Genomic DNA, 115,343 nt, shown 5'->3' on the forward strand with positions numbered 1-115,343 from the left:
GTGGAAGGATGGGGAAGAAAAAGCCTATTTATGTAGCAACAGAAATGAACACAAAAATGAAGAAATTATGGGCATATACACAAGAGCCTGATATACATACAGAGTGGGATGCCCGTTTTACGGAAATTTCGTATTTAGAGAAAAAAGAAGGGGAGCCGCAGAAGTTTTTATATAAAACGAAGATTGGTTTCGGGCTTGAAATAGCCGGAGAAGGGGAATCGATAGGTGAAATAAGAAAAGAAACTGGAGAGCGCATTTCCTCTTTGAAATTTTGGACAGACAATAAGCTATCACTTATACAAATAGGACGAGGTTATTGGAAGTATACCCCGAATGGAGAACATATTCATTTTGAAACGCAATATGATTATGATACAAGGTTTGGTCGTATAGGGAATGTGATAGATTCATATATTTTTCGTCCGCTATTAGGTTGGGCAACTGCATGGAGTTTTGATGCTTTAAAATTATGGTTAGAAAAGGGACTTCATCCTAAGTTGCTAATTAGAAGAACGATGACGTATTGGCTCGTTTGCTTTTTAGTTGCTTTCGTATGGTTATATCAAGGGATTGTACCGAAATTGATGTTTACTCATTCAGAAGAAGTAAAGATGCTTTCTGCGCTAATCGGATCGAATGATAGTAGTATTTTTATACTTAAAATAGTTGGATTTTTAGAAATAATATGGGGTGTTATGTGGCTATTGCCATTGCCATTTCAAAAACGAAAGTTGTTTATATTGCATATTGTTATGTTAATAGGCTTAACTATAGTGGCAGGAGTTACGAATATCACAAGTTTTACGCAACCGTTTAATCCGATTACATTAAATTTTCTTCTAATAGGGTTATCGATTGTCGGTTATATGAATAGCACTAATTTGCCGAGTGCAAAAAATTGTAAGAGGACGAGAAAGGGATAAGTATATGGTTAATATTTATGAAAGATTACTAGGGGATTCTTATAAAAGGCTTCATCCAAAATTGCAGGAACGATATGCGATAACAAAGGGAAATAGCTTTATTGGGGAAGGGGAAATGGATGAAATTTATGGAGGATCTTTTTTCGTTAAATTAATATTAAAAATTACATCGAAGTTCCGTATGTTTTTCTCTGAGCGAGGGCAAAAAGTTCCGTTTGTGATACATAATACCGCTGAGCGAGATGGACAGGGGAAAGAATTTGTACGGTGGAATCGTACTTTTTATTTTCATAATAAGAAAAGATATTTTAACGCTGTTATGAAGTTGGATGAAGAGAATAATGAAATTGTAGATTATTTTGGCGAACCGCATATACTCGTTTCTACGTTGAATTTTTATATTGATGAAAAAGGCGGGATGCATATTTCTTCAAAGAAACAATGGTTTTTTATGTTTGGAAGAAAAATACCGTTACCTAGATTTTTATACGGAGAGGCAAAAATTGTAGAAAGTTATGATGAAACACTACAATGTTTTCGAATTCATGTACAAGTACGAAATCCGTTAATTGGTTCGTTATTTTCATATAAGGGAACATTTGTGGAAAGGGAATAAACGATATGAAAAATATACTATTTGGGCTTGTTTGTTATATTATATTTCTAATATACGAGTGGTCGAATATAAATCCTGTTGAAGCAATTATATTGTTATCTATCTTATTATTTATACCGATGTCATTTTGTATTATTGACAAAGAAACAAGAAATGGAACGTATTTATTATTTTATAAATTTGTATTGTTTTTATATCCAATTGCAGCAATCAGTGCAATGCTAGCTTTCGTAACAAATCACTATTTCTTTGCGCTACTTTGGTTTGCATATACAGGAATCGTTGCATTATTTGGTATAAGTAGATTGCTAGAAAGAGGATGGAAGCCGTTAGAGGAAGCAGCTATAGATAGTGCTTTTATTTATTTGTTTTTAGGTGGTTTTTGGTTTTTTGCTTCTGTAGCAAAATTCCCCATTATGCATTTTAGTTCTGACATAGTTTTACTCACAGCTGCACACTTTCATTACTCGGCATTTCTATTGCCGTTATCAGCTGGTTTACTTGGAAGGAAAAGAGAACAGGGAAGTAAGTTATATGACGCTATTATGTTTATCATCGTCATTTCTCCAATGACAGTTGCGATAGGAATTACGTATTCGAGGGTGTTTGAATTTTTTGCAGTGTTCGTATATTTATTTGCCATTTACGGATATGGAGTTTACGTGTGGAGAACGAAATTCAATGCTATAAGTGCAAAGATTCTCCTTACTCTTTCATCCAGTACACTTATGGTAACGATAATGTTTTCACTCATATATTCATACGGGAATTTCAAACAAGTAATGACGATTACAATTGCACAAATGGTTTGGATCCACGGTGTTGTCAATGGAATTGGAGTAGCGTTACCAGCATTTGTCGGCTGGATGATTGAAAAGAGTGCTCCGAATTATAAATATTACGGGAAACCAATGAGCAGGTTAAGAGGAAATGCGACAGTTGGTGAAGCATTTTTACATAACAGAAATTTAATAGATAACAAGGAATACAAAGGTTTAGTTGATAAAATGAATGATTTTCATAGTGAGGCATTTGACGCGACGAAGATTCCTTTAAGTATTATTCGTTTTTATGAAAATACAAAAGAGTATGAGTTACAATCGCATATTAAATGGACTCGTTGGTTTCGCCCGCTTGCATTTTGTTATGAGAAAATGAGTAAGCGTGTAGGACAAATACATTTAGGAATGGGCGGCAAGCGGGAAACTATGCATGGCTCTATCATTGGGGTAATAGATGAGAAGGATGGAAGAGAGAATGTAAGGGCTTGGCTAAGAAAAAATGAAGCAGGAGAATCTATTTTTGTAGCTCTTTACTCAAAACATACCCATGAGGATGAGAAATACATGAATATCGGATTACCTTTACCATATTCGAATATGACGGGGATTTTGAAATTATGTAATAAGAATAAAGATTTAATCATTACTAGTAAGTTGAGAAGAAATGGTAAGGGAGATGAGGGGATTTATTTACATACTCGTTTCTTTACAATACGTTTACCATTAGCAGAGACTTTTAGTATTAAAGAGAGCACGGATCAAATATTAGAAGCTAATCATAGAATGTGGATATTTGGAGTTAAGTTTTTAGAAATTGATTATGAGATTAAGAAAATAGAGGAGAAGTAAGAAAAGCTTGGAGACATTCCAAGCTTTTTTACGTATGCGTAATTGTCATCGCAACTTGTTTATCCAAGTCTCGGTCCCAAACACGTTGAATTTCAAACGTACCTTTTTCAAAAAATAATGGGAATCTCTCTTTAAACCAATCTTGCATAGGAAGATTTAGTGCTTCATCAATTGGTACCCATAATAATTCGCCTTCAGGAGGATTCAAAAGGAGTTCACCTTCAAATGAATCTGTCCAATAGTTAAATACCATATATCGAACATTTTCCTTAGGATTTACATATTCGTCTAACCCCTTGAAAATTAAATTAGAAACGTGGAGTCCGGTCTCCTCTTTCGATTCTCGTATAGCAGCTTGTAATATGCTTTCTGGGAAATCTACTTTTCCACCAGGAGCTATGTAGCCAGGAAAACCTCGATGTTATGAGAATTTTGAGGCATAATAATGTATTCTCCTTTATCTTTTCTTGATAATTTTACCATAACATAATAGTTTCTTATATAATTAAAAATAGAATATTATTAATTTTCAGTTATTAATTATAAAGTCTATAATCATTTGAAAAGAGGAGAGAGATATGCAAGGAGAAATACCAACAGAGAAAAATTTAAGTTATGTCGGTAAATTGTTATTGCCAGTTAAAGTGTCACCACACTTTAAGTTTTTATGGATTGGGCAACTACTTTCAACTTTAGGTAGTTCGATCACGATGGTCATTCTCCCAGTCGTTGTGTATTCATTAACTGGTTCAACAGTTGTAATGGGAATGACTATGGCAATGTACATGCTTCCTAATATTCTTGCGTTACCGTTTGCTGGATTGGTCGTGGATCGAATTAACCGGGTGAAATTGATGTTATTTACAGATATAATCCGCTGCATATTAATGCTATTACTTGCAACACTTATATTTATGGACGTTTTAACGATTCCACTTTTATATGTACTTGTTGCATTATATGGACTTATGGAAGGTATATTTCAGCCGGCATATTCAGCTGTAAGAGCGAAAGTATTTGTACCGGAAATTCGAAATGCAGCTAACGCATTAACGCAAATGAGTAATCAGGGTATACGATTAATTGGACCGGCTCTTGGAGGGTTGATTGTTTCAGTTACATCCGCCGGAATTGGGTTTGGATTGGATGCAGTAACGTACTTGCTATCATTTGTATGTTTATTATTTTTAAAAGAAATAAAGTACAGAAATTTGAAAGAAATAAAGTCAATTACAAACAAGATTTTATGGAAGGGATTCTTGTTCTAAAAAGCCATCCGTGGTTGTGGATTACTATTCTAGTCTTTTCTTTCGTTAATATTTGTTATGCAGGCATTATCGTTGTATTAATTCCATGGTTGTTTAATGTTCATCATCATTTTGAAGCTTACGTATATGGATTGGGTATGGCTGCTTCTGGTGCTGGAGCTGTAATTGCAGCGCTAATTTTTGGTGGGAGGCAGCAGTCGCATAAGAGAGGATTACTTGCGTATGGCGGTGTGTTAATAAGTGGAATGGCACTATTAATTATGCCTTTCGTTTCTTGGGCACCTGCCTTAATTGGATTAATGGTAATTGAAGGATTCGGTATTATGATATTTGGGCTCATTTGGGAAACAAGTTTACAAGAGCTTGTACCAGAAGAAGCATTTGGAAGAGTGGCAAGCCTTGATATGTTAGGTTCATTTGCTTTATTGCCATTAGGATATGTGGTTGTAGGCTGGTTAGCTACTGTAATAGGTGGAAAGATAACAATTATAACGCTAGCTATTTTAGTACTCATAACAATTGGAATGGCATTGTCTGTACCAAGTATTCGGCGGTTCGATTGATCATGTAGGCTAAAAGGGGGATATGGTATATGACTATAAACCTAAACGATTTAGTAGTAGCAGAGTTGGGATGTAAATACGTTTTGGAAGAAAAGGTATTTGAAGCAAAGAATTTTACGGTGTATATTGCGACTTCTATAGAAAATAAAATGACATATAATCGATTCATCTTAATTAAGCATTTGTCTAATGAAGTGCCTTCCGTACATGTTTGGGACAAAAAAATTTGTGTAGACGATACAAAAATAGATATTGCAACAGAAGTGACAGAAGCAATTCAATCTGGTTTTGTAAATGAAGAGTAAGCCCTAATCAAATTAGGACTTACTCTTCATTTAACACAAATGTTTGTTTCATTTTTTTACTCTCATGTACTGGATGGCCGTTGTAAGAGAAATTCTTTTCTTCCCAAGTAATGACGACTTTAAAATTATGGCTATTAAAGTCTAATGGGAATACCATGTAGTCAAAGCTTGTATGACTTTTTGAAACGTTGTTATTTGATGTAGTAGGATTAAAGGTAGTTTTAGATGTCGGTGTGTTATCAAGTATTTCTACGGATACATTTGATACATCATTACCAATATTTTTTAAGAGTAAACTATACGTATCATATACACCTTGTTTTGGCTGCACCGCTTGCTTGTTTGAGTTATGAGATTTGTCAATTTCGATATACCACTGTTTAGACTTTGACGCAATTGGTAGTGATTGAAATGTGTATGCACTAGCTTGTATTGGTAGTGCTAAGCATATAAGGACGAAAAGAGATATTATTTTTCGTTTCATTTTGAAAAACCCCCATTCTTTAACAAAGTTATTTGTTATTATTCGCTCTGTTTGAGAAAATATACCATATAATGTAAGGGGATAGGGGTATGACTCTCGGCTTAGGAATCATTATAGTATTCGCTACGGTTATACTTGGCAGGTCTGCTTAATAGCTGGTATACACGCGATCCATATGTTGATACACATCAAATCCAGTCAGAGTGAATTGTAAGGGAGAACATTATATTGAAAGTACTAGTAAGCACGGGGAGTAGTATTTTTCTACAATTATTATTTTTGTATATATTTATTTCGGGTGTTTTATTGGAAGTTAATCCTTGGTATGCAGTAGTTGTGTATATAAGTGTAGCAATATTAAGTCTTTTCTTTGGGATATATTCGATTGTTCGTTCTGTAAGAAAAGGTTCGAATGCTATTTTTCTAACAATATCGGTTAGAGTTGTAACGTCGTTATTTGCAATATTAATTATCGGCTTTACAGTGTTTGCTTATTTTTTACCGGAAGCAGGTATTCCGCTGGTAATTAGTTTGTAGTATAAGTGGATGTGTCAAAAGATAAATGCTATTAAAGTGATATATTAAGGGGAATTAGATAAGGAAGCTGTGTAGAGATTTTTCTACACAGCATTTTTTGTGTCTAGCGTTCAATTACATATGTTTGTTGGTACGTATATATCGCCTTTGTATCAATTTATTAAACTGAAGATGGAGAGTCCCACGTATGAATCAAAAGAATAATAATATGAAAAAATTACCAATAAATATGTTAAAATAACATTGTCATATAACAAGGGGGATTCGTTTGATGGAAAAAGAGCATCTTGCTAAAGTAGATTTAACGAAAAGAATTGAATCAAAATCTAAGTACAATAAGAAACTCGAAAAATATCAAATGCGCTTATTAGCACTACAGCAAATTTTAAAAGAAGAGAAAATAGCTGTTATGCTCGTTATGGAGGGTTGGGATGCAGCAGGTAAAGGCGGAGCAATTAAGCGAGTGACTGAACATCTTGATCCGCGTGGATTCCAAGTAAATCCAATTGGCGCGCCTGCTCCTCATGAAAAACGGTATCATTATTTGCAACGTTTTTGGCGGAAACTTCCTCAATATGGGCAAATTACTATTTTTGATCGTTCATGGTACGGCCGTGTATTAGTTGAACGTGTAGAAGGTTTTGCTACAAACGAAGAGTGGACGAGAGCGTATGGTGAAATTAATGATTTTGAGAAGTTATTAACAGATGATCATTACATAATAGGAAAGTTTTTCTATCACATTAGTAAAGACGAACAGTTGAAGAGATTTAAAGAAAGAGAGAACAACCCTCTTAAAAGATGGAAAATTACAGATGAAGACTGGCGTAATCGTGAAAAATGGGATGAGTATGTTGAAGCAACGGAAGACATGTTTGAAAACACAGATAAACCGAATGCTAAATGGCATATTATCGCGAGTAATGATAAATTATATGCTCGTTTGAAAACATTGAAAGAAATTATTTCATTAATTGAGGACTATTTCTTAGAACATAATATAGAGTTACCTTCTTATTATAATGAAATAAAAGAAGGTAAGAAAAAGAAAATTAAATCTGTGCAAGAAGTAGGGGTTAAATAGTATAGAAAGATTTTGTCATTATAAGAGGTGGGTATGAAACATGAAGAGGAGCTGTCCCATAAGTAGGTGAAACTAAACTATGGGACAGCTTTTTTTAGTTAGAATGTACTTATATTAGATGGATCAATGAGAGTGTCGTTCAAGTAACGAATACAATTGTCATTGAATATGAAACAATAATTATAGTACATTAACAAGAGGGATTAATTTCAAAAGGAGGGTGAGAAAATGCTAGATAAGGCGGATGCTTCAATAAGTAACCATATGTATACAGAAGAAGAGCAACAAAAATTATATAAACGAACGTTACTAATCGTAAGTATTTCACAAATGTTTGGCGGAGCGGGATTAGCTGCTGGAATTACAGTAGGTGCACTTCTTGCGCAGCAAATGCTTGGAACAGATGCATATGCAGGATTACCGGCTGCTATGTTTACATTGGGATCTGCGGTAGCAGCTTTCATAGTAGGAAAGCTTTCACAACGATATGGTCGCCGAATAGGGCTTGCAACAGGTTTTATGGTAGGGGGACTTGGGGCTATTGGTGTTGTAATGGCAGCTTTAACAAATAGTATTATTCTCTTACTTGTTTCTTTACTCATTTATGGTGCGGGTACAGCTACGAATCTACAAGCTCGTTATGCGGGTACAGATTTAGCGAATAAGAAGCAACGAGCAACTGCTGTTAGTATTACGATGGTTATGACGACTTTCGGTGCAGTAGCGGGGCCAAATTTAGTAGGTGTAATGGGGGATTTTGCTCATTCGATTGGAATTCCTGAACTAGCTGGTCCGTTCATATTATCGGCAGCGGCATTTATACTTGCGGGTCTTGTCCTTTTCGTTATGCTTCGTCCAGATCCGTTAATTATTGCTAACATAATAGAAAGATATAAACAGGAACATACATATAAAGGACAATCGGTAACTAATGAAACGTTAGAAAATAAAAGGGGCATTACCGTCGGAGCAATCGTTATGATACTTACTCAAGTAGTGATGGTTGCGATTATGACTATGACTCCAGTACATATGGGACACCATGGTCATGGACTAAGTGAAGTAGGGCTAGTCATTGGATTCCACGTAGGGGCAATGTACCTTCCATCACTTGTTACAGGAATTCTTATTGATAAAGTTGGTAGAACAGCGATGAGTATTGCTGGTGGGGTGATTTTACTCGCAGCTGGTGTCATAGCTGCGATAGCACCGAGTGATTCTTTAATACTATTAATCGTTGCTCTTTCTTTACTTGGATTAGGATGGAATCTCGGATTAATAAGTGGTACTGCTCAAATTGTTGATTCAACGGAGCCTTCCACACGTGCAAAAACACAAGGGAAAATAGATGTGTTTATTGCACTAGCTGGAGCTTCTGGTGGAGCGATGTCAGGAATGATAGTAGCGAATTCAAGTTATGCAGCATTATCATTAGCGGGAGGGGCTGTAGCCTTATTGCTTATTCCCGTCGTGATATGGTCTCGGGCAGGTAAATAAATTTCATGAAATTAAAAAGAGGTTCTAGTTATTTCTAGAACCTCTTTTCATACATTTAACTTAAATCCCACTCTACAATAAGACCTAAATGCGTAAGTCCACCACCAAATCCGTACAGCAAAAGTGTGTCTCCGTTATTTAATCTTCCTTCTTTTCTAGCTAAATCTAAAGCGAGTGGAATAGAGACGGAAGATGTATTCCCCATATCTTCCACACTCGTTAATGTTTTTTGAATAGATATTTTTGATTTTTCGCAAATAGATTCAATCATTCTTAAGTTAGCACTATGTGGTATGAACCAGTCTATATCATTTATTTGCAAATTTGCAGTATGTAATAGTTCTTTTATGCCGTATGGTACTGTTCGTACAGCCCATTTATATACTTCTCTTCCATTTTGAACGATTTTTTCACTTGTTAGTAGTGGTGTGCCATTCATAGTAGTAGATAAGTTTGTTCTGTATAGTTGAATGCCACCGTCACCGTTTGTTCCCATGTGAGCAGCGATAAAGCTTGGTTTGTTTTCATCTCTTTCTAATAAAATAGCTCCAGCGCCATCACCGAACAAAATACAGGTCGTTCTATCGGTGTAATCAGTAACTTTAGATAATGTCTCTGTCGCTATGACGAGTACTTTTTGATGTAATCCAGAAGTGATTAAGCTATTACCGACATGCAGTCCGTATGTGAAACCAGCGCAAGTTGCATTTAAATCAAAAGCTAGTGTATGAGGTATGTTGAAGTATTGTTGTATTTGGCAAGCAACACTAGGAAAAACATAATCAGCAGTAGTTGTAGCGACGATGATACAGTCAATATCTTCTAAGTTTTTCTTATATGTTGTACATAAATTTTCGATGGCTTTAATAGCTAAGTGTGAGGAGTATTCGTCTTCGTTAGCAATTCTTCTTTCTTTCATGCCTGTTCTTTGTACAATCCATTCATCATTCGTATGGACCATCTTTTCTAAATCGTTATTAGACAATACTTGATCTGGAACATAAGTACCAATTGCGGTAATACGAGATTTAGAATTCATTGGAACATCTCCTAATTTTTATTTTATAACCTGATACTAATATAAGGTTATAAAAATGTCGATAAAGACTTTTATTGTATGGAAACGATAATGTTTAATTCACTATGGAGGAATTTGGCGAATGACGTAAAAATAATATACGGAAAGCTTCTAAAATTGATAATGTGAAGGGGTCTGAGATTCTTGAAAAGAATCGTTTATTTGTTGTCTCTTGTTTTAATTTGTAGCTTTCCTTTTTTTATTTTGCCAGAGAAATCTTATGCTTGTGACTGTATGAAAAAATCTCCAGAGGATGCATTTCAAAAAATGATGTAGTGTTTGAGGGGAAAGTAATTGAAATTGGAAGGAAAGAGGGAGTTGGAACTGAAGTGTTATTTGAAGTGAAGAACATTTGGAAAGGGACAAGTTCTTCACAAATTATCGTATATACAAATGGCGGTGATTGTGCCTTTCACTTTATAGATGGAGGAGAGTATTTAGTTTTTTCTTCTCAAAGAGGATCAGAAAAACAATTATACACACATAGCTGTAGTAGAACGAAGAGATTAGATGAGGCAGGGGCGGACAAAGTGGCTTTAAGTCAATTTGCAAAAGAGTCTGTTCCAACGAAGAAAGTGAATTTAAAAGGGGATATGGTTAACGGTTTTAGATGGGGACAGCTTGTTATCATTTCTATAGGTGTGTTATTAATAATTGTTGTTATTTTCATTGTGAGAAGAATTCGCAAAAAATGACGATTAAAGTAAAAATATAAAGATTTTCTTTCTGTTTCTATAGGTGGTTTAATCTTGTGAAAGCGAATTACTTATGCTACACTTTATGTAACCTAAAATGAACGGAGGGGCTTCCTTTGATCTTAATCAGATTACGTCTCAATACTTTGTGCCGATAATTGAATAGCGCTCAAAGACTCTGTCTGTGTGCAGAGTGAACGGGATTGGTCTGCCTATTTTAAAGGAACCCTTTATTAAGCTTATATGTGAAAAAGAGGGAGGGACGAATACGCCCTCTTTTTGTTTTGCCTTTATAAATAGAATGGGCTAGTATAGGTGAACACTTGTTGGATACGTATACTATCTTAGGACTTTTTGACCATGTTATAGGAAGAAAGCACTGCTTTCTTCTATTTCTTTGGTGAACCCTTATCCGTTTACGAAAACACAGGCAGTGACCTGTGTTTTTTATTTTGCGTAATCGAAATGGAGGAATAAATATATGGAAGAATTATTACAAAGAGCAATATTAGTTGGAGTAAATTTAGGTAATGAAGCTGATTTTGCATATTCGATGGAAGAGTTAGCAAATCTTACGGAAGCTTGTGATGTGGAAGTAATCGGTCAAGTGACGCAAAATTTACAACGAGTAAATCCGTCGCATTATATTGGAAAAGGGAAGATTGAAGAAGTAGCAGCGTATGTGAAAGAAGCAGATGCAAATATGGTCATCTTTAATGACGAATTATCTCCTTCACAAATTCGAAATTTAGAAGAGGATTTAGATTGTAAAGTAATTGATCGTACCATTTTAATTTTAGATATCTTTGCGCAACGTGCGAAAACGAAAGAAGCGCAGTTGCAAGTAGAAGTGGCCCATCTTCAGTACATGATGCCTCGTTTAATCGGTCTTCGTGAATCTTTAGGAAGACAAAGCGGGGGAGTTGGCACGAAAAATAAAGGTGTCGGTGAGAAGAAGTTGGAATTAGATCGTCGTAAAATTGAAGAACAAATTGCGGCTCTAAATAAAGAATTAGAAGCACTTGTTGCGCAGCGCCAAACGCAGCGTAAACAACGTAAGAAAAATGAAATTCCAGTTGTGTCATTAGTAGGATATACGAATGCAGGTAAATCAACGATAATGAATACGATGCTTGAAATCTTTAATGGTACTGTAGAGAAACAAGTATTTGAAAAAGATATGTTATTTGCGACGTTAGAAACATCTGTACGAAATATTGATTTGCCAGATAATAAATCATTTTTATTAACGGATACAGTTGGATTTGTAAGTAAATTACCGCATCATCTTGTGAAAGCATTCCGTTCAACGCTAGAGGAAGTGGCTGAAGCAGATTTACTCATTCACGTCGTAGATTACTCAAATCCCAATTATGAGCAATTAATTGATATTACAAATGAAACGTTAAAGAAAATTGGCGTGGAAAATATCCCGACGATTTATGCATATAACAAATCAGATTTGGTAGATGTTGAAATTCCGAAAGTGCAAGAAGATCGCGTTTATCTATCTGCGAAGAAACATGTTGGAATTGAAGAGCTTGTAGAAGTGGTTCGCTCACACATTTATAAAGAGTATACGAAGTGTGAAATGTTAATTCCGTATGATCAAGGACAGGTAGTTTCGTATTTCAACAATCATGCACACGTTTTATCTACGAGTTATGAAAACGAAGGTACGAAAATGGCACTAGAATGTAAGACGAGTGATTACACGAAGTATAAGCGTTTTGCTATTTAATAGAAAAGGCGATCCTAATATGCTTTAGGGTCGTCTATTTTTTCATAGTTGCAAGCCTTCCTTTCGTCCTGCCTTAGTATAAAAGAAAATACAGAGAGTTCATATAAATAAATCCGACAAAGCATATAGAAAAAATATATTTTTTTACAAGTTGAATTTCTGGAAATAGAAACGAAACCAGTATAGAATAGAAATGTTTCAAAACTCAGAATTTATTACACTTACTGTAATAAATATATATTTTGTACAGGAAGGAGAGATTCGTATATGCAGGCAGTTTCACAAAAAAGTGCAGTGGAAACACCGACGATATATCGAATATTATTTGCGATTAGTTTCGGACATTTTTTAAATGATTCGATGCAAGCAGTTGTGCCAGCGTTGTTTCCTATTTTGGAAAAAACGATGAATTTATCCTACATGCAAGTAGGGTGGATAGCGTTCGCGTTAAATATGACGTCATCGATTATGCAGCCGGTTTTTGGTATGTATTCAGATAAGAAGCCGTCACCATTTTTATTACCACTGGGTATGTTTTCGAGCATGCTTGGGATGATTGGGCTCGCGTTTGCCCCGAATTTTATTATTGTTATTATTTCTGTTTTATTTATTGGATTAGGTTCCGCAGTCTTTCATCCAGAAGGTGCCCGGGTTGCTTATATGGCAGCAGGTGCCAAACGTGGTTTAGCACAAGCGATTTATCAAGTGGGAGGAAATACAGGGAATTCGCTAGCACCTATTTTTACAGCGCTCATTTTCGTTCCACTAGGTCAAATTGGTTCTCTAGGTTTTACTGCTTTCGCAACGGTAGGGATTGTATTGTTACTTTTTGTTTCAAATTGGTATAAAAATGAATTAGCGACTGGTGCTGTAAGAAGGAAAAAGAGGGCTGCACTTGAGGCTGAAAATGCGATTGTAAGTACGCACATTAAATTTGTTATTATACTTCTTGTTTTTCTAACATTCGTACGTTCTTGGTACGGTGCTGGTATCGGGAATTTCTATCAATTTTATTTAATAGAGCATTACGGTTTATCGATAAAAAATGCACAGTATTTCGTCTTTGCTTTTATGATTGCTGGTGTATTAGGTACTTTCTTTGGTGGTCCGCTAGCGGATCGATTCGGTAAGAAAAAGATCATTGTCTTTTCGATGCTCGGTTCAGCACCGCTTGCACTATTGTTACCGCACGTTTCTCTTATGTGGGTTGTACCGTTGTTTTTATGCATCGGATTTATTAGTTCTAGTAGTTTTAGTGTAATCGTTGTATATGCACAAGAACTTGTTCCAGGTAAAGTTGGAATGGTATCGGGATTAATTGTTGGTCTTGCGTTTGGCCTTGGAGCATTAGGTGCTGTAGTTCTTGGGAAATTAGCTGATATGTATAGTCTTCAGTTTATTATGCTATTATGTAGTTGTTTACCATTAATTGGACTAACTTCATGGTTACTGCCAAATGATAAGAAAACGATAGAATAGGAGATGCGCTATGAAAGTATGTGAAAACGTTACAGAATTAATAGGAGATACACCTGTCGTTCGATTATCTAAATTTATTCCAGAAGACGCAGCGGATGTGTATGTGAAATTGGAAATGTTTAATCCGTCACGCAGTGTGAAAGATCGTGCTGCTTATAATTTAATTCATATTGCTGAGGAACACGGTCTCATTAAGCCGGGGGATACAATTATTGAACCGACGAGCGGAAATACAGGAATTGGCTTAGCGATGAATGCGGCTGCTAAAGGGTATAAAGCTATTTTAATTATGCCAGATAATATGTCCAAAGAGCGTATTAATTTATTGAAGGCATACGGAGCAGAGGTAGTTTTAACACCGGCAGAACAAAGAATGCCAGGAGCAATTGCGAAGGCGGTAGAGTTACAAAAAGAAATTCCAAATAGTTTTATTCCGCAGCAATTTGAAAACCCAGCAAATCCGGATGTTCATCGTTATACGACTGCACTTGAAATTTATGAACAAATGGATGGAGAGCTTGATGCATTTGTAGCAACCGCAGGAACAGGTGGAACAATTACAGGGACAGGTGAAACATTAAAAGAGAAACTACCAAACTTATATATTGCAGTAGTAGAACCGAAAGGATCACCAGTGTTATCTGGTGGTGTTCCAGGCCCTCATAAACTAGTCGGAACAAGTCCTGGTTTTATTCCCAAAAACTTAAATACAGAAGTGTATAACGAAATTATTCAAATTGCGGATGAAGAAGCGTTAACTACAATGAGAAACTTAGCAAGACAAGAAGGCTTATTAGTAGGGCCATCTTCAGGAGCTTCTGTTTACGCAGCAATTATGATAGCGAAGCGTCTAGGTGCTGGTAAAAAGGTTTTATGTATTGCACCTGATACAGGGGAACGTTATTTAAGTATGGGGCTATTTGAATAAAAATGATGAAAACACCTTAATAGTAAGGATGAAAATCCTCTATTAAGGTGTTTCTTTTAGAAAAATAGAGAATGGATGAGTGGGGAGAATGACAATGAAACTATTAAAACTGACATACGAATATCGCGAACAAATTATGGAGTATAGGCAGGCATTTTTAAATTCAGGAGAACAACCACACGGTAGTAGTTCTTTACAAAATTTTGCTTCTCTTGATGAATGGTTTGAAAAAGTGAGTATACAAGAAGTAGGAGAAAACTTACCATCTAATCGAGTACCATCTAGTCAATTTTTAAGTTTTGAAAAAGGAGAACTTATAGGTTTTGTGAATATTAGACATCGATTAAATCCAGAATTATTGCTGGAAAGCGGTCATATCGGTTATAGTGTGCATCCTAATAAACGTCGCCAAGGATATGCTACTAAACAACTTCAACTTTCATTGGCTAAAGCGCAAAAATTAGGATTGAAGAAAGTGTTAATAACTTGTGATAAATCTAATATTGGTTCTGCTAAAACGATTCAAAAGGTTGGCGGTGTGTTAGAAAATGAAGTAGTTTCTACTCATACTGGCGAAATTGTTCAGCGTTATTGGGTAGAAATATAATTTAGTAGGAATTTGAAAAGGTAATGTAATGCGGAATATTGAAATAGATAAATGAAAAGTAAGGGGAGTACTGCAGTTTTAGGGGGAAATGAAATGGGATTAAAAGAGAAAGCGATAAAAATGTCGGAGATTTATAGGCAAAACCCGAAAGTCGAAGCTATTATTTTAGCAGGATCTGTAGCTAGAAAGTTAGAAGATGAACATTCAGATATTGAATTACATATTTTATGGTCAGCACCGCCAGAGGATGAGGATCGTCAAGGACCTATTAACAATATTGGTGGAACGATTTTGTCATATCATCCTTACGAGGAAGAAGAATGGTCGGAAACATATTTGACGAAAGAAGGAATTAAACTAGAGATTAGTAATTTTTTAACAGTGACAGTAGAAAAGGTTATTTCAGAAGTTATAGAGCAGCATGATATAAATTATGAGAAACAATGTATTGTATCATCGGTTCATGATGGTGTGAGTTTGTATGGAGAAGTGAAAGTACATGCTCTAAAAGATAGAGTTGAAGCATATCCAGAAGAACTGGCGAAAAGGATGATTTCAGAAAACCTTTGGTTAAGCAATCGTTGGCATAATCGAGAGGCTCTTTTGAAACGAAAAGATTGGCTTATGCTTTATGATGTTATTTGTGAAGTACAAAGAAATATATTTGGGGTCTTGTTTGGAATGAACCGAATGTACGTGCATCATCCTGCATTTAAATGGATGCCAGATAATGTGGAACGAATGAGTATTAAACCTGAAAATCTATATGAGCGTATGGCAAATACGCTGATAGGGGAACCGGAGTATAGTGTACAGGAGTTAGAAGTGTTAATCGAAGAGGTATTACATTTAGTAGAACAATATGCTCCGGAGTTAAATATCGCTGAACAACAAAAGCATATTCAATATGCGAAGTGATAAAACAAAAGATGTAACAACGCGTTACATCTCTTTTTTTTTATTTTACTAACTTTCCTAATACAGGCAAACGTTGAATACGATCACCGAGAATATGCGAAGCAAGTCCACTTGTTAATACGAATAAAAGATAAACAAGTCCTCCTACTGATGCGCATATAAACACAATAATCAGTGATTCTATATAAGATTGGCCAGGAATAATCCAGCTTATAAATGCTCTTAATGCGATTACAACAGCAGACATTGCCGCGGAGTAAATCGTAATAAGAAATACTGTTTTTGCTGTTTCGCCAATTTTAAATTTAGCAAACTTAACGATGCAGTACAACATAATAATATTTGAAACGAGATATCCAAGAATTGTTCCAAGTACAGCACCATGTCCACCGAATAAGTGTAAAAGTGGTGTGTTCAGCACAATTTTAACGAGAATACCGACTGAAAATGCAATCATTGTTTTTCTTTGATAATCAATTCCTTGTAATATAGCTGCTGAAACTGTGAAAATCGCACTTAATATAGCAGACGGTGCAAATGAAATTAAATATTGTGATCCACCAAGTGCAATTTCAGGATTTACATAAACCATGCGGAATGCATCGTAAGCGATACTTGCTAGACCGAATGCGGCTGGGATAGTGAAGAATAACAATACTTGAAATATCTTTGCAATTTGTCCTTGTAATTCATCTAGCTTCCCGCTTGTATAAGATTTCGTAATAGCTGGAATTATCGTTAATGAGAATCCAGTTGCAAGTGAAGCTGGAATCATAATTAACTTTTGTGCATAGTTCGTTATATAAGCGAAAACTGCATTCGCGGTTTCTAAAGGCTCTCCCATCGCTCTAAGGACATCAGCTACGGTATATTGATCTACTAACGTATAGAGTGGAATTGCAATACCAACAAATACAATTGGGATTGCATATCGAAGTAATTCCATATAAATATTTTTTAATGGAATATCGGATGCCCTTGACTTTAATTCACCTTCAGGAGGCTTTAATCCGTTATACTTTTTCCAGTACATCATTAAAATAGAGACGCTGGCAAGTGCCCCGATAACAGCGCCAAACGTAGCAACTGCAACAGAAGAAGCTACTGAGCCTCCTAATAGTTTTGAGACGATAAAACTACCAACTAAAATGAAAACAACGCGCGCGATTTGTTCCACAACTTGAGATACAGCACTTGGTTTCATATGTTGAAAACCTTGGAAATAACCACGTGTAACACTCATAGCTGGTACGATAATAAGCGCGAAGCTTAATGCTCGCATTGTAAGTGTTACGTCGGCGATAAATTGTGGATCTGGCGTTTTCGAGCGAATGATAAATTGTGATATGTACGGTGCTCCAATAAATAAAGTTAAAAATCCTAAAAAGCCCATAAACAACATCAATTTTACGCTCGAGTTATACAATTTTTTACTTGTACTATAATCACCAAGCGCATTATGTTTTGCAACAAATTTTGAGACGGCAATTGGAATACCAGCTGTTGAAAAGCTTAATAAAATACCGTACCAAGAGTATGCATATCCGTATAAAGCGACCCCTTGCGTTCCAACTAATAATTGGAAGGGGAAAAAGTATATAAAACCTAAAATTCGTGAAATCATTGTTGCACCACTTAATAAAGCAGTACCTTTTAAAACTTTTGAAGTAGACAAAATTCTTTCCTCCTACTCGTGCTGCCTTGCATTTATCGTATACTACTATAAACCTGTTAGAGAAGTTAATACAGTATAAACCATAAATGTTCTAATACTATTCATTTGAAAGTCATATTTTGAATTTTTAAATAGAATGTAATGCATAAAATTTCAAAATATAAGTTGACACTATTTTTAATGTATGATAAAAATGATAGTAATCAATTAGGAAAATAATATTTGAGCAATGAAAGGGTATAGTAGTGAAAATCTCCCTATTTCAGAGAGCTGATGGTTGGTGTGAATCAGTATATAGATTATTCATGAAGTTCGTCCTGGAGCATCTTTCATAAATCTCACATTGTGAGGAAATGAAAGACGGTAGTGCATACCGTTATCAAATAAAGTGGTGAAGATTTTTTTCACAACTAGGGTGGTACCGCGATATATATCGTCCCTACGTATTTACGTAGGGACGTTTTTTATTTAGGTCTTAACTTTGTTGTGTCTTCATAACTAGGGTGGTACCGCGATATTTTATCGTCCCTACGTATTTGCGTAGGGGCGTTTTTATTTAGGTCTTACTTTTGTTGTATCTTCATAACTAGGGTGGTACCGCGATATTTTTGTCGTCCCTACGTATTTACGTAGGGGCGTTTTTTATTTGAGAGGAAGTGGTTGGATTAGAACGGGCTAGTAATAGAACAATATGAACATAGAGCGAATTATAATGAAAAGAAATAGAAAAAGAGAGGAGATAAAAAGATGAATTCACAGCAATGGACATCGAAATTAGGTTTCGTATTAGCTGCAGCAGGTTCAGCAATTGGTCTTGGGGCGATTTGGAAATTCCCGTATATGGCCGGTATTGGAGGAGGCGGGGCGTTCTTCCTTATTTTCATCGGTTTCACATTATTAATTGGTTTACCGCTATTATTAGCTGAATTCGTTATTGGAAGAAGTACACAAAAAGAGGCTGTTGATGCGTATAGAGAGATTGCTCCTAAAACGTTATGGCCGTGGTTAGGTAAATTAGGGATTGTAACATGTTTCATATTACTTTCTTTCTACAGTGTTGTAGGAGGTTGGATCTTATTATATTTATGGAATGCAATTACAGGTAGACTATGGGAAGGAAATGGTGCGTACGAAGCTACGTTTGGTGAAATCATTTCCAATCCGTATTTAGCAGTTGGATCACAGCTATTATTCATCCTTATTACTATTTTTATCGTAAGTAAAGGTGTACAAAATGGTGTTGAAAAAGTAAATAAATATTTCATGCCAGCACTATTCGTTTTATTCTTTGTATTAATTGTTCGTGCACTTACGTTAGACGGTGCCGGAGAAGGAGTTCGATTCTTCTTACAACCTGATTTCTCAAACGTAACATCAGAAATCATTTTATATGCAATGGGGCAATCGTTCTTCTCGCTATCTGTCGGTGTAGCCGTTATGGTAACGTATAGCTCATACTTACCGAAAGAAGAAAGTTTACCGCGTTCAGCATTTTCTATCGTAGCTTTAACACTTGTTATTACATTACTTGCAGGACTTGCAATTTTCCCAGTTGTGTTCGCATTTGGAATGGAACCATCTCAAGGACCAGGACTATTATTTATCGTATTGCCAGCTATTTTCAGTAAAATGGCGTTCGGAAAATTATTCTTCATCGTTTTCTTATTACTATTCTTCTTTGCTACTATTACATCAGCAATTTCGATGTTAGAAATTAGCGTTGCATCTTTAACAACAAAAGGTAAAAGCAAAGGGAAACGTGAAAAAATGGCTTTAATTGTTGGGTTGTTAATCTTTGTTGTTGGGGTACCATCAGCATTATCATTCGGTTTGTTAAGTGATGTGAAACCATTTGGGAAAACAATTTTTGATTTAGCAGACTATGCGGTTAGTAACATACTAATGCCGCTTGGTGTTTTATTAGTTTCTATCTTTGTTCCGTTGAAAATGAAGAAAGATGTATTAATGAAAGAGCTTGGTGTAAGTAAAAATAAAGGCTATAAACTATTCCTATTATGGTTATTCTTACTTCGCTATATTGCACCAATTGCGATTATTATCGTATTCTTAAATGTACTTGGAATTATATAAAAAGAAAGGTAGCGTATCGTGGTATGATACGCTACCTTTTTATTTTGCTCTTTTTTGCAATTCATTTACTGTTACGAATTGATACCCCTTTTTAGATAAAGAGTCTAAAATACCTTCAATGGTTTGCAGATTTTCATTAGATTCATCATACATAGAGTGCAATAAAATGATAGAACCAGGTTTTATCATTTTATTGACGTAGTCAACTTTATCAGCCGCAGATTTATAAAAAGTATCAGGCTCAAGATTCCATGTGATAGTTTCAATATTATTTTTGTTTAAATAGTATGGTAGTCCTATTAGTTTCTTACCGTTGGGTGGCCTAAAATCAATTTCATCTGTATATCCTGTTTGACGGATTATCGAGTTCGTTTTTTCTATTTCTTCTTTAATGAAAGAAGGAGTTTTGAAAACCATTCTATTATGAGAATATGTATGGTTTCCAAGTTGGTGCCCTGATTGAACAATTGCTTTTCCTAATGGTAAATTGTTTTCTAATTCGTTTCCGATAACAAAGAAAGTAGCTTTCGCATTGTATTTATCTAGTAGTGGTAATATTTGTTTTACATTGTTAGTAGGACCATCATCAAAAGTTAAAGCAATCACTTTTTCATTTGTTTCTACGTGATTTGTTAGATCTCCAAATAATTGAAAGCTTCTTGCGTTCATCAATTTGTACGTTCCGAATAAAGCTGTAGTAATAATGAATATTGTAACTATTGTAATGATTATTCTCTTCTTCATAACGCAACCTCACTATACTTTTTGATTCGATTAAAAAGTATTATATCAAACTGTGTAACTTGTTGCTTCAAAAATTGTGAAGATGCAAGGAGAGGGAATTTATCATATAATAAAATGCAAAAGGTATATTAGGAGGTGTTTGTATGGCGATTACAATTCAATTGCCAGACACTGCAGCGTCTCATGCAAAGCCAAGTATGGAAATGGCGATACTTTGCGTGAGGTAGACAAGTAATATACAATCAATCGCCAAAATGAGCTCGTATCATTTTTTATATTTGGCTTTGCACCTTATTGAAATGAACCATAAAAAATAAGGGGCGAGCAGAAATGAAATACGTAAAAGCTGCGACTGTTTTACCGGAAAGTTTAATTGCTGAAATTCAAAAGTATATACAAGGTGAAACAATTTACATTCCAAAACAAGAAACAAAACATTATAAATGGGGTACACGATCTGGCGGAAGAAAACAACTGGATGAAAGAAATAAAGCAATTAAAGACGCTTTTAAAAGTGGAATTGCAATTCATCAATTAGCAGAAGAATATTTTCTTTCCGGAGAAACGATTAAAAAGATTGTGTATTCTAAATAAACAAAAGTAAAAGAGTCTGATTCGAATATTATTTTGAATCAGACTCTTTTTACTTTGTATGTATTGAATATGGATGGGCATGATAATATCAAAAATGCAACGTCTATGTATTAAACAGAATACATAGAGTGCGGGTTAAAGCAGAAAGGTGAATAACTATGAATCATCTTGGACAAATAACGATAGAGCTTTTAGTTGGTTTTTTTGTTCTATTAATTGCTACAAAAATATTAGGGAAAACACAAATATCTCAGCTAACGCCTTTTGATTTTATTTCTGCTATCGTTCTTGGTGAGCTTGTTGGAAATTCAATATATGATCCTAAAATTAAAGTGTGGTCTATTTTATATTCAGTATTTGTTTGGGTCATATTAATTTACACAATAGAAGTGATAACGCAAAAAATAAGAGGAACAAGAAGGTTTTTTGAAGGATACCCTTCTATTATCATTCGTAATGGTCATATTGACCGAGAGCAATTAAGTGCAAATCATTTGGACATCAACCAATTACAGCAAATGCTAAGACAACAAAAAGATATTTTTTCAATCCGAGAAGTTGAATATATGATATTGGAACCTAACGGAAACATAAGCGTTCTGAAAAAAAGTAAATATGAAACTCCCAATATAAATGATTTAAGTTTAAAACATAAGCCAGTATACTTACCCATTTCATTAATTAGTGACGGAAAAGTAGTTAAGGATAATTTGAGGGAAGCAGGTTTTGATGAGGGATGGCTTTATAAGCAAATTAAGCAAAAAGGGATTACTAAATTTGAGGATGTATTATATGCGGAATGGAAAACAGATGATGGATTTTTTTGTCAGGAGATGAAAAGATTAAAATAGTAATAAAAAAACAATTCCTAGAGGCATGTCTATGCAATGTTCATTTCTAAATTATCTTTTACATATCAAAAAACTGAATCATTGTATACAATAAAACTAGATCAACAATTTGTATGGAGTGATAAAGATGGAAGCTTTTATTAGAAGTGATCAATATAATTTTATAAAGTCACAAGCTTATATTTTAGCAAATGGACATGCGACGGCAAATGATAGAGGAGTAATTCAAGCGTTAAAATCACTTGCAATTGAAAAGATAATACATGTATTTGAGAATTTAACGGATGAACAGAAAGAGTTAATTGATACGGTATTAACAGTTGAAAATCGAGAAGATGCAGAATCGTTTTTACTGAAAATAAATCCGTATGTAATACCATTTCAGGAAGTTACAGCACAAACGTTAAAAAAATTATTTCCTAAGGCGAAAAAATTAAAACTTCCTGATATGGAAGAAATTAATATGAAAGAAACGTCTTACTTAAGCTGGATTGATAAAGGAACAAGCAGGAAATTTATAATTGCAAAAAACAATAATAAGTTCGTTGGTCTACAAGGAACGTTCCAAAGCATAAATAAAAAAAGTATTTGTTCATTATGTCATGGGCATGAAGAAGTAGGGATGTTTTTAGTTGAAATAAAAGGGAAAATCCCAGGAACGTTTGTTAAAAAGGGCAATTATATTTGCAAAGATGGTGTTGCTTGTAACCATAACATGAAATCGCTTGATAAATTACAGGATTTTATTGAGAGATTGAAGAAATAAATAGAAGACCTCTAGTACTAAAACTGGAGGTTTTTATTTTTTGAAGAAGTGGTAATAGATTTCCTTTGTAGATGTGGATTAAAAATAAAGTTTGATAAAAATATCTATTTCAATACAGTTGCTTATTTTGAAGGAGGTAAAACATGGATTACATTTCACCGAAAGATGAGGTGTTAAAGGTGAAACGGTGGCCTAAAGATACGATAGCGGCCGGTCGTGGTCATACCGTTGGTCTTAAATCGGATGGCACGGCGGTAGCAGTGGGGCGAAATAAAGAAGGTGAATGCAATGTAAGCGGCTGGCGTGATATTGAAGCGGTCGTGGTGGGGAATGTTCATATGGCGACGAACACAGGTAATGCTCATACAATCGGTCTTACAACTGACAGTACTGTGGTAGCTGTGGGTTGGAATAAGCATAACCAATGCGATGTAAACGACTGGAATAATATTGTAACAGTGGCGGCGGGTTGGCGGCGTACCATTGGTCTTAAATCGGATGGTACGGTGGTAGCAGTGGGGCGAAATAAAGAAGGTGAATGCAATGTAAGCGGCTGGCGTGATATTGTGGCGGTCGCAGCAGGCGACTGGCATACTATCGGCCTTAAATTGGACGGTACGGTGACGGCTGTGGGTAATAATCGGTATGACCAATGCAATGTCAGTGGCTGGAGGGATATTGTGGCGATAGCGGCAGGCTATCTTCATACAGTTGGTCTTAAATCAGACGGTATGGTGACGGCTGTGGGTAATAATAAACATGGTCAACGTGATGTAAGTGATTGGCGCGATATTGTGGCGATAGCGGCAGGGAGTAATCATACAATTGGTCTTACATCTGACGGCATAGTGACAGCTGTGGGTAATAATAAACATGGTCAATGTGATGTAAGTGATTGGCGCGATATTGTAGCGATAGCGGCGGGTTGTGCCCATACAGTCGGTCTTAAATCAGACGGCACGGTGGTAGCAGTGGGTGATAACGAATATGGCCAATGCGATGTAGACAGCTGGCACGGTATCCGACTGCCCGATCCAAACATTTTGTCAATCTAAATATGTGTTGATGGGAATAAGAATGTTTAATTTCTAATAAATCGCGGGTAATATTATTTTATTTCAGGAGTAATTATGGAATAAGGTATGTAGAAAATAATTAAACTTAAATCTACTGAATAAGAAACCTTTTACAAAAAGGGGTTCTTATTCTTTTCCATAAAATGAGAGTTTACATGGCGTTTTTGAACAGATGTTATTAATCGCGATTGGCCTTTTAATTGTATGGTACTTTTCTCAAAGATAAAAACGCATCGTACTTTTAAAAGAAAGCACGATGCGTTTTTATTATTTTTTTTGCCAATTTTCTTTTATGAAATCTTCACGACCAGATTCTTTTTGCTCGGTAGCATATTTCTCTGGATTCTTTTTATAGAAATGTTGGTGGTATTCCTCTGCTTCATAAAAAGGTGCAGCTGAGCGAATTTCAGTTACGATTGGATCTTTAAACATACCGCTTTCTGCAAGAGTTTGCTTCGATTTTCCTGCAAGCTCTTTTTGCGCTTCAGTATGATAAAAAATAGCAGTGCGATAAGATGGGCCACGGTCAAAAAATTGTCCGTCATCATCAGTTGGATCGATTTGTGGCCAATATAAATCTAGTAATTTTTGATACGGGAAAATAGAAGGATCAAATGTAATTTGAACGACTTCTAAATGTCCCGATGTCCCTGATTTTACTTGTTCGTATGTTGGGTTTTCTATATGACCACCCGCATAACCAGAAATGATTTTTTGAATGCCAGGAAGCTCGTCAAATGGCTTTACCATGCACCAAAAACAACCGCCTGCGAAGGTTGCGAGTTCGTATGTTTTTTCGGACATTGCTGTAATCCTCCTAAATGTATATGTTTTATACAGTATTATATAAATTGTTTTATTGCGCAATAAAAAAGATTTGAAAATATATGTTTTTTATAAACAAGATCCTCCGCTCACATCGATCAATTGTCCAGTAACCCAGCGGCTATCAGGAGAAGCGAGAAATGCAGCAGTATCGGCAATGTCTTCTACTTCACCTAATCGATTGAAGGCTGAAATGTTAGTAGCGTACTGTTTCATCATTGGATCGCTCAAGAGTTCCGCATTCATATCTGTTTGAATGAAGCCTGGAAGTATTGCATTTACAGTAATACCTCGTGTGCCAAGTTGTTTTGCTAGAGTGAAAGTCATTGTGTTAATTGCACCTTTCGTCATACTATATGCAACGAAATCAGGTAAAGAAATGCGAGTTGCGGCTGATGAGATATTAACAATCCGGCTATTGTCACGTAAACGCGGTAGAGCTTGTTGGATGATGAAGAATGGTGCTTTTGCATTTACTGAAACGATTCTATCAAAAAATTGTTCAGTCGTTTCTTCAATAAAAGCACCAGGTCCAATTCCAGCGTTGTTTATTAAAATATCAAATTCCGTTCCACCAGTTCGCTTTTGCAATTCAGTATCTAAAGAATTATATAGGTTTTCTACACCGTGTAAAGATTCAAGATTTGCACCGATAGAAAAAGCTGATCCGCCATTTGATTGAATTTCATGAACAGTTTCTTCAGCATCTTCTTTTCGGTTACCATAATGAACAGCAACTAATGCACCATCGTCTGCTAAACGTTTTGCGATAGCACGTCCAATTCCTCGGCTTGCGCCAGTAACTAATGCTATTTTACCTTTTAACATAGTTCTCTCATCTCCTCATAAATTTTTTATATGTTTTTAAGTTGTTTTTCTTTATGTAGAAAAGCAAACATACTTAAGTAATATATGAGTACGTGTAAGAAGTTCATTCCAATTTTGTTTTGAGAAAAAATAAATAACTTTTTAGTATATGAATTGAGATTGAAAAATAAATTTTCAAAAAATATATTGACAATGAAAAGAAGAAAGTCCTATAATACGTTTAATAAATAAAAGTTAATTGAGAATTTTCAGACTTTACATTATGTATATGCAAAGAAGAGGAAAGTAGATGATTATGATCGTTTCAGAGAGCTACTCCAAGGCTGTGAGAGTAGTAACAATCGAATCATTGAATATCACCTCGGAGCATCGCTTGCGAAAGGGAAACTGAGTAGAGGGCGGCGGCATCGTCTCCGGTAAAAGGACGGGGGTCTGGTTGGACCTACAAAGCTTATATTTCGTGAGAAGTGTAAGGAAGCTGAGTGGTAACGCGAAACTCTCGCCTCAGCAATCAAAGCTACTATTAAGTAGTAGTTGATTGCTGAGGTGAGAGTTTTTATTTTAAAAAATAGATTAAGTAAGAGAAAAAATGTGTAAGAAGGGATTTGACAAGATGAGAAGTGACATGATTAAAAAAGGTTTTGATAAAGCTCCGCATCGTAGTTTATTAAAAGCAACTGGTTTAAAAGATGAAGATTTTGATAAACCGTTTATAGCAATTTGTAATTCTTTTATTGAAATTATTCCAGGTCATAAGCACTTAAATGAGTTTGGGAAACTTGTTAAAGAAGCAGTGCGTGCAGCAGGCATGGTTCCATTTGAATTTAATACAATTGGAGTAGATGATGGGATTGCGATGGGCCATATCGGTATGCGTTATTCGCTTCCGAGTCGTGAAATTATTGCAGATTCAGTAGAAACGGTTGTAAATGCACACTGGTTTGACGGAATGATTTGTATTCCGAACTGTGACAAAATTACACCAGGTATGATGATGGCTGCACTTCGCATAAACATTCCAACTGTTTTTGTTTCAGGTGGACCGATGGCAGCTGGGAAAACATCTAAAGGGGAAGTTGTCGATTTAAGTTCTGTTTTTGAAGGGGTAGGAGCCTACCAATCTGGGAAAATTTCAGAAGAAGAATTAAAGGATATTGAAGATCATGGCTGTCCATCTTGTGGTTCTTGTTCCGGTATGTTTACAGCGAACTCTATGAACTGTTTATGTGAAGTGTTAGGCTTAGCTCTTCCTGGTAACGGGAGTATTTTAGCAATTGATCCAAGACGTGAGGAGTTAATTAAACAAGCAGCAGAAAAATTGAAAATTTTAATTGAAAGAGATATTAAACCACGCGACATTGTAACAGAAGAAGCAATTGATGATGCGTTTGCACTTGATATGGCGATGGGTGGATCAACGAATACAGTATTACACACGTTAGCACTCGCGCAAGAGGCGGGGTTAGATTACGATATGAACCGCATTGATGCAGTTTCAAGGCGTGTACCGCATTTATGTAAAGTAAGTCCAGCTTCTAATTGGCATATGGAAGATATCGATCGAGCAGGCGGGATTAGTGCAATTTTGAAAGAGATGAGCCGAAAAGAAGGGGTACTTCACCTTGATCGTATAACTGCTACTGGGCAAACGTTACGAGAAAATATCGCTCATGCAGAGATTCAAGATAAGGAAGTGATTCATTCTCTCGAAAATCCTCATAGTGAAGAAGGGGGATTACGTATATTAAAAGGAAACCTTGCGAAAGATGGAGCGGTTATTAAAAGCGGAGCAACCGAAGTAAAACGATTTGAAGGACCTTGCGTTATTTTTAATTCACAAGATGAGGCGCTTGCCGGCATTATGCTTGGGAAAGTTAAGAAAGGAGACGTAGTTGTCATTCGCTATGAGGGGCCAAGAGGCGGACCTGGTATGCCGGAAATGTTAGCACCAACATCAGCAATTGCTGGTATGGGATTAGGGGCAGATGTTGCACTTTTAACTGATGGTCGCTTTTCTGGTGCTTCACGTGGTATTTCAGTAGGGCACATTTCACCAGAAGCAGCTGCTGGCGGAACGATTGCACTTCTTGAACAAGGAGATATTGTATGTATTGATGTTGAGGAACGCTTGTTAGAAGTGAGAGTTAGTGATGAGGAATTAGAGAAGCGTAAAAAAGGATGGAAACGACCGGAACCAAAAGTGAAAACTGGCTGGCTTGGACGTTATGCGCAGATGGTAACATCGGCGAATACAGGTGCAGTTCTAAAAATCCCAAATTTTGATTGAGCCAATTTAAAAGAGATAAGGATGATACGGAATGGTGCAAAAGGTAAAGGAGAGAGTGAAAATTGAAGATATCTTAATGGCTCATAATTGCATGAAAGATATCGTTATTAAAACACCGTTACAACGAGATTCAGTTTTATCTGAGAAATATGAATGTGATGTATACGTTAAGCGAGAAGATTTACAAGTTATTCGTTCTTTCAAAATTCGTGGTGCGTATAATTTAATTCAAAGTTTACCGAAAGAAAAGTTACAAAATGGTGTTGTTTGTGCAAGTGCTGGTAATCATGCACAAGGAGTGGCTTATACATGTAATTTATTGAATATTCCATCAAATATTTTCATGCCGACAACGACACCTAAGCAAAAAGTATCACAAGTTGAATTTTTCGGTGGTGATTTCGCAGAAATTGTATTAGTTGGTGATACATTTGATAGTGCTTTCCAAGAGGCGCAGCGCTATTGTGTGGAAAGTAGGATGACATTTGTTCATCCGTTCGATGATCCGTATGTCGTTGCTGGTCAAGGAACAGTCGCTGTTGAAATTATGCATGATATGGAGAAACCAGTTGATTATATATTTACAGCAATTGGCGGTGGTGGATTAGCATCTGGTATTGGTACATATGTAAAGGGGGTTAGTCCTACTACAAAGGTAATCGGTGTAGAACCGATGGGAGCTGCATCTATGAAAGAAGCTTTTCTTCAAAATGAAAATGTTGCATTAGAAAAGATTGATAGTTTTGTTGATGGAGCAGCAGTTAAGAAAGTAGGAAAGTTAACTTTTGAAACTTGTAAAGATGTAATTGATGACATTGTTTTAGTACCAGAGGGAAAGGTTTGTACAACGATTTTAGAATTGTATAAGAAAAATGCGATTGTAGCTGAACCGGCTGGTGCGCTTTCTATTGCAGCACTTGATCTATACAGAGATGAAATAAAGGGGAAAACAGTTGTATGTACGTTAAGTGGTGGGAATAATGATATTGATAGAATGCAAGAAATGAAAGAACGATCCCTTATTCATGAAGGATTAAAGCACTATTTCATCATTGAATTTCCTCAACGTTCAGGAGCACTGCGAGAGTTTCTTGATAAAGGATTAGGACCGGAAGATGATATTACTCGCTTTGAGTATATTAAGAAACATAATAAAGAAAATGGTCCAGCTTTAGTGGGGGTAGAATTAAAACATAGGGAAGACTATGAAGCTTTAATTACTCGTTTTCAAGAAAATAACATTCAATTTGTGGAGCTTAATAAAAATCCTGTGCTGTTTGATTTACTTATTTAATAAAAGAAAAGAGTTAACATACAATTCTACTTGAAATAAAAAAGATAGATACAAGCGGTGGGAAATCCTGCTTGTTCTATCTTTTTTATTCTTTGAAAGTTAAACGAAATACGCTCCATATTTAAGAAGGATAAAGCTAGTTAACCAAAAAAGTATTGCAATACGAATGATTACGTACATTGTAAATTCAAAGGGAGTAAGTTTTCTCTCTCGCTTTATTTTTCTTAGAAGTCTAACAGAAAAAACGGAACATAAAAGCAGGATCGCTATAGATATTTCCTAGATGTTTTCTAACAAGTTTTTCAGCATATTCATCACCTTTTTTGTAATGTATATCACAGAGAAATGGATCTTATGCTGTTTAGTTGCGTTTGTTTATTATTTTCCCAGTATCATCAATTTCTACATCAGTTGAAACCGTTTGTAAATATTGTAGAGCTTTTTTCTTTTCTTCTTCATTTATAGGGGAAACTTGGTTGTTGCGAATGATGTAAGGATTGAATGACATTTGGACATCTTTTCCTTTAAAGGTTAAAGTTAATACGCCAGTTTCGGCGCTTTTTCCATTCACATAACTTGGGAATAAAAAGTTTCCTAATGAGTAAGCGATAGGCACTTTATTATAATACTCAAACCCTTGTAACCAATGCGGGTGACTTCCAACAATCGCATCAGCACCCGCCTCTACCATTTTCGGAACATATTGTTTCTGGTATTCTATCGGGCGATTTGATTTTTCGACGCCCCAATGCATATAGACGATTACATAATCAGCATCTTTCTTTTGCTCTTGAATTGTTTTTGTTACAAGATCTAGATCATATCCGTTTGCAACGCCGGGTTTTTTGTCACCAGCTACCCAATTAAAGTTAGGCATAAAGCGTACAAAGGAAAGAAATTTAAACTTTTTTCCTTTTACAGTTAGTTCACGAGCGGTATAAGCATCTTCAACATTTTTTCCGGCTCCAGTGTAAGGTAGTTTTAACTTTTCGACGTGAGAAATGGTGTCTAGTAGTCCATCTTGTCCATAATCAAGCGTATGGTTATTGCCAATGTTTACGATGTCATATCCGGTGTTTTTAATGGCTTGTAGTGTGGATGGATCACTTTTAATCCAAAATTGTTGCCCAGGTACTTTTTTTTCTCTCGTTGTAAATGCTGACTCTAAATTAACAAAAGAAATATCAGCTTTCGTTATTTCTTCTTTTACGTGTTGAAATGGGTAATCCGCCCCATTTTTTTCGATTACAGGACGTAATTGCCAATCGAACATTGTATCACCAGAGAAGGTGAGTGTAATTTCAGGGTCTTCTTTTTTCTTTTCGGTCGTTGAATTTGCTTTGGTTGATACGTTTTGTACATCTGGTTTATTTTTTGCTTTTGAAATGTAAGTGTAATTGATTAATAAAACAATTGGTGTAATGAAAAAGGCTATTAAAATAAGTCGTTTTAATAAAGTTTTCATAGCTACCGTCCCTTTTGGTTTTGTCCCGCTTTGTTCAACTGATAAAAATCTATCACTGACTAAAGGTTCCCTGTATACCGTAATCGTGAACTTCCACAATGAATGTAGTGAAAATAACGTATAGATAGATTCATAGATGCTAAAAAAGCGGGTTTTTAGTAATGGAAATCACTTGTTAATATTCTCAATATTAAGTTAACATATAGGTAACCTTTAAAGCAATGTGTAATCCAGAATATAGTAATAAAGAATTCAGAGGATGGAGAATGTAATATGGTTATATTAGGAGCAGTTGTAAATGGGGTCTGCATTATAATTGGAACTTTGTTTGGTAAATTATTTAGTAATATTCCAGAAAGTATGAAAGGAACGATTATGCATGCAATTGGTTTAACGGTTGCTGTATTGGGGCTTCAAATGGCATTGAAGAGTGAAAGTTTTCTCGTTGTGATTTTAAGTTTAGTTATTGGTGCGGTAATTGGAGAATGGCTACAATTAGAAGAAAGATTAACACATTTAGGAGAATGGCTAGAAAATAAAGTTGGATCGAAAGGTAAAGGAAGTATATCAGAAGGTTTTGTAACAGCTACTCTAATTTTTGCAATTGGAGCGATGGGGATACTTGGCGCATTAGACAGTGGTATTAGAGGGAATCACGATGTTTTATTCACAAAAGCGATTATTGATGGATTCATTTCTATTATATTGACGACAACTCTTGGAATTGGAGTGGTATTTTCAGCAATTCCCGTTATTTTATATGAAGGTGCCATTGCAATTTTTGCAACACAAATTAATAGTTTTGTACCAGAGAAATTAATGAATCAATTTATAGTTGAAATGACAGCAACTGGTGGTATTATGATTTTTGCAATTGGATTAAACTTACTTGGATTCATTAAAATTAAAGTAGCAAATTTACTTCCAGGGATATTGGTAGTTGGAATAATTGTTTCTATTATATATGGTTACGGTTTGATATTTAGTTTTTAGGGGGAAGGGATGTATATGGAGGAATTCCAATTTACAAAACGTGCATATAAAATATTGGAGATTGCAACGCGAGAGGCTGAGTGTAATAAAGGAATTATTCATCCAGTTCATCTATTTATAGGAGCTTGTAAGGAAGGTAATGGAGTTTGTGCGGAGTTACATATGTATTTATTTCACACGGTGGGTATGGATTTTTTAGCAAAAATATCGTTGCTCCAACAATATTATACAAATGAAATAGAATACATAAATGTTGGGGAGTTTAAAGTTTCAAATAAGACGATAGAAGTTTTAAAAGTAGCAAAGAAACGGATGGACCGTTTTCAGCAAGTATTAATAAATGAAGGGCATGTTTTATATGCACTGTTTCAAGTTGATACAGTTATTGAAAAGGTTATAAGTAAAAACGTGCAAAAAGAGGTATTGCAAATTACATCTGAGCCAAGAGACTTAACGGTCGCATTAAAAAGATTTAATCCTATTTATAATAATTTAAACTGTAATATTAGAAGAGCTGTCTCTTCTGATTTTAAAAAATTGGCACGTTTTGTTAAGGGTGAATTTGGTGAGCGTTGGTTAAAATCTTTAGATTATGGATTTCGGACACATAAAGAAGAGTTACCTATTTTTATTGCGGAGGAAGGAGGAGAAATTATTGGTTTCGCTTGTTACGATGTTGTGAGAGGAAAGAAAGGATTGTTTGGCCCGATGGGTACAGCGAAACATAATCGTGTGAACGGTGTTGGGAAGGAATTGTTACATCATTGTTTATATAGTATGAAGCAAGATAGATATGAATATGCAATTATTGGACAAGCAGGTCCGATTGAGTTTTACGAGAGAAGTTGTAATGTGAGTTTAATACAGATAGAGAATAATTAACCAACTTCATATAGGGGAGTTGGTTTTATTATGAAAGCGTTGTAGGAATGTAGTGATTCTTACTAGAAAATAACGGATTTTGTAGTAAATCTTACATGTAAAGCAAATTACTAAACTTTTTCTAGAAAACGGTGTAGAATGGGTATCGAATGAAAGAAGGTGTGAAAATGGCCAGCTGGAAACGAAATTTAATGATTTGTTGGCTAGGTTGTTTTACCACTGCAGCCGGTATGAGCTTAGTAATTCCTTTTTTATCTTTTTATATTGAGGAATTAGGAGTGACTGGCACTTCGAGTATTGCACAGTGGTCGGGACTTGCATTTGGTGTAACATTTTTAATGGGTGCGATCGTATCACCAATATGGGGAAAGCTAGGTGATATACATGGACGGAAATTGATGCTTATTCGTGCTAGCCTTGGTATGGCGGTAATTATGACGCTTATGGGGTTTGTGACGGACGTGTATCAACTAGTCGCACTTCGGTTTTTAATGGGAGCGGTATCTGGTTTCCTTTCTACAGCGATGACATTTATTGCTGCAGAAACACCGCGAGAACATTCAGGTTGGGCAATTTCTACAATCTCAACTGGAGGCGTGAGCGGTTCATTACTTGGGCCGATACTCGGAGGTTATTTGTCTGAATTAATCGGAATGCGTCATGTTTTTCTAGTTACAGGAGCTTTCTTATTCCTTTCCTTTCTCATCGTCTTTTTCTTCTTACATGAGGAGAAACATTCTGCTAAAGCAAAAAAGGCACAGCCGAAAAAAGTATGGACGATGGTCCCTGCAAAACATTTAATAATAAGTTTATTTGTAGCAACGTTTATTATCCAGCTTGCAAATATGTCGATTCAACCTATTATTACGTTGTACGTAAAGCATTTGGCAGGACCAGGAACAGATCATATTGAAATGCTTGCAGGTGCAGTCATGTCTGCGACAGGATTAGCAGTTATTTTAGCAGCCCCTAAGCTAGGAAGATTATCAGATCATATTGGACCTCAAAAAACGTTAGTTGTAGCGTTGTTTGCTGCAGGAATTATTTTTATCCCGCAAGCATTTGTAACCTCAGCTTGGCAACTATTAATTCTTCGCTTTTTATTAGGTATTGCACAAGCAGGACTATTACCTTCCGTACAAACTCTACTAAAACAACATACACCAACCCATGTAACGGGACGAATATTTGGATATAATCAATCGTTTCAGTTTTTAGGAAATATGATTGGGCCAGTACTTGGTGGACAAATTGCAGCTCATGCGGGATTCCAATATGTTTTCTTCTCTACATCATCATTATTATTTATTGCATGTATTTGGGTTTATTTTCATAGTAAGAATGCAGAGGTATCAGAAAAACAACATTTGGAAGTTAGTTAACTATGTGAACGAAAAACAGAAAAAGGATGGAGCAATATTGCTTCATCCTTTTTCATTAAAATTGAAGGCAAAGATAACTTAATGTACCAAGCTCGTAGCTACGGTGAATGACTTTACCGTCGTTCTCACCACTACCCATCGCGATAAATAGAGGAACAAAATGTTCCGCTCTTGGTACAGCTAATTGTGCATGAGGCACATTTTTCTCCCAATTAAACAATGTATTTTTATCATTAGTCTGAATATGTTTAATAATCCAATCATCAAATTCAATTGCCCATTTTTCAGGTGTGGTTTGATTCCATTTCAAGGCTCGTAAATTATGAACAGTAACTCCGCTGCCGATTACTAAAATATCTTCTTGTCCAAGTCCTTTTAGTGCTTCTCCAATTTCAAATTGTTCTTTTGCAGGAAGGAATGGATTTACTGATATTTGTACGACAGGAATATTTGCTTCTGGATACATGCGATGCAGGAGTGTCCATGAACCATGATCTAAACCTCTCGTCATATTATGATGGACTGGAATGCCTTTGTTTTTAAATTTTGTTTCTAGCATAGACGCAATGCTAGAAGAGCCTTTCGCACGATATTTAATTTCGTATAACTCAGGAGGAAAACCTCCAAAGTCATAAATTGTTTCATATTCTTCATCTGAAGAGGAAATCGTTAATACTTCACTTTCCCAGTGAGCGGTAAAAATAACAATAGCTTTCGGTTTATATGTTTTCCCAAGTGTCTTTAAAAAGCGTGTATAGTCTGTATCTTGAATAGCAAGCATAGGTGATCCGTGTGCTAAAAATAATGATGGCATCATAATTGAAACCTCCTAAAAATATTATAATTACTTTATGTAAGTAACTATATAATTTCATTTATTGTTCGTCAACATAATAGTTTGAGAGCTAATCGGAAAAGTGCGGCATTTGTCATAATGAAAGCAATTGCATATAATACATAATAAGAATAATGAATGCATATTCATTATTTTAGAGATACATAATAGATTTGGAGGCTGTCGGAATGAGCATACAGGAAAATTTCGTTACGGCATTGGATAAATCGGATATTTATTTGCGTAAATGGTTACCAGAAGGAAATCCGCGGGGGATTGTTCAAATTGCACATGGTATGACAGAACATGCAGGTGTTTATACAGAATTTATTGATGCTTTATTAGAAGCAGGGTATGGTGTTTATGCTCATGATCATAAAGGGCATGGGAAAACAGTAAAAAGAGAAGAGGACTATGGTCATTTCGAGCCGGATATAGGCTGGAATCAGGCTGTGTCTGATGTTATCTTTGTTTCGGAAATGATAAAAGAAGAGCAGGCAGGTCCATTATTTTTACTTGGGCATAGTATGGGCTCTTTTTTATCAAGACGGGCTGTACAAATTAGAGGCGAATTATATGATGGATTTCTCATTTCAGGAACTGGTGGAAATCCAGGGCTGTTAGGAAGTATTGGTCATAAAGTAGCGACAATTGAGATGAAACTTCGCGGAAAGAAAACGAAAAGTCCGATGCTGAACTTCTTATCTTTCGGAAACTTCAACTCGCACTTTAAGCCAAATCGTACGAAATTTGATTGGTTATCTTCAGATATTAATCAAGTTGATAAATATATTGCGGATCCGTTATGTGGATTCATTTGTACGACGAGTTTTTATCGAGAATTATTTCATGGAGTTCTAGAAGTAAATAAATTAGAAGAATATAAGAAGACACCAAAAAATCTTCCAATACATATATTCTCTGGTGATCGAGACCCTGTTGGGGATATGGGGAAAGGTGTAAATGAAGTATATGAAAACTATAAAAAATGTGGTGTGAAAGATGTAACACTGCGTTTATATGAAAATGGTAGACATGAAATGTTCCATGAAGTGAATAGAGAAGATGTATTTCAAGATTTGATTTCATGGTTAGATGAGCATATTGTATAAGAAAAACCCTCACTTCATGCTGAAGTGAGGGTTTTTGAAAAATTGGAGGATTGATTATGAGTGAATTTGTAAATAAAGAATATGTAGAAATAGATTTTCAAGATGTTTGGATAAAAGAAGAGGAATTGAAAAATTGTACCTTCATAAAATGCCGTTTTAGAGGGATAGATGCATCAGAATTTTTTACTAAAAACTGTAATTTCATAGAATGTGATTTTACTGGTGCTCTTTTTAATGCTTCTATCCATCAAGGAACTACATTTGCTAATTGTAAGTTTTTTGGTGCGAATTTATTTGTATCCAAATTTGAAGAATGTAAAATGACTGGTTCTGATTTTGAAGAGGCGAATTTAGACGGAATAACAATTATTTCCGGCGATTGGTCATATACGAATCTAAGGTTTGCGAATTTAAGTAAACAAATGTTAAAGGGGATTCGTTTAATTGAAGCTGACTTATATGAATGTAATTTAGAAAAAGCAGATTTACGTGAAGCAGATTTAACAGGTGCACAATTAGGTAAGGCAAAACTTAGCGGTGCAGATTTAAAAGGAGCTGTAGTTGATAGAATCGACTTTAAAAGTTTTGATTTGAAAAATGTGAAATTGGATATAGCGCAGGCGGTTGCAGTTGCGAGATGTTATGGTGCGAAGGTGAATTAAATCAGTTGTAACACGGTTCAATATATTGAACCGTGTTACAACTATTAATAATTTTAATAGTTATTCTCTATATAAGAAGCTATGTCATTAGCAAGAGTCGATGTTAATAGTGTAGATACATTACTTAAAATGATGATTGTAGCCTCTTTGTCAATTAACCGTAAATAAGAGGATGTAAAGCCGTTAATGCCGCCGTGATGGAATACAAGTTTACTATTTTCGCCTGCCATAGCGATGTTCCAGCCGTAACCATTTCCATAAGATCCTGCAGTAAACATGCGAGACGTCATACTATTTGAAAGCAAACGATTTTCTTTTATCGCTTGATCAAATATATATAAATCTTCGGCTGTAGAAAATAATCCACCAGCTGAATACGAGTTTGACATATGAATAAATGATGTGTTCTGTAAATCATGAATTGGATGTAACTCATACCCAGTTGCTTTATGTTTTTGAATGGTGTGATTCAGATCAACATCTGTGTTCATCATAGAGAGTGGATATAAAATCTTCTTTTTAAGAAATTCTTCATAAGAAATCCCACTTATAACTTCAATGATGTGTCCTAATATAATATAACCTGAATTCGAATAATTGAATTTTTCACCAGGGCTAGATTCAAAGGGACATGTAATAATCCATTGTATTAATTCATCCGGTGTTCGAGGCTGGTAAGACTGTATTAAAAAGTTGTGTTGAGCAGTAATATTCCCAACACCAGCAGTATGACTTAATAGATGCTCAATCATAATTTGATTTCCTTTTGGGAAAGTTGGAATGAATTGATCCAATGTATCATGTAGCTGTAATTTTTTCTCTTCCACAAGCATTAAAATAGCAACTGCAGTGAAGATTTTAGTTATTGATCCGATACGAAACTTCGTTGTAGCTGTATTAGGTATGTCCCAATCGTAATTAGCTTTTCCAAATGACTGTTTATAAAGAGTTTGTTCTTTATGGGCTACTAAAATTGTACCATTGAATTTTTCGGTATTTTTATATAAGAATGAATTGATATATGAGTTTAGCAAATTTCAGGCACTCCTTCAAATTTTGGAATATTAGTTACCTGAAATGTAATCCAACGGCATAAGCAATTCCCCCTAAATGAAATATTTTTTGGAATACTTTTCTATATTATAATGCAAGTTATAAAAGAAGCAAGTGGATTTCTAATCTATGAAAATTAAAGATTTTTTGAATTACTTTCCGAATCACTTTAGTAGTTTACATATCGAAGGTGAGGAGAAAGAATCATGAAGGTAAGAGAAGCAGTAGTAAGTGAAGCGAATGAACTAAGTCAACTGGCACTACATTCAAAAGCTACTTGGGGTTATAGTGAAAAATTTATTTTAGCTTGTAAGGAAGAATTAACGATCTCAGAGGATTACATAAAAAATAACTTTTGTATATGTTTTAGAAAATGATGATGCGAAGATTGGATTTTTCTCATTTTTACATAATGAAAATGCTCTCGATTTCCTATACATTTATCCTAGTTATAAAGGAAAAGGATACGGGAAAATACTTTGGAGGTTTGTAGTAGAGCAAGCAAATGAACTAGGATTGAAAAGTTTTACGATTGATAGTGATCCAAATGCGAAAGGATTTTACGTGAAAATAGGGGCAAAACTAATCAGTGAGACACCATCAACGGTTTTTAAAAATCGCCTTTTACCTCTTTTACAATATCGTGTGTAAAACTACCAATGTCAGGGGAAGCTGAGAATGGATAATAAAAAGACAAAACCAATATATGAAGCGTTAATAAAATCTTGGTCAATAGAAACGAGTTCTAAGTGGACGAGCGAAAACCCGGCAAAGGGACAATGTGGTGTAACGGCCCTTATTATTCAAGAATTATGCGGGGGAGAGATAAAAAAGACGAAAGTAGGAGAAGTGTGGCATTTTTACAATACAGTGGATGGGAAAAGGCATGATTTTACTTGGACTCAATTTCATGAAAAATTAAACTATATGGACGTGAAGAAGCATTTGCAGATACAAATGACAAACAATATGACATTTTGAAGGAAAAGATAATGAAAGAATTAAAATTATCTTTTGACTCTTAATCTTTAATAAGTTACTATAATGGTGGTAACTTATTAAAGGGAACTTCATAGAGTTGAAAGGGGAAATACTTTTGAAAACAACTTATGTAAACGCTACAATTGTAACGATGAATGAACAAAATGAAGTGATAGAAAATGGATATATCATTGTAGAAAATGATCAAATTATAGATGTAAATAGCGGAGAATTCGCTAACGATTTTGAAGTGGATGAAGTAATTGACATGAAAGGAAAGTGGCTTTTACCTGGGCTTGTAAATACACATACACATGTTGTAATGAGTCTTTTGAGAGGTATTGGCGATGATATGTTATTACAGCCGTGGCTTGAGACGAGAATTTGGCCACTTGAAAGCCAGTTTACTCCAGAGCTTGCGGTTGCTAGTACGGAATTAGGATTACTTGAAATGGTGAAAAGTGGTACAACATCATTCTCTGATATGTTTAATCCAATTGGAGTAGATCAAGATGCAATTATGGAAACGGTGTCAAAAAGTGGAATGCGAGCTGCTATTTCAAGAACTTTATTTAGCTTCGGAACGAAAGAAGATGAAAAGAAAGCAATTGAAGAAGCGGAGAAATATGTAAAGCGATATTATAAGGAAAGTGGTATGTTAACTACGATGGTTGCACCGCATAGTCCATATACATGTTCCACAGAACTGTTAGAAGAGTGCGCACGTATTGCCGTAGAAAATCAAACTATGGTTCATATTCATCTTTCTGAAACAGATCGTGAAGTACGTGATATTGAAGCACAGTACGGAAAACGTCCAGTAGAATATGCGGCAAGTTGCGGATTGTTTAAACGTCCAACAGTTATTGCGCATGGAGTAGTATTAAATGAAAATGAGCGTGCATTTTTAGCAGAACATGATGTTCGAGTAGCTCATAATCCGAATAGTAATTTAAAATTAGGTTCTGGTATAGCGAATGTAAAAGCGATGCTAGAAGCAGGGGTTAAAGTAGGGATTGCTACAGATAGTGTTGCGTCTAACAATAATTTAGATATGTTTGAAGAAATGCGTATTGCGACTTTATTACAAAAAGGTATTCATCAAGATGCAACAGCATTGCCAGTTGAAACAGCGCTTTCTCTTGCGACGAAAGGAGCAGCAGAAGTAATTGGGATGAAACAAACTGGATCACTTGAGCCTGGAAAGTGTGCCGATTTTATTACGATTGATCCATCTAATAAGCCGCATTTACAACCAGCAGATGAAGTGTTATCACATCTTGTGTATGCTGCTAGTGGGAAAGATATAAGCGATGTAATTATTAACGGCAAACGTGTTGTTTGGAATGGTGAATGTAAAACATTAGATGAAGAGCGTATTATATTCGAAGCAAGTCGTTTTAAACGAGGTTTACAAAGATAGGTATTATATGTCGGTTGAAAAAGCTATCCTTTTTAAAAAAGGGTAGCTTTTTTCTTGAACGAATAAATATTCAATAGAATGTCGCATCTTTCTATTGGTATTTCTGCTATAATATATAACGTTTTATAATATTTTATATTTAAGGAGCGCAATTCATGAAGCGAAAAAAGAGCCGTTTAATGGTAATGGCACTTGTTACATCTTTATTTTTAACAGCTTGTAATAATAAAGCTAATAAAAGTGATGCAGAAGCTAAAAAACAAGTGTTAAATGTAACAGTATCAGAAGAAATTCCTTCACTTGATACTGCAAAAACGATGGATGGTACATCAGCACACGTTATGCAAAACATATTTGAAGGGTTGTATGTGCTAAATGATCAGGATCATCCTATTCCGGCAGTAGCAAAATCGTTTAAAAGAAGTGAAGATGGTAAAAAATATACATTTGATTTGCGTAAAGATGCAAAATGGTCAAATGGAGACAATGTAACAGCAAATGATTTTATGTTTGCATGGAAACGTGCAGTTAATCCGCAAACGGCATCACAATATGCATACATGCTCTTTCATGTGAAAAATGCGAAAGAAATAAATAAGGGAACAATGCTACTTGATGAACTTGGGGTTAAAGTCATAAATGATTATAAGTTAGAAGTTGAACTAGAACAGCCAATTCCGTATTTTTTACAGTTGTTAGCGCTACCTATATACTTACCACAGCATGAATCATTTTTGAAAGAACAAGGTAACGAATATGGATTGGAACCTAGTAATCTCATATATAACGGCCCATTTGTATTAGAAGAATGGAAACATGAACAAGAGTTCCAATTAAAGAAGAATGCTACATATTGGGATCAAAAGAAAGTGAAATTAGACGAAATAAACTTTCATATCGTAAAGGACACAATGACAGCTGTAAATTTATATGAAGCCGGCGATTTGGATCGAGTCCCTATTAATTCACAAGTTGTAGACAAGTATAAAGGGAATAAGGAATTACACATGTCGAGTGATCCTGGAATTGCTATGCTACGTTTTAACGAAAAAAATAATGCGTTAGCAAATAAGAAAGTACGTCAATCTATCTCATTGGCATTAAATAAAGATGATTTCGTCGCTCACTTTATAAATAACGGGGCAAAACCTGCAAGTGGACTTGTACCAGCTGGTCATATAACTGAAGAGACTGGCAAAGATTTTAGAAAAGAAAACGGAGATCTTTCTCCATATGATTTACAAAATGCGAAAAAGGTTTGGGAAGAAGCGAAAAAAGAACTTGGGGTAGAACAGGTAACACTGGAGTTCTTAACGTTTGAACAAGATAACGCAAAACGTATGGCGGAATATATAAAAGGTGACTTAGAGAAGAATTTGCATGGATTAACGATACAAATTAAACAACAGCCATTTAAGCAAAAATTACAATTAGAACAAACAGGTGATTACGATATATCTATGGTAAATTGGGGACCGGATTATAAAGATCCAATTAGTTATTTAGAGCTATTTACGACAAATAATCCAAATAATAAAATGAATTATTCTAATCCTCATTACGATGAACTAATAAAAAAAGCTAAAAATGATCTTGTGCTAGATCAAAAGAAAAGACGGGAAGCGTTGCGAGAGGCTGAGCGTATTCTATTAGAGGACGCTGCGGTAGCACCGCTTTACCATATTGGTTCAGCTTATGTACAAAAGGATTATGTAAAAGGAATTGAAAAGCATCAATTTGGTGGCGTTTATACTTATAAGAATGCTTATATTGATAATAAGTAAAATTATTTATATAAAAAAAGAAACCTTACTTTTAAGAGTGAGGTTTCTTTTTTATATAAATTCTATTAAACCGATTTTAATAAAGAATAAAAATTCGTATCATATGGAATATCATCTTGATACATATAATTTTTCAGAACACCTTCTTTTTCAAATCCTAATTTTAAAAGCACTTTATTTGACGCTTCGTTTTCAAGAAAGACAATTGCACCGATTCGTTTTAAATGTAGCGTGTGGAAACCATATGATATAACTTCAGAAACCGCTTCAGTGGCATATCCATTTCCCCAGTATTCAGGGAGAAAGGCATAACTTATATTTGCTCGTTTATGCTCAGAAGACCAATCGTGAAAACCAATTGTTCCAATGAGCCCTTTCTTGTCTTTTAATTCGATGCCCCATTTAATACCGCTTCTTGCGTTGTAACTCAACTTAAAATTATTAAGGATTTGTTTTACTTGATCCAAATTTTGTAATGGCTTTTGGCCATAATGGCGCAGGACATCGGTATTCGAAAAGCAATGTAATATACCCGGTGCATCTTCTTCAGTAAGTTCTCGTAAAATAAGTCGCTCAGTTTTTAATATAGGAAACATGCCTTCACTCCTGTTCATGTGAAACTAGAATGTATTTGTTATTATATAATTTAATCTGAAAATAAAGATTTTTCAAGGTGTAAGGATGATTTTCAGTCAATGGCAGGAAATCACATTTATATACAGCTAGATGAAACAGGAACATTTTTATTTCTCGCCCACTTAAAGAAAGGTTCAATTAAAGTTAAAGAAGGACAACACGTAAATGAAGGGGAGGCTCTTGCTCAAGTCGGTAACTCAGGAAGTTCAAGTGAACCACATTTACATATTCATCATCAGAGGCAGGATCCATCTAATACGAGTATGTTTCTTACGGAAGGATTACCGCTATACTTTCGAACTGAAAAAGGGGCGATGATGCCGGAAAGAGGTACATACATAAGTGGTAATTAGAAGAAATTTATTTCGCTGAAAAAGGGTATTCCAAATTAAAATTGGAATACCCTTTTTCATTAACCAACAAATGTTTGATACAGTAAGAAAATATTTAAAACGATAACGAGTGCAGCGATTAACCATGCGATGAATGTTGTTATACGGTGGTTAACGAGTGCGCCCATAATCTTTTTATTACTTGTAAACATAATAAGTGGTACTAATGCAAACGCAATACCGAATGATAATACAACTTGGCTCATTACAAGAGCGTAAGTTGGGTTTACGCCTAAAGCGATAATAACGAGAGGCGGAATCATCGTTATAAATCGGCGTAAATATAACGGAATATGCATGCGAATGAATCCTTGCATAATAATATCACCGGACATTGTACCGACAGAAGAGCTAGATAATCCGGCTGATAAGAGTCCAATTCCAAATAAAGCAGCGGATACAGGACCGACTAAATTACTAAATTGATTGAAAGCAACATCAAGATCTTCAACATGTAGACCATTTTTAAAGAATAGTGCAGCAGCAACAATTAGCATACTTGCGTTAATAGCTCCAGCGATAACCATCGCAATAATAATGTCAATGAATTCGAAGCGGAAAATCTTTTTCTTTTGTTCATCATTTGTTCCGACTACGCGGCGCTGTGTTAAGGCCGAATGTAAATAAATTGCGTGCGGCATTACTGTCGCGCCTAAAATTCCAGCTGCTAAAAGAATACTATCCACACCTTGGAATTTTGGAGTAAATAGTCCTGAAAGAAGAGGGCTTAATTCCGGTTTTGCGTAAAAGACTTGGATACCAAAAGCGATAACAACGATAAAAATCATCCCTGTAATAATAGCTTCTAATGGACGAAAGCCTCTGCGTTGAAATTCAAGAATAATAAATGATCCAACCGCTGTAATTAAAGCAGCTGGTAACATCGGAATTCCAAATAGTAAGTATAAGCCGAGTGCTGCCCCGATAAATTCAGCTAAATCTGTAGCCATAATAACGAGTTCCCCTTGTATCCATAAACCGATGGAAACTGGTTTGGGGAAGTTTTCGCGAGCTACTTCAGGAAGGTTTCTTCCAGTAGCGATTCCTAATTTAGCTGATAAAGTTTGGATTAATACAGCCATTAAATTAGAAGCGAGTATTACCCAAAGTAATAAATACCCATATTGGGATCCAGCAGCAATATTCGTTGCGAAATTCCCAGGATCAATATAAGCAACTGATGCGATAAAAGCAGGGCCTAAGAATGGTAACAGTCTTTTAAATCCTTTTGTTTGTCCACTTAACGCTAAATGAGCTGATTGAACTGTTGTACTTTGAGAAGGGACTTGTTCATCTTTTGATATATTTTTATTCATAGTAGTGTTCACCTTATTCTTACTCATTATTTCAATACATTTAGATATGTTATGTGATGATTTTATTTGAACATAAAAGTTTCCTTAATGCAAATTATATGACTGTGTGCAATGAATGGTGTGACGATGCAAAAACATTTTGGGAGTTTATGGTTGTTGAATAAGGGAGAAGATAATAAATTATAGGGTTGTTTTTGAAATTTATGTGAACATACAGCCTATATTACAGCATATTAATTGATGGAAATGGAATTGTATGATATATAATATATTGGGATTACAATCTAACCGTAGTGTTTTGTTCTGTAATCTTGTTTTTATTTCTGTTAACTTATAGAAAAAATTGTAAATAGAAGAAAATAGGCTAAGTACAATTTTGTATATATTTTCTTATTATATATGTTTTGATATGAACGTTAACTTATACATGATTTTAAAATTTAGATAGGTGGTAGAACTACATTGGCAACTACAAAACCATATAGAGTATTACTATATTACATGTACACAACAATTGAAAATCCAGAAGAATTTGCTGAACAGCATTTAGAATTTTGTAAATCACTTGAGTTAAAAGGAAGAATTCTTGTAGCGACAGAAGGAATTAATGGAACTTGTTCTGGAACTGTTGAGCAAACAGAGAAATACATGGAAGTAATGAACAATGATCCACGTTTTGCTGGAATCGTTTTTAAAATTGATGAGGCGGATGAGCATGCATTTAAGAAAATGCACGTACGTCCTCGCCCAGAGTTAGTTACACTTCGCTTGGAAGACGACATTAACCCAAAAGAAATGACTGGGAAATATTTAGAACCAACAGAATTCTATGAGGCAATGAAACAAGAAAATACAGTTATCATTGATGCACGAAATGATTATGAGTTTGATTTAGGACACTTTAAAGGTGCGATCAAACCAGATATTGAATCATTCCGTGAATTACCAGATTGGATTAGAGAAAACAAAGAAACACTTGAAGGTAAAAAGATTTTAACGTACTGTACAGGTGGAATTCGCTGTGAGAAATTCTCTGGTTGGTTAGTTCGAGAAGGCCATGAAGATGTAAGTCAGCTTCACGGCGGAATTGTAACGTACGGAAAAGACCCAGAGGTACAGGGTGAACTTTGGGATGGTCAATGTTACGTATTTGATGAGCGTATCGCTGTACCAGTAAACCAAAAAGAACATGTTATCGTTGGTAAAGATCATTTTACAGGTGAACCTTGTGAGCGCTATGTAAACTGTGCAAATCCAGAATGTAACAAGAAAATTTTATGTTCTGAAGAAAGTGAAGCAAAACATTTACGTGCATGTTCTCATGAATGTCGTGTACACCCACGTAATCGTTATATCGTGCAACACGAATTAACAGAAGAGCAAGTAGCTGCTACATTAGAAAAAATCGAAGCAGGGAAGTAAGCAGAATTAGCTAAATAAAAAAACAGATGGTAGCATCGTGCTGCCATCTGTTTTTTTATTTACTTTGTATCTTCTTTCTCTTTAACAGCAGATAATACAGTTTGTTTTACCCATGCTTTTCTTCTTCTATGCTGTATAGCCCATTGGTATAAACCTTGTGCACCTAAAATGAGGGAAATGACTATACCGCTAATCGCTATTAAAAGAGCAAAATATTCAAGGGGTGAAGATATATGATTTGAATCAGTGTTTTTTAAAAGGTCAATCATAGTAAACCCTAACATTTGGCCTACTACAGAGTAGAGCGTTAAAATTAATAATAAAAGGCTATCTTTTTTAGAAGCAACATTTTCTTGATATTTAAACAAACTATCAAGATTTTGTTTCGCGTTCGTATATAGTATTTCAATGTTGAAAAGTTTTCTTAAGCGAAAGAAAATATCTTCACTTTGTGATTGAGATACTAATTCTAAAGAAAAATAGTTAGCTGTAAACGAATTGATAGAGTAAATTAACTTCTCTATCTCATTTGTATCTTGTTCAATATTTAGTTCAGCATAGGCGTTTGCCATCTTTAATAAAACAACTTTATGAAATAAATTTAATAATAAAGCGTAATAAAACTCCCCGTACATTTGACTAGCAAGTTTAGTGACTGCTTGTTCACCTTCATTTGTAATACATGTGAAAATATGTTCTTCCATAATAAAGTAACGGTTAGGAGCCCATCTTTGATAAGAATGTTTTGTTAAATAATCGTGAATATAAGGAACATTATTTGCACTAATATATGGCTTACCATCATCTGATAATCCGGAAAGACTGGAAGCTCGATATACATCGACTACATGAAGGTCTGACTCTTTGTTTATGGATAATAAAGTTTGTACATACATTCGCTGGTCTTCAAAGAAAGGGAATGTTTGAAAGTAAGAACTCCGCAATCTCTTGTTCTCAAAGAAGTTTGTTAAACCATGAAATAAATCACCGAATATAAGTTTTTCTACTTGTGAATATTTTTTTCCATCACATTCAATACAAATAGTCTCAGTCGTATCACTTTTAGTTTCAAGTACACGGAAGCGAGCCGCGAATTCAATCGCTTCTGATAATGTCATGTTTGGAGCGGTTTTTATTTCTGTCCGAATTGTTAAGAACCCAAGCTCATAAGGACAAAGTGTTACATCAATAGAATGTATCTTGAATGGAACGGAAATAAGGTTAGTTGTTAAATGTCCATTTAAATTAAGGTCTTTAGAATAGCGCTGTAATCCTTTTTGATGTTCTGAATGAGGAAAGAGAATTTTATTTGTAAAGGAAAGATAGTATGCTTCCATATTTTGATGTGAAACTTGAAATTTCCCGTAATATGTATTTTCATCTTCAAGATGATCGAGTCGAAAAGGTCGAAAATCATTTTTTTGTAAGAAAGGGAACATATTTTGTTCATATCCAGTTTTAAACGAAAACGGGAATATAAATTGAAATATAGCTGTTGTTACATCTTTTTCTTCGATTGTTTGTATTGCCTCCATCTACATTGTTTCCTTTCCATATAAGCTATAGAAACAACATGCCCAATTTTCCTATTAAATAACCTCTCGTTTTCACTAGTTTAAGAATGAAAATTCAGCTTATTTAATAGGAGACATGTATAATATTATGTATACTAAAACTAGTGTGATTGTTTTATGAAAAGGGGGATGTAGTATGCGCATTTTAGTATTAGGAGCTGGTGGCGTCGGCGGATTTTTTGGTGGCCGATTAGTAGAAAAGGGAGAAGATGTTACATTTCTCGTTCGCAGCAAAAGAAAACAGCAATTAGAGGAAAAAGGACTTGTTATTCGTAGTGTTAATGGAGATTTTTCCTTTCAACCGAAACTGATAACGAAAGAAGATAGAACTTCTCCATTTGATGTGATTTTATTTTCAACAAAGGCGTATCATTTAAACGACGCGACCATAGATTTAAAGCCGTTTGTAGGTGAAAATACAGTCATAATTCCATTGTTAAATGGTATCGCTCATTTATCACTATTACAAAAGGAATTCGGTGAAGAAAAAGTGATTGGTGGTTTATGCTTTATCGAGACGACGTTAAACGATCAAGGAGAAATTGTACAAACTAGTGCTGCAAACAGACTTGTATTTGGGGAAATTAAGCCTCAAGATTCAGAGAGAATAAAGCCTATTTCTAAAGCATTTGCAGGTACAAAAGCTAGTTTTGTTTTAAGTGAAAATATTACGCAAGATATGTGGCATAAATATTTATTTATCACTGTAATGTCAGGTGTGACAACATTAATGCGTGCACCAATAGGACCGATTCGTGAGAGTGAAGGTGGACGTGATTTTATCCGAAACTTATTTGAGGAATCTGTGCAAATTATGAGGGCATTGGGGGCTCCGGTTAAAGATAATATTATTGAGGACCATATGAAAACGATTGATAAAATTTCTTATGATATGAAGTCATCTATGCAGCGTGATATGGAAAAAGGCTCGCTCATCGAAGGGGAACATTTACAAGGATACTTACTGGATGTAGCAGAACAATTTTCTATAGAAGCACCTTCATTAGGTGCTGTATATCAAAATTTGAAAGTGTATGAGGAAACGACCTTTAATAAATCCATAATATAATTAGATGTATGAAATAATAAAAAAGATAGCAATATATAAGTGTATTGCTATCTTTTTTATTTGAGTATGACAAATTATTTGTTTCTTTTAATTCTTTCTGTCAAATTTATTTCCTGTTCGCGTTTACCATATAACTGATTAATTTCATTTGCTACTGCATCTAAATATGAGTCAGAAAAAAGCGGTTTCTTCTTTTTAGACATACGGGTCTCCTTTAAGGGTTTTTTAGTATTCATTATGTATATTTATCGGCGGATTATGCGCAATCATTTAAAATTTTTTATTTTTAAAAATTTTTGTTTACATTTTAAAAATAAAGGAGTATTATAATCCACAGTTTCAATTTTCTAAATCGCTTAAACCGCATGGTGCGGGGGACCCGTTTTAATGAATTAGTGCATAATTCAATGGGGTGAATCCTTGAAAAAGGTAGGGCTACTCAAAGGCCCGAATCCGACAGCTAACCTCGTAAGCGTTATATTGAGAAGGAAGGTGGAGCTTGTGCGACAAAAAATATAATGTCTACAAGTCTATTTCTTGACGGCTTGTAGACATTTTTTGTTTTCTAAAAAAGTTTATGGGCTGAAACAAGCAGAAAAGTTCGTACAAAATTATTGGAGAGTGGACAGCAGTGGTTTCATCTATTAAAAGATTTTTAATTGGAAGACCGTTAAAATCAACTGAGTTAGGGGAGCAAAAGCTCAATAAAACGAAGGCGCTAGCAATTTTGTCTTCTGACGCATTGTCATCGGTTGCATATGGTCCAGAACAAATATTAATTGCTTTAGCAGGACTTGGAGCAATAGCTTATTGGTATTCCATTCCGATAGCTGTTGGGGTATTAGTATTATTGACAGCTCTTATTTTATCTTATCGTCAAATTATTTTTGCTTACCCTCATGGTGGGGGCGCATATGTTGTATCAAAAGAAAACTTAGGGATGAATCCAGGCTTAATAGCTGGTGGATCTTTATTAGTCGATTATATTTTAACTGTTGCAGTAAGTGTATCTGCAGGTACAGATGCGCTCACATCTGCTTTTCCTAGCTTACATGCACATAATGTAATCATTGCGATTATATTTGTCATATTGATTACTATCTTAAATTTAAGGGGCGTAACGGAATCAGCTTCCGTTTTAGCATATCCGGTTTATTTATTTGTTCTAGCTTTATTTATATTAATTGGTGTAGGGGTATACAATATTTTAACTGGTCAAGTTTCACCCACGCTGCATTCGCCAATTGGAACACCAGTCGCGGGAATTAGTTTATTTCTACTGTTAAGAGCATTCGCATCAGGTAGTTCTGCATTAACAGGTGTTGAAGCAATTTCTAATGCAATTCCAAACTTTAAGGATCCTGCACCTAATAATGCAGCAAAAACATTGCTTGCAATGGGTGCATTACTTGCGGTTTTATTCACAGGAATTGTCTTTTTAGCTTATTATTACGGAGTTACACCGAGTAAGGAAGTAACAGTCGTATCTCAAATAGCTGAACAAACATTTGGGCGTAATTTCATGTACTATTTCATACAAGGTACAACAGCTTTAATATTAATTCTTGCTGCTAACACAGGTTATTCTGCATTTCCGTTATTAGCAGTTAATCTTGCAAAAGATAAGTTTATACCGAGAATGTTTACAATTAGAGGAGACCGCCTAGGTTATTCAAACGGTATTATTATACTTGGGATTTCTTCGATTATTTTAATTGTAGCTTTTCAGGGGAAAACAGAACACTTGATTCCGCTATATGCAGTAGGGGTATTTATTCCGTTTACACTTTCCCAAACTGGAATGGTACTAAAATGGCTTCGTGAAAAGCCTGAAGGATGGATTTTACGTTTAACGATTAATTTAATTGGTGCAGTTATTAGTTTTATCGTAATGAGTATGTTCTTTTTAACTAAGTTCGCACAAGTTTGGTCAATCCTTATTTTCTTACCTTTCATTATCTTCTTGTTCCATCGAATTAAGAAGCATTATGATGCAGTGGGCGATCAATTAAGTTTAAAAACTTGTGAACGGATTGTTCCGATTGAGGGGAATGTAATTGTCGTTCCTGTAGCTGGTATGACTCATGTAGTAGAAAATTCACTGAACTATGCTAAAGCTCTTTCTGCAGATCAAGTTATCGCTGTGTATGTTGCTTTTGACAGAGAAGAGGAAAAGAAATTTGAAGAGAAATGGGAGAAGTGGCAACCTGAAGTAAGGCTTGTTACATTACATTCTCATTATAGAAGTATTATTCAGCCGCTAACAAAATTTATTGATACAGTACAATATAAGGCGAGTGAATCAAATTACCGAGTTACGGTCGTTATACCACAGTTTATTCCGAAAAAAGGTTGGCATAACATTCTTCATAATCAGTCTAGTTTACTCATTCGTGCGTATTTACTCTATAAAAGAAATGTTGTTATTACGACAGTACCGTATCATTTGAAAAAGTAAGGGAATTTTTTAAGGATAACTTCACGAAAGTGAAGTTATCCTTTTTTGTGCATATACTATGCATAATTGCATACGGGTTCAAAAGATATATTAATATAACATTATCAGTTATGAGTAAGCAGTGTTTTTTGTTGTGATATATGGATATTTTAATTGAGAAAGTTAATCGGATTTTATTTTGGAATAAAGACATGAGTTCTTGAAAATAAAGGGAATGAAAATACTTCTTTACGATGGATTAATAGCTGTGTTTAAATGACCTTACAGTACAAAACTTACATGAAAACAAAACGAAATTTCATACTTTCGTACGTTAATTAGTTTAAAATGAATAATATTTTTATGTAATATATTCACTGTATGAATGTGGAAATTGCGATAAAATAGAACACTTATACAATATTATTCATACTAAGCACATATGAAAAGTTATGGAATGTTTTATAACAATAAGTAAGTACTGTAGCAATAAAATTTGAGAGAGGTGGTTAGTACATGAATCACGGTGAGAACGTTCTCGGTTTTTAACCATCTCAAATAATGTGCAAGAAAATAGAATAATAAAATGCGATAGTAATAGTTGCTAATACATAGGAGGAGTTAAAGTGAAAAAGACTTTAATTACAGGGTTATTGGTTACAGCAGTATCTACGAGTTGTCTTGTTCCTGTAAGCGCTTACGCTAAGGGGGGGCAAACAGAAGTGAAAACAGTATATGCGCAAAATGTAATTGCTCCAAATACATTATCAAATTCAATTAGAATGTTAGGGTCACAGTCACCACTTATACAAGCATACGGATTAGTTATTTTGCAACAACCAGACATTAAGGTAAACGCTATGAGTAGTTTGACGAATCATCAAAAGTTTGCAAAGGCGAATGTACGAGAGTGGATTGATGAATATAATCCGAAGTTAATCGACCTAAATCAAGAGATGATGAGATATAGCACTAGATTTAATAGCTATTATAGTAAGCTATATGAACTAGCAGGAAAAGTAAATGAAGATGAACAAGCAAAAGCAGATTTCACAAGCGCATATGGAAAATTGCAAGTGCAAGTACAAAGCATCCAAGAGAGTATGGAGCAAGATTTATTAGAGTTAAATCGATTTAAATCGGTATTAGACAAAGATAGTAACAACTTATCAATTAAAGCTGATGAGGCAATAAAAACACTTCAAGGATCAAGTGGAGATATTGTGAAATTAAGAGAAGATATTAAAAGAATTCAAGGGGAAATTCAAGCTGAACTAACTATTATTTTGAATAGACCTCAAGAAATTATTAAAGGTTCTATTAATATCGGTAAACAAGTATTTACAATCACAAATCAAACTGCACAAACGAAAACAATCGATTTTGTTTCTATTGGTACTTTAAGTAATGAAATTGTAAATGCTGCAGATAGTCAAACGAGGGAAGCAGCTCTTCGTATTCAGCAAAAGCAAAAAGAGCTATTACCACTTATTCAAAAGTTATCACAAACTGAATCAGAGGCGACTCAAATTACATTCGTTGAAGATCAAGTAAGTAGCTTTACAGAACTAATTGATCGCCAAATCGCAACTTTAGAAACGTTATTAACAGATTGGAAAGTTTTAAATAATAATATGATCCAAATTCAAACAAATATTGAAGAAGGCACGTATACAGACAATAGTTTACTTCAAAAACATTTCAATCAACTCAAAAAAGTAAGTGATGAAATGAATAAGCAAACGAATCAATTTGAAGATTACGTTACAAACGTTGAAGTACATTAAACAGAAAAATAATTAACGATATAGGGAGAGAAGAGAAATGACGAAAAAACCTTATAAAGTAATGGCTCTATCAGCACTTATGGCAGTATTTGCAGCAGGGAACATTATGCCGGCGCATACTTATGCAGCTGAAAGTACAGTGAAACAAGCTCCAGTTCATGCGGTAGCAAAAGCTTATAATGACTATGAAGAATATTCATTAGGACCAGAAGGCCTGAAAGATGCAATGGAAAGAACAGGTTCAAACGCTTTAGTAATGGATCTGTACGCTTTAACAATTATTAAACAAGGTAATGTTAACTTTGGTAATGTATCGTCAGTTGATGCAGCTTTAAAAGGAAAAGTGATTCAGCATCAAGATACAGCTAGAGGAAATGCGAAACAATGGTTAGATGTAATGAAGCCACAGCTTATTTCAACGAATCAAAATATCATTAACTACAATACGAAGTTCCAAAACTATTATGATACTTTAGTTGCTGCGGTAGATACAAAGGATAAAGCAACTCTTACGAAAGGTCTAACTAGATTATCAAGTAGTATTAATGAAAATAAAGCGCAAGTAGATCAGTTAGTAGAAGACTTGAAGAAATTCCGAAATAAAATGACTACAGATACTCAAAATTTCAAGGGAGATGCAAATCAAATTACATCTATCTTAGCTAGTCAAGATGCTGGAATTCCGCTTCTGCAAAATCAAATTACAACGTATAATGAAGCAATTAGTAAATATAATGCAATTATTATCGGCTCATCTGTTGCGACAGCTTTAGGACCAATTGCAATTATCGGTGGTGCAGTTGTTATTGCTACGGGAGCAGGAACGCCGCTAGGAATCGCACTAATTGCAGGTGGTGCAGCAGCTGTAGGTGGTGGTACTGCAGGAATCGTATTAGCGAAGAAAGAGCTTGATAATGCACAGGCAGAAATTCAAAAGATAACAGGACAAGTTACAACTGCCCAATTAGAAGTGGCAGGATTAACAAACATTAAAACACAAACAGAATATTTAACAAATACGATTGACACTGCAATTACAGCGTTGCAAAACATTTCAAATCAATGGTATACAATGGGATCAAAATATAATTCTTTACTTCAAAATGTAGATTCAATTAGTCCAAACGACCTTGTTTTTATTAAAGAAGATTTAAACATTGCGAAAGATAGCTGGAAGAACATTAAAGACTATGCAGAAAAAATTTATGCTGAAGATATTAAAGTAGTAGATACGAAAAAAGCATAATAACAATTAAACTGTTATAGCATTACGTATAGATAAAATATTTATTAAATAATAGAGAGCTCCTGTTCAGTAGTGAGCAGGAGCTTTTTTTACCTCTAACGTTTCATATCCTCATAAAAAGAATAGGTGATAAGTATGCGTAATAATTTCTATAAAAAATGCCTTTTAACGATAATGATTGCTGGAGTCGCAACGAGTAATGCGTTTCCTTTACATCCTCTTGCAGCAGAACAAAACGTAAAAACATTACAAGAAAATGCAAAAAATTATTCTCTCGGACCAGCAGGGTTCCAAGATGTAATGGCGCAAACGACATCGAGCATATTCGCAATGGATTCATATGCAAAATTAATTCAAAATCAGCAAGAGACTGATTTGAGTAAAATAAGTTCAATTAATGGTGAGTTTAAAGGGAATATGGTTCAGCATCAAAGAGATGCAAAAATTAACGCGGCTTATTGGTTAAATAATATGAAACCTCAAATTATGAAAATGGATCAAAATATTATTGATTATAATAATACTTTTCAAACGTACTATAATGACATGCTATTAGCTATCGATCAAAAAGATAGTGGTAAATTAAAAGCGGATATAGAAAAGTTGTATGCGGACATTTTAAAGAATCAAAATGAGGTAGATGTATTATTAGGAGATTTAAAAGCTTTTCGCGATAGAATGGCGAAAGATACAAATAGTTTTAAAGAGGATACAAATCAATTAACCTCGATTTTGGCGAGTACGAATGCTGGTATTCCAGCTCTAGAGCAACAAATAAATACATATAATGATTCGATCAAAAAGAGTAATGATATGGTCATTGCTGGTGGTGTACTTTGCGTAGCGCTAATAACTTGTCTTGCTGGCGGACCAATGATTGCGATTGCGAAAAAAGACATTGCAAATGCAGAAAGAGAAATAGCTAATTTAAAGGATAGAATTTCAGGAGCGCAAGCAGAAGTGGCAATTTTGACAGATGTGAAAAATAAAACAACAAATATGACAGAAACAATTGATGCAGCAATTACGGCACTGCAAAATATATCAAATCAATGGTATACGGTAGGTGCAAAATATAATAATTTACTACAAAACGTAAAAGGAATTAGCACTGAAGAGTTTACCTTTATAAAAGAAGATTTAAATACGGCGAAAGATAGCTGGAAGGATGTAAAGGATTATACAGAAAAATTACATGAAGGCGTGACGAAATAAACAGCGGACTAGTGCCGCTGTTTATTTTTTATCCCGTTTTTTGTGAGAGCCGAGCTTGTAATTTTACCCATAAGTTTGCCGTGTGTTTTATCAATGTAGCTTTGGGATAATGTTTGGTCAAATTGATACTAATAACCTCGATAAACTCCTGATCACGCTTTTTATATTTAATGTTTTAAGGGAAAAAGCTATACTATAAGCAAAACTAAAAATTGGAAAGGAAATACTAAAACATGGAAAATTATTTATTATTTATCCTTACAGCAATCCTAATCATAATAATGCCTGGTCCCGGTTTTGCCTTAGTTACAAAAAACACTATCTCGCATGGTAGAAATGGTGGGATAAGGACCGTCTTAGGAACGGTATCTGGAATGATGATTCATACAATAATGGCTACACTAGGACTCTCTGCTATCCTAATGAAATTTGCTATGCTATTTACATTAATAAAATATGCTGGGGCTTTTTATTTAATTTACTTAGCTGTAAAGTCAATTAAAAGTGCCTTTTCTAAAAAAGAAGATATGTCAGGTTCAGTGGAAATGAACTCTAAGGATATTGGTACGATTAAAAGTTTTAGACAAGGATTTACCACGGCAATCTTAAATCCGAAAACGGCTGTATTTTTCCTAAGTTTTCTACCCCAATTTATTGTGAGCAATCAAAGTCATCTCTTCCAATTTCTGTTGTTAGGACTCACATTTACGACTTTGACAGCAACATGGTATTTACTTTATATTTCACTAATACGTCAATTAAGAACTTTTTTAAGAAAAGAAAAAGTGAACCGTACAATAGAGGGTATTACTGGCACAGTATTATTAGTATTTGGAGTTAGGTTATTTTTCCAAAAATAAATATGTATATGAAAAGAGAAATAATCAATGGCGGTTATTTCTCTTATTCACTTATTCTAAAACTACCATTATAGATTTCTAGAGGTGAGATGATTTTTTGTTGGGTATTTATGTTACTATCACTGTAAAAATTGTGAAGAAATGTACTTAAACTAACGGGGCAGGATAGTTGAATAAGAATAAAAATATTTTTATAAGTTAAATTTATTGAATATCATAAAATATTTATAATTAAACTTTTTTCTAAATCAACACTCGATGGCGATGTGGTGTTACCTCAAATATAATTATTTTATTTGAAGGTCTCATTTTAATTTTTTCAAATCTTTTCATAGGTTGATATACAAAGACGTGTAGTGATAAGCCTATAACTGCAGTAATGTTTAAAATAATACTTATAATCATTAAAGACCATTCTATAACTGGAGAAAAGTATCCGTCCGTACTTAATGTAGAAGAACTTACAGCCATTCCGAACGAGAAAGCCCATCGCCTTTAGGCATGGGATAGCACACCATGCCTATGAACTTAAGAACAGAAACTTACGCTTGAACATAATATCAAATTTAGATGAGCAAAGCTATTTCAAGTGAATAGAATCCACTCTTTAAGAATACATAAAATATATACATACAAGCTTAGTCTGATCACTACATCATTAGTGAAAGTAGGATTCTATAGATTTTGGAGGAAGAGATATGAAAAAAAAGGTTCTCCTGTTTACAGATTTGGGGATTGATGATGCGTTTGCTATACTGTACACCTTTTTTCGTAAAGACATTCAACTTGTAGGAATTGTAGCCGATTATGGAAATGTATCCAGAGAAAATGCAATAAGAAATATTAACTATTTGAAGTACATTGCGGGAAGAGAAGAGATACCCGTATTCCTTGGTGCTTCTGTACCGTTGACAGGTATATTGATTCAGTATTTCCCTGAGGTACATGGAAAAGTCGGATTAGGACCTATCATTCCCCCTGAAATTTCATATCCAGTTTATCCTTTAAATGATATTTATCAAATTATAGAATCAAATTTAGAAGATCTTACAATTATCAATTTAGGAAGACTTTCTTCGCTAGCTACGACTTTTGTGTTGAATTTAGAAACAATGCGAAACGTAAGAGAATGCATTTGCATGGGGGGAGCTTTTTTCTATCCAGGTAACGTAACTGCTGTGGCTGAAGCTAACTTTTACTCAGACCCTTATGCAGCAAACTTAATTCTGCAGCATGCAAAGAACTTGACAATTATTCCTTTAAATGTGACTCAACATGCGATTGTTACACCCGAAATGGTCCAGCAAATTGATGCATTTCATCGGAATACACAGGACCTTGCAGGACTCATCATCAAACCTATGTTAGACTATTATTATAAATTCTACTCCAAGTCTAATCCTGGTATAAGTGGAAGCCCTATGCATGATTTTGTAACAGTGTGGTATTTGCTGAATCAAGAGGCTGTTGGCCTTTCAAGAGTACCCATTAAAGTAATTCCTGATCAAGGAGAAGGATTTGGTCAAAGTATTGCAGACTTTCGTTTTGCTACTAATCCAGGCTATAAAGCGCATAATGTAGCTTTTCAGCTTGATTATGAAAGATTCAAGAAGGATATTATGGAAACGTTTTTAAAGAAGAGAGTGTAAAAGACTTTATTAACTTCAGATAATAGGGATTATTTGAATGAAATGCCACTTCACTTAACGTACAGGAATTCGACTTTTTTAGGTTGAAATTCGCTTAGCATATAAAACTTCCAAAATGTTGGCTGTATCCCATCACTATCAAGCTAACAAAACAAAATCCCCCTAAAATGAAAAATCCGCTGACTTCTCAAAGTAATTAACTGTAGTGAAAGAAAATTTTTATTTTGGGGTACATTAAAACTTTAGTTTGATGGCCATGGGGTCTCGCCATCAAAACGTGAATTTCGTACGCTAAGGAATTTCTATGTTAAAAAACTTGGTTTTACCGTACGTTAAGGAAGTTCCATAAATAATATTCAATGTTTGTTATTGAAGGGTTTTGTTATCGTTACTACAGAAAGAACAAAAAGAATGAATTGAATATGAATCGATTTATCCAGCTATTTGCGGGCAGTAAGACTCCCACCTCAAAATTCGGGGAATGCGGGGGATTTAGGTGGGAGATCAACTGCCCGTAAAAGCCCGATTGGTGAGGGCTAATAATCAGTGGGGGATGGACACCCCCCCCACTGATTAAAGTTTCACTTTATCTGCTTCAAGATCATCTGTATTGAGTTTATGAAGCTACACAATAAAGTTTCATTGTATATACTAAGTGGAATAGAAGTTTAGGTGGATAAAATTCGGTAGTCGAAATTTCTTGCATAAAGCTGTATAATGCTTGTAACGAAAGGGAAATACAGGAAAGGGTTTGTAATAAGTTACTATGGAAAAAGATAAACAACAGTTAAGCGTTGAAGTTGCAAGATTATATTATCAATCAGATTATAGTCAGCAAGAAATTGCTAACAAATTAAATATTTCAAGACCGACGATCTCTAGATTATTAAAGTACGCAAAAGAAAAAGGATTTGTTCAAATTAGCATAGCCGATCCGTTTGCTGATTTAGATAACGTTGGGAATTTACTTAAAGAAAAGTACAACCTGTTAGAAGCGCATGTCGTATTTTCTCCAGTACCAGAATATGCAACGATTACGGAGTATATTAGTAAGTATGCTGCTGAGTATATGGAAAAGACCGTGAAAACTGGTGATATCGTTGGTGTAAGCTGGGGAATGACGATGTATGAAATCGCTAGAAAAATCGTGCCGCAACATGTGAAAGGTGTAGAGGTTGTCCAATTAAAAGGTGGCATTAGTCACTCAAGTGTAAATACATATGCGAATGAGACGATTGCTTTATTTGCAGATGCTTTTCAAACGACGCCAAGAAATCTACCCCTTCCAGTTATATTTGATAATGCAGTGACAAAAGAATTAGTGGAGCAAGATAGACATATTCATCACATTATCGAAATGGGAAAACAAGCGAATATTGCAGTTTTCACTGTTGGAACAGTGCGAGACGAAGCGCTATTATTCCGATTAGGATATTTCGATAAGGATGAAACGAACATTTTGAAAAAACAATCGGTCGGTGACATTTGTTCACGTTTCTTTGATGGAGACGGAAATATTAGTAGCGAAGAAATTAATAAGCGTACAATTGGAATTGAGTTAGAGGAACTTAAATTAAAGAAACGTTCTATTTTAGTTGCAGGTGGTAATAGAAAAGTAAAAGCAATTGATGGTGCGTTACGTGGCGGGTATGCAAATGTATTAATTATCGATCAGCATACGGCGAAGGAATTGTTACATTATCAAAAAGGTTAGAAATAAAAGGCTTTCTCAAAATATTAATTTTGAGAAAGCCTTTTATTTTGTTATGTATAAATGATAGGAGTCCTTCTTGGAACACAAACTTCCTTTTTAAAAATAATTATGGATATTGAGATACATACTACCAGTGTTAACATAAAAGTTTTGATTTCAACTTGTGATGTATATGAATTGTTTCTCAGCTAGAATGCACCGTATCTACTACAAGAAATTCCCTTTTGTAAAAGAGTGAACAAAATTTCAAAAGTGTATTTACATTTGTTCAACTAAGAGTTAGAATGAAGTTGTTAAAAGATATGAGGAGTGAAGATAATGAACATTGCAAAGTTAATTGACCATACAATTTTAAAACCAAATTCTACTAAAGAAGATGTTATGAAAGTAATCGAAGAGGCAAAGCAATACAAATTTGCTTCAGTTTGTATTAATCCTACATGGGTAAAGCTAGCTGCTGAAGAATTAGCTGGACATGATGTAGACGTTTGTACTGTAATCGGTTTCCCATTAGGAGCAAGCACTACTGAAACAAAAGCATTCGAAACAAAAGATGCTATCGCAAAAGGTGCAACTGAAGTTGATATGGTAATCAACGTAGGTGCTTTAAAAGATGGCGACAATGAGTTCGTTGAGAAAGACATTTATGAAGTAGTACAAGCAGCAAAAGGAAAAGCTCTTGTAAAAGTAATCATTGAAACTTGCCTTCTAACAGATGAAGAAAAAGTTCGTGCTTGTGAATTATCAGTAAAAGCTGGTGCTGATTTCGTAAAAACTTCAACTGGATTCTCAACTGGCGGAGCAACTGCAGAAGATATCGCATTAATGCGTAAAACAGTTGGACCAAACGTTGGTGTAAAAGCATCTGGCGGCGTTCGTACACGTGAAGATGCAGACAAAATGGTAGAGGCTGGAGCTTCTCGCGTTGGAGCAAGTGCTAGTGTTGCAATCGTATTAAATGATGCAAAAGGTGCTACAGATAACTACTAATCAATAATGAAGTAAAGGGCAATAGATACACATTTAAAGTAAAGTGTATCTATTGCTTTAACAATTGAAAAAGATGTAAGCGGATACGAATGGGAGGAGACGGCTTATGAAATACTTAATCGGTGTTTTAGGCCTCGTATTGATTTTAGGTATTGCTTGGCTTGCTAGTAATGATAGAAAGAAAGTCAAATATCGCCCAATCATAACGATGGTTATATTACAATTCATTTTTGGGTTTTTATTATTAAATACAAGTGTAGGGAATATATTAATTAGCGGAATAGCAGATGGTTTTGGAGAATTATTAAAATATGCCGCTGATGGTGTGAATTTCGTATTTGGGGGATTAGTAAATCAAAAAGAGTTTTCATTCTTTTTAAGTGTATTAATGCCAATCGTATTTATATCAGCTTTAATAGGTATTTTACAACACATTAAAGTATTACCTATTATTGTGAAATCTATCGGTCTAGTATTAAGTAAAGTAAATGGAATGGGGAAACTAGAATCATATAACGCGGTAGCTTCTGCGATTTTAGGACAATCTGAAGTGTTTATTTCAGTTAAGAAACAACTAGGATTATTGCCAGAAAAAAGAATGTATACATTATGTGCATCTGCGATGTCTACCGTTTCTATGTCTATCGTTGGATCCTACATGGTGTTATTAAAACCGCAATATGTTGTAACCGCTTTAGTGCTTAACTTATTTGGTGGTTTTATTATCGCTTCTATTATTAATCCGTATGAGGTTACTGAAGAAGAAGATATGTTAGAAGTACAAGAAGAAGAGAAAAAGACCTTTTTTGAAGTATTAGGGGAATATATTATAGATGGATTTAAAGTTGCGATTACAGTAGCAGCTATGTTAATCGGTTTCGTTGCTCTTATCGCCTTTATTAATGCAGTATTTAAAGGTGTAATCGGTATCTCATTCCAAGAAATTCTTGGTTATGTATTTGCACCATTTGCATTTATTATGGGTGTACCTTGGCATGAAGCAGTTAATGCCGGAAATATTATGGCAACAAAATTAGTATCGAATGAATTTGTCGCTATGACAGATTTAGCACAAGGAAACTTTAATTTCTCAGCTAGAACGACAGCGATTATATCTGTATTCTTAGTATCGTTTGCAAACTTCTCTTCAATTGGGATTATTGCAGGGGCAGTTAAGAGCTTAAATGAAAAACAAGGGAATGTAGTCGCAAGATTTGGTTTGAAATTACTTTTTGGTGCAACATTAGTAAGTTTCTTATCAGCAACAATCGTTGGCTTATTATTTTAACAGATTCATATAATATAAAAAGGAATGGTGATTGTAATGAGAATGGTAGATATTATTGCGAAAAAACGTGATGGAAAAGAATTAACGACTGAAGAAATTAATTTCTTTATTAATGGATATACAGATGGAAGTATTCCTGATTATCAAGCGAGTGCACTTGCAATGGCAATCTTCTTCCAAGATATGACGGATCGTGAACGCGCAGACTTAACAATGGCAATGGTTGAATCTGGAGAAACAATCGACTTATCAGCAATTGAAGGCATTAAAGTAGATAAGCATTCAACTGGCGGTGTTGGTGATACAACAACATTAGTATTAGGACCATTAGTTGCTGCTTTAGATGTACCAGTAGCAAAAATGTCTGGTCGTGGTTTAGGACATACGGGCGGGACAATTGATAAATTAGAAGCAGTGGAAGGATTCCACGTTGAAATTACGAAAGAGCAATTCATTGATATTGTAAACCGTGATAAAGTGGCTGTTATCGGACAAACAGGAAACTTAACACCTGCTGATAAAAAAATCTATGCACTTCGTGATGTAACAGGAACAGTAAACTCGATTCCTCTAATCGCAAGTTCAATTATGAGTAAAAAAATTGCAGCTGGTGCTGATGCGATCGTACTTGATGTGAAAACAGGTGCCGGTGCATTTATGAAAACAGAAGAAGATGCAAAAGAATTAGCTCATGCAATGGTACGTATCGGAAATAATGTTGGACGTCAAACGATGGCAGTAATTTCAGATATGTCACAGCCTCTTGGTTTTGCGATTGGTAACGCTCTAGAAGTGAAGGAAGCAATTGATACTTTAAAAGGTGAAGGTCCAGAAGATTTAACAGAATTAGTACTTGTATTAGGTAGCCAAATGGTTGTACTTGCGAAAAAAGCAAATACATTAGAAGAAGCTCGTGAAATGCTAATTGAAGTTATGAAAAACGGAAAAGCAACTGAGAAATTTAAAGAGTTCTTAAGCAATCAAGGCGGAGACAGCTCGATTGTAGACAATCCAGAAAAAATGCCACAAGCGAAGTATGTAATTGATGTACCAGCTAAAACTTCAGGTGTTATTTCTAACATTGTTGCGGATGAAATTGGTATCGCTGCCATGCTACTTGGTGCAGGTCGTGCTACGAAGGAAGATGAAATTGATTTAGCTGTAGGTTTAATGTTACGTAAAAAAGTTGGCGATGCAGTAAAAGAAGGCGAGCCGTTCGTAACGATTTATGCAAATCGTGAAAATGTAGAAGATGTAAAAGCAAAAATTTATGAAAATATTTCTATCTCTGAAACAGCAGTGGCTCCTAAATTGGTTCATACAGTTATTACTGACTAATCATAATTACATTTACTTTGAGGAGGAAATAATATGGATAAGAAAAAATATATTGAAGAAGCAAATAAGATGTTATCAAAAGCGTATATTCCGTATTCAAAATTTCCTGTTGGTGCAGCGTTAGTTACAAAAGAAGGTAAAATCTATACTGGTTGTAATATAGAAAATGCTTCTTACGGTTTATGTAACTGTGCAGAAAGAACGGCAATCTTTAAAGCAGTATCAGAAGGTGAGCGCGACTTTAGTTACTTAGTCATTACAGGCGAAACGGACGGACCGATTTCACCATGTGGTGCATGTAGACAAGTTATTGCTGAATTTTGTAATCCGAAAATGCCAGTTTTACTAACGAATGTAAAAGGCGATGAAAAAGAAGTGACTGTAGAGCAGTTACTTCCTGGTGCCTTCTCAATTGAAGATTTAAAATAAGGTGAAAAGCTCTTCCTAACTCATAGTTGTGGAAGGGCTTTTTTATGTATAAAAATTGCAATGTAATCTTCTGTTCATATTCCGTTCATAAACTTTGCGTAAAATGATTGCAGTGAATATGGAAAGTGACGATATTAATTGTCGTTCTACAGCAGGAGGAATATAATGAAGAAATTATATAATGCAGCATTCATTTACTTAATTATTGGTTTATTATCAGGTGTATTTGCTAGAGAGTATACAAAAGCGCAAGGAATTAAAGGATCCACTATGTTGCAATTAGTGCATACACACGTATTAGTGCTCGGCTTCGTATTCTTTTTGGTCGCTTTGGCTCTATTTAAAGTATTTAATGTCCGTGAAACAAAAAGTTTTCGTGCATGGTTTGTTGTGTATAACATAGGATTAATTTTTACAATCGCTACAATGGTATTTAGAGGTATTTTACAAGTAAACGGAACAGACTTTAACGGTTTAAGCCATATGGCTGGATTAGCTCATGTCATTATAAGTGTCGGGCTTGTTTGGTTTATGATTTTGCTCAAAAAGTCTTTTAAATAGATAGGGGTGGAGAGTATGAGTTTAGCACTTTTATCAAGTATCGTAGCAGTTTGCATGGCCGTTGGAGTAATGTTTCTTCGCTTTAAGTCAGCGAAAAAACCGGTAACGAAAAAGAAAATTATATTACCGCCAATCTTTATGAGTACTGGCGCATCGATGTACTTCTTACCAGAGTTTCGGTTAACATCGTTAGAAATAGTAGAGGCAATTAGTATAGGACTTATTTTCTCTATATTTCTTATTAAAACATCTAAGTTCGAAATAAAAGGTGAAGACATATATATGAAACCGTCAAAAGCGTTCATATTTATTTTAGTTGGATTATTAGTTGTACGAGTAGGACTTAAATCATATTTAAGTCAATCGATTGATTTAGCACAATTAAGCGGGATGTTTTTCTTACTTGCATTTGCGATGATTGTATCGTGGAGAATTGCTATGTATCGCTCATTTACTAAATTAGAAAAAACAATAAAAAGAGCTGGAATTTCTATATAGGAAATCCAGCTCTTTTTATGTTGTATTGAAATTCTTTAGTGCGGAGCTCATTCGCTAAATTTCAAACGGTCTTGAGCATGCTGTAAAGCAAGTGGAGTAACATTTTCTCCGCTAGAATCTACAATTGTTGTATTTAGTAAAATGGAATCTAAACTTCCGCGAAATTCTTTCGTATAGTTTTTTCTTAGTGTTTGTTGCTCTTGTTTTTCTGCACTATTTAATCCTAAAGTTTTTTCTTTTTTTGCTAATTCATTAATACGGAATAAAATGTTTTTCATTTCTTTCACCTCTAAGATTTTTATTATAAATTAGTAACTTACTAATTTATAGTTATTTTAACCTATCTTTTATAAGGTGTCAATGCCTGTAAAAAATCAACTCTTTATACTGTATATAAAATAGTATGGAGAAACTAAGTAGATAAGTAATACTTGAAATATGAAAATTATTTGTATACAATACCTAAGTAGGGTATACAAAGGTTCTTTGTATTGACCGCATTTATACAAGCATAATGAAAAGAGATAATAAAAGGAGTATGTAATAATGGATTCAGTAATTTCAAGGAAAGAGACAATTATTTCATATAGCATTGCAATTCTATTTATTTTAGCAATGGTCGCAGCTGGTGTACTATTAGATGATCCAGAAGTAATTTTGCCGGAAATAGCTGCGATGGCAATAGCTTTATGGGCATATCGTGAGCCGGGATGGCTAAGACAACCAGAAAAAATCTTTATTGCGCCGTCAATAACAGCTGTTATTGGTTTTGCAGTGAATCAAATGGATATTTCCTATATAGGAAAAGTTAGCTTAACACTTATATTAATGATGTTGTTTTTACGTGTTATTCAATCCAATTTAGCACCGTCAATTGCAACTGGTTTATTACCATTAGTAACAAATGCGACTGAATGGTCATTTGTTATTTCTGTCTTCATTTTGACATTCATATTGATGCTAGGTGTTCTTATATTTAAACTGAATAACGGTCTTGAGAGAAAAGTGAAAATCCAATATAAATATATGGTTGTATTTTTAATACTAAATTTTGTATGGATAAGTATATGTTGGATCACTGGTTATGAACAATTAGCGGTTATTCCGCCAATATTAGTTGTTGTGTATGAATCGCTTCAAAAGCCGATGTACAATGAAAAAATGGCATGTAAACAAATACTAGTATTAACTATATCGGCAACTGTTGGAACTTTATTGTACTTAGCAATCGATTCATGGATTGTAGTTACTTTATTAAATATGATATTGATGCTTATTTTGTTAAAAATTGTTGGGGTACGTATTCCAGCAGCTTATGCATTTCCCTTACTTCCACTCGTATTTCCTGATGAAATGATAAAAATGTTACCCATAGGTTCATTCATTGCGGGGGTATTCTTATTTGGGGCAGTACTACTGTATAAAAAGTGGGAGATGAAGCAAAAGGGAATGCAAATGTAGAGAAGAAAATACAATCCTTAGTTAGCATAATAAATAGACACCCGCGGGTGTCTATTTTCATTAAATGAAATTTAGCTTAATTCATTTAAGTAATTAACAAGTTCTGTTGTTTTAGAAAAGAATGGTGAATGATCAGCTTCCAAAGTAATTATTTTCGTGCAAGGAGTTTCTGTATTCATTCGGTGCTGAAAATCAATCGGAATCGCTCTATCTAGAGTTGTTTCGATATAAATACGATTTACAGTTCCAAAGTTCTCTTCAGAAATTTTTAGCTCTTGTTGGAACGGTCCTAGCGGTTGAGGACGCATTTGATTAAAAGATGCTTCTTTAATAGAACCGTCTTCTGTAGCATTTAAAAATGTTTGTTCAATCAACTCTGGTATAAGTTCTGCAGTCAAGTCTTTCTCATTTATAGAGAATTGTGGTCCGGTTTCTCCATTTAATTTACTACCAAGACTTTCACCGTTTTGTGGTAAGAATGCGCAAAGATAAACTAATTTATCGATTTTATTTGGTATATATTCAGCTGTTTGTGTAATAACAATGCCGCCCATACTATGTCCAACAAGAATGACCTTTTCATTTTGTTGTTTTATAGCATCAGTTACTGCAGTAACATAGGAATCTAACGTTACATTTTGGGAGGGAGTCATATCTTTACCACTTCCAGGTAAGTCTAGTGTAACAACTGTATGTCCGAAAGCCTCTAGCTGAGGTTTTACTAATTCCCATGCCCATTCGCCTTGCCATGCTCCATGTACTAAAACGTAAGTACTCATTGAATCAACACTCCTCTAATGTTTATATGCTTATTTTTTCGTAATATTGATGATGTATAATTAGTGTATATGAAGTGGGTTGATAAATATAATGAAGCTTATTTATAGATGATATAAATATCTTTTATATAAGGAGAACAGAATGAACGTTTTTGATTTTAAAGTTTTTAAATACGTGGCTCGTTTGAACAGCATTAGTTTAGCAGCTAAGGAATTACATATGACACAACCAGCAATAACGCATATCATTAACAAATTAGAGAAAAGATATGCTTTAACTTTATTCGAGCGATCTAGACAAGGAACGGTGTTAACTGAAAATGGAAAAGAATTTTTAGTTTGTGTAGATCGACTTCTAATGGAGTATGAAAATCTTGAAGAAACAGCTTTACATTTGAAAAATAAGAGCTTGTATAAGATTGTATTAGCTACATATCCTTCCGTTACTGTATATTGTTTGGCAGAGTGTATCGAATTAGGTAATGTTGATCAAAGTCAGTATGTGCTTGCAGTTCGAGAAGGAAGCTATCAAGAAGTGTTAGATTGGCTGTCTTCTGGAAGTGCAGATTTTTCTATTTCTATAAAAGAAAATTTAATACCAGGATTTCATTATGATGTAATTGGTGAAGATCCGTATGTTATGGTTTCTTCTAAGTCAGTTCCATCTGATCTTACAAGAAAAGAGTTGAAAAATTATCCTTTTATAATGCCGCTTTCTGGTTGTAAAGAAGTACTTGAACCATATTTGATGAAAAATGAAATAGTAGTTAATAAAGTGATGGAGTCAGAGTCAATTAGTTCAGCATTAGCACTTACTTTACAAGTTAAAGGAATAACAATCGTTCCATTATCAGGACTTCATAAACAAATTATTCATGACTTTATCGTGCAACCGATAGAAATTAAAATTCCACGACAACTTATTATGCAATGGTCACCTAAAAAAGAGAATGATCCGCTGTTTCTGGCGTTTGTTACGAATTTATTAGTACAATTACAAAATAAAAAAAATTAATAAAATGCTTTTAAAAAAGGTAATTTTGATTCACTTGAACTTACCTTTTTGATTTACAACCAATATAAGGATGTATCATAAAGTCCGATTAAAATGAGAAGTACACCAGCTATACGCTGAATGCTTTTTCCTATTTTTCGGCTCTTTTTGAGTAATGCCCCATTTAATCCAAGATAGGAGATGATGAACATTAGTATAACGATAGGCAGAGCAGTTCCTATCGAAAAGAATGTCGGAAACAAGTACCCATAATTAGATGATAAAGATAAAGGGATTAACGTTCCGAAAAATAGCACAAACATAGTCGGACAGAAAGCTAAAGAAAAGAAGAACCCAAGTAAAAATGAGCTGACTTCATTTTGTTTTCGTATAAATTTGATAGGGAAGATGGAAGAGAAGAAATTTCTTCCTGTTATAATACCTGATAATATTAGACCCATTAAAATTAATAAAGGCCCGATCAGCTTGCGTAACCACGGGAAATACAAAGTTAATATTTGTTGAATCTCTTTTCCTAACACCCATACTAATAGTCCAAGTATCGTAAAAGCTATTACTTTTCCTAAAATGAATAACAGTATATGTTTCCAGGCATGTCCCTTTTGTAAAGATGGATTGCCATAAAGTGAAACTTTAATCAGTGGGGGTTTTGTTCATCCCCCACTGATTATTAGTTGAACCAATCGGGCATTTACGGGCAGTTGATCTCCCGCCTAACTTCTTTGTCCTATCCGAATTTTGAGGTGGGAGTTTTACTGCCCGTTAATGCGGGATAAAGTGTAATAGCACTAATGTTTCCTGTTAATTGGCAAGGAGCAAGGGTACCTACTATGCCTAATAAAAACGCAAATAAAAAAGGCGTTGATTTCGTAGCATTCGCGACATCCATTAAAGGAGACATGAGTTGATAACTCCATTCACTAATTGTTGAAAACACGTTATATTCACCTTTCTAACTAGTTATATTGTAATGATCCCTCTTTAGTAATCTGTTTCCACGTTTTACCGCCATCCGTAGAAAGGAATACATTCGCTTTCATTGTAGCAAATACCATTTCAGATGAATTTTGAGGGTTTTGTGAAATATACATGATGGTATCCTTAGAATCTAAAGATGGAATTTGTATATTTGTTTCTTCATTTGTAGCAATTGATTTTTTCGTTATCATTTGCTCATTTTGCTTATTGATAGAGGCATAAATAACATCTTCATTACTTACTGTAACTGCTGTCGATTCAACTGATTTAGAAAATAGTTCAAATGTATTTCCATAATCCGTAGATAAATACACGCCATCTTTAGCACTTACCGCGACTACACTAGATTGATCGGGATGTGCTGAAAAGGAGTGGATAGTACTTGAAAGCCCCTTTAACTTACTATTTTTCCATTCTTGTCCGTTGTCCGTACTGAAATAAAAACCTTGTTGTAATTTAGAATTAGGACGTTCGTTGTATAAATAAATCGCTTCCGTATTATATCCGACAGCAAGGTTATGAAAATCAGATTCTCCATAGAATGCTAGCTTTTCAAGGTTATTGCCACCATCCGAACTTTTCATTAATCCTAAAGGGTTTTTAAAATTTGCACCTGGTTCAGGATGCCCGCTGGCAAAAAATCCATTTTTCGTTGCTTGAAAGCCCATATAATCGTGTAGCTGTGTAGCAGTTTCAAACCATTTGCCATTTTGATAAACCTTTATACCACTATGAGTTGCGATAGAAATCCCTGGCATATTTCCTGCATAGCCAATTCCATGAATGTGCGCGATTTTTCCGGATGTAATTTCTTTATAGAAGTTTTGCGGAATCGTATTTGCTGTTTCTTTATTTTTTGGCTGAGATTGAACTGTTTCTGTTTTTGCTGGTTGTGTTTCTACATTATTAGAGCATCCTGTAATTATAAATATTGAAGTAATGGCTAGTCCTACGTAATGTTTCACGCTTGTAGGCTCCTTTCCTATATGTATGAGATTTTAAGTATATGGAATAAATGTCAAGAAATTGTGGAGTGGTATGCATAATCTCGAGTGGAATAGTAATGAAAATTTTATCCCGTATATATGCGTGGTAAGAAACCCGGTAATGAAAGTTTTATTTTCAAAATAAACACTATTAATTGACGAAAAATTATAACAATAATAGAATGAATTGTATTGGATAATTAGTTTGAAAAACATACATAGAACGCTAGGGGGATTATTATGAAGTCAACATTTTTTGCTCAAAATAGAGAAAGATTAGTGAAAACATTACCAGAGGAATCAATTACTATTTTATTTGCTGGACAGGCACCTCATATGTCAGCTGATGCACATTATAAATTTGTGCCGAATCGTAATTTTTACTACTTAACGGGAATCGATGAGCCGAATGTTATTTTCATGTTAAAAAAGTTTGGAAATAGTGTAGAAGAGACTCTTTTCATTGAAAAATCAGATCCAGTACTTGAAAAGTGGGTTGGAAAAACAGTTTCTAAAGAAGAAGCAGAGAAATTATCAGGTATAAAGAAAGTTGTGTATTTAGATAGCTTTGAAAAGACGATGACGAATACACTTTTCGCAGAAAATGTGAAACACGTGAATTTAGACTTGGAACTTCGTGAGTGGAACGGTACTGAGACGAAAACATTAGCGTTTGCTAAACATGTAAGAGAACAGTACCCGCACATAACAATTGGGAATGTATACCCAAACATTTGTGAATTACGAGTGTTTAAAACAGAGGAAGAAATTGAAATCATTAAAGAAGCGATAGCTGTTACTAAAGAGGGCATTTATAACGTGCTGAAGCATGCAAAAGCAGATGTGATGGAATATGAATTAGAAGCTCATTTTGATTTTACGCTTAAATCATCTGGAATTAAACATCATGCGTTTAATACAATTTTGGCGAGCGGTAAAAATGCTACAGTCCTTCATTATGAAGATAATGATGCACAAATTCAAAATGGTGATTTAGTACTGCTCGATTTAGGTGCTCAAAAAGATTACTACAACGCTGATATTAGTTACACATTCCCAGCTAGTGGAACATTCTCTAGTCGCCAAAAACAAATATATAATATCGTGTTAAAAGCATTGAAAGAAACAACTGAACTTATTAAGCCAGGATTAAAGTTTGCTGCATTAAATGAGCATACAAAAAAAGTACTGGCAGAAGAGTGTAAAGCTATTGGTTTAATTCAAGAAGATGAGGAACTATCTAAATATTATTATCACGGCGTGAGTCATTTCCTAGGTTTAGATACTCACGATGTCGGAACATACAAAGAGAGAGTATTAGAAGAAGGTATGGTTATTACGATTGAACCAGGTTTATATATTGAAGAAGAATCAATTGGGATTCGTATTGAAGATGATATTCTTGTAACAAAAGATGGGTTTGAAAACTTGTCAAAAGATATCGTTAGGTCAGTTGAAGAGATTGAAGAGTTTATGAGAGAAAATAATATAAATGTAAAAGAAGATGAAGTTGTTACGAAATAATAATTAGAAGAGGCGCTCAATTTTGGGCGCCTTTTTATTGTGCACATTTTACATCTCCATATTTTCTTGAAAATTGTCTTCTATAATAAGCTTGAAAAAGAAAAAGGAGGGATTTTCGATGAAAAGATTTGTATTAACAGCAGTTACGGTCTCCGTAATATCTTTAATTGCTGCATGTTCTGCGACCACAAATACAACAAATGATCATAAAAATATGAACGACAAAAAAACAACACAGACTGAAACGGCTACAAAACCATTGAAAGTTGTAAAAAGGCCAGAAGTTACTTTAATAGCGAAAGAAGAAAAACAGAAGCTAAGTAACGGTGTTATTGTTCCGGTTTGGACATTTAATGGTTCATCTCCTGGTCCAGAAATTCGGGTGAAAAAAGGTGAAAAGGTTAAAGTGACATTAAAAAATGAACTATCTGCACCAGTATCTATTCATTGGCATGGGTATCCTGTCCCAAATAACATGGATGGAATTCCAGGCGTGACACAAGATGCGGTTGAATCTGGAAAAAGTTTCACCTATGAATTTGAAGCGAACGTACCAGGAACGTATTGGTATCATTCGCATCAAGATTCTGTAAATCAATTAGATAGAGGTTTATATGGTGCTCTCATTGTAGAAGATACAAATGAAAAGTATGATAAAGATTACACATTAATGCTGGATGAATGGGTTACAGATAAAGAAGAAATTGATAAGCAAGTAAAAGAGATGACAAAAGGGAAAAAAGAAAAAGCAGAAGGTAAAAAATCTAGTATGGATAATGAAAATACGAAAAAGAATGATGATATGAAGGGAATGGACCATGGGAATATGAAGATGGAAGGTCATGATATGAGTATGTATGAACTATTCACAATCAATGGTAAAAGCGGTAATTTAGTAGAGCCACTAAAAGTGAACAAGGGAGACAAAGTTCGACTTCGAATAGTTAATGCTGGTTACCTGTCACATAATATCCACGTTCACGGTCATGACATAAAAGTAATTGCGACAGATGGTCAACCAATTCATGATCCAAAATTTATAAAAGACAAAGTAATTTCAATTGCACCGGGTGAACGTTATGATATTGAATTTACTGCTAATAATCCTGGGAAATGGTATGTTGAAGACCATTCAGAAAATAAAGGTGCAAAAGGAATGAAAGCTGTTATTGAATATGAAGGTAGTAAAGAGATGAAAGACAAAGCAAACGAAAAAGAGAAGTTATCAAAATTAGACATGACGAAATATGGTACTAAAAAATTAGGAAGTTTCACGTTAGATCAACAGTATACTGCCACATATAATATGGACTTGAATACGCAAATGAATGGAAATGAAATGGTATATACAATTAACGGAAAGGTATTCCCAGATATTGACCCAATTCCAGTGAAAAAGGGTGACTTAGTAAAAGTAAAATTAGTAAATCACTCTAAAGCGGACGATCACCCGATGCATTTACACGGTCATTTCTTCCAGGTGTTAAGTAAAGATGGAAAACCGGTAGAAGGTTCTCCAATTGTTAAAGACACTTTGAACTTAAAACCAGGAGAAGAATATGAAGTAGCCTTTGTAGCAGACAATCCGGGTGAATGGATGTTCCACTGTCATGATTTACACCATGCTTCAGCAGGAATGGTAACAGAAGTGAAATATACAGATTACAAATCTGATTATGTTCCAAACCCTAACATTCCTAATCAGCCAGAATAATATGAAGCAGTTATCCTATGGATAGCTGCTTATTCATTTTCGTTGCAAGTGTTAATGCATATGTTGATCGTGCCCGGATGAAGATGGGGGAGTATGATCTGGAAATGTCACGAATACAGTAAGAACAATTACTACGCTAATGGAAAGTACTAATAGAAACCGGCGGTGGATATAAGTAGAAAAGGTTTCTGATAAAAGCTGAATCATACATGACATAGTTATCGTTATAGTAAGTAAAAGACTAATAAACAGAATACTATGTGCTTGTTGAGCGTTTAACATTTCTGTAATCATAGCTCCCATCATACTTGCCATTAAACCAGAGAACATTCCTTCTAAGGCAGTGTACAGGTGAAAACGTAGACCGACTAAAAAACCGATACAACCACTAATCAAAATAGCAAGCAAAGTAGAATATAGTAATTCTCCTTTAAAGAGAATACCTAAATAAAAACCGATACTTAAACCGATACTCATACTAAAAGACATAATAAATACCATATACTCCATTAGGGTACCCTTACGTTTAGAAATATATGATGTGATAATAATCGAGATACAACAAAGTGTTAAGGCAGTTAACGTATAAGCAAACATCATGATACCTCCCTGTCCTATCATTCACTTCATCATATGTTCAAATGGAGAGTACTTATGCTAATATATATCTGCAAATTATCTGCACAATTTAAAAAAGGTAAGTTCAATATAATTTTTAAATAATGATGGTTATCTTAGTAGACGATGCTTCATAAGGAATTGTTGTATTTTAAATTTTATAGAATATATGAAAGCAAATAGTGGTGAATGGAAAGGACGCTCGATTTTGGGGCGTTTTTTTTGTTTGTGAGCATGCGAAAGAAAGTGTTATATAATGAGTTTCTATTGTGAAGCCATAAAGAATAAGCGTATAATATTATAGGTCTCCCATTTGTGAGACAAACCGCGAATGATAAATAAGATTGTTGTATTATCATCGCTTCTAAACATATAGACAATGAAAGTAACACTGGAATACAGATAGGGAGTTATAAAATGAAATTAATTATTGCCGAGAAACCAGATCAAGGTTTGGCTCTTGTTTCACAGTTTAAATATCGCCGGAAAGATGGATATTTAGAAGTAGAAGCAAATGAGTTATTTCCAAATGGAGCGTACTGTACATGGGCAATTGGTCATTTGACGCAGTTATGTAATCCAGAACATTATCACGCAGAGTGGAAAAAATGGTCATTAAATACATTACCGATGATTCCAGAGCGTTTTCAGTTTGAGGTAACAAAGTCAAAGTATAAGCAATTTAACGTTGTGAAACAGCTGTTACATAATCCTCAGGTAACAGAAATTATTCATGCGGGCGATGCTGGGCGTGAAGGGGAACTGATCGTACGAAACATTATTAATCTTTGCAACGTGCAAAAGCCAATGAAGCGTCTTTGGATTTCATCTTTGACGAAACAAGCTATTTATCAAGGATTTAAAAACTTACTAGATGAAGCAGATACGATTAATACGTATTACGAAGCATATACAAGATCTTGCGCTGACTGGGTCGTTGGTATGAATGCATCGCGTGTCTTTAGTATTTTGCTAAAGAAAAAGGGAATGAATGATGTATTTTCCGCCGGTCGTGTGCAAACACCAACTTTAGCATTGATCGTAAAGCGTGAGAAGGAAATTGAAAACTTTAAATCAGAGCCGTTTTGGGAAGTGTTCGCAACCTTTAATATTGAAGGGAAGAAATATGAGGGGAAATGGGAGAAAGATAATGAGTCCCGTTTAAATGATTCTGATTTGGCAAATAAAATTGCAGCGTTTTGTCAAAATAAACCGGCTGTAGTAAAAGAAATGAAAACGGAGCGTAAAGAGTTTCAGCCGCCGTTTTTATTTAATTTATCCGCACTGCAAGCGACAGCAAACAAAGCTTTTAAATTTTCGCCGAAAAAGACGCTTGATATAACACAAGCACTATATCAAAAAGGGATAGTCTCTTATCCACGTTCGGATTCTAACTATGTTACACAAGGAGAAGCAGCGACGTTCCCTGATATTTTACAGAAGTTAAGTCAGTTTGATGAATATAAAGGTTTATTGCCAGCACCAATTGAATCGATTATGAACAATAAGCGTTATGTGAACGAAAAGAAAGTTACAGATCACTACGCAATTATACCGACAGAGCAAGTTACAAATCCAAGCAAACTATCAGGTGATGAGAAGAAAATTTACGATATGATCGTAAGAAGACTTATTGCGGCGCATTATGAAGTAGCAATCTTTGATTACACAACGATTACAACTCTTGTAGACGAACGTGCTGAGTTCATTTCGAAAGGAAAACAGCAAATTCAAGAAGGTTGGCGTAAAGTTATTTTCCAAGACGATAAAGATGACGAAACAATTCTTCCAATTGTCGCAGAAGGTGAACAAGGAAAAGTTGTAAAGGTGAAAGTGAAAGAGGGAAAAACACAGCCACCGAAACGTTATACAGAAGGACAACTTATTACGTTAATGAAGACGGCCGGTAAGTATTTAGAGAATGAAGAGCTTGAGAAAGTATTGAAGAAAACAGAAGGTTTAGGTACTGAGGCCACTCGTGCTGGTATTATTACGATGCTGAAAGACCGTAAATATATAGATGTGCAGAAAAACCAAGTGTACGCAACAGATAAAGGGAAAGTATTAATTACAGCAATCGGTGATAAAATACTGGCTTCACCAGAAATGACAGCAAAATGGGAGCAACGCCTTGCGGAAATTGGTGAAGGCACAGCTTCACCAGCGACATTTATGGAACAAACGAAAAAACTATCAGCTAAAATTATTGAAGATGCGGTAGAAATGTCAGAGAAATGGGATTTCACTGGATTACATGTTGAATCGATTGAACGAAAAGGATCGAAATTTACAACAGGTAAAAAGGTAGGGAACTGTAAAAAATGTGATGGCGATGTTATCGACAAGTCCACGTTTTACGGTTGTTCCAACTACAACACAACACAGTGTGACTTTACCATTTCGAAGAAGATATTAAGCAAAGCCATTTCGCAAAAAAACATGACGAAGCTATTAAAAGGTGAGAAGACCGATTTAATTAAAGGCTTTAAAAAAGGCGAGAAAACGTTTGATGCGAAGTTAGAGTGGAAAGATAATAAGATTAATTTTGTGTTTGAGAATTAAGTGGTTTTAACAAATAAAAGGTTCTATAACAGGTTAGATTTGAAAAAATATGGATAGAAAAGAGAAAGCATGACAATTTTATGTCATGCTTTTTTATTTTTTAATTAAAGGGTTTTGTGTGCTAACAATAAAAAAACATTTGAAAAGATAGTATTAAATAGGACGTTTATATTATCTTTATCATTTCTTTTATATAAAGGGAAAATAAGCAATTAAGAGAACAACTGAAAGTAGCTTATACTGATGTTTATAAAAATGTACAATAAAAATATTATCTAAAATAATAAAAGTTTATTGCAAAACGATAAAATTTATATTAAAATCAAAATCAGAATAAATAAGTGTGGTGCTTTTTATGGAAAAGGTAACAACGTTATTTTTAAAATTAGAGGAGGTATAAATATGGACATTAACAATTTGATTATTGAAAATATGGATAACCCTCATGAGTTGGAGAGAATGTATAGAAAAGACCCGAAAGCTTTTAAAAAGTCATTCTCACAAGCATGGGCCCAAAACCCTGATTCTCAGGTGCTAGGTGCTTGGTATGAAAGGTTGCATTTCAAGGAGACGGTAAATACAGAAAAAACTTCCGTGTTTCAAAAAGGTTTCTTATTCATGGGCATTTTAGCTATTCTGGCAGGGCTAAGCACCAGGATAATCTTCCATTTTGTCGAACAGGGAGCAATTGCTCCGATTAACCTGGCTTTTGGTATAATTCCCTTTATTGCTGCCTATTTTGTTTACAATAATACTCCGAAAAAAAGTATTATTTATTCTCTTGCAGCGTTGTTCCTAATTTCCGGGTTTTATCTTAATATGCTGCCATTAAATTATAAAGACAGTATTATCCTTGCTTATTTACACTTTCCCATATTCTTATGGGTATTGGTAGGGCTTGCATTTACAGGGAATGAATATTCAAAAGGCAGTACAAGATTAGCCTATATTAAATTTAATTTGGAATATTGTATTCTCTACGCCAGCATGGCAGTTAGCGGAATGGTACTAGCAGCATTAACCATGCAGTTATTTAGGTTTGTTGACTTGAATATAGAAGACTTCTATTTTAGTAATGTTGTTTTATTTGGTGCTGCCGCTCTTGCTATTGTGGCTGCATACCTGGTATCAATGAATCTGAAACTTGCTAAGAATATTACACCATATATAGCTAAAATTTTTAGTCCTCTTGTCCTAATCACATTGTTGCTCTATCTAATAACGGTTATATGGGTCGGGAAAAATCCATTCTTGGACCGCAATTTCCTGATAGTCTTCAACGGAATACTCCTTGGTGTATTGGCCGTTACCATATTTTCCATTATCGAGAGCGACTCAGACGAGAAAAAGAACATTTCAGATTATATAAATTTTGCCTTAATTGTTCTTGCACTTATCATTGACAGTGTGGCTTTGTCAGCAATCGTGTTCAGACTTTCTTCTTATGGGATTACGCCTAATAGACTTGCTGCTTTAGGAGTAAACATACTTATCTGGGCAAATCTAATTTGGATTATGCTCTCCTATATGCGTTTTCTACAAAATAAATCCGGACCTTCAACTATCCAAGATGCCGTTACTAAGTATTTGCCGGTATACGGATTTTGGGCAGCTTTCGTTATATTTACTTTTCCTATAATTTTTAATTAGAAAGGCTCTGTTAATGTAACGAAAAGTTAATCTTTTATTATATCATTTTTATTAATGAGTAAGAGACGATAAGTATCGTTAATTCTATAATTACTCGACAATAAAAAACGTCCCGCAGTGGGACGTTTTTTATTATGTATATTGCTTTTTTTTCTTAATAAGCAGCAACATTTGCGAAATGCTAGCAAGCACAGGTAATTCAATTAACGGTCCAATGACCAAGGCAAGTGCAATAAGAGGTGCGTCTGGAAAAGCAGTCACAGCAATTGCGAGTGCAACAGGCGAGTTTCTCGCTAATGTTGTTAAGCTTAGGCTTACGGTGTCTTCATAGGATAAATGCATCATACGTCCTACAAACTGTCCTAGTATAAAGTTAATCATGAAGAACAGTAATACTGGTATAAGTAACAATAAAACAACATTCGTATTTTGTAATAAATACTTACCTTGTGAGGCAAACATCGCTAATATTGCTAAACTTAAAAATACAATTTGAGCAGAGCTGAAAAACGGAATGAGTTTATTCTCAAGTGTTTCAGCTTTTTTCATTTTATGCATAATGAATTTTGTAGCGTGTGCAAGTAAAAATGGTAAAACAAGTACAATAACAATACTTTCTACTAAAATAGAAATTTCTACTGCTTTCATTACACCAGCAAATAAAAACAAATAAATTGGTAGCAATAATACTTGTAAAATTAAATTTACCGGTAGAATTGATGTAGATAATGCGACGTTACCTTTTGCGATCTCTGTGAAAATTAAATACCAATCTGTACACGGAGTAACCATTAACATAATAAAGCCAACCCAAAGTGCTGGGTGATCTGAAAGAAATAACGCGCCTAATCCCCAAGCGAGAAAAGGTGTCCATATAAAATTAATACCTAGGCTTGTTCCAGCGAATTTTAAGTTGCGGAATCCATTTTTTATATCCTTTAAGGGGATGCTGAGGAATAATCCATAAAGCATTAAAAATAAGAAGGGGACAATAAATTTTTCTGAATACATATGTATCATATTAAATTGTCCTAATATAACCCCTAATATAACAGCTGCAAGAATGATAAAGGTTTGAATCTTTTCTAAAGTACTCATTAATAAATCCTCTCTATAGATGAATTTCCCTTTCTAGTTGTATTATACAAGGTATTTATGTGTTTTTGAATTTATCATTTTGACTGAGGAAATATCTTTATTTAATATTTTTAATCCGAGATATTTTTCTTTTTTAAAAGTTACTTGACTAAAGTAAGTGGGTGTACTATACTCACTTACATAAGGTAATTAAATAAATAAATAAAAGTTAAAACTTCGGTTTAGATAATGTATTTAAATGAGATAGTTTCAGCAGGACATGATGAAACCTTTTCTTAGAATAAGATTTTTAATGCTGATGAATAATGAATATGATAAGAAAGTTTAGGTGAAGAGAATGGGATTATTTAGCTCATTATTTGGTAAAAAAGAAGAAAATACAAAAGTAGAGGAGAATAAAACTATGTCAAAAGTATTATTTGTAAAAGCGAACGATCGTCCAGCGGAGCAAGCAATTAGTTCAAAAATGTATGAAACATTTGTAAGTGCTTATAAGGAAGCAAATCCGAATACAGAAATTACGGAGTTAGATTTATTTGCATTAGATCTTCCGTATTACGGAAATATCGCTATTTCAGGTGGATATAAACGTAGTCAAGGAATGGAGATAACAGCTGAAGAAGAGAAGGCAGTTGCTACAGTAGATAAATATTTAAATCAATTTTTAGAGGCTGAAAAGGTTGTATTTGCGTTCCCATTATGGAACTTTACAGTACCAGCACCATTAATTACGTATATTTCATATCTTTCTCAAGCTGGAAAAACGTTTAAATATACAGCGAACGGTCCAGAAGGTTTAGCTGGTGATAAGAAAGTAGTTGTTTTAGGCGCTCGTGGTTCAGATTACTCTTCTGAACAAATGGCTCCTATGGAAATGGCTGTTAATTACGTTACAAACGTACTTGGGTTCTGGGGAATTACCAATCCAGAGACAGTTGTAATTGAAGGACACAATCAATATCCAGATCGCTCACAGCAAATTGTTGAAGAAGGTTTAGAGAACGTTAAGAAAGTAGCGGCGAAATTTTAAATAATGATAGTAAATGTAAAAACCAACATGGATGACCATGTTGGTTTTTTAGTCTATTCCCTATGTTAAAAAATGTATATTTATAAAATAAAAGAAAAGTTTGAAAATAGTATTGCAAAATATTATATATCAAACTATAATGAGTTCAAGAATAGTTGATACTTAAATTAAATATTCAGAAAATTCAATTAGTTAAAATTGGAAAATGAGATAAGGAAATTTGAATGGGGGGTTATATTATGGCGAATAAAGTACCGTTTTCGTTCATAGTAGTTATTGGATTAATGTTATTTGCACTATTTTTTGGAGCAGGAAATTTAATTTTCCCAGCTATGCTAGGTCAATCGGCAGGAGAGAATGTATGGATTGCTAACGCTGGATTTTTAGTAACAGGAGTAGGTTTACCATTACTAGGTGTATTAGCATTTGGTTTTTCAGGTAAAGATGATTTACAGTCATTAGCAAGTCGTGCTCACCCAGTGTTTGGGATTGTGTTTACAACAGTTTTATACTTAGCAATCGGTCCGTTATTTGCAATACCAAGAACAGGAAATGTTTCTTATGAAATTGGTCTTAAGCCTTTTATGCCAGAGGGATTAGGTTCTACACCTTTAATTCTTTTCACAATTATATTCTTTAGCATCACTTGTTTTTTTTCGCTAAATCCTGCGAAAATTGTCGATATTGTTGGGAAAATATTAACGCCAATTAAATTGACATTCATCGGTATTTTAGTAATCGTTGCTTTTATTCATCCGATTGGAGATATGCAAGCACCAGTGGAAGCTTATACATCACATGCATTCTTTAAAGGATTCCAAGAAGGATACTTAACGATGGACACGCTTGCATCATTCGTATTCGGAATCATCATCATTAATGCAATTAAAGAAAAAGGTGCGAAAACGAAAACACAAATTATGGTTGTTTGTGCAAAAGCAACACTAATCGCTGCATCTATTTTAGCAATTATTTATACAGCTCTTTCTTATATGGGAGCTTCAAGCGTTGCGAAGCTTGGACATTTAGAAAACGGCGGAGAAGTATTAGCAAAAGTTTCTAACTACTATTTCGGATCATATGGCGGAGTATTATTAGGGTTAATGATTACAGTTGCTTGTTTAACAACAAGTGTGGGACTTGTATCAGCATGCTCTTCATTCTTCCATAAGTTATTTCCAAATGTTCCTTACAAAGCAATTGCAATTACGTTATGTGTGTTTAGTGCTATTGTTGCAAATGTTGGATTAACGCAATTAATCGCAGTTTCTGTTCCAGTATTAACAGCAATTTATCCACTAGCAATCGTGTTGATTTTCTTAACATTCTTCCACTCATTATTCAAAGGAAGAGCTGAAGTTTATCAAGTGAGTTTAATCGTAACGTTTATCATCAGCTTATTTGATGGATTAAGTGCAGCTGGAGTTAACATTGAAGTAGTAAGCCGTGTGTTCACTAAATTCCTTCCGATGCAGGAAGTAGGATTAGGCTGGATCTTCCCAGCGATTATCGGTGGATTTATCGGATATGGCATTAGCATTTTAAAAGCGAAAAATCAAGTTCAACCAGCAGCTAGTGCGAATAAGAAAATAGGTTGAATTTAAAAAGTTATAGAATTTGATTCTATAACTTTTTTTGTTACTATTAATAATGAGAAAAAATAAAGTAGTAGGGGAAATGAAATGAAAAAAACAATTGATCATATCGGCATCGCAGTTCGTGATATAGATAGTACGATACATTTTTATAAAAAGGTTTTATCAGGAACTTTAATAGATCGATACGTAAGTGAAGCACCCGGTGTTGAAAGCGAAGTAGCTATTCTTGAAGTTGATGGTGATAGAATCGAATTACTTGCGCCAACGAATAATACAACTTCTCCAATAGCAAGATTTATAAAGCAAAAAGGGAAAGGTGTCCATCATGTTGCGTATCGTGTAGATGATTTAGATGTAGCTTTAGAAGAATTAAAGGAACAAGGCATTCGAACGTTAGAGCATACCCTTCGAATTAATAAACATGGTAGACGATTAATTTATCTTAACCCAGCGGATACAGAGGGAACAATCATTGAGTATTGTGATTATCCGGAAGAGAAGTAAAGGAAGTTTATCCTTGAGAAAAGGTGTTACGTAATAACGTAACACCTTTTTAATTTGTGTATTTCTCTTTATATGGGAGTTTATTTCACATTTTTTTCACAAATGATTCACGATAACTTTTCTTCTTTAGAAACTTACATAAATATATTTTATGCTATAATGATAATCAACTTTAAAAATATTAGTAATATCTATGAAGGTAGCTACTATTATATTGGAAGTATAGAGGTGAGGAATAAATAGAGAGTGATACTAAATAGATCCTTATACTTAATCAGATTAATATTTTATCAAGAAATAAAACTTGGGAAGTAAAAAGTAATGAAAGTGTAGTGACGAAAAAGAAAGAAGTGAAATGATTGTGAAAGTAATGCGAAGGTTAGGGGCATGGCTATTAATAGCGTGCGTGTTTATCATATTGATACCAAAAAGCACATCTGCTCATGCGTATGTTGTGAAATCAAACCCTACTGAAAATGAAACGTTGAAGAAAGCACCATCTATTGTGAAAATTGAATTCGATGAGGACATACAAGTTTCAAGTTTTAATACATTGTTCGTAAGAGATACCTCAGGTAAAAGAGTAGATTTAAAAGATGCTCATATTGATAAGAAAAACAAAAAATTATTAGAAGCTGGGTTAAAAGAGAATCTCAAAAATGGTCTTTACTCTATTCAGTGGAAAGCTATTTCAGCTGACGGGCATCCGATTCAAGGAGTTATTCCATTCCGGATTGGATTAGCAGAAGCGGGAACAGACGATATACAAGTAGAAGAGATGGGCTATGTTCCGCAAATCGATATGATCATGGAACGTGGGGTTCTATATACAAGTTTCTCACTATTTTTAGGAGTTCTATTCTTTAATCTTATTATGTATAAAGGGAATGCAACCCCAGTTCAATCAAGGAGTAAGAGAATAATATGGATATCATTATTTGGGATATTTATTAGTTTACTATTCAATCTACCATTGCAGGCGAAAATAAATGCTGATGTTTCATGGTTAGAAGCATTCGATCCTATATTATTAAAAGAAACATTACAGCTATCTGTTTTTGGTTATGTATGGATAACTCAAATGGCTCTTATTAGTACGCTTATAATTGTTACATATTTTGCGGTGAAGCGTGAGAAGCTTTCGTCGTTTAAAATATGGAGCATTCCAATTGTATTATTTATTGGGTTACTTGTTATGAAAGCCTTCAATAGTCATGCATATGGATTAAAGTTTAAAGAAATTGCTGTCGTTATGGACTTTCTACATTTATTCGCAGCTTCGTTATGGATTGGGGGGCTATCATCGATTGTTCTTCTTTTACGTAAAGCGGATGACAAGTGGACTATGTATTGGGATGCGATTAAGCGTTTTTCACCGTGGGCAACAGGTGCTGTCATAGTGATTTTATTAACGGGTCTTTTTAACAGTACATTTTTTATTCCCACGATCCATTCCCTATTTGATACGAAGTATGGATTGGCCTTATTAGCAAAGATACTTTTATTCGTGTGTATGGGGATATTGGGAATTATTCATTATGTGAAAGGGAGAATGCGAGCGCAGCAAGGGTTAGGAGCTACGGTGAAAGTAGAGTTTATCATTGGAATTATCGTTTTTGTAATCGTAGCGTTTATGACAAATGTACAAACGCCGCCGATGCCTCCTACGGGACCTTTTACAGAGAGTAAACAATTAGATAATGGATATGAACTTACTTTACATGTAAGTCCTAATAAGGTAGGACAGAATACATTTTATATTACTTTGAAGGATGAGAATGGACAGCCTGTTACTGATATGGAACAAATTGTATTGACGACTCAATCTTTAGATATGAATATGGGCAAAGGTTCATTTAAAGTTTCGGCAGTGTCACCGGGAGAATATGAAGCGGAAGGAATGTATATTAACATGACAGGAAACTGGAATATACATGTTCATGGGTTAACAAAATTCCTTGATAGTTTCGATATAGATTATAAATTTATTGTAGGTGGCAGATAAAGTGAAACTTTAATCAGTGGGGGATTGTTCATCCCCCCCACTGATTATTAGTTGAACCAATCGGGCTTTTACGGGCAGTTGATCTCCCACCTAACTTCTTTGTTCCAGCCGAATTTTGAGGTGGGAGTATTACTGCCCGTTAATGTGGGATAAAGAGAAGTTACAGAGGAAAAGGAGTTATAAGAAAATGAAACGTATAAAAAAATTAGGAACAACAATGATAGTGACAATAATTGCAATGGGAATTTTTTCGTTACCTGTAAGTGCTCATGTGACTGTAAAACCAGCAACATCTGACGTTAGCTCTTGGGAGACGTATACAATAAAGGTACCTGTTGAAAAGAATATGGCAACAACAAAAGTCACACTAAAAATACCATCTGGAGTTGAGTTTCAACAGTACGAGCCAGTGCCAGGGTGGAAAGTGGAAGAACAAAAAGATGCAGCTGGAAAAGTTAAAACTGTAATATGGGAAGCAACAGGAGAAGGGATTTTACCTGGCCAGTTCCAACGATTTACTTTCGTTGCTAAAAATCCAGATAAAGAGCAACAAATAGCTTGGAATGCATATCAACAATATAAAGATGGAGAAATTGTTGAATGGACAGGCGATGAGAAAGCTGAGAAGCCGCATTCACTTACTACGATTGCAAAAGGTACATCATTAACAGGAGAACATGGTGAAGTATCTAGTGTGGAAAAAAATGAAGGTACAAGTAATATGCAAACAATAGCAATTGTCTTATCTATTTTAGCGATTGTATCTTCGGTGGGTACGTGTATTTTTGTAGTACGTCGTAAAAAGTAGGGAACATTGAAAGGTCTCATTGAAAGTAATGAGACCTTTGTTAATAAAATTTTGAGATTAAGCAGCTTCAAGGGGGGATTAGAGCTACAAATACAACATGGTTTATTAAGATAAGGAACTCAATTGACTGTCATTACTTCTTCTGGTAGGTTATCATGTTCGAGCCAGTTTTCAATTAAAGTATTAAATAGTTTGGGATTCGCTAAAGAGATTCCATGACCGACTTTAGGAATAATAATACCTGTGCAATTAGGATTGCCTTCAAGGATTTCAGTCATCGAGTCTTTCATGATTCTTTTTTCGTGTTCTCCAACAGTCACTAATATATTGCTACTAGCATTCTCGAAGCCTTTTGGGATTGTAAACGACATATTTTCTTCTAATATCTTCACAAATGTATTTTTACTTATTTGACAACTGTCATGATAATAGTTATCAAAGTTTTTTTCATCTATGTACATTGATTTTGCTTGTATTTTGGAAAACGACTTACTCTTTATAAGTGGGTAGGTTAAGCCAAGGGATCTTATTAATGTTTTAGCGAAAGGAATTGGTTTAACTAATGCGCTATTTATCATAGCGTATTGAATTAAGTTTGGTTTCATGCTGAGCATTGCAATTAATACTTGAGCACCTAACGAAAAGCCGATTACTATAACAGTTTTACCTTGTCCTTTTTCTTTAATTAATTCAATGATTTTTTCAGCACTAAAGTTAATTGAAAAATGTTCCTTGTTGCTATTTTTCCCTTGTTCAGGTAAATCAGGAACAAGGCAGTGAAAGTTAGTAAAATGTTTAATTTGTTTGTCCCACATCCATCCACTGACTCCACCCCCATGAATAAAAACCATAAGTGGAGAGCTTGTATCTCCAAATTCTCTATACTGTAAAACCATATAATTCCTCCCTTATGATTGGAATTGTTAGTCCATCCATGTGCACTAGAGATAATATTTTTACTACTTAATTATCATCATACAGTAAAAAAGAAAGAGTCTACAAGCGATAGACCCTTTCCTATATCTATTTATTTCACTTCAACTTGCTGCCTTACAGCAAGTGCTTTCGGCTTTATATTTACAAAACAAATGCTTACGATAATAAATAAAAGTCCGATGAATAAGCTAATTGTAATGGCCTCATGTAAGAAAATAGAGCTTACAATAATAGCGATAAGAGGGATAAGGAACGTATAAGCCCCAACTTTACTTGCCTCACCAGCTCCTACAAGTGTAAAGTAAGCGAGCCATCCCATTGCAATAACAAAGACTGAGATGAATAGTAGTACACTTACAAATGGTATACTCCAAGCGATGTTAGACCAGCTTTCAAATTCTGAACCGAATCCGATTAAGAAAAGTCCGCCAATAATAAGCTGAAGTGTTACCATCCAAATGGCATTAACGCGGTGTCCAGTTTTCTTAATAAATACTGTGCCGAGTGCCCAGCCGATAGCACAGCCTAAAGCAAGTAGAACGCCGATAATAGAAATATGTCCAGTTAAACTACTAGAACTAATAACCCCTACACCAATAAATCCAAGAATAAGTCCGGAAATTTTCAAGCCATACATTGCCTCTTCAAGCCAAATCCATGAGAAAATGCCGAGTAAGACAGGTTGGAGAAATACGATTGCGGAGAATAGTCCGGCGGGCATGTATTGAAGTCCGACAGTTTGTAATCCGTAAAATAAAATAATATTGAGTAAAGATGAAATAAAGTATAGATGCCAAGTTTCCTTTAAATTTAACTGTTTGTATTTCGGTAATGCGAAAATAAGTAGGATAAATCCTCCTATTAATGTTCTAATCCCTGCAAAGAGTACGGGTGGTGTGTAATGCAAAGCGAATTTTGATAACGGCCAATTAATTCCCCACATAATAACGAGAAAGGTAAGAATTATTGTCGCTTTAGTTCGAGAAAGCTGTGTCACTGCAAGACCTCCTTGTTGTTATTCATTTCACTATGATATGATATCGACTATGATAAATAAAATGAATCTTTTTTATAAGGAGTATAAGTGATTAGTTATGACCATTACACAACTGCAAGTATTAATAAAAACTGTTGAGTTAGGTAGTTTTACGAAGGCTGCTAGGGTGTTAAATATGACACAGCCAGCTGTAAGTCATGCGATTTCAAGTATTGAGTCAGAGTTAGGAGTTACCATTCTTATACGCGATAAACGAAAAGGGCTAATTGTTACGGATGTTGGAAATAGAATTCTTGTACATATTAGAGAAATCTTAAACGGCGTTGAGAAGATTGAACAAGAAGTGGCGATGGAGAAAGGGCATGAAGTCGGAACAATTCGAATCGGGAGTTTTCCGAGTGCCTCGGCATATTTTTTACCCAAAATGATTAATATCTTTCGTGAAAAGTATCCGAATTTAGAATTAGTTCTTTGCGAGGGTACACTTAAAGAAGTAGAAGATTGGCTAGTATCACGAGTAATTGATATCGGAATTGTTATTTTGCCTAATAAAGATATGGAAATCGTGCCCTTAACGAAGGGGAAAATGGTTGTTGTCTTAAGAGAGGATCATCCTCTTTGTAAGAAAGATTCTATTACAATAGATGATTTAGAGAATGAACCAATCATATTATGTAAGGGTGGGTACGAACCACCCATTATCGATATGTTTAAACAAGCGAACGTACCACTTCGGGCCGAATATATAATTTCAACAGTTACAACAGCTTTAAATATGATTCAAGAAGGATTAGGACTCGCAATTTTGGCTGAGTTATCTTTGACGAGTTTACCAAAGAATATACAAACGAGAGAATTGGAACCGCAAGTATGGAGAGAAATCGCTTTAGCTGTTCCTTCATTAAAGGATTCTTCACTCGCTGTACAGCTATTTATTGAAGAATTCCAAGAGTTGTTTGCAGAATAAGAAGGGATGTCTCATATAATGTAATGAGACACCTTTTTTATTTGCTTTAAAAAATCTGTAAAAAAGATTGACTTATCTTTTTGTTGTAACTATAATGATTACATCGAGGTGGTGATCACGATGAAAATTAGTAGCCGCTTTTCTATAGCTGTTCATATGTTATCGATTTTGAAAAACAATCCATCTTCAGTTTGCACTTCAGACTATATGGCCGAAAGTGTAAATACAAATCCGGTAGTAATTCGTAAAATAATGTCTTACTTGAAACAAGCTGGATTTGTTTACGTAAATCGTGGGCCAGGTGGTGCGGGATTATTAAAGGATTTACATGAAATCACATTGTTAGATGTGTATCATGCAGTGAATGTAGTAGAAGAAGACAAACTATTTAACATTCATGAACAACCAAATCCAGATTGTCCAATTGGAGCAAATATTCAAGCTGTGTTAGAAGTTATTTTAATTCAAGCTCAATCTGCGATGGAAGAAGTTTTGAGAAATATTTCGATGGGACAGTTATTTGAATCTTTACAACAAAAAATGAATGCATAATATGATAATCGCAAGTCTCTAAAAGAGAATGCATATTTTTTTCTTAAAATTGTAACTATTTAAGTTACATCTAAAAATAAAAAGAAGGTAAGGTGTAAAAGATATGACTGTAAAAATGAAAGTATACTCAGATTTTATATGCCCGTTTTGCTTTTTAGCAAAAGGCCCATTAGATGAAGTAGCGAAAGAGAAAGATGTGGAAATCGAATGGATGCCATTTGAATTGCGTCCAAGTCCATATTCTAAAATAGATCCTTGGAACGAACCGGATAAGTTAGGTTCATGGGATGCTTTCATTCGTCCTACTGCGAAGAAATTAGGAATTGAAATGCGCTTACCACGTGTTTCACCGCATCCATATACACATTTAGCTTTCGAAGGATGTCAATTTGCGAAAGAACGTGGACTAGGAAATGAGTATCATCACCGCGTATTCACAGCATTTTTCCAAGAAGAGCAAAACATTGAGGATATTGATGTTTTAACAAAACTGGCGGTAGAAGTAGGACTTCCTGAAGCTGAATTTAAAGATGCTTTAGTAACTCGTAAATATAAAGAAAAGCATCAAGAAGCAATTCAGCATGCATATGATGAAGCGAATATTATGGCGGTACCAACTGTCATGATTGGTGATGAAGTCATTCAAGGGCTTGCTAGTAAAGAAACGTTACAAAGAGTAATTGATAAAGAAATTGAAAAAGATAAAACAAATTCATTTGAGGGAATGAAATGTAATACGGATGGATATTGTTAATTCGTCTTGCATGAAAGAATCATATTGATTTGTTTAAATAAAAAAACATACATTTGGAGGAATTACTATGTCAGCAACTACAACAAACTTAAAAGAAGCAATTGTGAACCGTCGTTCAATTCGTAAAGTAACAAAGAGCGATGCAATTACGAAAGAAAGAATTGAAGAAGTTTTAAAAACAGCTTTACATGCACCGACTTCTTTCAATATGCAAAGTGGCCGTATGGTTGTATTAATGGATGGAGAGCATGAAAAGTTTTGGGATATCGTAAAAGAAACACTAAGAGCCCGCGTACCAGCAGAAAACTTTGAAGCGACTGTAGAAAGACTAAAAGGCTTCCATGCAGGTGTAGGAACAGTACTATTCTTTGAAGATCAAGCAACGGTAGAAAAAATGCAAGAAAATGCACCATTATATAAAGATCAGTTCCCATTCTGGTCTCATCAAGGAAATGCAATGTTACAACATACTGTATGGATGCTATTATCTGCTGAAGGAATTGGAGCGTCATTACAACATTACAATCCAATCGTAGATGCTGAAGTGAAAGCAAATTGGAACATTCCAGCAGAGTGGAGCTTAGTAGGACAAATGCCGTTTGGTGAACCAAATGAACAGCCGGGAGAAAGAACATTCTTACCTACTGAAGATGTAGTGAAATTTTATTAAGAAATTCAATATGTAACAAGAAGGGATTTGTTACATACTTATCAAATTTAAAGGACAGCCCATATTATAATATGGGCTGTCCTTTAGCATAATAATGAAAAAGTTGTTATAGGAACAAATTTTTAAATATGGATTGATGACTTAAAATGAAAAATCTATTGTGTTTATCCCACTATTTGAATGCAGTCCCACTGATTAAAGTTTCACTTTATTTTTTTGAAATGACAGTAAACATCCCCGTCATGTTTGGTGAGTAATCTTTAAAATCATATTTTTCATAGAAAGATTCTTTACCTTGCGATGCAAACAAACCGACAAACGCCTTATCAGGGGCATTCTGATTTAAGTATTCAACCAAGATATGCATTATTTTTTTCCCAATACCATTTTTCTGATAATCTGGATGAACCACTATATCTTGAATATAGAAATAGATAGCCCCATCACCAACAATTCTCCCCATGCCCACAATTTGTTCATTATCTTTGACTGTGATGCAGTGGATAGAATTCTTTAGTGATGTTTCCACCACTTCAAAATTCATATAATTAGTCCATCCAACAGACTCGCACAAATATTTGTACTCTTCCAATGTTGGAATGTTATTTTTAAACTCATATTTCTTCAAAATGTATCCTCCAAGTCCTCAATTTCAACAAATAAATAAATTCGACATTTTTTTATCTAGTCCTCTTATGCAACTAAACTCCCTTTAGCTATTTAATTTAGTACAGCTTATTTGTGTTAATTTATAAGAGTTTAGGGAAGAAATATAAGAAATGATCTGGTGAAAAAGGAAGTGGAAATATGAGTGATGAGAAAAAATATACAGTGGTAGGTACTGATGTCGAGGAAGTAAAGCGTTTAAACAAAAATTCAGGTTTAACGTATAACCAAGTGAAGGAATTGTTAGCGAAGCAAATGCAAAAAAGAAATGATTAGATTGAAATAATTAAGCTTTTCATTTAGCATTTTTCTAGAGAGAGTTAAGTAATAGATAACTCTCTTTTTTCAATATGAAAAATCTACTAAGGAGCAACAGTCTAAAAATAGACGTTCTCCTAAAATATAGAGTTGAAAAATAGTTTTTAGAAAAGTATTAGATGAAAAATCCGACATTAGAAAAGAAAAAAAGGATTCTTCCTAATTAGTAAGAAAGATTGTCTATAGAAGTTCATAAAATGTAATATATTCAATTTCCATCCATTGAAGGGGGAGGTTAATTTTTAATGAATGAAGTGAAAAATTTCTTTCGAAGTAGAGGGTTTCAACGGTTTCTCGTTTTAATAATATTAGTGCTTGTATTGTATGGATTAAAAAGTATGATTAATTTAATATTAATTACGTTTATTCTCACGTTTTTGATGGATCGATTTCAAAAGTTTATTTCAAAAAAATTGAAAGTAAATAGGAAAGTGGTTATTGCTGGTTTATATATTGTATTAGTGACGTTTATTGTAACTACACTATATAAATATTTGCCTGTACTAACGATACAAATTTCACAATTAATTTATCAATTTAAATTGTTTTTTCAGAACCCACCTGATAACGAGATAATTAAATATGCACTTTCGACAATTAATGGAATGGAAGTATCGAAATATATCGAACAAGGTGTAGATGTCATATATCAATCGATAGCAAACATAGGAAAAGTCAGTTTACAAATACTACTTTCTCTTATTTTAAGCTTATTTTTCTTATTAGAAAAAGAACGCATTATAGCATTTACTTCGAAATTTAAAGATAGTAAGCTGAAAATTTTTTATGAGGAGATTGCATATTTTGGTGAAAGATTTGCAAGATCGTTCGGAAAAGTAATTGAAGCACAGTTTTTAATTGCGGTTGTCAATTGTGTGCTCACTGTAATTGCACTTGTCATTTTAGGATTTCCGCAGCTTCTTGTATTGGCTGTCATGGTCTTTCTACTCGGTTTGATTCCAGTTGCTGGTGTTATCATTTCATTGTTTCCACTTTGTATCATTGCCTATAACGTCGGCGGGGTTATGTATGTTGTTTACATACTAGTGTTCATTACAGTAATCCACGCTCTTGAAAGTTATTTATTAAATCCAAAATTTATGTCTGCAAAAACGAATTTACCTGTTTTTTATACATTTATGATTCTTATTTTCTCAGAACATTTCCTTGGAATATGGGGGCTTATTATTGGGATTCCAATCTTTATCTTTTTATTAGATGTACTTGACGTAAATAATGATGAACCGATTAATGATACTAAGTGATAGAAAATGACCGATGTTTTCTCTTGATGAAAACATCGGTCATTTGTTATTTTTTCTTTGGAGGAGGTAGTTTAACGAAGGTATTTGCAATTAAAGCTATAATAACAGCAGCAAAAATAAAGACTGCGATTACACCAACTCCCATACCTGCCCATCCTCCTATAAGGAAGATACTTATCGGTATTGCTAACAAGCTTAAAATAAGTAGAATCAATCCGAGATTCTTATCATATTTTTTAGTTGGAAATAGCGTTCTGATGATTAAGAAGAGGAAAAGTATTAAGGATGCTGCAGCTAGCAAGAGGATTACAATCGTCCAAGAATCATTCATGAAATCACTCCTTTTTATAGATAATATTACCGTTTAAATTGAGGGGGAACTATAAAAATATAAAAAAGCAATCCAATATAAATCGGATTGCTTTTTTGATTGAAAAATATGATTAAAGAACAGGAGCCATTGTTTCTTTCAATACTTGAACAGAGTGATCGAATTTTAATTCTTCCTCTTCACTTAGTTCAACTTCTAAAATTTCACGAACACCGCCGCGGTTTAAAACAGCAGGTACGCCGATATAAACATCTTGTTGGCCGTATTGACCTTCAAGATATGCTGATACAGTTAATACGCTGTTTTCATTGCTTAAGATTGCTTTCGTAACACGTAAAAGTGACATGCCGATGCCGTAGTATGTAGCACCTTTTCGTTCAATAATGTGATAAGCTGCATCACGAACGTTTACGAAAATATCATCTAAATCTTTTTGGTTATATGTGTTGTCTTTTTCAAGAAGCGTTTGTAGTTTTTGAATACCAATTGATACGTGACTCCACACCGGAAGTTCTGTATCACCGTGCTCTCCGATAATATAAGCGTGAATGTTATGAGGTCCAATATCGAAGTACTCACCTAACATATAGCGGAAACGAGCAGAATCAAGAGTTGTACCAGAACCGATTACGCGTTCTTTCGGTAATCCAGATTCTTTCCAAGTTACGTAAGTCAAAATATCTACAGGGTTTGTTGCAATTAAGAAGATACCGTCAAAGCCGCTATCCATAATGCTCCGAACAATTTGCTTGAAAATTTTAGCGTTTTTCTCAACTAAATCTAAGCGTGTTTCACCTGGCTTTTGTGGTAATCCAGCTGTAATTACAACAAGATCTGCGTCTTTACAATCTTCATAACTACCTTTCCAAACCTTTGTTGGAGCTGGTGCGAAAGGAACGGCATGGCTTAAGTCCATTGCTTCTCCTTCAGCTTTTGCTTCATTTACATCAACTAAAACAAATTCTTCAGCTACAGCTTGGTTAATCATACAGTAAGCATAACTACATCCAACTGCTCCTGTTCCTACTAATACAACACGGTTAATACCTTTTTTCATTTCAAAATTCCTCGCTATTTCATAAATTTTATTATGTAAGATAATACGTCTTACTTCTATAGTTTCATATCTATTTTATTACATTTTATAAAAGATATTCAAGTGATTGAAAATGTATCCACTCAATTACTTGAATGAAACATAGGAATCCTGTTAAACGAATATAATTCAGTAAAATCCTTCGTAAAAGGGGAATTGGCATGGGGAATCCATTATCGATGGAACAAATGCTTCAAATTGTTCATGAAGGGCTTGCCAAAACGAATAACCCCAAACGGATTACAGTTGCCGGTGCAGGGATATCTGGATTAGTTGCAGCATCTTTATTAAAAGAGGCTGGGCATGAGGTAACGATTATAGAAGCAAATAACAGAATAGGTGGCAGGGTGTATACGATTCGTGAACCATTTAGTGCAGGATTATATTTTAACGCAGGTCCTATGCGTATTCCAGATACTCATGATTTAACTTTAGCCTACATTCGTAAATTTAAACTACCGTTAAACCTTTTTATTAATAAAACTTCTTCAGATATAATTTATACGAATAACAAAAGAACGAGATTGGATGTGTTTGAAAAGGATCCAAGTGTACTTGGATATCCAGTTTTAGATAAAGAAAGAGGGAAAACGGCAGAAGGGTTAATGTTAGAGGTATTGGAACCGATACTTAATTATATTAAGAAAGATCCTGATAAAAACTGGATTATTGTTGAAAAAAAGTATAAAACATATTCGCTCGCTTCATTTTTAACTGAGTATTATTCAGATGGAGCAATAGATATGATCGGAGTACTTCTTGATATGGAAGCATACATGGGAATGTCATTAATTGAAGTATTACGCGAAATGATCTTTTTCACTTCAACGACGAAATATTATGAGATAACGGGCGGGATGGATAAATTACCAAATTCATTTTTACCAGAACTAAAGGATAATATTTTTATGTCGTATAAAGTAGACAAAATTATACAGGAAGATAATAAAGTAATGCTGCAAGTAACCCATGAACAAACGTTAAATTCATTTATAGTAACTGGTGACATCGCTATTGTCACAATTCCATTTTCAGCTTTGCGATTTGTAGAAGTCCAGCCATATCATTTATTCTCTTATCATAAAAGGCGGGCAATTCGTGAATTAAATTATATTGCTTCAACTAAAATTGCGATAGAGTTTAAAAGTAGGTTTTGGGAAAGAGCAGGACAATATGGTGGTAAGTCCATTACAGATTTACCTATCCGCTTTACATATTATCCGAGCTACGGATCAGGATCAGCGATTATTTTAGCCAGTTATACGTGGGCAGATGAGGCATTAACATGGGATAGTCTCTCGCATAGAGAACGTATTCGTTATGCGTTGAAAAATTTAGCGCAAATATATGGAAACGTGGTTTATAGTGAGTATGTTGCAGGAGAATCTTTTAGCTGGAGTCAAAATCCGTATTCTTGCGGAGCATTTACAGCTTTTGAACCAGGGCAAGAGCTTGAAGTATTTCCATATATTACGCCGCCAGCTGGCAGGGTGCACTTTGCAGGAGAACATACGACGTTAACACATGGATGGATGCAAGGAGCGATTGAGTCTGGAATTAGAGTTGCTCATGAAGTGAATGAAAATGAAACGATAATCTAGCAGTTTTGTTTACAAATAGTTGTTCTTTTAATAAAATGATAAATATAAATCGTAATTATTACGCTTTGAATACGTTTAGAATAAAGAAATGGATGGTCGATTGAATGAATAAAGTAGAAATTCATATATTAGGTGGCTTTTTAGGTAGTGGAAAATCAACATTATTACAAAATTTATTGTTAGCAGAGAAAAAGAAGAATAGAAAAGTTGCAGTATTAATGAATGAAATTGGTGAATACTCGGTAGATACAGATATTATTGGAAAAGAGAATGTTTTAAGAGAACTTCTTAAAGGATGTATTTGTTGTACGTTAAAAGAAGAGCTTGAAATACAATTGCATTCATTATATCAGCAAGAAAGACCAGATGTAATTTATATAGAAACGACAGGTGTTGCGCATCCAATTGAAGTGTTAGATGCATGTGTATCACCAATTTTAGCACCTTTCCTTGAAGTGAAGTCCATAGTAGTCGTATTAGATGCAGTAAGATGGTTAAACCGAAGTATATTAAGTGCAAATGTACAACAGCTATTACATGAGCAAATGAAATATGGAAGTCATATTCTTATTAATAAATCAGATTTACTAACAGATTCGGATAAAAATAAAGTATTTGAAGATGTAAAAGCAATAAATAATCATGCGAAATTGTTTGAAACAAAGTATTGTAATATATCTTTAAATGATATAGAAGAAGCTGAATTTGTGAGTGATGGAGAACGCGAGACACTTCATGTTAAACAACATTTACATATACAAACAATGACGTATCAATTTACGAAATCGATTGATCAAGAGAAATTGTATGAATGGCTTTCGAATTTACCAGATAGTATTTATCGTGTGAAAGGTTTTGTGAAATTCCATGGAGATAAATACCCTCACTTATTCCAATATTCGTTTGGGGTACCAACTTTACTGGAACAAGACTTCGGTTTCCCGACAAACTTGGTGGTAATAGGGGAAGGGTTAGATAAGAAACAATTGGCTGAAGGGTTAGAGAAAGTGGAACTTAGCTCTAATTAAGATTAAAAGACTAACTTAAAGATAAGTTAGTCTTTTTTGTATGTAGAAAAATACTTGGCGGATTTTGTCTAATAAAAATAATTGTAAAATTCAAAAATATATTTATAATCAAATCTAAGAGGTGATTCAGGTGTCAGAAAAAATAATAATGGATGTAAAAAATCTAACAACAAAAGGACTGGAAACGAGAGAGAAATTATTGTGTGCTGCAGAAGAGGTGTTTGGTAGTAAAGGATATTATGAGGCTTCTATCGTGAATATTACGCAAGCAGCAAAGGTAGCGCACGGAACTTTCTATAATTACTTTCCAGCTAAAAAAGATATATTTGATGAATTGATTCGTAGATTGAACCGTGAGTTACGCTTAATTATTAAAGAAGAAATGAAGGGGATATCAAGTTATGAAGAGGCGCAAAGAAGAGGTTTTCAGGCATTTTTTCGATGGGTAAAAGATCGTCCTAATCTATATAACATTGTACAACAGGCGGTAGTTGTTGATGATGATTTATATAGATGGTACTATGCAAAGCTCGCAAATGGATTTTTAAAAAGTTTGTCGGCTGGTATGGAAGCGGGAGAGTTTAAACAACTTGATAAAGAAACAATTGCGTATTGTCTTATGTCAATTGGTCAATTTCTAGGAATGCGCTGGGGGTATTGGGAAGAGAAGGATGTTCCGGAGAAGGTATTTGAGGCAGCGATGTCATTAATATTTGAAGGATTGAGAAAAAGATAAGGGAGTGGTAAATATGGAAGGCATTGCTTATTGGATTGAAAAACGAGCATATTTACATCCAGATCGCATTGCCGTTATTACGGAAGAGGAGGAAATAACATATAAACAGTTACATGAGTATGTGAGTAAAGTAGCAGCATATTTAATTTGCGATTTAAATATGAAAAAAGGAGCAAGGGTAGCTATTTTATCACAAAACAGCTTGGAATATATTGTCCTTTTATTTGCTATAGCGAAAGTAGAATGCATTGCTGTTCCACTGAATATAAGGTTAACAGAAAATGAACTTATATTTCAGTTGAAAGATAGTGGAACCACGGTTTTATTTGTAGAGGAAACATTTCAAAATATGGCACTTTCAATGGAGAAGGAATCATATGTACAAAGAGTTCTTTCGATAAAAAATTTAAAGCGAATAGAAAATAGAAACAACCACTATTTTGAGGATATAAATGAAAACGCATCCTTTATTATATGTTACACTTCGGGAACAACAGGAACACCGAAAGGAGCTGTACTTACACAAAAAAATATGTTTTGGAATGCGCTCAATAATACATTTGCGATTGACCTAACTATTCATGATCGCTCCATTGTATTATTGCCTTTATTTCATATTGGTGGGATTGGTTTATTCGCATTCCCAACTTTATTTGCAGGTGGAATAATCATTATTCCAAGAAAATTTGAGCCAATCACAGCGCTTTCCATGATAGAAAAACATAAAGTGACTGTAGTGATGGGAGTGCCTACAATTCATCAAGCATTAATTAATTGTTCAAAGTTTGAAAGTACGAATTTACAATCAGTACGTTGGTTTTATAATGGCGGTGCTCCGTGTCCAGAAGAGTTGATAAGAGAATTTATAGATAGAGGATTTTTATTCGGTCAAGGTTTTGGTATGACTGAAACATCACCAACAGTATTCATGCTTTCAGAAGAAGATGCAAGACGTAAAGTAGGCTCAATTGGAAAACCTGTTCTATTTTGTGATTATGTACTTATCGATGGAAATAAAAATAAAGTTGAAGTTGGTGAAGTTGGAGAGTTAATTATAAGAGGGCCAAATGTAATGAAAGAGTATTGGAATCGGCCAGATGCAACAGAAGAAACTATTCAAGGTGGTTGGTTACATACTGGTGATTTAGCTAAAGTTGATGAAGATGGTTTTGTATACATTGTCGGTAGAAAAAAAGAAATGATAATTTCAGGTGGTGAAAATATTTATCCACTTGAAGTAGAACAAGTCATTAATAGGCTTTCGGATGTATGTGAGGTAGCGGTCGTTGGTACACAACATTTACAGTGGGGAGAGATACCAATCGCTTTTGTTGTGAAAAAGAGTAGCAGTGTATTAACTGAAAAAGAAGTAATTGAACATTGTCTTCTATTTCTAGCAAAATATAAAATTCCAAAAGAAATTGTATTTCTAGAGGAATTACCTAAAAATGCAACTGGTAAAATTCAAAAAGTACAGTTAGCTAATCAATTGAAAAGTAGGTGAAGGGATGACCAAATATAGCGCTGGGCAACAAGCATCTTGTAGTAAAACAATAACAGAAACAGATTTTGTACTATTTGCAGGTTTAAGTGGGGATTTTAACCCAATCCATATTGATCATGAGTATGCGAAACAAACTAGATTTAATCAAAGAATAGCACATGGTTTATTAACTTCTAGTCTATTATCACAATTGTTAGGAGTACATTTGCCAGGAAAGGGTTCTGTTTATATGGAACAAACTATTAAATTTACAACACCAGTTTTTATAGGAGATACGATTACAGCTACGGCTACAGTACAAGAGTTTATTATCGAAAAGAGAGTAATAAAATTGTTAACAGAGTGTCATAATCAAAAAGGAGATTTAGTTTTAACAGGTGTAGCTACTATGATGGTGCCAAAAGAAGGAGGAGTAGTCTAATGAATATCGGGATTGAAGCGACAGGAGTATTCTTCCCAAAAGGCGTAGAGACAGCTGCAGACCTATCTAAAAAAACAGGTATCCCTGAGAATATTATTATAGAAAAATTTGGGCTATATGAAAAGCATGTCGCAGACGAAACGATGCATGCATCAGATTTAGCTATTGCTGCTGCAAAGCCAATATTACTACAAGTTAATCCTCAATCTATTGATGTAGTCATTTATTTTGGCAGTCCACATAAAGATTACCACGTATGGTCTAGTGCCCCAAAAATTCAGCATGAACTTGGATTGAAGAATGCTTATGCTTTTGAAATTATGAATGTTAGTTCTTGCTTTCCAATTGCTCTCAAAGTCGCAAAAGATATGCTCTACTCTGATAAATCAATTGAAAACATATTATTAGTAGGTGGATGTAAAGAATCTCAAATTGTAGATTATGATAATCCACGCTCACGTTTCATGTTTAATTTCGCTGATGGCGGAAGTGCAGCCTTAGTAAAAAAAGGCGCTAGCAACGGTGAAATATTAGGAAGTGCTATTATAACGGATGGTTCATTTCATGAAGATGTACGTATTCCAGCAGGTGGATCGAAACAAATTGCTAGCTATGATACGGTTGAGAATCGACAACATTATATCGATGTAATAGATCCTATTAGTATGAAAGAACGTTTAGATCTGGTTTCAACTCCTAATTTTGAAAAGGTTATTCGGGAGGCGTTAAGAAAAAGTGGATTAACTCCCAAAGATATTAAAGTATTATTACCACTGCATACAAAACGTTCTATGTTAATAGAATTGTTACAAGGATTGGGATTAGTAGAAGAACAAGTTGTATATTTAGATCATCATGGGCATATGTCAGCGCTTGATCCGTGTATCGGTCTTCACATTGCAAATGAACAAGGGAAATTACAGCCTGGAGATATTGCAGTAGCGGTTAGTGCAGGTACTGGGTATACTTGGGCAGCTACTGTGATTAGGTGGTAGTAAGCATGGATTTTATAAAAAAAATTATATGTTGTTTTTTCATTGTTACTGTGAGTCTAGGAATGTTTACTTCTGTAGGAAGTGCCTCAGCTGTAAAATATGTGAAATCATGGGGGAGTGAGCTAGATACTTCTAAGTTATTAAGGACGCCTGTGGCAATGGCAAGGGATGCAAAAGATAATGTTTATGTTGTTGATCGGATCAATAATAGGATTCAAAAATTTGATAACGATGGTAAATTTCTTACTAAATGGGGTACAAATCATGGGGCAGGAAACTTAGATCCACTAGAAAATTGGAGAGAGGGTCCAGGAGATCTCTTTTTGCCAATAGGAATTGAAATTGATATAAATAATACGGTTTATGTCACAGATACTTCTAATAATCGTGTGAATATTTATAATGAAAATGGAATCTTTTTAGAGTCTTTTGGAAGTTTTAATGGTATGTCAGGGCAGTTTTTCTCACCACAAGGAATAGATGTAGATAGCCAAGGAAATATAATAATTACAGATGGTTTACTCCAAAGAATTCAATTTTTTAAGAAAGCAAATTAATACTGGAGACTCAAAATACTTGTTAGAAAGGATAGAAGTTTAATAGTGTGGGAATGCTTGTATATATAGGAATTAAATATTTATATCAAATTGTAAAGGTATTCAATGGAAATCGGAGAAAATACATTAATATTAACAACCTGGTTTATTTTTGTTTAAAGAAAAAGTCATAATTACAGATGGGGTACTTTGGCGTGTTTGATTCTATCAGAAAGTAAAGTATGGGGGGAATCACGATGTCGATGAAAAAACGTAAATGGCTCAAAATGATGTTGACTGGTTGTGTTTTAGGTTCATTGTTAGTAACGGCAGCTTGTTCAGGAAAGAAGACAAGTACAGAAGATGAAAAAACGATTAAGGTAGGGGTTCTTGCTTCGTTAACAGGTCCATTAGAATCATATGGAAAACAAACGGTAAATGGATTTGAATTAGGGTTAGACTATGCAACTGGTGGAACAGGGAAAGTAGAAGGAAAGAAGATTAAGTTTGTTGTAGAAGATACAGAAACGAAAGCAGATGTAGCAGTTAAAAAAGCTACAAAGTTATTAGAAGAGGAGAAAGTTGACTTTTTAGTCGGATCATCTAGTTCAAGTGATACATTAGCGGTTTTACCACTAGCTGAAGAATATGAAAAAATAATGGTTGTAGAACCAGCTGTTGCTGATAGTATTACCGGGAAGAACTGGAATAAATATATTTTTAGGACTGGTAGAAATTCATCTCAAGATGCAATCGCTGGTGCTGCGGCAATTGCTAAAAAAGATGTGAAAATAGCAACGCTAGCACAAGATAATGCTTACGGTCGTGAGGGGATTGCTGCATTTAAAGCTGGAGCGAAGAAATTAGGTGCAAATATTGTAAACGAGCAATACGCGGATACGAATGCAACTGATTTCACTGCGAATATTCAAAATATTATTAGCTCAAAACCAGATTATCTATTTATCGTTTGGGCAGGTGCGAATTCACCATGGAAACAGTTGAAAGATATGAATGTAGAAGCGCAAGGTATTAAAATTTCTACTGGTGCACCTGATATACCAGCATTAAAAACGATGGATGCGCTAATAGGGATGCAAGGGTTTTCCGTTTATTATCACTCACTTCCAAAGAATAAGGTGAACGATTGGTTAGTAGAAGAACATAAAAAACGATTTAATGGTGCTGTTCCAGATTTATTTACAGCAGGAGGAATGTCAGCAGCAATTTCTATCGTCGAAGCTGTAAAGAAAACGAAGGGCGATACAGATGTAGATACACTTATTAAGAAAATGGAAGGGATGGAATTTGAGACACCGAAAGGAAAGATGAAATTTAGAGAGAAGGATCATCAAGCATTACAAGCTCTTTATTCTATAACGCTGAAAAAGCAAGAGGGTGTTGATTATCCAGTACCAGTGTTAGAACGAGAATTAACAATGAAAGAAACAGAACCGTCTGTTCAAAATAAATAGACTGAATTTTCTGTTGTTTTTGTATAAAGAGGGGATACCCTCTTTATACTTATTTCTTTCATAAACATGGTTTTCAGTGGGAGGGATTTCATGACACATTTGTTAGAGACGAAAAATCTTTGTGTATCTTTTGGGGATCATCATGTTATTAAGGATGTTAATTTAACGGTACAAAAAGGAAAGCTCATTTCAATTATTGGACCGAATGGTGCTGGAAAGACAACACTATTCAATTTACTAAGTGGGCAAATTTCTCCGACGAAAGGTGAAGTTTATTTTAAAGGGCAGGATATTACAAAATTATCAATTTCAGATCGAACGCGTTTGGGGATTGGTCGTTCTTTTCAGTTGACAAATATTTTTCCAGAGCTAACAGTACTTGAAAATGTGCGTCTAGGTGTTCAATCGTTTGTTCAGGATTATTACAGTTTCTTTCCGAATGCAGCCAAGTTAAAGCAGCAAACTGGAGAAGCGAGACGTCTTTTGAAGACAGTACTCCTTCACGAGAAAGGGGACGTATTAGCTAAAGACTTAGCTCACGGAGAAAAAAGAAAGTTAGAGCTTGCTATGTTGTTAGCATTAAAGACAGATGTATTACTACTAGATGAGCCGACAGCAGGTATTTCAGTTGAGGAAGTTCCGGCTATATTACAAGTAATCGAAAATATTAAAAAGAATCCTGAGAGCACAATCGTACTTATCGAACACAAAATGGATATGGTGCTAGATTTATCAGATCATCTTATCGTTTTATTTCATGGCGAGTTATTGGCTGAAGGATTGCCGGAAGAAATGATGAAAGACGAGCGAGTACAAAGTGCTTATTTAGGGGGATTATATAGTGGCACTACTACAAGTGAATAATATAGAGACGTATTTAGATCAGTTTCATATTTTACAAGGAGTGTCCCTTTCGGTTGAGAAGGGAACGATTACAGTATTGTTTGGAAGAAATGGTGCTGGAAAAACAACAACATTGCGCTCAGTTATGGGATTTCACCGGATAGCAAATGGAGAAGTTTATTATGATAACACAAAAGTAAATGGATTATCTACACATTTAATTTCAAGAAAAGGTATAGGTTATGTACCAGAAAATCAAGGTATTTTTCATGATTTAACAGTAGAAGAGACATTCGCACTTGCTAGGGGAAAAAATGGGGAAGAAGCTGAAGAGAAGATAGAATGGATGCTCGAACTATTTCCAGATTTAAAGCAATTTTGGTATAAAAAAAGTGGACTATTAAGTGGGGGACAAAAGCAAATGTTGGCAATTTCAAGAGCATTTATTAATAGTGATGGACTATTGCTTATTGATGAGCCGAGTAAAGGACTATCTCCAATAATGATAGAAAAATTAATGGTAGCTATTTTGAAAATGAAGGAAAAAACGACTGTTTTACTTGTTGAACAAAATTTTATGATGGCTAGTCAAATCGGTGATTATTTTTACATTATGGATAATGGGCGTATTGTGCATAACGGTTTCATGGAGGAACTGCGAGAGGATAAGGAAACATGTCATAAATATTTAGGTATTTCTTAACATTGATACGGGGGGATAGAATGTGGATGTGCTAATTAACTTATTTGTAAACGGCGTTTCGACAGGGATGCTTATTTTTTTATTAGCGTCTGGTCTATCACTTATTTTCGGTTTAATGAGCGTACTAAATTTTGCGCATGGTGGTTTGTTTGCATGGGGAGCATTTACAGGCGTTTGGTTATTTAATATGACAGATAGTTATTTATTAGCGCTAATTGGCGCAGTCGCTATGGGTATGTTTCTTGGTTTCATTTTAGAAAGATTTCTTATTAGACCAGTGTATGGAAACCATGTTCGGCAGCTTCTCGTTACACTCGGAGGAATGCTCGTTCTTAGCGAGTGCATCAAAATATTTTGGGGTCCTAATCCAATTGCTGCAAAATTACCGTTATGGCTTCAAGGAAGTTTTACATTTGGAGGAGTTATCTTAATAAAATATCGCCTATTCGTTATTTTAGTTGGGATACTAATTTACATCGCTTTACTATTATTGCTGAAAAAAACAAAGATAGGACTTATGATTCGCGCGGGTGTAATGGATAAAGAGATGGTTCAAGCTCTCGGTATTAACGTAAAAGCGATATTCTCATTTGTCTTTTTATTAGGAGCAGGAATGGCAGCATTAGGTGGTTTCCTACTTGCACCATATTCAGGCGTTATTTTCGCCGAGATGGGCATGCAGTATGCGATTTTAGCTTTTATAGTAGTAATAATTGGAGGGTTAGGTAGTGTACAAGGTTCAGCTCTAGCTTCTTTAATCGTCGGATTAGCCGGTGCTTTTACAGCGTATTTTATACCAGATTTATCTCTTGCAATTAATATGTTAATGTTACTATTTTTCTTAATAGTGAAGCCGACGGGACTCGTTGGTGAAAAGGGGTGACATGGTGAACAGCATATCGGGTCGAATTAAAGTATACTTCGGAGTTTTTATGCTCATTTGTTTAAGTGTATTTCCATTCGTAAATGATTCACGGAGCTTGTTAATTTTGTTCACTCAAATTTTCATCTTTGCTATTTTCGCTATGAGTTTTGATGTTCTCCTTGGATATACGGGTATTGTTTCATTCGGTCATTGTATGTTCTTTGGAATAGGGGCGTATGGTGTGGCACTCTTATTTGATCGGCAAGGGGTGTCTATAGTGAACTTTTTTATAGGAATAGCAGCCGCTATTATTGTATCAGCTATCGTTAGTTATATAATCGGTATGCTTTCATTACGTTTGAAAAGTCATTTTTATGCAATGTTAACGCTCGCTATTTCTCAGCTGTTTTTTGTACTTGCTGAAAAATGGCGTTCGCTGACTCACGGAGGAGATGGATTTACATTTCGTGTACCAGATATATTCCGTGATCGTTTTACGTATTATTACGTAACACTTATATGTTTAATCAGCATCTTCATTTTGTTACGTCTTTTCACAAAGTCTTCTATTGGAAAAGTATTAAATGCAATTTCACAAAATGAACAACGTGTTGAAGCGCTTGGATATAAAGTTCTCCATTATAAAATTATCGCAAGTGTAGTGGCAGGAGTAGTAGCGGCAATTAGCGGTGGTTTATTCGTTATCACATTGCGTTTTGTAAATACGACGGTATTTTCAATTGAAATGACGCTAAACGCATTATTGATGACAATGATCGGGGGAGTAGGAACGTTAATCGGAGCAATCGCTGGAGCTGGGATTATTGAATCACTGAAATACTATTTATCAGAACTAGCGACGGAGTATCCGATTTTTGAAAGATGGACGATTATACTTGGTTTATTATATATTATCGTGCTACTAGTTTTTCCAAAAGGATTAGTTGGAACGATTAAGAAGTTGAAGAATTTTAAAAGGGGTAAGAAGGAGAAGAGTGCAGGGGTGGAACAGAACATGTAAAAAATGGGTGGAAAAGGTTTTAAGTGAAGTTATAGTATGAAACCCCCTCCTTTAGATAAGTTAAAGGAGGGATTTTTCATTTCTAGAAAGAGAAGTCTGGCTTATGTAATTCATGAAATTGATATTTTTAAAAAAGTCAATTGTTTTAATTGAATAGTTCAATGGGAATCTTTTTTTCTAATTCTCGATGCGTAAAAAAATTAATAGATAGGTTTTCTATTGGCATATCTTCAATTGGTGCTAATTTATCATTTCTAATCGGTAAAAAGGCTATCCCGTTCCCCTCAGCGATGAATTCTTCAATAAGCGAATAAGAATCTAACTGTTGAAGTTGATGCTGAGATAGATTGTTTTCTTTTAGAAATTGTATTGTCATATTTCTAAAAGGGCACTTTTTGTCGTTACTAACAAAGAAAAGTTCTTTTGAAAAGTCAATGGTACACTGTTCCTTCGTTTTTAATAAGCCTACAGAAATTGAAGTGGTGAATACTTTTTTAAACGCTGCGTCAGGATAATCCTCATAAGTTATGACCATATCAACTTTTTGCTTTTGTAGCAGTTTTTGCAAATGACTACTACTTTCTATGTATATTTGATAATTCCTGAAATTTTCTTTAATACGCGTACTCAAATAATTAGTTAAAATAGATTGTGACGTCGCTATTCGATAAGATGTACAACTCATTTTAATTTCATTTTTTGCTTCTTCTAATAAAGTTAATATTTTGCTAGTGTAATCTAATAAAATTTCACCTGAAGGTAACAGTGAAACCCCTTTGTTATCTCTATGTAGTAAAGCTGTTTCTAATTCTTGTTCTAATTTTTTGATTCGCTCAGTTACATTTGGTTGAACATAACCTAACTCTTTAGCAGCTTTACTAATAGAGCCCTCATTCGCTACAGTTTTAAATATGATAAGATCATTTATTTCCATTCATTTCAGCCCCTTATACGGTATCATTATAAATGATAGCAAGCATAATTTATACCTATTTTACACCGATCCAACATCGATTTATCATTATGTATATAATATCGAAAGTGAGTGATAAACATGATTGGAATGCAATATAAGGTCATATTGCCAAAGGATTATGACATGGAGATTATTAGGCAAAGGGTAAAGGCTAATGGGTATAAAACAGATGGTTTTCAAGAACTGAATTTTAAAGCCTATTTAATTGCTGAGGCGGGTAAGAATGGGAATTTCTATAATTGTTATGCACCTTTATATATTTGGAATAGTCATGAAGGGATGAATAAATTTATCTTTGAAGGATATTACGATAATATTTTACAATCATTTGGATGGCAACAAATAAATATAGGTGTTCCTTTAGTTGTTAATCTAAGTGATGATTTTAAGAAAAGTAGATATATTGTTGAATGTGAAGGAAGTATCTCTCAAAGTAAATCATTGATTGGTACTCAATTAAATACAATGAACGAAAATGTACAAAATACAGAAAAGTGTTTAGGTAATGTAATAGTTTATAATCCAGATAAATGGGGTTATAGTCAATTCAATTTTTATAATGAGAAGCCTGAAATAGATGTAATGGACAATGTTACAATATATGAGATTTTACACATTTCACAATAAAATCTTCTTGAATGCCAAAATAAGAAAAAGGAATGAGAATATATGCCTTTTGTAAACGTTTATTATCCTGAAAATATATTAAATAAAGAAACGTTGAAAAAGATAAGTGAATGTATTCATCTGTCATTAATTGATCATTTTAACATCCCTGAAAATGATTATTTTCAAATGTTTTTACCTTATCGACTAAACGAATTTTTTTATAATCCATATTATTTGTTAGAGCAAGAAGAAAAGAGAACAGAGAACATAATGCATGTTTCTATTACATGTGGACCAGGAAGAACGATAAAGCAGAAAAGAGAGTTATATCAATCGATATCACATGAAATATCTGAATGTTCAAACATCGGTAGCGCTGATATTTTTATTACACTAAATGAGACAGCTGCTGAAAACTGGTCATTTGGTCAAGGGGTGGCACAACTAGTGAAGAGGAAGGGGGAGTAAAATGATGAATGAACCAATTGAATTTTATATTCAAAAGAAAATGAGAGAAATGGCACCTGCATTTGCTCATTATAGTGAAGAGATATTGTTTGAAGAAGTGTGGCGGGATGCCACTTTAACATTAAGAGAAAGAAGCTTATGTACATTGTCGGTACTAATCAGTCTTGGTAATACAGAACAATTACCATTTCATCTGAAGCTAGCTAAACAAAATGGGATGATGGAGAATGAATTAGTTGCATTAATAACACATATGGCTTTTTACGTTGGTTGGCGAAAAGCTGTGGCAGCTTTAAATATAGCAATGAGTGAAATGGAAAGTTAAGAATAATGATTTCGGGAGGTATTTTTAACATATTTCTACTTGCATTACTATCACTTGAGTGGTAAAGTGATAGTAAGATCAACGCTAGGAAGTGATGAAACATGCGTGAAAATACGATAGGATCGTTAATCTGGTTACGTTTAATACGGTTTACGAACCAAAGTAATCAGATGTCAAATGAGTTTTTGAAACGTTTTGATTTGACGACAGCTCAATTTGATGTACTTATGCAAATACGGATTTATCAGCCCCTTACACAAATGGAGTTAGCCGAAAAAGTTACTGTGACGCAAGGTGGTATTTCTAGAATGTTAACACGTCTTGAAAAAGAAGAGTATATAGTACGTAAACAAGATTGGAAAACGAAAATGATTAGCCTTACTGAGAAGGGTGAAGCAGTATTAGAAGGAGCATTGCCAGAGCAACTTGCATTCCAATCATCCTTTTTTGATGATGTATTAGATGAGGAAGAACAGAAAATACTATACGCGTTAATGACAAAAGTTCATAAGCATAGTGAAAAAAAAGAATTACCACATGAGTAATTTTTTTTACACCATCAATTGACTAATCAAGTGATGGTTAGAGGAGGAAATATTATGTATACAATTCCAGGGCATCACCACATTTCTATGGTGACAAAAAATGCGAAAACAAATAATGATTTTTATCAAAAAGTATTAGGATTACGCCGAGTGAAAAAGACAGTCAATCAAGATAATCCATTTATGTATCATTTGTTTTATGGCGATTTAACAGGGAGTGCTGGAACTGAATTATCATTTTTTGAAATGCCGAATGTAGGAAGAACAATCCGTGGTACAAATGCAATAACACAAATAGGCTTGCTCGTACCTTCAATAGAAAGTCTTACATTTTGGAAGAGACGTTTTGAGTCGCTCCAGGTGGCGCATGGGGAAATTACAACTTACGCCGGAAGAGACGCCCTGCACTTTGAAGATCCAGATGGCCTACGGTTAGTGCTGTTAAATAATAAAGGTGAAGAGGTGCCTGAATATTGGACTGCATGGGATGAATCTTCTGTAGAGCAGAATCATCGTATTTTAGGTATGGGAACAGTTGAAATGACAGTGCGCAGTTTAAATAAATTATCAAAAACATTAACAGGCTTGTTTAGTTATAAAGAAGTATCTCGTTCAGACGATGAGGGGATTTATCAATCTATTGCTGGTCAATCTTTTGGAGAAATTTTGGTGAAACAGCAAGTGGGAGAGAGTGAAAGACCTGGAAAAGGAAGTATTCATCATTTAGCTATTCGTGTAAAAAATGATGAAGAACTGAGTTATTGGAATGAAGCGGTGAAAGATAAAGGGTTCCAATCAACAGGGATCATCGATCGCTTTTATTTTAAAAGTTTATATTTCCGTGAGTCAAATGGCATTTTATTTGAGATTGCGACGGATGGACCAGGATTTACAGTAGATTCAGCAGTTGAAGAATTAGGAAAAGAGCTGGATTTACCACCATTTTTAGAAGAGAGAAGAAAAGAGATTGAAGAGAAATTAATACCACTTGATTAAAAGGGAGAGAGCAACTATGGAAAAATACCGTATTGATACAAGTAAAGGAATTGAATTTGGATTATATTCAATTGGAGATCATATTTTAAATCCGCATAATGGTTCGAAAATAAGTGCAGAAAAAAGAATTCATGAACTAATTGAAACAGCCAAGTTAGCAGATGAAGCTGGAATTGATGTGTTTGCTGTCGGTGAAAGTCATCAAGCGCATTTTACAACGCAAGCTCATACAGTTATTTTAGGAGCTATTGCACAAGCTACGAAAAATATTAAAATCGCGAGTTCTGCAACAGTATTAAGTACGTCAGATCCGGTTCGTGTATATGAGGATTTTGCTACAATTGATTTAATTTCTAATGGTCGTGCTGAAATCGTTGCTGGTCGTGGATCTCGTATTGGGGGATATAGTTTACTTGGTTACGATGTAAATTATTATGAAGAACTATTTGAAGAGAAGATGGATCTTTTATTAAAAATAAATAAAGAAGAAAGTGTAACATGGAAAGGGCAGTTTAGAACGCCACTTGAACATGCGGCAATTATACCGAGAGCTAAAAATAACAATATGCCAATTTGGCGTGCTGTCGGAGGGCCACCTGCTAGTGCGATTAAGGCAGGGCACGCAGGTGTACCAATGATGCTTACGACACTTGGTGGCCCAGCTATTAATTTTAAAGTTTCGGTTGATGCATATCGTGAAGCTGCTCAGCAAAGTGGTTTTGATCCAGCAACATTACCAATTGCGACAACAAGTTTATTTTATACAGCAGAAAATTCACAAGATGCACTTAATGAATATTATCCTCATATTAATGCTGGTATGCTTGCACTACGTGGTGGTGGGTATCCGAAACAACAATTTACTAATGCAGTAGACCACCGTGACGCGTTAATGATTGGTAGCCCGCAACAAATTATTGAAAAAATGCTTTACCAATATGAATTATTTGGACAGCAACGTTTTATGGCACAAATTGATTTTGGCGGTGTACCATTTGATAAGATTGAGAAAAATATTGAATTAATTGCTACTGAAATTATGCCGGCTGTTAGAAAATATACAACAAAATAATGATAAAAGTACCGAGAATATAATCTATTCTCGGTACTTTTTTATTTAGTCAGTTCGGAAAAATGACGAAAAAATGAATTTTTAGTCTAAAAAAGGAAAGGGTTTTTCTATTTGTGAATAACAATATTATTGATTTGAATTTTGGAAATACATTTTTCTCTTGACAAAAATCTAGCGTATTTCCGGATTTGATTCGAGGACATTTTTCAAGAGGAAAGTCAAGCGTATGAAGAGGAAAACGTAATAATAATTGATATAAGAGTATGTTATATGTTTGAAAAATACGTTTTTTAAATGTGAGAAATCTAATTCAAAAAAATTACAAAAGACATATTTCAGACAAAATCCTGTCAATAATACGTCAAAAATCACCTGAATTTATTATGTAAGTATATTATACAATTCGATTAGCGAATAAAACACTACTGAAATAGTGAAAAGGTAAATCGTATGAAGAAAGTTCTTTTGTAATTATCTAAAAAACTGACAATCTATATTTTCAGAAAGTACATAAACGAATTTATCTTTTTGTATTTCCAAATGATTGAATTGTTCGTTATGAAGTGAATTCATACAATTCAATCGATATTACGATATAAAAAATTATGAAGGAAGTGACTTTAGCATGGAAACGCTCGAATTGGCACGAATACAATTTGCATCTACAACGATTTTTCATTACTTTTTCGTTCCGCTATCTATTGGTTTAGCTTTTATCATTGCGTTAATGCAAACGTTGTATGTGGTAAAGGGACAAGAAGTTTATAAGAAAATGACAAAGTTTTGGACACAAATATTCCTTGTTAACTTTGCAGTAGGTGTTGTAACAGGTATTTTACAAGAATTTCAGTTTGGTATGAACTGGTCAACATATTCACGTTTTGTTGGTGATGTTTTCGGACCGTCATTGGCAATTGAAGGTTTATTAGCATTTTTCATTGAGTCCACATTCCTAGGTTTATGGGTATTCGGTGAGGATAAACTGCCGAAGCGAGTTCACCTTTTATGTATTTGGCTCCTTTCAATAGGAACAATGTTATCAGCATTTTGGATTTTAACTGCAAGTGCATTTATGCAGTCCCCGGTAGGATATGAAATGGCTGCAGATGGACGTGCGCAGATGAATGATTTCTTGGCGATTATTCAAAATCCACAACTATGGGTGCAATTCCCGCATACAATTACAGCGGCACTTGCAACAGGCGCATTCTTTATTGCTGGTGTTAGTGCATGGAAAATTGCAAAACAACAAGAGACTGAGGTGTTTAAGAAGTCTTTCAGAGTTTCTATCGTTGTTGGAACAATTTCAACAGCATTGGTATTATTTTTCGGTCATGCACAAGCACAAAATTTAATTAAGACACATCCGATGAAAATGGCAGCAGCTGAAGCATTATGGAATACGAGTGAGGATCCAGCGCCATTTACAGTATTTGCAAAAATTGATACAGAGAAGAAAGAAAATTCGTTTGAAATTCAAATCCCTTATATGCTAAGTCTATTGTCATACGATAAATTTAGCGGTCAAGTTGAAGGGATGAATCAAATTCAAAAACAATATGAAGAAAAATATGGACCTGGAGATTATATTCCGCCAGTACATACTATGTTCTGGAGTTTTAGAGCGATGGTAATGAGTGGAACATTCATGCTTCTTCTAGGAGTATACGGCTGGTTCTTATCAAGAAAAGATCGTTTAGCTGAAAAAACTTGGTATTTAAAATTAATGGTATATGCAATTGCACTTCCGTTTATCGGAAATACAGTAGGTTGGATTATGACTGAAATGGGACGTCAGCCTTGGGTTGTCTTTGGTGTTATGAAAACAGAAGATGCTGTATCTCCAAACGTTTCATTTGGAGAAGTATTATTCTCTCTTGTTTCATTCACATCACTATATGTAATTATTGGAGGCATTACGGTTTACTTATTCGTTCGTATCATTAAAGGGCATGCGAATAAGAAAGTGAAAAAGGATTATCAAAGCCATGATCCATTTGATAAGGAGGAAGAGTATGTTATCTCTTAATGAGTTATGGTTTCTAATTATTTCAACCTTATTCATTGGATTCTTTGTACTTGAAGGTTTCGATTTTGGTGTAGGAATCGTTTCAAGGTTTTTAGGAAAGAATGATTTGGAAAAGCGTATATATTTAAATACAATTGGACCGTTTTGGCACGCAAATGAAGTATGGCTTGTTTGCGCTGGTGGCGCTATGTTTGCGGCATTTCCGCACTGGTATGCAACTTTATTTAGTGGGTTCTACATTCCGTTTGTGTTTATGCTTCTTGCTTTAATTATAAGAGGCGTTTCCTTTAAATTCCGTGCGAAAATAGAAAACCATAAGTGGAAAAGTTTCTGGGATTGGGGCATGTTTATTGGAAGTATGTTACCTCCTATACTTTGGGGAGTTGCAATCGCAAACTTTATGACAGGTGTACCAATTGATGAAAGTAAAAATATGGTAGGCGGATTCATGAAATTACTTCACCCATTTGCATTACTTGGAGGAGTTATGTTTCTTCTTCTATGTATTGTTCATGGTTTGCAATTCCTTACTATACGTACAACAGGAAAATTACGAGAACGCGCACGTATTGCCGCGACAAAGATTGCACCTTTTGCATTAATAACACTTCTTGTTTTTGCAGCTGTAGGGTTATGGAAAACAGATATTTTCACCGCACATGGTTCAGAGTGGCTAATGGTTCCAATTGGAGCTTTTGTAGCGCTATTTGTTTCTACTTTATTAAATAAAAGAAGAAGAGATGGTTGGGCCTTCTTTATGACAAGTTTAACAATCATTTTGCTAAGTGCAAGTGTGTTCATCGGTATGTTCCCGCGTGTCATGATTAGCTCATTAGGAGCGGTAAATGATTTGACAATTTATAATGCGGCATCAGGACCTTATGCATTAAAACTGATGAGCTATTTCTCTCTTGCTATTTTACCGTTTGTTATCGGTAGTCAAATATGGAGTTTCTATGTATTTAGACAACCTGTTAAGTCAGACAAAGATTTGGAGTACTAATGAAAAGAAAAAGAGGACTTCCGTCGTATCCTGGTAGCCGAGTTTTATATGTGACTTTAAGTCTTATTAGCATTTTAGAGGCGTGTAGTATCATTGCGCAGACAGTGTTTTTAGCACGAGCAATCACATTTTTATTTCAAGGAGAAACAGTACAAGCTGTGCTAAATGAAACTGTTTATTTTGGAATCATGTTCGCAGCACGCCAAATGTTGGTGCGAGCATCGCAAATATTGGTTGAGCGTTTCGCTGAAAAAACAGGATTGGCATTACGTAAACAGTTAATAGAAGCATATTTTACATTAGGGCCGAGATTTGTCCAAACGAATGGGACTGGCCATCTGGTTACTTTATCGATAGAAGGTATTGAGAAATTTAAAACTTATATTGAATTAACAATTCCTAAAATGATTAGAAGTAGTATCGTACCAGGACTAATTGTTCTATATGTTTTTACACTGGATATTAAGTCTGGAATCATTTTAGTTGTAACGATTCCAATTGTGATTATATTTATGATCCTTCTAGGATTAGCGGCGCAGAAAATGGCGGATAGCCAATATGAAACATATCGTGTACTTTCTAATCATTTCGTAGATACGTTAAAAGGATTAGAAACATTAAAGTATTTAGGGAAAAGTAAACAGCACGAAGGAAAGATTGAAAAAGTAAGTAAACGATATAGAAAAGCAACGATGCGTACTTTGCGAGTTGCTTTTCTTTCTTCTTTTGCATTAGATTTCTTTACGAGTTTATCAATTGCATTTGTAGCAGTTGGATTAGGGATACGGTTAATAGATGGGACAATTATACTGTTACCAGCTCTTACGATTTTAATTTTAGCGCCGGAATATTTTCTGCCGATAAAACAAGTTGGAGCGAATTATCATGCTACATTAGATGGACAACTTGCAATGGAGCAAATAGAAGAAATTTTACAGAAACAAAAAGAAATAGAAAAGAAAGATTCAAATGTAGATATAGTATGGAATTCTTCTAGTAGTTTGAAATTACAAGATGTAAAAGTAAATAATGATGAATCTGAAAAGGCTATATTAGAGGGAATTGATTTTACTTGGCAAGGTAACGGTGCTATAGGCATTATTGGTGAAAGTGGGGCAGGGAAATCAACGTTAATCGATGTGTTAGCAGGATTTCTCCCTCCTTCGGGTGGGAAGATGTTAGTAAATGGTGTGGAAATTGATGAATCTACTCGAGAAGATTGGCAAAAAAATATTGCTTATATTCCGCAACAACCTTATATTTTTCCACTTTCGTTAAAAGATAATATTTGTTTCTATGAAACGAATACACCTGATGAAGAGGTTGAGAGAGTTATAAATGAAGTGGGCCTTCGTTCGCTCGTTGCATCATTACCACATGGGATGTACGAAAGGATTGGAGAAGGTGGACGTATGCTTAGTGGCGGACAAGAACAACGTGTCGCTATGGCACGTGCACTTTTAAGTAAAAAGCCAATCATTTTATTAGATGAACCTACAGCACATCTTGATATTGAAACTGAATTTGAAATAAAGCAATCGATGTTACGTCTGTTTGAAGGTAAGTTAGTATTTCTTGCAACGCATCGTCTCCATTGGATGAAGCAAATGGATCATATTCTTATTTTAAATAAAGGGGAAATTAAAGAAAGTGGAACATATGAAGAGCTTTTAAAGAATGAGACATTACATTTTCATAGGGAAGAGAGGGGAGAGCGATGAGTAACTGGATTAAACCTCATATACAGCAAAATAAAGGTAGAATGACGTTGACTATTTTCCTCGGGTTTCTTGGAGTTAGTTCAGGTGCGATGTTACTTTTCATTTCAGGTTATTTAATTTCTAAATCTGCTCTCAGACCAGAAAATGTAATGGTTGTATATGTTCCTATAGTTGCAACGCGTGCGTTTAGTATAGGGCAAGCTGTCTTTCATTATTTAGAGCGTTTAGTAGGGCATGACGTCGTTCTACGAATTTTAGAAAAAATGAGGACAAAACTATATAGAATTGTAGAACCACAGGCGTTATTTTTACGCTCAAGATTTCAAACTGGTGATGTACTAGGTGTATTGTCTGATGATATAGAACATTTACAGAATCTATATTTACGTACAATATTCCCTAGTATATTAGCGTTAGTTGTATATAGCATTTTCGTACTTGTTATCGGTGCATTTGACTTAGTATTTGCACTTATCGCAGCTTGTATGTTAGCTGTTATTGTTTTTCTTCTTCCATTCGTATCACTACTTTTGATGAAACGACATCATGTTGCTTTGAAGCGAGGAAGAAATCGTTTGTATCAACAATTGACAGATGCTGTATTTGGGTTA

Annotated in this window: 104 protein-coding genes, 8 pseudogenes, 1 riboswitch and 1 other annotated feature (1 of these 114 only partly in view); of the genes and pseudogenes, 85 read left to right on the top strand and 27 right to left on the bottom strand. The window is 34.6% G+C overall.

The window, feature by feature from the left end; genetic code table 11:
• Window positions 1-8: 8 nt before the first annotated feature.
• Genes NSQ47_RS03665 through NSQ47_RS03675 form a run of 3 tightly spaced genes read left to right on the top strand, consistent with a single transcriptional unit; the run spans window position 9 to window position 3,170 of the window.
• Complete coding sequence (locus NSQ47_RS03665) at window positions 9-923, top strand: DoxX-like family protein (protein ID WP_341036142.1); 915 nt, start codon at window positions 9-11, stop codon at window positions 921-923.
• A 4-nt stretch (window positions 924-927) separates the two neighbouring features.
• A complete protein-coding gene (locus NSQ47_RS03670; RefSeq protein ID WP_078173120.1) occupies window positions 928-1,539 on the top strand; it encodes a DUF4166 domain-containing protein in 612 nt (203 codons plus the stop codon).
• A gap of 5 nt (window positions 1,540-1,544) precedes the next feature.
• Entirely contained in the window at window positions 1,545-3,170 is a 1,626-nt protein-coding gene (locus tag NSQ47_RS03675; protein ID WP_341036143.1) for a YndJ family protein, read from the top strand.
• A gap of 28 nt (window positions 3,171-3,198) precedes the next feature.
• On the opposite strand, the pseudogene NSQ47_RS03680 reads toward NSQ47_RS03675, so the two are convergent.
• Window positions 3,199-3,591: pseudogene (locus NSQ47_RS03680) on the bottom strand (8-oxo-dGTP diphosphatase); the annotation flags it as partial.
• Between the two features lie 157 nt (window positions 3,592-3,748).
• Between NSQ47_RS03680 and NSQ47_RS03685 the strand changes: the two are divergent.
• Together NSQ47_RS03685 and NSQ47_RS03690 are read left to right on the top strand one after the other, a co-directional pair.
• Window positions 3,749-5,001, top strand: a pseudogene (locus NSQ47_RS03685) (MFS transporter).
• Between the two features lie 29 nt (window positions 5,002-5,030).
• Window positions 5,031-5,306 carry a hypothetical protein gene (locus NSQ47_RS03690; protein ID WP_341036144.1) on the top strand — a complete coding sequence of 92 codons (276 nt, stop codon included), beginning with the start codon at window positions 5,031-5,033 and terminating at the stop codon, window positions 5,304-5,306.
• Between the two features lie 19 nt (window positions 5,307-5,325).
• Here the strand turns inward: NSQ47_RS03690 and NSQ47_RS03695 are convergent, their stop codons facing one another.
• Complete coding sequence (locus tag NSQ47_RS03695) at window positions 5,326-5,790, bottom strand: hypothetical protein (RefSeq protein WP_341036145.1); 465 nt, start codon at window positions 5,788-5,790, stop codon at window positions 5,326-5,328.
• Window positions 5,791-6,018: 228 nt separating this feature from the next.
• On the opposite strand from NSQ47_RS03695, the gene NSQ47_RS03700 reads away from it, so the two are divergent.
• The 3 genes from NSQ47_RS03700 (at window position 6,019) to NSQ47_RS03710 (ending at window position 8,908) form a co-directional block, all read left to right on the top strand.
• Window positions 6,019-6,327 carry an alpha/beta hydrolase gene (locus NSQ47_RS03700; RefSeq protein WP_341036146.1) on the top strand — a complete coding sequence of 103 codons (309 nt, stop codon included), beginning with the start codon at window positions 6,019-6,021 and terminating at the stop codon, window positions 6,325-6,327.
• 271 nt (window positions 6,328-6,598) lie between these two features.
• On the top strand, window positions 6,599-7,411 hold the full coding sequence (locus NSQ47_RS03705) for a polyphosphate kinase 2 family protein (RefSeq protein ID WP_341036147.1): 813 nt from the start codon (window positions 6,599-6,601) through the stop codon (window positions 7,409-7,411).
• A 228-nt stretch (window positions 7,412-7,639) separates the two neighbouring features.
• Window positions 7,640-8,908: an MFS transporter gene (locus NSQ47_RS03710; RefSeq protein ID WP_341036148.1), complete on the top strand. Its 1,269-nt coding sequence runs from the start codon at window positions 7,640-7,642 to the stop codon at window positions 8,906-8,908.
• Between the two features lie 55 nt (window positions 8,909-8,963).
• Here the strand turns inward: NSQ47_RS03710 and NSQ47_RS03715 are convergent, their stop codons facing one another.
• Window positions 8,964-9,947, bottom strand: coding sequence for a ketoacyl-ACP synthase III (locus tag NSQ47_RS03715; RefSeq protein ID WP_341036149.1), 984 nt, complete (start codon window positions 9,945-9,947; stop codon window positions 8,964-8,966).
• Window positions 9,948-10,130: 183 nt separating this feature from the next.
• Here NSQ47_RS03715 and NSQ47_RS03720 point away from each other — a divergent pair.
• The 6 genes and pseudogenes from NSQ47_RS03720 to NSQ47_RS03745 all read left to right on the top strand — a co-directional run bounded on the left by NSQ47_RS03720 (window position 10,131) and on the right by NSQ47_RS03745 (window position 16,354).
• Window positions 10,131-10,681 (top strand): annotated as a pseudogene (locus NSQ47_RS03720) (cobalamin biosynthesis protein CbiN).
• Between the two features lie 481 nt (window positions 10,682-11,162).
• Window positions 11,163-12,422, top strand: a complete 1,260-nt coding sequence (hflX, locus tag NSQ47_RS03725) for a GTPase HflX (RefSeq protein WP_341036151.1) — start codon at window positions 11,163-11,165, stop codon at window positions 12,420-12,422.
• A 267-nt stretch (window positions 12,423-12,689) separates the two neighbouring features.
• The gene (locus tag NSQ47_RS03730) at window positions 12,690-13,901 is read left to right on the top strand and encodes an MFS transporter (RefSeq protein WP_341036153.1); all 1,212 of its coding nucleotides are present in this window, start codon (window positions 12,690-12,692) and stop codon (window positions 13,899-13,901) included.
• A gap of 10 nt (window positions 13,902-13,911) precedes the next feature.
• Window positions 13,912-14,829: a cysteine synthase A gene (cysK, locus tag NSQ47_RS03735; RefSeq protein ID WP_078173131.1), complete on the top strand. Its 918-nt coding sequence runs from the start codon at window positions 13,912-13,914 to the stop codon at window positions 14,827-14,829.
• A 94-nt stretch (window positions 14,830-14,923) separates the two neighbouring features.
• Window positions 14,924-15,436 carry a GNAT family N-acetyltransferase gene (locus tag NSQ47_RS03740; RefSeq protein ID WP_320618689.1) on the top strand — a complete coding sequence of 171 codons (513 nt, stop codon included), beginning with the start codon at window positions 14,924-14,926 and terminating at the stop codon, window positions 15,434-15,436.
• 93 nt (window positions 15,437-15,529) lie between these two features.
• Complete coding sequence (locus NSQ47_RS03745; RefSeq protein ID WP_215581293.1) at window positions 15,530-16,354, top strand: DUF4037 domain-containing protein; 825 nt, start codon at window positions 15,530-15,532, stop codon at window positions 16,352-16,354.
• 40 nt (window positions 16,355-16,394) lie between these two features.
• Here NSQ47_RS03745 and NSQ47_RS03750 read toward each other — a convergent pair whose 3' ends face one another.
• Window positions 16,395-18,029 (bottom strand): putative polysaccharide biosynthesis protein, encoded by a 1,635-nt coding sequence (locus tag NSQ47_RS03750; protein WP_215581295.1) that lies wholly within the window; start codon window positions 18,027-18,029, stop codon window positions 16,395-16,397.
• A gap of 220 nt (window positions 18,030-18,249) precedes the next feature.
• Window positions 18,250-18,473: a binding site (T-box leader), on the top strand.
• Window positions 18,474-18,776: 303 nt separating this feature from the next.
• Between NSQ47_RS03750 and NSQ47_RS03755 the strand changes: the two genes are divergently transcribed.
• Complete coding sequence (locus NSQ47_RS03755; RefSeq protein WP_341036154.1) at window positions 18,777-20,120, top strand: sodium-dependent transporter; 1,344 nt, start codon at window positions 18,777-18,779, stop codon at window positions 20,118-20,120.
• A gap of 39 nt (window positions 20,121-20,159) precedes the next feature.
• Here NSQ47_RS03755 and NSQ47_RS03760 read toward each other — a convergent pair whose 3' ends face one another.
• A complete protein-coding gene (locus NSQ47_RS03760; RefSeq protein ID WP_341036155.1) occupies window positions 20,160-20,864 on the bottom strand; it encodes a polysaccharide deacetylase family protein in 705 nt (234 codons plus the stop codon).
• A 330-nt stretch (window positions 20,865-21,194) separates the two neighbouring features.
• Here NSQ47_RS03760 and NSQ47_RS03765 point away from each other — a divergent pair, with 330 nt between their 5' ends.
• The 4 genes from NSQ47_RS03765 to NSQ47_RS03780 all read left to right on the top strand — a co-directional run bounded on the left by NSQ47_RS03765 (window position 21,195) and on the right by NSQ47_RS03780 (window position 24,130).
• The gene (locus NSQ47_RS03765) at window positions 21,195-21,458 is read left to right on the top strand and encodes a CD3324 family protein (protein ID WP_002202437.1); all 264 of its coding nucleotides are present in this window, start codon (window positions 21,195-21,197) and stop codon (window positions 21,456-21,458) included.
• Between the two features lie 158 nt (window positions 21,459-21,616).
• Window positions 21,617-22,309 (top strand): DUF421 domain-containing protein, encoded by a 693-nt coding sequence (locus NSQ47_RS03770; RefSeq protein WP_002158372.1) that lies wholly within the window; start codon window positions 21,617-21,619, stop codon window positions 22,307-22,309.
• A gap of 127 nt (window positions 22,310-22,436) precedes the next feature.
• Window positions 22,437-23,075, top strand: a complete 639-nt coding sequence (locus tag NSQ47_RS03775) for a FusB/FusC family EF-G-binding protein (protein ID WP_002200929.1) — start codon at window positions 22,437-22,439, stop codon at window positions 23,073-23,075.
• A 143-nt stretch (window positions 23,076-23,218) separates the two neighbouring features.
• Window positions 23,219-24,130 carry an RCC1 domain-containing protein gene (locus NSQ47_RS03780; RefSeq protein WP_088078300.1) on the top strand — a complete coding sequence of 304 codons (912 nt, stop codon included), beginning with the start codon at window positions 23,219-23,221 and terminating at the stop codon, window positions 24,128-24,130.
• Window positions 24,131-24,418: 288 nt separating this feature from the next.
• Here the strand turns inward: NSQ47_RS03780 and msrA are convergent, their stop codons facing one another.
• Both msrA and NSQ47_RS03790 read right to left on the bottom strand, forming a co-directional pair.
• Window positions 24,419-24,955: a peptide-methionine (S)-S-oxide reductase MsrA gene (msrA, locus tag NSQ47_RS03785; protein ID WP_215581299.1), complete on the bottom strand. Its 537-nt coding sequence runs from the start codon at window positions 24,953-24,955 to the stop codon at window positions 24,419-24,421.
• 90 nt (window positions 24,956-25,045) lie between these two features.
• Window positions 25,046-25,804 (bottom strand): SDR family oxidoreductase, encoded by a 759-nt coding sequence (locus tag NSQ47_RS03790; RefSeq protein WP_341036158.1) that lies wholly within the window; start codon window positions 25,802-25,804, stop codon window positions 25,046-25,048.
• Window positions 25,805-26,417: 613 nt separating this feature from the next.
• Between NSQ47_RS03790 and ilvD the strand changes: the two genes are divergently transcribed.
• Together ilvD and ilvA are read left to right on the top strand one after the other, a co-directional pair.
• Window positions 26,418-28,091, top strand: coding sequence for a dihydroxy-acid dehydratase (gene ilvD, locus NSQ47_RS03795; protein WP_002012150.1), 1,674 nt, complete (start codon window positions 26,418-26,420; stop codon window positions 28,089-28,091).
• 31 nt (window positions 28,092-28,122) lie between these two features.
• On the top strand, window positions 28,123-29,385 hold the full coding sequence (ilvA, locus tag NSQ47_RS03800; RefSeq protein ID WP_341036159.1) for a threonine ammonia-lyase IlvA: 1,263 nt from the start codon (window positions 28,123-28,125) through the stop codon (window positions 29,383-29,385).
• Window positions 29,386-29,746: 361 nt separating this feature from the next.
• On the opposite strand, the gene NSQ47_RS03805 is transcribed toward ilvA, so the two are convergent.
• The gene (locus NSQ47_RS03805; RefSeq protein ID WP_341036160.1) at window positions 29,747-30,850 is read right to left on the bottom strand and encodes a CapA family protein; all 1,104 of its coding nucleotides are present in this window, start codon (window positions 30,848-30,850) and stop codon (window positions 29,747-29,749) included.
• Between the two features lie 273 nt (window positions 30,851-31,123).
• On the opposite strand from NSQ47_RS03805, the gene NSQ47_RS03810 reads away from it, so the two are divergent.
• The 3 genes from NSQ47_RS03810 to NSQ47_RS03820 all read left to right on the top strand — a co-directional run bounded on the left by NSQ47_RS03810 (window position 31,124) and on the right by NSQ47_RS03820 (window position 34,107).
• Entirely contained in the window at window positions 31,124-31,843 is a 720-nt protein-coding gene (locus tag NSQ47_RS03810) for a DUF554 domain-containing protein (RefSeq protein ID WP_088078304.1), read from the top strand.
• A 15-nt stretch (window positions 31,844-31,858) separates the two neighbouring features.
• On the top strand, window positions 31,859-32,725 hold the full coding sequence (locus tag NSQ47_RS03815) for a GNAT family N-acetyltransferase (protein WP_341038204.1): 867 nt from the start codon (window positions 31,859-31,861) through the stop codon (window positions 32,723-32,725).
• A gap of 167 nt (window positions 32,726-32,892) precedes the next feature.
• Complete coding sequence (locus tag NSQ47_RS03820) at window positions 32,893-34,107, top strand: multidrug efflux MFS transporter (protein ID WP_016100296.1); 1,215 nt, start codon at window positions 32,893-32,895, stop codon at window positions 34,105-34,107.
• A gap of 55 nt (window positions 34,108-34,162) precedes the next feature.
• Here NSQ47_RS03820 and NSQ47_RS03825 read toward each other — a convergent pair whose 3' ends face one another.
• Window positions 34,163-34,924, bottom strand: coding sequence for a DODA-type extradiol aromatic ring-opening family dioxygenase (locus tag NSQ47_RS03825; RefSeq protein ID WP_341036162.1), 762 nt, complete (start codon window positions 34,922-34,924; stop codon window positions 34,163-34,165).
• A 206-nt stretch (window positions 34,925-35,130) separates the two neighbouring features.
• Between NSQ47_RS03825 and NSQ47_RS03830 the strand changes: the two genes are divergently transcribed.
• Window positions 35,131-36,054 carry an alpha/beta hydrolase gene (locus tag NSQ47_RS03830; RefSeq protein WP_341036164.1) on the top strand — a complete coding sequence of 308 codons (924 nt, stop codon included), beginning with the start codon at window positions 35,131-35,133 and terminating at the stop codon, window positions 36,052-36,054.
• A 56-nt stretch (window positions 36,055-36,110) separates the two neighbouring features.
• Window positions 36,111-36,716, top strand: a complete 606-nt coding sequence (locus tag NSQ47_RS03835; protein ID WP_131231570.1) for a pentapeptide repeat-containing protein — start codon at window positions 36,111-36,113, stop codon at window positions 36,714-36,716.
• Window positions 36,717-36,769: 53 nt separating this feature from the next.
• On the opposite strand, the gene NSQ47_RS03840 is transcribed toward NSQ47_RS03835, so the two are convergent.
• The gene (locus NSQ47_RS03840) at window positions 36,770-37,750 is read right to left on the bottom strand and encodes a serine hydrolase domain-containing protein (protein WP_002158355.1); all 981 of its coding nucleotides are present in this window, start codon (window positions 37,748-37,750) and stop codon (window positions 36,770-36,772) included.
• A gap of 225 nt (window positions 37,751-37,975) precedes the next feature.
• Between NSQ47_RS03840 and NSQ47_RS03845 the strand changes: the two are divergent.
• The 4 genes and pseudogenes from NSQ47_RS03845 (at window position 37,976) to NSQ47_RS03860 (ending at window position 41,957) form a co-directional block, all read left to right on the top strand.
• Window positions 37,976-38,420 (top strand): annotated as a pseudogene (locus NSQ47_RS03845) (GNAT family N-acetyltransferase).
• Between the two features lie 27 nt (window positions 38,421-38,447).
• A pseudogene (locus NSQ47_RS03850) lies at window positions 38,448-38,794 on the top strand (YunG family protein).
• A 53-nt stretch (window positions 38,795-38,847) separates the two neighbouring features.
• Window positions 38,848-40,173 (top strand): bifunctional S-methyl-5'-thioadenosine deaminase/S-adenosylhomocysteine deaminase, encoded by a 1,326-nt coding sequence (locus NSQ47_RS03855; RefSeq protein ID WP_341036165.1) that lies wholly within the window; start codon window positions 38,848-38,850, stop codon window positions 40,171-40,173.
• A gap of 155 nt (window positions 40,174-40,328) precedes the next feature.
• A complete protein-coding gene (locus NSQ47_RS03860) occupies window positions 40,329-41,957 on the top strand; it encodes a peptide ABC transporter substrate-binding protein (RefSeq protein WP_341036167.1) in 1,629 nt (542 codons plus the stop codon).
• Between the two features lie 65 nt (window positions 41,958-42,022).
• Here the strand turns inward: NSQ47_RS03860 and NSQ47_RS03865 are convergent, their stop codons facing one another.
• Window positions 42,023-42,553, bottom strand: coding sequence for a GNAT family N-acetyltransferase (locus NSQ47_RS03865; RefSeq protein WP_341036168.1), 531 nt, complete (start codon window positions 42,551-42,553; stop codon window positions 42,023-42,025).
• A gap of 81 nt (window positions 42,554-42,634) precedes the next feature.
• Between NSQ47_RS03865 and NSQ47_RS03870 the strand changes: the two are divergent.
• Window positions 42,635-42,946, top strand: a pseudogene (locus tag NSQ47_RS03870) (M23 family metallopeptidase); the annotation flags it as partial.
• A gap of 59 nt (window positions 42,947-43,005) precedes the next feature.
• Here NSQ47_RS03870 and NSQ47_RS03875 read toward each other — a convergent pair.
• Window positions 43,006-44,301, bottom strand: coding sequence for an Nramp family divalent metal transporter (locus NSQ47_RS03875; RefSeq protein ID WP_002158339.1), 1,296 nt, complete (start codon window positions 44,299-44,301; stop codon window positions 43,006-43,008).
• Window positions 44,302-44,763: 462 nt separating this feature from the next.
• Between NSQ47_RS03875 and trhO the strand changes: the two genes are divergently transcribed.
• Window positions 44,764-45,723, top strand: a complete 960-nt coding sequence (gene trhO / locus NSQ47_RS03880) for an oxygen-dependent tRNA uridine(34) hydroxylase TrhO (RefSeq protein ID WP_002158338.1) — start codon at window positions 44,764-44,766, stop codon at window positions 45,721-45,723.
• A 59-nt stretch (window positions 45,724-45,782) separates the two neighbouring features.
• Here trhO and NSQ47_RS03885 read toward each other — a convergent pair whose 3' ends face one another.
• Window positions 45,783-47,258 carry a hypothetical protein gene (locus NSQ47_RS03885; protein ID WP_341036171.1) on the bottom strand — a complete coding sequence of 492 codons (1,476 nt, stop codon included), beginning with the start codon at window positions 47,256-47,258 and terminating at the stop codon, window positions 45,783-45,785.
• Window positions 47,259-47,433: 175 nt separating this feature from the next.
• Between NSQ47_RS03885 and panE the strand changes: the two genes are divergently transcribed.
• Window positions 47,434-48,366 (top strand): 2-dehydropantoate 2-reductase, encoded by a 933-nt coding sequence (panE, locus tag NSQ47_RS03890; protein WP_002158335.1) that lies wholly within the window; start codon window positions 47,434-47,436, stop codon window positions 48,364-48,366.
• 74 nt (window positions 48,367-48,440) lie between these two features.
• Here the strand turns inward: panE and NSQ47_RS03895 are convergent, their stop codons facing one another.
• Window positions 48,441-48,569, bottom strand: a complete 129-nt coding sequence (locus NSQ47_RS03895; RefSeq protein ID WP_000038255.1) for a hypothetical protein — start codon at window positions 48,567-48,569, stop codon at window positions 48,441-48,443.
• Between the two features lie 140 nt (window positions 48,570-48,709).
• A riboswitch (cyclic di-AMP (ydaO/yuaA leader) is annotated at window positions 48,710-48,856 on the top strand.
• A 141-nt stretch (window positions 48,857-48,997) separates the two neighbouring features.
• Here NSQ47_RS03895 and NSQ47_RS03900 point away from each other — a divergent pair.
• The 5 genes from NSQ47_RS03900 to NSQ47_RS03920 all read left to right on the top strand — a co-directional run bounded on the left by NSQ47_RS03900 (window position 48,998) and on the right by NSQ47_RS03920 (window position 55,911).
• Complete coding sequence (locus NSQ47_RS03900; protein ID WP_002158334.1) at window positions 48,998-50,824, top strand: APC family permease; 1,827 nt, start codon at window positions 48,998-49,000, stop codon at window positions 50,822-50,824.
• A gap of 605 nt (window positions 50,825-51,429) precedes the next feature.
• Window positions 51,430-52,590, top strand: coding sequence for a non-hemolytic enterotoxin NHE subunit A (gene nheA / locus NSQ47_RS03905; protein WP_341036172.1), 1,161 nt, complete (start codon window positions 51,430-51,432; stop codon window positions 52,588-52,590).
• A 37-nt stretch (window positions 52,591-52,627) separates the two neighbouring features.
• Window positions 52,628-53,836 carry a non-hemolytic enterotoxin NHE subunit B gene (nheB, locus tag NSQ47_RS03910; RefSeq protein ID WP_002200902.1) on the top strand — a complete coding sequence of 403 codons (1,209 nt, stop codon included), beginning with the start codon at window positions 52,628-52,630 and terminating at the stop codon, window positions 53,834-53,836.
• A gap of 135 nt (window positions 53,837-53,971) precedes the next feature.
• Window positions 53,972-55,051: a non-hemolytic enterotoxin subunit C gene (gene nheC, locus NSQ47_RS03915; protein WP_341036173.1), complete on the top strand. Its 1,080-nt coding sequence runs from the start codon at window positions 53,972-53,974 to the stop codon at window positions 55,049-55,051.
• 233 nt (window positions 55,052-55,284) lie between these two features.
• Entirely contained in the window at window positions 55,285-55,911 is a 627-nt protein-coding gene (locus tag NSQ47_RS03920; RefSeq protein ID WP_002200900.1) for a LysE family translocator, read from the top strand.
• Window positions 55,912-56,154: 243 nt separating this feature from the next.
• Here NSQ47_RS03920 and NSQ47_RS03925 read toward each other — a convergent pair whose 3' ends face one another.
• The gene (locus NSQ47_RS03925) at window positions 56,155-56,382 is read right to left on the bottom strand and encodes a hypothetical protein (RefSeq protein ID WP_078182159.1); all 228 of its coding nucleotides are present in this window, start codon (window positions 56,380-56,382) and stop codon (window positions 56,155-56,157) included.
• Between the two features lie 227 nt (window positions 56,383-56,609).
• On the opposite strand from NSQ47_RS03925, the gene NSQ47_RS03930 reads away from it, so the two are divergent.
• The 8 genes from NSQ47_RS03930 to NSQ47_RS03965 all read left to right on the top strand — a co-directional run bounded on the left by NSQ47_RS03930 (window position 56,610) and on the right by NSQ47_RS03965 (window position 64,378).
• Window positions 56,610-57,560: a nucleoside hydrolase gene (locus tag NSQ47_RS03930; RefSeq protein ID WP_002158329.1), complete on the top strand. Its 951-nt coding sequence runs from the start codon at window positions 56,610-56,612 to the stop codon at window positions 57,558-57,560.
• Window positions 57,561-58,326: 766 nt separating this feature from the next.
• Window positions 58,327-59,274 (top strand): sugar-binding transcriptional regulator, encoded by a 948-nt coding sequence (locus NSQ47_RS03935; RefSeq protein WP_002202408.1) that lies wholly within the window; start codon window positions 58,327-58,329, stop codon window positions 59,272-59,274.
• A gap of 318 nt (window positions 59,275-59,592) precedes the next feature.
• Entirely contained in the window at window positions 59,593-60,264 is a 672-nt protein-coding gene (deoC, locus tag NSQ47_RS03940) for a deoxyribose-phosphate aldolase (protein ID WP_002012110.1), read from the top strand.
• Window positions 60,265-60,370: 106 nt separating this feature from the next.
• Window positions 60,371-61,552 carry a NupC/NupG family nucleoside CNT transporter gene (locus NSQ47_RS03945; protein WP_341036175.1) on the top strand — a complete coding sequence of 394 codons (1,182 nt, stop codon included), beginning with the start codon at window positions 60,371-60,373 and terminating at the stop codon, window positions 61,550-61,552.
• A gap of 36 nt (window positions 61,553-61,588) precedes the next feature.
• Entirely contained in the window at window positions 61,589-62,890 is a 1,302-nt protein-coding gene (locus tag NSQ47_RS03950) for a pyrimidine-nucleoside phosphorylase (RefSeq protein ID WP_002158325.1), read from the top strand.
• A 33-nt stretch (window positions 62,891-62,923) separates the two neighbouring features.
• Window positions 62,924-63,319, top strand: a complete 396-nt coding sequence (locus NSQ47_RS03955) for a cytidine deaminase (RefSeq protein WP_002158324.1) — start codon at window positions 62,924-62,926, stop codon at window positions 63,317-63,319.
• 165 nt (window positions 63,320-63,484) lie between these two features.
• Window positions 63,485-63,880, top strand: a complete 396-nt coding sequence (locus tag NSQ47_RS03960) for a DUF2871 domain-containing protein (protein WP_002158323.1) — start codon at window positions 63,485-63,487, stop codon at window positions 63,878-63,880.
• Between the two features lie 15 nt (window positions 63,881-63,895).
• Window positions 63,896-64,378 carry a CcdC family protein gene (locus NSQ47_RS03965; RefSeq protein WP_341036176.1) on the top strand — a complete coding sequence of 161 codons (483 nt, stop codon included), beginning with the start codon at window positions 63,896-63,898 and terminating at the stop codon, window positions 64,376-64,378.
• A 47-nt stretch (window positions 64,379-64,425) separates the two neighbouring features.
• Here the strand turns inward: NSQ47_RS03965 and NSQ47_RS03970 are convergent, their stop codons facing one another.
• A complete protein-coding gene (locus tag NSQ47_RS03970; protein WP_341036177.1) occupies window positions 64,426-64,656 on the bottom strand; it encodes a DUF896 domain-containing protein in 231 nt (76 codons plus the stop codon).
• A 268-nt stretch (window positions 64,657-64,924) separates the two neighbouring features.
• Here NSQ47_RS03970 and NSQ47_RS03975 point away from each other — a divergent pair, with 268 nt between their 5' ends.
• Window positions 64,925-65,839 (top strand): hypothetical protein, encoded by a 915-nt coding sequence (locus tag NSQ47_RS03975; protein ID WP_341036178.1) that lies wholly within the window; start codon window positions 64,925-64,927, stop codon window positions 65,837-65,839.
• Window positions 65,840-65,910: 71 nt separating this feature from the next.
• Here NSQ47_RS03975 and NSQ47_RS03980 read toward each other — a convergent pair whose 3' ends face one another.
• Window positions 65,911-66,618: an alpha/beta fold hydrolase gene (locus NSQ47_RS03980; protein WP_341036180.1), complete on the bottom strand. Its 708-nt coding sequence runs from the start codon at window positions 66,616-66,618 to the stop codon at window positions 65,911-65,913.
• A gap of 142 nt (window positions 66,619-66,760) precedes the next feature.
• Between NSQ47_RS03980 and NSQ47_RS03985 the strand changes: the two genes are divergently transcribed.
• A complete protein-coding gene (locus NSQ47_RS03985; RefSeq protein WP_088078322.1) occupies window positions 66,761-67,633 on the top strand; it encodes a LysR family transcriptional regulator in 873 nt (290 codons plus the stop codon).
• Between the two features lie 53 nt (window positions 67,634-67,686).
• On the opposite strand, the pseudogene NSQ47_RS03990 reads toward NSQ47_RS03985, so the two are convergent.
• Together NSQ47_RS03990 and NSQ47_RS04000 are read right to left on the bottom strand one after the other, a co-directional pair.
• Window positions 67,687-68,570 (bottom strand): annotated as a pseudogene (locus NSQ47_RS03990) (urease accessory protein UreH domain-containing protein).
• Between the two features lie 19 nt (window positions 68,571-68,589).
• Window positions 68,590-69,576 carry a F510_1955 family glycosylhydrolase gene (locus tag NSQ47_RS04000; RefSeq protein WP_341036182.1) on the bottom strand — a complete coding sequence of 329 codons (987 nt, stop codon included), beginning with the start codon at window positions 69,574-69,576 and terminating at the stop codon, window positions 68,590-68,592.
• Between the two features lie 261 nt (window positions 69,577-69,837).
• On the opposite strand from NSQ47_RS04000, the gene NSQ47_RS04005 reads away from it, so the two are divergent.
• Together NSQ47_RS04005 and NSQ47_RS04010 are read left to right on the top strand one after the other, a co-directional pair.
• Window positions 69,838-71,121 carry an aminopeptidase P family protein gene (locus NSQ47_RS04005; RefSeq protein ID WP_215581334.1) on the top strand — a complete coding sequence of 428 codons (1,284 nt, stop codon included), beginning with the start codon at window positions 69,838-69,840 and terminating at the stop codon, window positions 71,119-71,121.
• Window positions 71,122-71,239: 118 nt separating this feature from the next.
• Window positions 71,240-72,835, top strand: a complete 1,596-nt coding sequence (locus tag NSQ47_RS04010; protein WP_341036183.1) for a multicopper oxidase family protein — start codon at window positions 71,240-71,242, stop codon at window positions 72,833-72,835.
• A 51-nt stretch (window positions 72,836-72,886) separates the two neighbouring features.
• Here NSQ47_RS04010 and NSQ47_RS04015 read toward each other — a convergent pair whose 3' ends face one another.
• Window positions 72,887-73,432 (bottom strand): hypothetical protein, encoded by a 546-nt coding sequence (locus NSQ47_RS04015; RefSeq protein WP_016104533.1) that lies wholly within the window; start codon window positions 73,430-73,432, stop codon window positions 72,887-72,889.
• A gap of 438 nt (window positions 73,433-73,870) precedes the next feature.
• Between NSQ47_RS04015 and topB the strand changes: the two genes are divergently transcribed.
• Window positions 73,871-76,015: a DNA topoisomerase III gene (topB, locus tag NSQ47_RS04020; protein WP_341036184.1), complete on the top strand. Its 2,145-nt coding sequence runs from the start codon at window positions 73,871-73,873 to the stop codon at window positions 76,013-76,015.
• 402 nt (window positions 76,016-76,417) lie between these two features.
• Entirely contained in the window at window positions 76,418-77,665 is a 1,248-nt protein-coding gene (locus tag NSQ47_RS04025; protein WP_341036185.1) for a DUF4153 domain-containing protein, read from the top strand.
• Between the two features lie 132 nt (window positions 77,666-77,797).
• Here NSQ47_RS04025 and NSQ47_RS04030 read toward each other — a convergent pair whose 3' ends face one another.
• Complete coding sequence (locus tag NSQ47_RS04030; protein ID WP_341036187.1) at window positions 77,798-78,763, bottom strand: arsenic resistance protein; 966 nt, start codon at window positions 78,761-78,763, stop codon at window positions 77,798-77,800.
• A 337-nt stretch (window positions 78,764-79,100) separates the two neighbouring features.
• On the opposite strand from NSQ47_RS04030, the gene NSQ47_RS04035 reads away from it, so the two are divergent.
• The 5 genes from NSQ47_RS04035 to NSQ47_RS04055 all read left to right on the top strand — a co-directional run bounded on the left by NSQ47_RS04035 (window position 79,101) and on the right by NSQ47_RS04055 (window position 84,708).
• Window positions 79,101-79,793 (top strand): FMN-dependent NADH-azoreductase, encoded by a 693-nt coding sequence (locus tag NSQ47_RS04035; RefSeq protein ID WP_002168630.1) that lies wholly within the window; start codon window positions 79,101-79,103, stop codon window positions 79,791-79,793.
• Between the two features lie 239 nt (window positions 79,794-80,032).
• A complete protein-coding gene (brnQ, locus tag NSQ47_RS04040) occupies window positions 80,033-81,391 on the top strand; it encodes a branched-chain amino acid transport system II carrier protein (protein WP_002158307.1) in 1,359 nt (452 codons plus the stop codon).
• A gap of 84 nt (window positions 81,392-81,475) precedes the next feature.
• Complete coding sequence (locus NSQ47_RS04045; protein ID WP_002202379.1) at window positions 81,476-81,895, top strand: VOC family protein; 420 nt, start codon at window positions 81,476-81,478, stop codon at window positions 81,893-81,895.
• Between the two features lie 355 nt (window positions 81,896-82,250).
• On the top strand, window positions 82,251-83,900 hold the full coding sequence (locus tag NSQ47_RS04050) for a copper resistance CopC/CopD family protein (protein ID WP_341036189.1): 1,650 nt from the start codon (window positions 82,251-82,253) through the stop codon (window positions 83,898-83,900).
• 187 nt (window positions 83,901-84,087) lie between these two features.
• Window positions 84,088-84,708, top strand: a complete 621-nt coding sequence (locus NSQ47_RS04055) for a YcnI family copper-binding membrane protein (protein ID WP_341036190.1) — start codon at window positions 84,088-84,090, stop codon at window positions 84,706-84,708.
• Window positions 84,709-84,827: 119 nt separating this feature from the next.
• Here the strand turns inward: NSQ47_RS04055 and NSQ47_RS04060 are convergent, their stop codons facing one another.
• Both NSQ47_RS04060 and NSQ47_RS04065 read right to left on the bottom strand, forming a co-directional pair.
• Window positions 84,828-85,604 (bottom strand): alpha/beta fold hydrolase, encoded by a 777-nt coding sequence (locus tag NSQ47_RS04060; protein ID WP_341036191.1) that lies wholly within the window; start codon window positions 85,602-85,604, stop codon window positions 84,828-84,830.
• Between the two features lie 131 nt (window positions 85,605-85,735).
• On the bottom strand, window positions 85,736-86,641 hold the full coding sequence (locus NSQ47_RS04065) for a DMT family transporter (protein WP_341036193.1): 906 nt from the start codon (window positions 86,639-86,641) through the stop codon (window positions 85,736-85,738).
• 97 nt (window positions 86,642-86,738) lie between these two features.
• Here NSQ47_RS04065 and NSQ47_RS04070 point away from each other — a divergent pair, with 97 nt between their 5' ends.
• From NSQ47_RS04070 to NSQ47_RS04085, 4 genes are all read left to right on the top strand, one after another.
• A complete protein-coding gene (locus NSQ47_RS04070; protein ID WP_002202373.1) occupies window positions 86,739-87,608 on the top strand; it encodes a LysR family transcriptional regulator in 870 nt (289 codons plus the stop codon).
• A 120-nt stretch (window positions 87,609-87,728) separates the two neighbouring features.
• Entirely contained in the window at window positions 87,729-88,160 is a 432-nt protein-coding gene (locus tag NSQ47_RS04075) for an Rrf2 family transcriptional regulator (RefSeq protein ID WP_204207999.1), read from the top strand.
• Window positions 88,161-88,263: 103 nt separating this feature from the next.
• Entirely contained in the window at window positions 88,264-88,914 is a 651-nt protein-coding gene (locus NSQ47_RS04080; protein ID WP_070139134.1) for a DsbA family oxidoreductase, read from the top strand.
• A 67-nt stretch (window positions 88,915-88,981) separates the two neighbouring features.
• Entirely contained in the window at window positions 88,982-89,584 is a 603-nt protein-coding gene (locus NSQ47_RS04085; RefSeq protein WP_341036194.1) for a nitroreductase family protein, read from the top strand.
• 208 nt (window positions 89,585-89,792) lie between these two features.
• On the opposite strand, the gene NSQ47_RS04090 is transcribed toward NSQ47_RS04085, so the two are convergent.
• A complete protein-coding gene (locus NSQ47_RS04090; RefSeq protein WP_002158298.1) occupies window positions 89,793-90,212 on the bottom strand; it encodes a GNAT family N-acetyltransferase in 420 nt (139 codons plus the stop codon).
• A 179-nt stretch (window positions 90,213-90,391) separates the two neighbouring features.
• Here NSQ47_RS04090 and NSQ47_RS04095 point away from each other — a divergent pair, with 179 nt between their 5' ends.
• Window positions 90,392-90,526, top strand: coding sequence for a hypothetical protein (locus NSQ47_RS04095; protein ID WP_002118339.1), 135 nt, complete (start codon window positions 90,392-90,394; stop codon window positions 90,524-90,526).
• 287 nt (window positions 90,527-90,813) lie between these two features.
• The gene (locus tag NSQ47_RS04100; protein ID WP_002158297.1) at window positions 90,814-91,833 is read left to right on the top strand and encodes an AI-2E family transporter; all 1,020 of its coding nucleotides are present in this window, start codon (window positions 90,814-90,816) and stop codon (window positions 91,831-91,833) included.
• 46 nt (window positions 91,834-91,879) lie between these two features.
• Here the strand turns inward: NSQ47_RS04100 and NSQ47_RS04105 are convergent, their stop codons facing one another.
• Together NSQ47_RS04105 and NSQ47_RS04110 are read right to left on the bottom strand one after the other, a co-directional pair.
• Complete coding sequence (locus NSQ47_RS04105) at window positions 91,880-92,164, bottom strand: YesK family protein (RefSeq protein ID WP_070128233.1); 285 nt, start codon at window positions 92,162-92,164, stop codon at window positions 91,880-91,882.
• 112 nt (window positions 92,165-92,276) lie between these two features.
• A complete protein-coding gene (locus NSQ47_RS04110; protein WP_002012312.1) occupies window positions 92,277-93,221 on the bottom strand; it encodes an L-lactate dehydrogenase in 945 nt (314 codons plus the stop codon).
• 200 nt (window positions 93,222-93,421) lie between these two features.
• Between NSQ47_RS04110 and NSQ47_RS04115 the strand changes: the two genes are divergently transcribed.
• From NSQ47_RS04115 to NSQ47_RS04170, 12 genes and pseudogenes are all read left to right on the top strand, one after another.
• Window positions 93,422-94,861, top strand: a complete 1,440-nt coding sequence (locus tag NSQ47_RS04115) for a flavin monoamine oxidase family protein (protein WP_341036196.1) — start codon at window positions 93,422-93,424, stop codon at window positions 94,859-94,861.
• Between the two features lie 104 nt (window positions 94,862-94,965).
• A complete protein-coding gene (locus NSQ47_RS04120; protein WP_199661667.1) occupies window positions 94,966-95,889 on the top strand; it encodes a CobW family GTP-binding protein in 924 nt (307 codons plus the stop codon).
• 130 nt (window positions 95,890-96,019) lie between these two features.
• Window positions 96,020-96,625 (top strand): TetR/AcrR family transcriptional regulator, encoded by a 606-nt coding sequence (locus NSQ47_RS04125; protein ID WP_002158292.1) that lies wholly within the window; start codon window positions 96,020-96,022, stop codon window positions 96,623-96,625.
• Window positions 96,626-96,638: 13 nt separating this feature from the next.
• Window positions 96,639-98,129 carry an o-succinylbenzoate--CoA ligase gene (locus NSQ47_RS04130; protein ID WP_341036199.1) on the top strand — a complete coding sequence of 497 codons (1,491 nt, stop codon included), beginning with the start codon at window positions 96,639-96,641 and terminating at the stop codon, window positions 98,127-98,129.
• A 4-nt stretch (window positions 98,130-98,133) separates the two neighbouring features.
• Window positions 98,134-98,550: a MaoC family dehydratase gene (locus tag NSQ47_RS04135; protein ID WP_002158290.1), complete on the top strand. Its 417-nt coding sequence runs from the start codon at window positions 98,134-98,136 to the stop codon at window positions 98,548-98,550.
• Complete coding sequence (locus NSQ47_RS04140) at window positions 98,550-99,545, top strand: 3-oxoacyl-ACP synthase (protein ID WP_002158289.1); 996 nt, start codon at window positions 98,550-98,552, stop codon at window positions 99,543-99,545. The genes NSQ47_RS04135 and NSQ47_RS04140 overlap by 1 nt, the downstream gene beginning before the upstream one ends.
• A gap of 161 nt (window positions 99,546-99,706) precedes the next feature.
• Window positions 99,707-100,102 (top strand): annotated as a pseudogene (locus NSQ47_RS04145) (cell surface protein); the annotation flags it as partial.
• 236 nt (window positions 100,103-100,338) lie between these two features.
• Complete coding sequence (locus NSQ47_RS04150; RefSeq protein WP_341036200.1) at window positions 100,339-101,556, top strand: substrate-binding domain-containing protein; 1,218 nt, start codon at window positions 100,339-100,341, stop codon at window positions 101,554-101,556.
• Between the two features lie 90 nt (window positions 101,557-101,646).
• Window positions 101,647-102,420: an ABC transporter ATP-binding protein gene (locus NSQ47_RS04155; RefSeq protein WP_131231277.1), complete on the top strand. Its 774-nt coding sequence runs from the start codon at window positions 101,647-101,649 to the stop codon at window positions 102,418-102,420.
• Entirely contained in the window at window positions 102,398-103,102 is a 705-nt protein-coding gene (locus NSQ47_RS04160; RefSeq protein ID WP_002200863.1) for a branched-chain amino acid ABC transporter ATP-binding protein, read from the top strand. The genes NSQ47_RS04155 and NSQ47_RS04160 overlap by 23 nt, the downstream gene beginning before the upstream one ends.
• Before the next feature lie 22 nt (window positions 103,103-103,124).
• The gene (locus tag NSQ47_RS04165) at window positions 103,125-103,985 is read left to right on the top strand and encodes a branched-chain amino acid ABC transporter permease (RefSeq protein ID WP_002158285.1); all 861 of its coding nucleotides are present in this window, start codon (window positions 103,125-103,127) and stop codon (window positions 103,983-103,985) included.
• 49 nt (window positions 103,986-104,034) lie between these two features.
• Window positions 104,035-104,988, top strand: coding sequence for a branched-chain amino acid ABC transporter permease (locus NSQ47_RS04170; RefSeq protein WP_002158284.1), 954 nt, complete (start codon window positions 104,035-104,037; stop codon window positions 104,986-104,988).
• Between the two features lie 145 nt (window positions 104,989-105,133).
• On the opposite strand, the gene NSQ47_RS04175 is transcribed toward NSQ47_RS04170, so the two are convergent.
• Window positions 105,134-105,922, bottom strand: coding sequence for a LysR family transcriptional regulator (locus NSQ47_RS04175; protein WP_002158283.1), 789 nt, complete (start codon window positions 105,920-105,922; stop codon window positions 105,134-105,136).
• Window positions 105,923-106,042: 120 nt separating this feature from the next.
• Between NSQ47_RS04175 and NSQ47_RS04180 the strand changes: the two genes are divergently transcribed.
• The 10 genes from NSQ47_RS04180 to cydC all read left to right on the top strand — a co-directional run.
• Window positions 106,043-106,591, top strand: coding sequence for a DUF4865 family protein (locus NSQ47_RS04180; RefSeq protein ID WP_341036202.1), 549 nt, complete (start codon window positions 106,043-106,045; stop codon window positions 106,589-106,591).
• A gap of 42 nt (window positions 106,592-106,633) precedes the next feature.
• A complete protein-coding gene (locus NSQ47_RS04185) occupies window positions 106,634-107,041 on the top strand; it encodes a tautomerase family protein (RefSeq protein WP_341036203.1) in 408 nt (135 codons plus the stop codon).
• Between the two features lies 1 nt (window position 107,042).
• Window positions 107,043-107,366 (top strand): carboxymuconolactone decarboxylase family protein, encoded by a 324-nt coding sequence (locus NSQ47_RS04190; protein WP_341036204.1) that lies wholly within the window; start codon window positions 107,043-107,045, stop codon window positions 107,364-107,366.
• Window positions 107,367-107,467: 101 nt separating this feature from the next.
• On the top strand, window positions 107,468-107,911 hold the full coding sequence (locus tag NSQ47_RS04195; protein ID WP_002158279.1) for a MarR family winged helix-turn-helix transcriptional regulator: 444 nt from the start codon (window positions 107,468-107,470) through the stop codon (window positions 107,909-107,911).
• A 54-nt stretch (window positions 107,912-107,965) separates the two neighbouring features.
• Window positions 107,966-108,907 carry a ring-cleaving dioxygenase gene (locus NSQ47_RS04200; RefSeq protein WP_341036206.1) on the top strand — a complete coding sequence of 314 codons (942 nt, stop codon included), beginning with the start codon at window positions 107,966-107,968 and terminating at the stop codon, window positions 108,905-108,907.
• Between the two features lie 16 nt (window positions 108,908-108,923).
• The gene (locus NSQ47_RS04205; RefSeq protein WP_088078350.1) at window positions 108,924-109,979 is read left to right on the top strand and encodes an LLM class flavin-dependent oxidoreductase; all 1,056 of its coding nucleotides are present in this window, start codon (window positions 108,924-108,926) and stop codon (window positions 109,977-109,979) included.
• A 625-nt stretch (window positions 109,980-110,604) separates the two neighbouring features.
• Window positions 110,605-112,008, top strand: a complete 1,404-nt coding sequence (cydA, locus tag NSQ47_RS04210) for a cytochrome ubiquinol oxidase subunit I (RefSeq protein ID WP_070139148.1) — start codon at window positions 110,605-110,607, stop codon at window positions 112,006-112,008.
• Window positions 111,995-113,011 (top strand): cytochrome d ubiquinol oxidase subunit II, encoded by a 1,017-nt coding sequence (cydB, locus tag NSQ47_RS04215; RefSeq protein WP_341036207.1) that lies wholly within the window; start codon window positions 111,995-111,997, stop codon window positions 113,009-113,011. The genes cydA and cydB overlap by 14 nt, the downstream gene beginning before the upstream one ends.
• Window positions 113,011-114,732, top strand: coding sequence for a thiol reductant ABC exporter subunit CydD (gene cydD / locus NSQ47_RS04220; protein WP_078173180.1), 1,722 nt, complete (start codon window positions 113,011-113,013; stop codon window positions 114,730-114,732). Before cydB ends, cydD begins: the two co-directional genes overlap by 1 nt.
• Window positions 114,729-115,343, top strand: the 5' end (the start) of a protein-coding gene (gene cydC / locus NSQ47_RS04225) for a thiol reductant ABC exporter subunit CydC (protein ID WP_341036208.1). Its footprint extends 1,110 nt past the window's final position; the window shows 615 of its 1,725 coding nt (coding positions 1-615); its start codon is at window positions 114,729-114,731; its stop codon lies off the right edge, out of view. Before cydD ends, cydC begins: the two co-directional genes overlap by 4 nt.

The sequence above is a fragment of the Bacillus sp. FSL R10-2780 genome (genome assembly GCF_038006125.1).
Classification (GTDB): domain Bacteria; phylum Bacillota; class Bacilli; order Bacillales; family Bacillaceae_G; genus Bacillus_A; species Bacillus_A cereus_U.

Excerpts from the sequence above, each read along its gene's own strand:
- NSQ47_RS04030 (WP_341036187.1), bottom strand. The coding sequence starts at position 78,763 with ATGAGTACTTTAGAAAAGATTCAAACCTTTATCATTCTTGCAGCTGTT.
- NSQ47_RS03985 (WP_088078322.1), top strand. The coding sequence starts at position 66,761 with ATGAACGTTTTTGATTTTAAAGTTTTTAAATACGTGGCTCGTTTGAAC.
- NSQ47_RS03790 (WP_341036158.1), bottom strand. The coding sequence starts at position 25,804 with ATGTTAAAAGGTAAAATAGCATTAGTTACTGGCGCAAGCCGAGGAATT.
- NSQ47_RS03770 (WP_002158372.1), top strand. The coding sequence starts at position 21,617 with ATGAATCATCTTGGACAAATAACGATAGAGCTTTTAGTTGGTTTTTTT.
- NSQ47_RS04025 (WP_341036185.1), top strand. The coding sequence starts at position 76,418 with ATGGACATTAACAATTTGATTATTGAAAATATGGATAACCCTCATGAG.
- brnQ (WP_002158307.1), top strand. The coding sequence starts at position 80,033 with ATGGCGAATAAAGTACCGTTTTCGTTCATAGTAGTTATTGGATTAATG.
- NSQ47_RS03980 (WP_341036180.1), bottom strand. The coding sequence starts at position 66,618 with ATGAGTACTTACGTTTTAGTACATGGAGCATGGCAAGGCGAATGGGCA.
- NSQ47_RS04205 (WP_088078350.1), top strand. The coding sequence starts at position 108,924 with ATGGAAAAATACCGTATTGATACAAGTAAAGGAATTGAATTTGGATTA.
- NSQ47_RS03815 (WP_341038204.1), top strand. The coding sequence starts at position 31,859 with ATGGAGGAATTCCAATTTACAAAACGTGCATATAAAATATTGGAGATT.
- NSQ47_RS03875 (WP_002158339.1), bottom strand. The coding sequence starts at position 44,301 with ATGAATAAAAATATATCAAAAGATGAACAAGTCCCTTCTCAAAGTACA.
- NSQ47_RS04110 (WP_002012312.1), bottom strand. The coding sequence starts at position 93,221 with ATGAAAAAAGGTATTAACCGTGTTGTATTAGTAGGAACAGGAGCAGTT.
- NSQ47_RS04100 (WP_002158297.1), top strand. The coding sequence starts at position 90,814 with ATGAATGAAGTGAAAAATTTCTTTCGAAGTAGAGGGTTTCAACGGTTT.
- NSQ47_RS04070 (WP_002202373.1), top strand. The coding sequence starts at position 86,739 with ATGACCATTACACAACTGCAAGTATTAATAAAAACTGTTGAGTTAGGT.
- NSQ47_RS03695 (WP_341036145.1), bottom strand. The coding sequence starts at position 5,790 with ATGAAACGAAAAATAATATCTCTTTTCGTCCTTATATGCTTAGCACTA.
- NSQ47_RS04010 (WP_341036183.1), top strand. The coding sequence starts at position 71,240 with ATGAAAAGATTTGTATTAACAGCAGTTACGGTCTCCGTAATATCTTTA.
- NSQ47_RS03760 (WP_341036155.1), bottom strand. The coding sequence starts at position 20,864 with ATGAAGAAGAGAATAATCATTACAATAGTTACAATATTCATTATTACT.
- NSQ47_RS03820 (WP_016100296.1), top strand. The coding sequence starts at position 32,893 with ATGGCCAGCTGGAAACGAAATTTAATGATTTGTTGGCTAGGTTGTTTT.
- NSQ47_RS03775 (WP_002200929.1), top strand. The coding sequence starts at position 22,437 with ATGGAAGCTTTTATTAGAAGTGATCAATATAATTTTATAAAGTCACAA.
- NSQ47_RS04175 (WP_002158283.1), bottom strand. The coding sequence starts at position 105,922 with ATGGAAATAAATGATCTTATCATATTTAAAACTGTAGCGAATGAGGGC.
- NSQ47_RS04180 (WP_341036202.1), top strand. The coding sequence starts at position 106,043 with ATGATTGGAATGCAATATAAGGTCATATTGCCAAAGGATTATGACATG.
- NSQ47_RS04130 (WP_341036199.1), top strand. The coding sequence starts at position 96,639 with ATGGAAGGCATTGCTTATTGGATTGAAAAACGAGCATATTTACATCCA.
- NSQ47_RS04085 (WP_341036194.1), top strand. The coding sequence starts at position 88,982 with ATGTCAGCAACTACAACAAACTTAAAAGAAGCAATTGTGAACCGTCGT.
- topB (WP_341036184.1), top strand. The coding sequence starts at position 73,871 with ATGAAATTAATTATTGCCGAGAAACCAGATCAAGGTTTGGCTCTTGTT.
- NSQ47_RS04095 (WP_002118339.1), top strand. The coding sequence starts at position 90,392 with ATGAGTGATGAGAAAAAATATACAGTGGTAGGTACTGATGTCGAGGAA.
- NSQ47_RS04080 (WP_070139134.1), top strand. The coding sequence starts at position 88,264 with ATGACTGTAAAAATGAAAGTATACTCAGATTTTATATGCCCGTTTTGC.
- cysK (WP_078173131.1), top strand. The coding sequence starts at position 13,912 with ATGAAAGTATGTGAAAACGTTACAGAATTAATAGGAGATACACCTGTC.
- NSQ47_RS04105 (WP_070128233.1), bottom strand. The coding sequence starts at position 92,164 with ATGAATGATTCTTGGACGATTGTAATCCTCTTGCTAGCTGCAGCATCC.
- ilvA (WP_341036159.1), top strand. The coding sequence starts at position 28,123 with ATGGTGCAAAAGGTAAAGGAGAGAGTGAAAATTGAAGATATCTTAATG.
- NSQ47_RS03740 (WP_320618689.1), top strand. The coding sequence starts at position 14,924 with ATGAAACTATTAAAACTGACATACGAATATCGCGAACAAATTATGGAG.
- NSQ47_RS04185 (WP_341036203.1), top strand. The coding sequence starts at position 106,634 with ATGCCTTTTGTAAACGTTTATTATCCTGAAAATATATTAAATAAAGAA.
- nheC (WP_341036173.1), top strand. The coding sequence starts at position 53,972 with ATGCGTAATAATTTCTATAAAAAATGCCTTTTAACGATAATGATTGCT.
- NSQ47_RS03755 (WP_341036154.1), top strand. The coding sequence starts at position 18,777 with ATGAATTCACAGCAATGGACATCGAAATTAGGTTTCGTATTAGCTGCA.
- NSQ47_RS03710 (WP_341036148.1), top strand. The coding sequence starts at position 7,640 with ATGCTAGATAAGGCGGATGCTTCAATAAGTAACCATATGTATACAGAA.
- NSQ47_RS04015 (WP_016104533.1), bottom strand. The coding sequence starts at position 73,432 with ATGTTTGCTTATACGTTAACTGCCTTAACACTTTGTTGTATCTCGATT.
- NSQ47_RS04190 (WP_341036204.1), top strand. The coding sequence starts at position 107,043 with ATGATGAATGAACCAATTGAATTTTATATTCAAAAGAAAATGAGAGAA.
- NSQ47_RS03675 (WP_341036143.1), top strand. The coding sequence starts at position 1,545 with ATGAAAAATATACTATTTGGGCTTGTTTGTTATATTATATTTCTAATA.
- NSQ47_RS04045 (WP_002202379.1), top strand. The coding sequence starts at position 81,476 with ATGAAAAAAACAATTGATCATATCGGCATCGCAGTTCGTGATATAGAT.
- NSQ47_RS03715 (WP_341036149.1), bottom strand. The coding sequence starts at position 9,947 with ATGAATTCTAAATCTCGTATTACCGCAATTGGTACTTATGTTCCAGAT.
- NSQ47_RS03810 (WP_088078304.1), top strand. The coding sequence starts at position 31,124 with ATGGTTATATTAGGAGCAGTTGTAAATGGGGTCTGCATTATAATTGGA.
- NSQ47_RS04135 (WP_002158290.1), top strand. The coding sequence starts at position 98,134 with ATGACCAAATATAGCGCTGGGCAACAAGCATCTTGTAGTAAAACAATA.
- NSQ47_RS03975 (WP_341036178.1), top strand. The coding sequence starts at position 64,925 with ATGGATTCAGTAATTTCAAGGAAAGAGACAATTATTTCATATAGCATT.
- NSQ47_RS03925 (WP_078182159.1), bottom strand. The coding sequence starts at position 56,382 with ATGGCTGTAAGTTCTTCTACATTAAGTACGGACGGATACTTTTCTCCA.
- cydD (WP_078173180.1), top strand. The coding sequence starts at position 113,011 with ATGAAAAGAAAAAGAGGACTTCCGTCGTATCCTGGTAGCCGAGTTTTA.
- NSQ47_RS03930 (WP_002158329.1), top strand. The coding sequence starts at position 56,610 with ATGAAAAAAAAGGTTCTCCTGTTTACAGATTTGGGGATTGATGATGCG.
- NSQ47_RS03935 (WP_002202408.1), top strand. The coding sequence starts at position 58,327 with ATGGAAAAAGATAAACAACAGTTAAGCGTTGAAGTTGCAAGATTATAT.
- cydA (WP_070139148.1), top strand. The coding sequence starts at position 110,605 with ATGGAAACGCTCGAATTGGCACGAATACAATTTGCATCTACAACGATT.
- NSQ47_RS04035 (WP_002168630.1), top strand. The coding sequence starts at position 79,101 with ATGGGATTATTTAGCTCATTATTTGGTAAAAAAGAAGAAAATACAAAA.
- NSQ47_RS04075 (WP_204207999.1), top strand. The coding sequence starts at position 87,729 with ATGAAAATTAGTAGCCGCTTTTCTATAGCTGTTCATATGTTATCGATT.
- NSQ47_RS03965 (WP_341036176.1), top strand. The coding sequence starts at position 63,896 with ATGAGTTTAGCACTTTTATCAAGTATCGTAGCAGTTTGCATGGCCGTT.
- hflX (WP_341036151.1), top strand. The coding sequence starts at position 11,163 with ATGGAAGAATTATTACAAAGAGCAATATTAGTTGGAGTAAATTTAGGT.
- panE (WP_002158335.1), top strand. The coding sequence starts at position 47,434 with ATGCGCATTTTAGTATTAGGAGCTGGTGGCGTCGGCGGATTTTTTGGT.
- cydB (WP_341036207.1), top strand. The coding sequence starts at position 111,995 with ATGTTATCTCTTAATGAGTTATGGTTTCTAATTATTTCAACCTTATTC.
- NSQ47_RS03835 (WP_131231570.1), top strand. The coding sequence starts at position 36,111 with ATGAGTGAATTTGTAAATAAAGAATATGTAGAAATAGATTTTCAAGAT.
- msrA (WP_215581299.1), bottom strand. The coding sequence starts at position 24,955 with ATGTCCGAAAAAACATACGAACTCGCAACCTTCGCAGGCGGTTGTTTT.
- NSQ47_RS03745 (WP_215581293.1), top strand. The coding sequence starts at position 15,530 with ATGGGATTAAAAGAGAAAGCGATAAAAATGTCGGAGATTTATAGGCAA.
- NSQ47_RS03860 (WP_341036167.1), top strand. The coding sequence starts at position 40,329 with ATGAAGCGAAAAAAGAGCCGTTTAATGGTAATGGCACTTGTTACATCT.
- NSQ47_RS04140 (WP_002158289.1), top strand. The coding sequence starts at position 98,550 with ATGAATATCGGGATTGAAGCGACAGGAGTATTCTTCCCAAAAGGCGTA.
- NSQ47_RS04200 (WP_341036206.1), top strand. The coding sequence starts at position 107,966 with ATGTATACAATTCCAGGGCATCACCACATTTCTATGGTGACAAAAAAT.
- NSQ47_RS03705 (WP_341036147.1), top strand. The coding sequence starts at position 6,599 with ATGGAAAAAGAGCATCTTGCTAAAGTAGATTTAACGAAAAGAATTGAA.
- NSQ47_RS03950 (WP_002158325.1), top strand. The coding sequence starts at position 61,589 with ATGAGAATGGTAGATATTATTGCGAAAAAACGTGATGGAAAAGAATTA.
- NSQ47_RS04170 (WP_002158284.1), top strand. The coding sequence starts at position 104,035 with ATGCTCATTTGTTTAAGTGTATTTCCATTCGTAAATGATTCACGGAGC.
- NSQ47_RS03865 (WP_341036168.1), bottom strand. The coding sequence starts at position 42,553 with ATGTTTCCTATATTAAAAACTGAGCGACTTATTTTACGAGAACTTACT.
- NSQ47_RS03825 (WP_341036162.1), bottom strand. The coding sequence starts at position 34,924 with ATGATGCCATCATTATTTTTAGCACACGGATCACCTATGCTTGCTATT.
- NSQ47_RS04115 (WP_341036196.1), top strand. The coding sequence starts at position 93,422 with ATGGGGAATCCATTATCGATGGAACAAATGCTTCAAATTGTTCATGAA.
- NSQ47_RS04195 (WP_002158279.1), top strand. The coding sequence starts at position 107,468 with ATGCGTGAAAATACGATAGGATCGTTAATCTGGTTACGTTTAATACGG.
- NSQ47_RS03970 (WP_341036177.1), bottom strand. The coding sequence starts at position 64,656 with ATGAAAAACATTTTATTCCGTATTAATGAATTAGCAAAAAAAGAAAAA.
- NSQ47_RS03690 (WP_341036144.1), top strand. The coding sequence starts at position 5,031 with ATGACTATAAACCTAAACGATTTAGTAGTAGCAGAGTTGGGATGTAAA.
- NSQ47_RS03830 (WP_341036164.1), top strand. The coding sequence starts at position 35,131 with ATGAGCATACAGGAAAATTTCGTTACGGCATTGGATAAATCGGATATT.
- ilvD (WP_002012150.1), top strand. The coding sequence starts at position 26,418 with ATGAGAAGTGACATGATTAAAAAAGGTTTTGATAAAGCTCCGCATCGT.
- NSQ47_RS03765 (WP_002202437.1), top strand. The coding sequence starts at position 21,195 with ATGAAATACGTAAAAGCTGCGACTGTTTTACCGGAAAGTTTAATTGCT.
- nheB (WP_002200902.1), top strand. The coding sequence starts at position 52,628 with ATGACGAAAAAACCTTATAAAGTAATGGCTCTATCAGCACTTATGGCA.
- NSQ47_RS03805 (WP_341036160.1), bottom strand. The coding sequence starts at position 30,850 with ATGAAAACTTTATTAAAACGACTTATTTTAATAGCCTTTTTCATTACA.
- NSQ47_RS03960 (WP_002158323.1), top strand. The coding sequence starts at position 63,485 with ATGAAGAAATTATATAATGCAGCATTCATTTACTTAATTATTGGTTTA.
- NSQ47_RS04155 (WP_131231277.1), top strand. The coding sequence starts at position 101,647 with ATGACACATTTGTTAGAGACGAAAAATCTTTGTGTATCTTTTGGGGAT.
- NSQ47_RS03885 (WP_341036171.1), bottom strand. The coding sequence starts at position 47,258 with ATGGAGGCAATACAAACAATCGAAGAAAAAGATGTAACAACAGCTATA.
- NSQ47_RS03665 (WP_341036142.1), top strand. The coding sequence starts at position 9 with ATGGGGAAGAAAAAGCCTATTTATGTAGCAACAGAAATGAACACAAAA.
- NSQ47_RS03730 (WP_341036153.1), top strand. The coding sequence starts at position 12,690 with ATGCAGGCAGTTTCACAAAAAAGTGCAGTGGAAACACCGACGATATAT.
- NSQ47_RS04060 (WP_341036191.1), bottom strand. The coding sequence starts at position 85,604 with ATGGTTTTACAGTATAGAGAATTTGGAGATACAAGCTCTCCACTTATG.
- NSQ47_RS04055 (WP_341036190.1), top strand. The coding sequence starts at position 84,088 with ATGAAACGTATAAAAAAATTAGGAACAACAATGATAGTGACAATAATT.
- NSQ47_RS04120 (WP_199661667.1), top strand. The coding sequence starts at position 94,966 with ATGAATAAAGTAGAAATTCATATATTAGGTGGCTTTTTAGGTAGTGGA.
- deoC (WP_002012110.1), top strand. The coding sequence starts at position 59,593 with ATGAACATTGCAAAGTTAATTGACCATACAATTTTAAAACCAAATTCT.
- NSQ47_RS03920 (WP_002200900.1), top strand. The coding sequence starts at position 55,285 with ATGGAAAATTATTTATTATTTATCCTTACAGCAATCCTAATCATAATA.
- NSQ47_RS03955 (WP_002158324.1), top strand. The coding sequence starts at position 62,924 with ATGGATAAGAAAAAATATATTGAAGAAGCAAATAAGATGTTATCAAAA.
- NSQ47_RS03945 (WP_341036175.1), top strand. The coding sequence starts at position 60,371 with ATGAAATACTTAATCGGTGTTTTAGGCCTCGTATTGATTTTAGGTATT.
- NSQ47_RS04050 (WP_341036189.1), top strand. The coding sequence starts at position 82,251 with ATGATTGTGAAAGTAATGCGAAGGTTAGGGGCATGGCTATTAATAGCG.
- NSQ47_RS03895 (WP_000038255.1), bottom strand. The coding sequence starts at position 48,569 with ATGTCTAAAAAGAAGAAACCGCTTTTTTCTGACTCATATTTAGATGCA.
- NSQ47_RS04150 (WP_341036200.1), top strand. The coding sequence starts at position 100,339 with ATGTCGATGAAAAAACGTAAATGGCTCAAAATGATGTTGACTGGTTGT.
- NSQ47_RS04005 (WP_215581334.1), top strand. The coding sequence starts at position 69,838 with ATGAAGTCAACATTTTTTGCTCAAAATAGAGAAAGATTAGTGAAAACA.
- NSQ47_RS03670 (WP_078173120.1), top strand. The coding sequence starts at position 928 with ATGGTTAATATTTATGAAAGATTACTAGGGGATTCTTATAAAAGGCTT.
- NSQ47_RS03780 (WP_088078300.1), top strand. The coding sequence starts at position 23,219 with ATGGATTACATTTCACCGAAAGATGAGGTGTTAAAGGTGAAACGGTGG.